This is a genomic window from Proteus sp. G2609 (genome assembly GCF_963896135.1).
Lineage (GTDB): Bacteria > Pseudomonadota > Gammaproteobacteria > Enterobacterales > Enterobacteriaceae > Proteus > Proteus mirabilis.
This window is the reverse complement of the sequence record NZ_CAWQNB010000045.1, coordinates 57,672-173,014: the sequence shown is the minus strand read 5'-3', so window position 1 is coordinate 173,014 and position 115,343 is coordinate 57,672. Positions and strand designations below refer to the sequence as shown.

Below are 115,343 nucleotides of genomic sequence, written 5' to 3'. Positions count from 1 at the left end.
ACACTAAGCCACTTTGCATGTCGCCACTTAAGATCTTCTCTATAAGTTGTCTATGTTGCTCTTGTAAAGCGAGATCTTGCGCGTATGTTCTGCCCCCGCCATGGGTTAATGTCTTACCCCCATTCAGTGGGTTGCCATCCTTATCACCCAGCCTTTGATATTTTTTTGAATTTGTTATAGACATCCAATAATCCTTCACGGGAAGTAGGAGACTAAAACGGTAAACGAGCCCCTAAGGACTCGTTTAACCCATGACTTATGCTTCGAGTGGTGCACGCCAGTCATCTGCACCTGAAGTCCCGGCAACAGTATGCTCCCAGTCAACTTTGCGGTAAGAGAGGGAGACTTCGATAAGTTGCGTGAAGTCGGCTTTAGCCGGATCTTGGCAATGAGGCATTTGGCAATCGATGTTCACGATAGTCGCGTCAGTTAGCGTCGTGGTAAAGAAGTGCTCTTGTTTACCTTCTACCGAGGTGCGATACCATTTTAGCTCGACTTTTGGCAACATTTCGCCGGAAGCCAATGCGTTATACAGCAGGGGAACCGCTTTATTTAATGCCACGGTAAAACGAAATGGTTTATGCGCACGTTGGCCGGAAGGTTGTCCTGATTGCGGATCGGTCGGAACCGTCACCACGTGAGAAAATGCTTGTACCAACATTTGGTCTTCATGACCTTGTACATAAATGTTGCCGACAGAATCTGCAGTAAACGCGCCTGCAGTGATGTTGCCCTGAGTTTTTCCTTCAATGGAAATATAGCAAGGAGTTGGCATAATGAGATCCTTTTATTAAAAATGACAAATTAAATTAAATGATTGTCTTAAAAACAATCCGTTAGTTATGTCCGTCATCTTAGCCAGTGCGCACGGTAAGACTTGATTAAAGGATAATAAAAGCTTATCAATAGGCTGTAAACCGCCCCTTGCTGTTGTATCTCTCTAGGATAAGTCACTTAGCGTAAACTGGTTGAAATATCGCTATATCATGCTGAAAAAATAATCATAAAAAGTGTTTGTTAGCATAAAATATGATGAAGAAATAGACAAATTGCTCGCAGCCCAGTAAACACTATGTACATAAAAAATAAATTTTTTGCTAGTGCTTTTATCACGAATTAAAGTTTTGTAAATACTTGATATTTAATGGTATTAATTCTATTTCTTATAAATATTTCACCATTTTTCTTTTTATTGTTATTATTTCTCTAGATTATTAATCTAAAATAATTACCTTGTTTGAAATAATATTTTTAATATTTCGTGTTTGTAAGTGATATTACCAATTTAAAGTGTTTTTATAGTGAGAGAAATCCATTTAACTCCACATAGAAACAATAAAAACTATTGAAAAAATAATATTTTTTTTAATTGGCTATATTAAATTTAAACAATTCCAACATTTCTGATAGCGCGATAGTCAGTTATCGATAAGATAAAAATAATAGTTTTACTAATATATAGAGTAGCGGGGGATATGAATTATTGGCAGTGTATTAACGTTCTATAATAGATTAACACACTGCAGTATCTGATTTATTTCTCAGTCGCGATAACGATTAGATCACTTTTTCTTATTCAGCATTGCTTTTAAATCAGCAAAGGGGTTATAGGTTGCTTGCCCAACATCATCTTGGGCATCTTCCCCTGCTACAACGGTAGAGCCGTACTCTTCTGCTTCTGTGTATTTTGAGTGCTCATGATCATGACAATACAGACACAGTAACTCCCAGTTACTGCCATCTTCGGGATTATTGGTGTGGTCGTGATCAATATGATGAACGGTTAATTCACGCAGATTTGAATAGACAAATTCACGAGCACAACGTCCACAAACCCAAGGGTAGAGTTTTAGCGCCTTTTCGCGGTAACCGCTTTCTAGTTTTGCATAGTTTTTGGGGATCACAGCCATGGTTTATTTTGCCTGTTATAAATGATAGAGAAAGTTTTTTGGTTACTTCTCAATATACCCTAATGCATTAAGGGAGCCAATGTGATTAACACAACGCTTACTCAGCAAATAACATCGATATGGTGATGAGTGTTATTATGATAATTTGCGTTGTTGTAACGAGATGCAGTCTTAAAAATTACAGGTATAATTTCGGGCATTATTGAGCAAAATTAGGCATAAAAATGGCAAAACTTACCTTACAAGAGCAGATGCTAAAAGCGGGATTAGTGACAAATAAGAAAATGGCTAAAGTACAGAGAACGGCGAAAAAATCGCGTGTTCAGGCCAGAGAAGCGAAAGAGGCTGTAGAAGAAAAGAAACGTTTACAGCTTGAGCGTGATAAACAACTTAGTGAACAGCAAAAACAAGCAACCTTATTAAAAGAGTATAAAGCGCAAGTTAAACAACTTATTGAGATGAATAGAATTACCCCTGCTAAAGGCGATATTGATTTTAAATTTACCGATAATAATGTGATTAAAACGCTTGAGGTGGATAAAGTAACACAATCTCAATTAATTAATGGTCGTTTAGCTATTGCACGTTTAGTGATTGATAGTGCCGGAAACAGTGAATATGCCATTATTCCTGCGAGTGTGGCAGATAAAATCATGCAAAGAGATGCAGATTGTATCTTATTAAACAACACATTAAGCCAAGCAGAACAAGACGAAGATGATCCTTATGCTGATTTTAAAGTGCCAGACGATTTAATGTGGTGATTTTAAGGGTGGCTTGATATTAAAACGGCGAAGGTAGATAAATATCCATCGGTTGCTCACTAATAGGGTGAATAAAATGTAACTCACAGGCATGCAACATTAGCCGTGGGGTATGCTCTGTTCCTGATAATAATAGGCCACCATACAAATCACACCCTAAAATAGGGTGTCCTAAATATTGGCAATGGATACGCAATTGATGTGTTCTGCCTGTTTCTGGTGTGAGTCGCACGCGCGTTAAAGGTAATCGGGTGCCATCAGCAAGAGTCTGATAAAACCGTTCGATAACTTGATAGTAAGAGCGCGCAGCTTTGCCTTGTGTGGTGCTAATTGACATACGTGGAAAGTGTTGTGGATCTTTCGCGATAGGCGCTTCTATAACACCACTATCATGTTGCAAATGGCCACATAATAGGGCGTCATAAGCTTTAGTGACGGTGCGCTGGCTAAATTGTTGACAAAGTGCACGGTTAATCGCTTTATTCAGGGCAATAACCATCACCCCCGATGTGCCAAAGTCTAAACGATGAACTAAGGTGCACTCGGGAAACAATGGTACTAAGCGATAATGAACAGAATCGATATTTTGCGGGTTTTTACCTGAAAGGCTTAGTAAACCTGATGGTTTGTTTATTACCAGTAGATGTTCATCTTGATAAAGATACTCAATCTTGTCATGGCAAATGGGGGCAATAAAGGTATCAATAATCGTCGACATCAAATTATCCTGATCACAAAAGTGCACTGATCATAGCTAAATTTCAGCCGATTGGCGACTCAAACCACAATATGCTTAGTGACTCAATTTAAACACTAATAGGCAAAGGCATAGTCTGAATGCAGATTGTGCTTTATACTGCATAGAGAAAATTGAGTAATAATGATCATGTAGGCGGTAATGGCAATGAATGGAACAATCACAAAATGGTTTGAAGATAAAGGTTTTGGATTTATCAAAGATGAAAATGGGGATAATCGCTATTTTCATGTGATTAAGGTTGCCAACCCTGATCTTATTAAAAAAGATGCAATAGTCACGTTTGAACCCACGACCAATATGAAAGGGTTATCAGCCTATGCAGTAAAAGTGATCCCAGACAGTAAATATATCTTTATTGCCGGAGAGCGCGTTAAGTTAACGTCAATTAAGTCTTATCGTGTTTATAGCGAACAAGTACCCGTTAAAACGCATATTGATAAAGAAAATACAATATTATCGGTTGGTATGCTAATGAACAGTATTAAGCCTAAATCTGAGTCGGCAGCAGATCAAACGCGTACTTTGAAAAAAATTGATATCATTACTTATCACGGCAAAGTATTAACCTTTACTGATGATGAAGTCGATATTGATGCAACAGTCAAAGTGATTAAGGCTTAATTGAGATAATGCGCTTCTGTTTTTAACTCAATAGCGCAATGGATCACCTTTGTGATTAAGCATATTATGCAGTAGAGTGTAATATGCTTAACTGATTGTTTTATCATGATTATTAATTGATTAGGTGAGATATGCTGGATTTTTTAAAAAATTATGACAATTTAACTGTCAGTGAAAAGAAAGTATTAAAGTATCTTACCGATAATATCGCCGATATCCCCTATTTAAATATTAATGATTTAGTCGCTAAAACCTTTGTATCAAAAACGGTAATTATTAATTTATCGCAGAAGTTAGGTTTTAGTGGCTTTAAAGAGCTAAAGTTTCAAATTAATAATTATATTCTTTCGCGTAATAAAATAGAAAAGAGTGATCACTCATCTTATAAAAAACAACTAGAGAAGAATATTAATAAAAGCTTTACCCTCATCAATGAAGAGCAAATTAAAGAGTGTGCTAAAACACTACGCCATTCTCGTAATATTTTTATTGTGGCAAGGGGAACAAGTAAAGCAGTCGGTTATTATCTTGAACACTTATTGTTTGCACTGGGCCTGCATTGCTTTTTTATTAATGATTATAACTTATCAGATTCGTTTACACGTTTAGTGAATGAAGATGACACGGTTATTTTTATCTCTCTTTCAGGGGGAACTAAAAAGATCATTGAAACGGCAAAAATTGTGCAGTTAAAAGAGGCAAACATTATCAGTATGACAGCCTTTAATACCAATGAGTTAACCAGTTATGCGACGCATACGCTATTTTGTTTCGCGGATAATCATGATACGAAAAAAGATGATACCAAGTCACGAATTGGTTTTTTTATTTTGGTTGATTTGTTAATAAATGAAATAGAAAACCTACTTTAAACATTATTTTTTAGTCTCAGAATTATCTCTTCAAGATTAACTTTTTCACGGCCTTATTCTTTACTATATTAATAAATTTAATGTGTTTTAAGCTAAAATAATAATTTATTTTAAAAACACCTTTATTTTCAATTTGTTCAATATCTCTTTAATGGGCTATTTATTAATAATAGAACATTCTATCTTCAAAAAATTATTATTTATTAAATTATTTTTTAATTTAAAAGACCTAGGTCATAATAAATGACCTAAGATAATATTTAAAACTAGCCCGCCATTCATTTTATAGATAACTCAATGCTAGAGTACTTTTGTCATTTTTCTATATTCGAGAAGTCATAAGGAAAAAATATGGCCAAGAAAAAATTCAGCGAATCCATACAGCGCTTTGGTAGGACCCTACTCCTGCCAATCGGTGTTTTAGCGCCTATCGGTATGATACTGGGTATCAGTGGCGCTTTAGTTCAGTCTTATATGATTGCACGCTTTCCTTTCCTGGGGAATGAAACAGTCAATGCATTATTAGTGAGCATCCGCTCTATTGCAGGGGTCGTGTTTGATAATATCCCACTGCTATTTGCTATGGGGGTGGCTTATGGTATGAGCCATAAAGACAAGGGGATCGCCGTGTTTGCCTCCGTTGTCGGCTATTTAACCTTGATTAGCACCATTAATATTTGGCTCGTTTTGACGGGGAAACTCGCTGATCCTGCCGTAATGACTCAAGTGGGGCAGATCAAGGTGTTAGGTATTCAAACCATGAATATCAGTGCCGCAGGGGGGATTATCACCGGATTAATTGCCGCTTGGGCGACAGATAAATTCTATAACCTTGAACTTCCTACCGCTTTTGCCTTCTTCTCCGGTAAAAAATCCGTTGCCATTATTATGGTGGGATTAATGATTGGCGTAGGGGCATTACTACCCTTTATCTGGGAAGTCTTGGTGATGGGATTAACAAAACTTTCCGCGGTCTTCCTGAGTCCTGTCGGACCATTCTTTACAGCAGGGGGAGAGCGACTGTTTATTCCATTTGGTTTACACCATGTATGGAACGTGTTGTTTAGATTTACCGAAGCAGGTGGCTCTTACGTTATTGATGGACAAACCTATGTGGGTGTTGTTCCTGCCATGACAGAAGTGTTGTTTAACCAAGGGCCAAGTAGTGAATATTGGTCAATGATGCCAAGCTTAACGCGTTTTATGGCACAACAACAAATGCTGGTCACTCTGTTCTTATTCCCAGCAATTGCCTTAGCAATTTATAGAACGTCGAAAAAAGAGAATCGCGCAGAAGTTAAATCTATGTTGGTGACCATGGTATTAACCGCCATGTTAGGTAACGTCACTGAGCCACTCGAATTTACCTTTGTGTTTATTGCGCCACTTTTATATCTGATTTACGCCATTATTGTTGGTATTGGTGCGGTTTTACTCTCTTTTGCTGGCGTGGCGATTGGCTATATCCGAGGTACGGTATTTGACTTCACCATCTTTGGTCTGCTCTATGAACATACCAACTGGATCTACTTAGTGATTATTGGTTTAGGTCTGGCGGTTGTCACTTACTTCATTTTCTACTGGGCCATTATTAAGTTTGATATCAAAACACCGGGTCGTGAAGAATCAAGCAATATGAAAAATACGCTTATTAAAGAGAAGCGTTATGGCGAAATTGCGGAGATCTTAATTCGCGCTTTAGGCGGAAAACAAAATATTCGTAACGTTGATAACTGTATTACTAGACTCCGTGTCGATATCGGTGAAGTAAATCAAATTGATAAAGAGTTAATGTTGGAATCAGGTTGTACAGCATTCTTTATTCCTGCAGCGAACCATGTCCATATTGTTTATGGGCCAAAAGTTGAGTTTGTTCGCAATGCTGTTGATGAAGCAATGAAGAAATAACAAAGGATACAAAATGAGAGCGTTATACGATTCTAAAAGTAAAACAATCGATGATCGCGGTATTAAAGCGCTGTTATCCAATGAAGCTAAATATTCAACTTGGTTGATGTTTGAGGCGATGCTCGCTCAAGCTCAAGCTGAACACGGTTTTATTCCACAGTCAGCGGCTGATGAAATTAAAGAAAAAGCGGTTATTGAGAATATCGATTTTGAAGAAATGAATCGCATTTACCAAAAAATCGGTCATGGTTTCGTGCCCTTTTTAAAAGTGTTAGTTAAGGCATGTTCCCAAGAGAGTGGTAAATATGTGCACTACGGCATTACCACGCAGAATATTCAGCAAAGTTCACAGCTTTATATGATGAAGACAGTGCACCATAAATTTATGTTGCTACTTGGGGAGATCATCGAAAATTTAGCTAACTTGGCAGAAAAAACCAAACATATGGTCATGCCCGGTAGAACACATGGCCGCCATGCTATTCCTATTACTTACGGCTATAAAGTATCGGTCTGGATCAGTGATTTTATCGACTGTTATCAGCGTATGAGAGAGTGTGAAAAACGCGTCTTTACTATCATGATGGGCGGTGCTGTGGGTGCATTTAACTCAATGCCAGAAGTGGGTATGAAGGTGCAAAAACGTGTGGCTGAATTAGTTGGTATGGAAGCGATGGAGGTGCCTTCTCGTAACCTTAGTACACATAAATTAGAGTATATGGCTAATTTGGCATTGATGGCTAATATCTGCCATAAAATTGGTGAAGAAGTTTATAGTACGACACTTGAGGAAATTGCGGAAGTTTCAGAAGGGTTTACCAAAGGTACAGTTGGCAGTAGCACTATGCCGCATAAAATTAACCCTAAACTGGCTAAAGGGATCATCGCTAACTCACAAAAACTGTATTCTTTACCCAGTGTGGGTATGTATTCTGCGGTAAGACCTTATGAAGGGGATAGTAGCTCCTATATGTTATTTGATGGGTTACTGGAAGAGGCATTAGAGCTGACAACAGAAATTCTATTAAGAACAGAAGAGCTTTCCAGAACAATAGTACCGCATGAAGAGAGAATGCTACATAACGTCATGAGAAATAAAGGATTAGATAATACAGAGTACGTTATGATGAAAATGGCAGAAAAACTAGGCAAAGATAAAGCACACTCTTTATTGTATGAAGAGGCGATCAAAACAGCGGCAGATGGCGAAGATTTCTATACTAACTTGATAAAAAATCCCATTATCTCTGCGGCATTTAGCCCAGAAGAAATTAAAGCAATGCTTGATCCAAGAGCCTATATCGGTTTATCGGTGGAAATTGCGGAGAAAGAAGCTAAACGCGGGCATGTGGCTAGCCAAGAAATTAAACAAAACTATCAATAAGTCTATTAATAAATAAAGTTATCAAGTATCCAAACATCGGGGATAATTAGTCAGAGAGCTTCTTAAATAAGAAGCTCTCTTTTTGTTTTTTAACCAATCAAACCATGTACCAATATTATACCGATACAGATAGGGCCGATATAACGCCAAACTAATAATAAGCATTGGCGTTTTGCTCCAGTAATATTATCTGGAATAACCGCATTGGCTCTACGTGACCAGCCAAAAATTAAACACATCGCAATACCAAACAGTGGCATTAAGATATTGGAGGTTAAGTAATCCAATAAATCAAAGAGTGTTTTGCCCCCTAAAGTTACATCACTCATAGGACCAAATGATAATGAAACTGGGATACCCATTAACATAATAGAGGCTGTGACCACTAAGCCAGCTCTACGGCGAGTCCACTGAAAACGCATTTGTACATAAGCGACGATATGTTCGAGTAATGAAATTGCAGAGGTTAATGCCGCCATTAATAATAAAACAAAGAAAGTGACCGCCAAGATATTGCCACCAGGCAAGTTAGCAAAATAGACTGGCATGGTCATAAAGGTTAAGCCTGGGCCAGCATTTGGCTCTAATCCAGCAGCAGTTAACGCAGGGAAAATCATTAAGCCTGCTAAAACACACACTAAACAAGAGAGGATCACAACCCACATACTAGAGTTAGCAATAGTCTTATTATCCGCTAAATAGGCGCTATAGGTAATATGAATACCCAAACCGATAGACAGCGAGAAGAAGGCTAATCCCAGCGCATCTAATACCCCTTGTGGGGTTAATTTACTAAAATCAGGATATAAGAATAATTTTAAACCTTCTGAAGAGCCGGGTAAGCTAATACCGACAATAATCAAAATAATCATGATAATAAACAGTAATGGCATCATGATCTTGACGGCTTTTTCTAATCCGCGTTGAACACCCGCTAATACGACAAAACATGTTAATCCGGCAAACACCAAGTGAGCAAGAATAGGCCATAAAGGGTCACTGATAAAACGGGTGAAGATCCCCGTTAATTCACTACTATCAGTAATATTTAATTCACCAGTAGCTGCCATAATGGTGTAACCAATAGTCCACCCCCCGACAACACTATAAAAGCTATAGATACACCATGAACTAAATACACCAATGACACCGATAATTACCCAATTACGTCCCATCATCTTTTTGAAGGCATTAACGGCTTCGGCATGGGTGCTACTACCTAAAATATTTTCAGCTAATAAAACAGCTAATCCGATAATAAAGCTAAATAACAGAAAGACGACGAGGAATGCACCACCTCCATTATTGGCGGCGACATAAGAGAACTTCCAAATTGCACCAATACCAATGGCAGAGCCAGCGGCTGCTAAAATATGGCCTACACGAGATGTCCATTGTTGGCTCATTTTGCCTCCGATTTCATTATGTTAATGATAGAAACGGTTGCCGAACAATAGTGTATTGCAAAGGTGTGATAACCCTTAATCCTTGTAGTGGAACGAGACATCATAAAAACTCCCCTAAAAACAGTTCCACCAGCAGGGTTATAAAAAAACCACCTTACTGGTGGCTTTAGCAAAAAATGAACGAGCTTGGCCACCCTAATAAAGTAGGAGTAGATGTAGGCCTAGAAGTCGATTGTTAGTGTTAATGTTCATGTTTTTGCTCTTTATTGAAATGAATTTGGTTTGTTGCACTGATTTATTGAATGCCACTGCTAACAAATAACTATTTTGTTATATCATAAAAACAAATTAATGAAAGCCCTTTTTTTAAAAAACTTGATAACGTTTTGATAACTTTTGCTCAGAAAATCTTGTCGACAAAAATGTCGATATAACCTTGGTAGCCAGTGACAGAAATACTATCTACTTATTTTTAAATGGTTTTTTACTTGGCATAAATTGTGCTTAGTTGGATGTTCTTTATGACTCTTTTACTCCCTAGTTAGGGGAAAGGATATCAAATGAACAAAATCAACTCCGTCTGTCCTTATTGTGGCGCTGGCTGCAAAATCAATCTCTGTGTCGAAAATGGTCGAATAATCAAAGCTGAAGGTGCCAATGGTGTCACTAATCAAGGCGAGCTTTGTTTAAAAGGTCTCTATGGATGGGATTTTTTAAATGACAATAAATTACTGACAGCCAGAATTCATCAACCGATGATCCGCCGACAAAAAGGGGCTGATTTTGAAATTGTCAGTTGGGATGAAGCGATTGAGTTTACGGCTAAAAAGTTACTCGCAATTAAAGAGAAATACGGTGCTAAATCTATTATGTGCACCGGCTCCTCTCGGGGTACAGGTAACGAAACCAATTTTGTGATGCAAAAATTTGCTCGTGCTGTACTGGGTAATAATAATGTTGATTGCTGTGCCCGTGTTTGTCATGGCCCTTCTGTTGCTGGTTTACAAGAAACACTAGGCAATGGGGCAATGAGTAATTCCATTGCTGATATTGAAGATTCAGATTGTTTGTTGGTGTTTGGTTATAACTGTGCCGATTCTCACCCTATTGTGGCGCGCCGTGTGGTGAAAGCGAAACAAAAAGGGGCCAAAATTATTGTTTGTGATCCCCGTAAAATAGAAACAGCGAAGATTGCTAATCAATATCTTCCCTTAAAGAATGGCACCAATATGGCGTTAGTTAATGCATTTGCCTATACGCTGATTGATGAAGATCTTTATGACAAAGAATATGTGAGTCGTTACACCGAAGGTTTTGAAGAATATAAAAAACAGCTGGTGGATTATAGCCCTGAAGCAGTAGAACGTATTGTTGGGGTTTCTGCAAGCGAGATCCGCCAAGCTATGCGCACTTATGCAGCCGCAAAAACAGCCACCATTATGTGGGGAATGGGGGTAACACAATTTGGTCAAGCGGTAGATGTTGTGAAAGGGCTAGCGAGTTTAGCGTTATTGACGGGTAATTTAGGCAAACCACATGCAGGGGTTGCTCCTGTTCGCGGGCAAAATAATGTACAAGGTGCTTGTGATATGGGGGTTTTACCCAATATGTTCCCCGGCTATCAAAGTGTGACAGATGAAGGTATTCGTCAAAAATTTGCTCAAGCTTGGCATATTCCGGTTGAAAAACTCGATCCGCAAGTGGGTTATCGCATTACTGAAGTCCCTCATTTAGCCATTGAAGGTAAAGTGAAAGCTTATTACATCATGGGAGAAGATCCACTTCAAACTGAGGCAGATTTAGGTCTGGTTAGAAAAGGTTTTCAAGCGCTCGATTTTATTGTGGTTCAAGATATCTTTATGACGAAAACGGCCGAGCAAGCAGATGTCATTTTACCTTCTACCAGTTGGGGTGAGCACGGTGGTATTTTTACTTGTGCTGATAGAGGTTTTCAACGTTTTGAACAGGCAGTACAAGCACGTGGTAACGTTAAACGTGATTGGGAAATCATTAGTTTATTAGCCACGGCTATGGGCTATCCAATGTCTTATACAGATAATGAAGAAATTTGGCATGAGGTAAGAGCATTATGTCCGCTATTTTTCGGTGCGACCTACGAAAAATTAGCGGGATTAGCCCATATACAATGGCCTTGTCCTGAACTCGATCATCCGGGAACACCCTATTTATATTCAGATAATCGATTTACAACGCCATCAGGTAAAGGGCAGCTTTTTGCTACCGCATGGCGCGCTCCCGCAGAGTTGCCTGATGAAGAGTATCCAATGATTTTATCAACGGTACGTGAGGTAGGGCACTACTCTTGTCGCTCAATGACGGGTAACTGTAAAGCATTAGCATCATTAGCAGATGAACCGGGGTATGTGCAAATTCACCCTGATATTGCTAAAGCGGCAGGTATTGCTGATCAAGAAATTGTTTGGGTAGCATCTCGTCGAGGTAAGGTGCTGTCACGGTGTAATCTAAACGAAACCGTTAATAAACAAGCTATTTATATGACTTATCAATGGTGGATTGGTGCATGTAACGAACTGACACAAGATAATCTCGATCCTGTTTCAAAAACCCCAGAAACTAAATATTGTGCTGCACGAGTGGTGAAGATTGACGATCAAAAATGGGCAGAAAGCCAAGTCGCTCAAGATAATCACGCCATGAGAAGTCGTTTAATTAATTTAGTCGAGCAAGCAAAAACAGCAACACACTAAATTAATCACTCAAGAGAAATATAACAAAATCAATGGAGGCTATTTGGCCTCCATTTTTATTCTGTTTATTTATCATCATGTTATATCAATTTGGTCATTGTTTGATCTTCTTCACAGATCGTAGTTTTTCTGATTGAGAAATAAAACTCCGTAAAATAATATAATTCGGAGTTACATTTCAAAAAAAGAGAGCAGTGAGTTCAACATGGCACTAATTGAAAAGATGACTAAAGATATTCAACAAAAAGGTGGGTTAATTGTTTCTTGCCAACCTGTTGATAATAGTCCAATGGATAAACCTGACATTGTAGCCGCAATGGCTCAAGCAGCAGTAAATGCAGGTGCCGTCGCAGTACGTATTGAAGGAATTGATAATTTAAAAGCAACACGTCCTCTTATTGATGTGCCAATTATTGGGATTGTAAAACGTGATTTGCCTGATAGCCCTGTCAGGATCACGCCTTGGTTAAATGATATTGAAGCATTGGCTGCAGCTGGTGCTGATATTATCGCTTTTGATGGTACTGATCGCCTACGCCCAGTTCCCGTGAAAGCATTGCTAGAGCATGTTCATCGTTTAGGAAAACTAGCGATGGCAGATTGTGCCACTTTTAATGAAGGGATGTATTGTCATCAACTCGGTACCGAATTTATTGGCTCAACGATGTCAGGTTATACCGGTGGGGAAATACCAAAATTACCCGATCTTCAACTGGTGACCGCATTAGCAGAGCAAGGATGTCGAGTGATTGCGGAAGGACGTTATAACACACCAATGATGGCGGCAAGGGGTATGCAAGCGGGAGCTTGGGCTGTCACCGTTGGCTCTGCATTAACTCGTCTTGAACATGTCTGTGAGTGGTTTACTCAGGCATTAAAGTGGCAGCAGGAGTTAGATAGATGAATACATTAGCGATTGATATTGGAGGAACCAAAATCTCGGCAGCATTAATTAGCCGAGATAACCAATTGACACAACATCGACAAATAGCAACACCAGCAAGTCCATCTCCAACACAACTTTATGAAGCATTAGTTAGCATTATTACACCATTAAAAAACCATGCCGATAGTGTTGCCGTTGCATCAACAGGGATCATTTGTAATGGCATTTTAACCGCATTAAACCCCGATAATTTAGGTGGATTAAACGATTTTCCTTTAATGGAAACACTATCAACCCTTACCGGATCACCTTGTTGGTTACTTAATGATGCCCAAGCTGCCACATGGGCTGAGTATTATCATCGTCGTGACACTATATCTGATATGGCGTTTATTACGGTCTCAACCGGCGTTGGCGGAGGCATTGTTCAGCAAGGGCAGCTACTAATAGGAAAACGTGGTCTTGCAGGCCATTTAGGTCATACCTTAGCTGATCCTCGAGGCCCTCGTTGTGGATGTGGCCGCTATGGTTGTGTTGAAGCCATCGCATCGGGGCGTGCGATTGCCTCACAAGCTGAAGGAGAACTTGCTGGTAAAGATGCTAAGGCAATTTTCAGCGCTTTTCATCAGGGAAACTTACAGGCTACCACCATTATTAAACGCTCTGCCAACACCATAGCTAATTTGATCACAAATATTAAAGCTACAACAGATGCTGATTGTGTTGTGCTTGGTGGCAGTGTGGGGCTTGCTAACGGCTATCTCGAATTGGTTCAAGTTGCTATGGCACAACAACCATTAGCATTACAAGTGCCGATTGTATCAGCTCACTATCATCATGATGCTGGATTATGGGGCGCAGCCCTATGGTCTAGAGAGCAATAAAAAAACTGTCGTAAAACTTACCTTTTACCCTACATATGGCAGGACTAAAAAATGCAATTACATGATTTTGGTTTTATTAACTATGCAGTGCTGTTTGGCTATTTGGCAGCTATGTTACTCGTGGGTGTTTATTTTTCTAAACGTCAAAAAACTGCGGATGACTATTTCCGTGGTGGAGGGCGAGTTCCTGGGTGGGCCGCTGGAGTGTCTGTATTTGCGACCACATTAAGCTCGATTACATTTATGTCCATTCCTGCTAAAGCTTATACTTCTGATTGGACCTTTATTATTGGACAGTATTTAGCTATTGCAATTTTACCTTTAGTTTTTTATTTCTATATTCCTTTTTTTAGAAAATTAAAAATCACCTCCGCTTATGAATATCTAGAAGCTCGTTTTGATGTTCGTAGTCGTTTATTTGCTAGCCTTTCATTTATGTTATTCCATATTGGGCGTGTTGCTATTATTACTTATTTAACCGTACTAGCTTTACGTCCTTTTATGGGGATTGATCCGGTCGTGTTAATCGTATTAATAAGCTTATTATGCATTATTTATACTTGGATGGGGGGCATTGAAGGCGTTATTTGGACGGATGTTATTCAAGGTTTATTACTTTCTGGTGGTGCTGTACTGATCTTTATTATGATCTGTTTTAAAGTTGATGGTGGTATTAGCGAAATTTTTACTACTACAGCACAAGCAGATAAATTCTTTCCTACCACACAATGGCGCTGGAGTTGGACAGATAGCACTATTCCTGTATTAATGATTGGGTTTTTATTTGCCAATATTCAGCAATTTACTGCTAGTCAGGATGTTGTGCAGCGCTATATCGTTACCGATTCTATTAAAGAAACTAAACGTACATTGATAACTAACGCTAAATTAGTGGCTATTATTCCTATTTTCTTTTTTGCCATCGGCTCTGCATTGTTTGTTTACTACCAACAAAACCCAAGCTTATTACCCGCAGGATTTAATACGGGGGGAATTTTGCCACTATTTATCGTGACGGAAATGCCTATCGGTATTGCAGGGTTAATTATTGCAGCTATTTTTGCTGCTGCACAATCAAGTATTTCTAGTAGTTTAAATAGTATTTCAAGTTGCTTTAATTCTGATATTTATACTCGTCTTAGTAAATCATCCCCTAGTCCTGAACAAAAAATGAAAGTCGCAAAGTTAGTTATTATTGTGGCAGGGATATTCAGTAGTTTAGCGGCAATTTGGTTAGTTTTATCCGATGAAGCTGAAATTTGGGATGCATTTAATAGCCTTATAGGTCTTATGGGAGGACCAATGACAGGCCTATTTATGTTGGGAATTTTTGTAAAACGTGCTAATGCCGGTAGCGCCGTTGTTGGGATCATCGTGAGTATTATTGCAGTATTGGCTGCACGTTATGGCAGTGATCTTAACTTCTTCTTCTATGGAGTCATTGGTTCAATGTCAGTGGTGATTGCAGGAACCATTACGGCACCACTTTTCGCACCAGCAAAACAGCTTTCCTTAGATGACAGTGAAACATCAGAGAACTAAGAAGGAATAATCTATGTTATTTGGACATTTATCTGATTTGGCGACTATGCCAGAAATGAATCCAGCGTTACGTCATGCAATGGAAAAAGCATTAGCCCTTGATCCCGCGTCACTCGCACCGGGCAGCTATAAAATTGATGGTGAGACGTTGTTTATGAATGTTATGACTTTTGAAACCGTGCCTCGTGAGCAAAAACAAGCCGAATTGCATCAGCGTTATATCGATATTCAGATCTTACTATCAGGTGAAGAGACAATTGATTTTGGAATACAAGGTTCGGCACAAGATGTGACACCTTATAATGAAACGGATGATTATCAGTTGACTGATAACATCATACATCGTCAAACATTATCCCTTACACCAAATATGTTCGCCATTTTTATGCCTTATGAGCCACATAAGCCAGGTATTGCGCAGAAAAATGAGGCCAGTACATTAAAGAAAGTGGTTATTAAACTAGATGTTGCCGCGTTAACTCACTAATCATTATTATTTAATAAAACGCTTTATTTCTCATGTATCAGTTAGTTGGAGTTTGAGAATAAGGCGTTTTGTTATTATCACATTATTGTCTTAACAAGGCTTTTTTTAACCTGTTGGAATTGGTACTCTTGTGGGCAAAATTCTATTCTCGTGTATTTGCTGCAAGCAAGGATAATGTCCATGACAGAACAGGCAACAACTCGATTAAAGCCGGGTAAAATACTTGATACGCTAGGCGCTATGAAAAATAGCTTAACTCGTGTATCGCAACGTATTGCAGACTATATCCTGTTCCATCCTACGGAAGTGACTCAGTTGTCTATTGCCCAACTCTCTCAAGCAACCAAAGCAGGTGAAGCGACGGTTGTCCGCTTTTGTCGGACATTGGGTTATAAAGGTTTTCAAGACTTTAAAATGGATTTGGCGATTGAAATGGCAACATCAGATAATGATGAATCGCCAATCCTTGATGCAGAAGTCAGTCACCAAGATGATATCCACACTATTGGCCTAAAATTGCAAGCAACAATAAATAATGTGTTATCAGAAACATTAAATTTACTCGATATGCAGCAAGTGCAAGGGGCGGTCAATGCACTATTATCAGCAAACTATGTTTTTATCTGCGGCGTTGGCTCTTCGGGGATCACTGCGGAAGATCTGAAAAATAAACTTATGCGTATTGGTTATCGTGTTGATGCCGTAACTAATAACCACTTTATGTATATGCAAGCCTCATTATTAAAATCTGGTGATGTCGCTATCGGTATTAGTCATTCGGGTAATTCATTAGAAACGGTTCATGCATTGAAATTGGCTAAAGAAGCGGGCGCAAGCACGATTGCATTGACGCATAATTTAGGCTCACAAATTATGGAATATGCAGATCATCATTTAATTAATGGTAATCGACAAGGGAAATTACAAGGCGATTCTATTGGCACAAAAACAGCACAACTTTTTGTTTTAGATTTGCTTTATACCTTGTTAGTTCAGGCTAAGCCTGAAACAGTAAAAGAGCAGAAATTACGTACTCTCAATGCGTTAAAACAGACGCATTCAGCATAAGTTTATTGCTATTTTAAAGCATCTTGAGCAGAAAGTAGCTAAAGATCACAGTTTTACCTTTCTCTTTCCTTCAGGGCTATTTTCGTTATTGCGTTATGACTAGTCGCTCTCTAATATAGAGTTAAACTCCATAAGTTAATTAATAAAGAAATTAATCTCCATAGGAAGTGATCATGAACAAACTCTCTGGACTGATTGCCGCGCCTCATACTCCTTTTGCTGCGGACGGTAGTGTTAATTACCCTGTTATTGATGATATTGCTAAGCACCTAATTGCGACTGGGGTAACAGGGGCTTATGTCTTAGGTACTACTGGTGAAGGTATACATTGCTCGGTTGAAGAGCGTAAAAAAGTCGCTGAACGTTGGGTTACAGCGAGTCAGGGACAACTTGATCTTATTATTCATACTGGTGCATTAAGTATTGCTGATACGTTAGAACTTGCTCGTCATGCTGACACATTAGATATTAAAGCCACATCAGTGATTGGCCCTTGCTTCTTTAAACCTAGTCATGTTGATGATTTAGTAGAATATTGTCGTTTAGCAGCGGCAAGTGCACCCTCAAAAGGTTTCTACTATTATCATTCCACCATGTCAGGATTAAGCATTGATATGGAAAAGTTTTTACAAGCAGCAGGTAAAGTGATCCCCAATTTATCTGGCATGAAATTTAACTCCCCTGATATGTATGAATTTCAGCGTTGCTTACGAGTAGAGGGAGGTAAATATGATATTCCATTTGGCGTTGATGAATTTATTCCGGCAGGATTAGCTTGCGGTGCGTTAAGCGCTGTAGGTAGCACATATAACTACGCTGCACCGTTATATCTTGAGTTAATTGAGAAATTTAATCAGGGTGATCACCAAGGAGTGGCAGATTGCATGGATAAAGTTATCGCTATTATTCGAGTTTTAGTCGAATACGGTGGCGTTGCTGCAGGCAAAGTAGCAATGCAATTGCATGGTATTGATGTTGGCGCTCCTCGTCGTCCTTTACGCCCACTGACAGCTGAACAAAAAGCAGATGCATTGGCGAAATTTAAGGCGGCAAATTTCTTATCATAAATTGCGTTTTGCTTAGAGCATAACATTGTAGATAAACCTATCCTTTAACATCTCCCCCCATTGGATGTGACAGTGGCTTTCTCTTGAGAGCCACTTTTTTATTATCTACTTTATGACTTGATTTTAAGTACCATTCAATTCAATGTACTAATAACAATCTTCGTTACCGAGGTTTATCGATGGCCTATTCATTTTTAACCCAAGCAACAGTTAAAAAATTATCGCGCAATGAAAAGTGGTTACAACAGATTAATAATGAAGATATTATCGATTTGAGTTTAAATGCGGGGCAGCTCATTATTGATAAACCAAAGGTGGATGAGAATTTTATCCCTTTTAGCCAACAATTAGATGTTTATTGTCAGCAAATTGCTCAGCAATTTCCTTTTATAGCGGTGACTCCACAATTACAACTTCATTGCACTTTGTTGACCATTTTTAATCAACCTATAGCGTTATTTGAGCCTCAGAAATTAATGTTATTGGCTTGGTGTCAAAAAATAACGAATATCTTTAATAAGATAGGAAAGATTGAGATCCTATTTAATGATATTATTTTAACGACTAATGGAAGCGTGATATTAATAGGTGTATCAAAAACATTAACGCAGTTTAGACAACAGGTTTACCAGCAAATCCCCATTGATCATCATCTGCATAAAAATATTATTCACATTACGCTTGGTCGCTTACAAGAAAGCGTGTCATCAGAAAAAATAACACCACTTTTTCAATTTTTAGCACATAATCGATTATCACTTCCAATCAATATTAAAACCAGCATTAACTATCCTAAATTTGTGGTGAGCAAAGGCTCACTATCATCTGAAATATTGTTGAATAAGATGATAGAGTTTAATCAACAGTGCTTCTAGAGAGCTTGGTATCTTGTATACAAGATTGTGTGATTTAACTTTGATGATGTTGAAATCATAATATATCTAAATTTTCTATAAATGTTTGCTGTCTTATTTGGATAAATAATAGTTTTTAGCTAATATAATTAGCTATGTAATTTAGCGAATAAGGCCTTATGATGAAACGGAAAGATGAAGAATTTAATTACACTAATCTAATTGTTGGAAATTCATATAGTAAAAATGAAGCTTTAGTAACAGCTAATGTAGAACCACTAAAAAATAATAAAGAGATAACAGGAATTACAAGTTTTAAAAATTGTATTGTTCTATTTGTGACTTTAGATAAAAGAAGCAAAGAAGATAGCCATAAATACAATGATGTATTTGTTGATAACGGTAAGAAATTTCATTGGGAATCACAAAATAAGAATACAACGGAAACTTCTCATATAAAAAGAATACTTACTGGTGAGACCGTTATTTTATTTGTTCGAATACATGAAAAAATTAAAAGTAGAAGTCAACCTTTTATTTATGTTGGTCGACTATCTTATATAGAATATAACAGTAACAGACCGGTTCAAGTTTTATATAATGTGCTTGATTATCAGGAGAAACCTAATAAAGAACTAAGTGCCATTTATGCTTGGGAAAAAATAGAGACTTTAGATCTTGATAACAACTTACCTTTGATATTGAAAAAAGAAAAAACAAGCTATCAAGGTCGAGTTACTGACATTAAAAAGAGAAAGGCAATAGAGCTGTATGCAATGAATAAAGCAAAAGAAGATTATAAAAAACAAGGTTTTAAAGTAATTGATACTTCTTCTAATAGTCCTTATGATTTAGAATGCCATAAAAATAATACATTTAGGCGTGTCGAGGTTAAAGGTACGACGACAGAAGGTGATGCGGTTTATGTTACTCGTAATGAGGTTTTATCCGCTCATTCAGCCGAGTGTGAAACTGATTTATATATTGTAAATAACATAGATATTTTTCTACAAAAAGATGGTAATTATTATGCTAATGGTGGTTTAGTTAATATTATTAAAAACTGGAAACCAGAAGAAAAATGTTTAGAAGCGACAGTCTATCGTTACCACCTTAGTAAAAGATAGTTTATGGATAAAATACGGACAACATAAATTAATACGCAAATAGATAAGTAAAATAAAAATGGTGTTGTCATTTAAATTAAAGTGCACTTTTGCTTTTAAATACACTAGTGATCTAGCGAAACAGAATGTACATGCTGTAATTGTTTTAATGAGCAATAAAACTCTGGTAAGGTTATTTTTTGTCGCACAAGTAGTTTTAAGTTAACTTCAACGCGCTCCTTTTTAATATCACGAATAGTCAGGTTTTCAATAACGTTTTTATTGCTTTTTAAATAGTCAATTAAAAGAGGAACACCACTTTCATGAGTAAATAGCATTCGCACTTTAATTTTACCTAAGCGTTGATTATTCATTTGAAACAGCACTACTTGTGGGCTCAGTTTAATAGCCATAAAAAAGAGGAAAGTCACAACGATAGCATGCCAATAAAAGCCGGAGCCACAGGCGATACCCACTCCCGCAGATGCCCAAACAATGGCCGCAGTCGTTAATCCTGAAATGGCATCATCTCGTCGATGTAAAATAACACCAGCGCCCAGAAAGCCGACCCCACTGATAATTTGTGCAGCTAACCGCATGGGATCACTGCGAATATTGTCAGAAATATTGGCGTAATATTCGGCTGATTGAATAGAGACAATGGTTAATAAACAACTGGCAACAGCAATAATGACACAAGTTTTAAAACCAACTGGTTTTCCCTTTGATTCACGCTCTAAGCCAATAAGACCGCCTAAGATAAAGGCGGCCAGTAATTTAGCAATACTTGATAGTGATAATGGGCCAATAGTGTCAACAAACTGTATTAATGCATCCATGGTTTGCTCCTGACGTTGGCTTATTTTTTATTTTAAAATTAAGGTGCTGTAATTCCTTGTGATGTTTCTTTATTTTCACTATTTCTTTTTTTAGAAACATCATCTTTAAAGAAGAAAATAAAGAATAGGGTTACCACCGCCGCTACAATGGCAGGATAGACCCAGAATGTTGACCATTGTGGTAATGCTGCATCACCTGTTTCAGTTACGGTTGTGTTAAAGATTTGACCACAAATAGTGGAAGCAAATAGTAAGCCGAAACCATTAGAGACAATAAAGCGCAGACCTTGTGCTTGTGCACGAATTTCAGGTTTTGCTTTGCGATCGACATAGATATCTCCTGCAGTAAAGAAGAAATCCCAACATAATCCCTGTAGCATTAATCCGATGACGATAAAGTAAAGCTCTGTATTTACTGCAGCATAAGAGAAAAACATAGAGCGTATGATCCAGCTCACGGCTCCTAGCAGTAGTGTAATTTTGAAGCCAAATTTCATTAGGAAGAATGACAAAACAAACATAAACAGAACTTCGCAAGCGATCCCTATTTGCATAATAGAAGCCGCATTATCAAAGCCTAATGCTTTAATAAAGACAGGAATATAAGCAGAATAAGCTGTTTTGGGGATCATTAAAATAAAGATGCTAAACATCAAAATAGCAAAGTAGCGATCTTTAAATAAAGACAATGCATCTAAACATAAAATATCGCGTAGTGAGAAAGGCTGGCCTTTCGCTTTAGGTGGCGTATTAGGTAATGTAAAACAATAGAAACCGAGTAATACACCAACTGCAGAAGCGATATACCAAGTCATTGTGCTACCAGAGAAGCCCATTTCACCTAATATAAAACCAATTGCCATAAAACCAAACGTACCAAATACGCGAATAATTGGGAAATATTTAACCCCATTAATATGGGAGAAACTAATGCTATTAGATAGCGCAGTGGTTGGATAAAACAATAAGCCAATAATAAAAATTAAAAATAATGTCATGCCACTGTTTTGAGCTTCAATAAATTGGGGAACACAGAGAATAACGACGGCATTAATTAAATGAAGTATCCCCATGACTTTTTGTGAAGCAAAGAAACGATCTGCGACCATACCAATAAATAAGGGGGAGATAATTGTCGCGACACCTAATAAGGCATAAGCATTGCCGATGATGCTTGCCATACCATAACTACTTAATACGAGTCCCATGGTCATATTCCATGCTCCTTGCATGAAATATTGCACAAACATCATAATAAGTAGGCGAGAAGTTATTTTCATATCCATTGTTGTACCCCTCTTAATTGGTTTCTAACGTTAATCCGTCGTAGGCAACACGGATATGATGAGGAGCACAAACCGTTTCTAATTCATGATGCAGTAATTTACCGCTATGTGAGATATGCGAAACGACAATCTGTGTAGCTTGATGTAAACAGCCTTGTTGTTGCAGTTTTTCTTTGGCGGCAAAAACCGTTTCTAAGCTCATATGATTATCTGTACGATCTTTTCCATTTAAGCCATAAGTGCACTCAAAAACAACAATATCAAGCGGTTTGTTTTCTAACCATTGCCAAGTTAACTCTGGGAACCAACCCGAATCGTGGCCATAGAAAATAGCTTTGCCATCTTTCTCAATATGATACACATAACAAAGTTCCCATTTCGCATGATTAGCAAGTAGCGGCGTAATTTTATAACCATTTCTTTCGACCGTAACGAAAGGGATTAAACAATGAAATGCAAATCGCTCTTTCGTATAACCTGGTAATACTTCAATACAGCCATTGATAGCGCGATCGTTACCGAAAATATGTAAAGGATGGTTAATTTCAAAACCATAGCCTTCCATTCTGCTAAATAGTTCACCAACATTAAAATGATCAGGATGAGTATGGGTAAATAGCAAACTTTCAAAATGTGTTGCGTCCATACCATCACGCATCAGTTGGTAACTAAAAGTGGGGGAGACATCGATCAACATAATGTCATCCACAATAGCAGAAGAGTGCGTTCTAATATCTTTACCGGCTAATTTTCTTGCTTTCAGACAGTGTTCACAACGGCAGAAGGGATTCGGTATGCCTTCTGAGGCAGCCGTCCCTAAAAAATGAAGCTTCATAATAAATCCCCTTATCTTATTGTTTATTAGTATTTTATTAATTTTCTGGTGTTGGCTATTTGTAGGTTACAAATAAATTTGAACGTTCCAATAATAAAATGACATGTGTTATTTGCCAATAAATGAAGATCAGATCAGTGATCTTATTCAAATATTATTTACTAATATATTGATTAGTATATATATTTATTTTAAATGGTATTGATAATTATTTATTATCTTTAATTTTTAATAGATTGATTTATCAGCTAATTGTGAGTGGAACGTTCAAATCAATTATCAGTAGTCGTGATAAATAATTCAGGTATGCTAGTGAAGGTGGAAATAGAGGTGAAAGAAGAGAAATGGCGACGATCAAGGACATTGCAAAACTAGCGGGTGTTTCGCATGGTACGGTATCTAACGTATTGAATAAACGTGGAAATGTAAGTGTTGAAAAAATTGAAGCAGTCTATCAAGCTGCTAAACAGATGGGCTATCAATTAAATACACAAGCCCAACTACTAAGAACCAATAGAAGCCATAAAATTGCGATCTTATTACCCCAACTGGTTTCTGAAAAATATGCGATCTTCTTTAATGCTTTTAGACAGTCGATCGTTAATTTTCCAGAGATCAGCTACGATCTTTTTTTAACAGATCTTCTTGAGACCACTGAGCGTGATCTACTACAAAAAATTGCTGCAGGTGGCTATAAGCAAGTAGTCACCGTAAGTTGTCTTAAAGATGCTAAATACTATTTTGACACGTTAAAACTTCCACCTTCACAAATTATCTTTATTTATCACAAACCCCTCAATGCACAACGTTTTTTTACGTTAGATTTTGCACAAGCGGCGGAGTCAATTTGCCAGCAAGTGGCACAAACAGCTGGCAAGGTAGTGGGGATTTTTGGCGATAATCAAGATGAATTAAATAGTCAGGTTTTTGCTAATCAATTGCAAATACGGCTTTCTCAAACTGCACCCGATAAAAAATGTGTCATACTTAGCGCTTCTGATGAAGAGAGTTATAAAATTGCTTTTGACTTCTTTTCTATGGAGCCAGTCCCCGATATCTTTGTCACACAAGATATTGAGAAAGCTCGCTATTTAACACAAGCAAGCTATTTTGGCAGTTCTTCAGATTGTCCTATTATCTTTGCTCTAAGTGATAATATTCCACCGGTAATAAAAGGGTTATATTGTTTTCCAATGAACTATGCTCAGCTTGGTTTGGAAGTCGCTGAGGCACTATTAATCGCAGAGCCGCATGAGTACAAAAATAATAATGTATCTGTCGCAAATCGAAGTTCATATCTGTATACGGCAACACCAGCAGTAATGAGTGATGATAAATCACAAATTAGTCTTAATTTACTAACGTTGCCAAGCCCTTCAACAACGGCATTAAAAAAACTACTTCCTCATTTTTATCGTCAAACTGGTATCAAGGTGAATTTAGCTATTCATCCTTATGATGAAGTCTATCAAATTTTAAGCCAACTTCATTTACACCCTTATTATGATCTGTTGCGTATTGATATGGCGTGTTTTCCATGGTTTGCTGAGCGAATATTGCGACCATTAGATAAAATTGGTGATGGATTAACTGATTTATTGAGTCACTTTTCCTTACCTACGCAACAAAAATTTGGTTTGGTTAATGATGTCGCTTATGCAATGCCGTTCGATGCTAGCGCTCAATTACTGTTTTATCGTAAAGATCTGTTTGAAGATACTATTTTAAAAAGAATGTATTACGAAAAAACAGGTAATGAATTAACTGTGCCGACAACCTTTGAAGAGTACGATAATGTGACTCAGTTTTTTACTGAGTTGCATCAAGCCGGACAAGCTCATTGTCCGATGGGAGCTTCAACCACATTAGGAAGTGCGGGATTAATCGCAACTGAATACTTATTACGTTATTACGCTAAAGGTGGGCGTTTAATCGGTAGTGATAATATTCCGCGCTTAGCGATGCCCTTGGCCGCTGAGGTATTAGCAGATTATTTGCATCAGTTGTCGATCACCGAAAATATCAACCATAAATGGTGGAGTGGCTCGGTCAGACAATTTGAGCAAGGTCATCTGGCAATGCTTATCTCTTATATGAATTTATTTAATGATGTCGCACATAGCGATATTTTACCTAAAATTGGTTTTGCTCCCGTTCCGGGTGGTGTACCACAATTAGGGGGTGGGGTACTTGGGGTGTCGCGTTACAGTAGAAAATCATCTTACGCTGAACTGTTTTATCGTTGGCTTTATTCTCCTGTTGTGATGGATCACTTAATTTTATTGGGTGGAAATAGTAACCATGAAAATTTTAGTCATAACCAAGAAATTAGCCACCGTTATCCATGGATGACACTAGCTTATCAGGAAATTAATCAAGGAATACGAGAATCATCAGTGCCGAATGGTAAATTATTTAACTTAAGGCAAGCTGAGATTATTATTGGTCAGGGTATTACTAATGTGATTAATCATATTATGACAATAGAAGAAACGATTGATTATATTAATCAACGTCTGTTGATTGATACTCAGGGTGAACGATGATCTTTGATAAAAAATCAGGGGCTAATAATTCCCCTGATAATTGTCATCTTCAATAACTGGCTGATCGTGATTTAGTGAATTGAATAAAACACATAACGCAAAGCAAATTCTGCAATAATTGCCATGATACCGCCATAGACAAAAATGGACTCCGTTGATTTTTGCTGAGTTTGGCCCATCAAATATTTTACTAAACTATAGCCACACACCAATACAGCCAAAGTTGCTAAGATCCAACTGGTCATACGTAATGGGCCAATGGAGTAATAAACTTCAATAGGTGATAACGGAAAGGTTACCGATGTTTGGCTATAGAGCGTACGAGTTAAATAGTGTTCATAAAAAGGTTGATAGAGTAATCGGCCAATTAAACTAAATGCCATGATCCCCCACAATTGCCATTTCCAACGGATAGGGAAAGGGGCTGATGGTATTTCTATCCCTAATTTATTGCCTATACGCTGCAATATCTTTAGCAGCAAAAAGAATATTGTTGCCCCTAATGTGAGCATCGCGCCAAAAAACATCACATAAGTGTTGTTATCCATCCATGTTAAAATGGAAGTATGGCGATAAATGGATGCCATGCAATAAATGTCAAACAGACCAATCAGAAGGCTTGCACCAAATAGTAGCATCGAAAATTTACCGGTACGCCATAGCCATAAAAAGGTGATCCCTAAACATCCTACAAAAATGGCAGTGACAGCAACTTCGCGACTTAACCAAGCTGAAAAGACATTTCTAATGGCATTCGGAGCATTTAACGGCACGCCTAAGTGAGTAATGGAGGCAATAGAGCCTAAACCGGCTAATCCACAAATCACCAATAAGGTTAGTAACATAAAGCGATAATAGCTTTCAGCACTGAGATAATGTGCAAGACGGCGTGCAAAAAGGCCTGTTATGAGTGTTAAGCCAATAGTGGCATTCATCATAAAGGTGAAAATCAATAATGACCATTCATTCATTTTATTTCTCCTTTATTATTTATAGTGTCATTATTTGCCCCTTGGTGAGGGTTGATCACTAGGTTTGGATGAGTTATTTCAGGAGAAGGCAAACCAGTGACATAATTAACTTCACCATAGCGTTCACGTAGTTCATCAATTGGACCAAATTGAATGGCCCCAAGTGGGCAGGTCGCAACGCAAACAGGCTGTTCACCTTTTTGTTGTAAGTCGATACAAAAATCGCATTTTGACATCTGCTTGGTTTCAGGATCCATTTGCGGTGCGCCATAAGGACAAGACCACGCACAGGCGCCACAACCAACACATTTGTCAGTATCTACCATCACAATGCCATCACCTTCGCGTTTATGCATCGCGGTAGTTGGGCAGTTTTTAACACAAATGGGATCATCGCAATGATTGCAAGAGATAGATAAAGTGTAAGCAAAGACATTATTAATTAATGCACCGTTAGTATTACGGCTATAACCACCACCAGTGATTTCATATACACGGCGAAATTTGCGGCCAACATCGAGGTTATTTTTATCTTTACAAGCAACCTGACACGCCTTGCAGCCCGAACAGCGAGCACTGTCGATATAAAACCCTAGCTGTTTACTGCTTACTGCGGGATAAACGATAAATTTACTCATGCTTTTACTACCTCGACCAATAAAGTTTGGTGAGCATTACCGTGTGCCATTGCGGTGCTACGGGATGAGGTTAAGACGTTGGCACATCCCCCTTGATCGATACCTTGTTTATCTGGTTGCCACCAAGCACCTGCTTGTAAGGCAACGACACCAGGCATAATGCGTTGTGTGAGTTTGACGGGAACTAAGGTGATCCCACGGTCGTTATAGACTTTGACTTTATCGCCTTGTTTGATATTTCTATCTTCGGCATCTAATGGGTTGATCCATAATTCTTGACGTTGTACTTCTTGCAGCCAAGGATTAGCAAATTGTGTTGAGTTTGCGCGGTTACGTCCTTTCCACGTGATGAGTTGTAGTGGAAATTTATCTGTTAACGTATCTTCGGGCCCTTCAATGGCAGGCACATAATGAGAAAGTGCGGGGATCTCGCTATTCTTCATCTCATATAAGCGTTTAGAGAAGATCTCAATTTTTCCTGATGGGGTTGGAAATGGATTATTTTCTATATCTTGAATATTTTTCTCAAACGCAACATTTTGGGTATGAGGGCGATGTTTTAGCAGATGACGACGTTTAACCAATAATTCATCAAAGGTAGGAATACCATCTTCAGGACGTTTAATACTGGCATCATTGACTAAATATTCAATCCAGTCGCGATCAGTGGCTTTACCTTCGCTAAATTGTTCACCGACCCCCAGTTTATCAGCCACTTCACGTAACCAATCGTAGTCGGTACGACGTTCAAACTCTGGCTCTATCACTTTTTCGGACAGAATAATATAATCGCCATAACTCCATGTGCCTCCAATATTCCAGCGCTCTAAAAAGCTGGTTTCAGGCAGTAAGATATCCGCATATTTGGCGCTAGGTGTTAAATAGAGGTCGCTACAGACGATAAATTCAACTTTTGATTCATCTTCAAGCACTTTAGCGGCATGAAGAATATCGGTATTTTGATTCACCATATAATTACCCGCCATTGAGAAAATCATCTTGATTTCAGTATCAAGTTTCTCGGCATTGAGTAAGCCATTTTGTGGTGTGACCAAATTTTTATCTTCACACGCTTGCACCCAATTGGTGATATTGATTTTTGCTTTAACGGGATTGGTCAATAAACTTGGGCCGGCAATGGTTTTACGTAACTCAGAGTTTAATGCCATGCCATAGCCTGCCGCCCAGCCACCGCGTACACCAACGTTGCCGGTAATAGTCGCTAACAGTGTCGCACCGCGTGCCGTCCGTTCACCACAAATATGACGTTGTGGTCCCCAACCTTGGATTAATGCTGCCGGTTTTGTAGAAGCATATTCACGGGCTAATTGACGAATAGTATCTGCGGGTACTTTAGTGATAGGCTCCGCCCATTCAGGGGTTTTCTTGATCCCGTCTTTTTTCCCCATTAAATAGGCAACTAAAGACTCATTTTCATCAACGCCTTCTGGCATCTGATGCTCATCGAAACCAAGGGTGTATTTGTCGATAAAGGCCTGATCATGCAGGTTTTCACTGACAATGACATACATCATGGCATCCATCATCGCGTTATCAGTGGTCGGTAACAGCGGGATCCACTGGTCAGCTAAAGAAGAAGCAGTATCGGAATAACGTGGATCAACGACAATAAATTTAGTGCCGTTTTTTTTCATTTTTTGGAAGTAATGATTGGAATGCCCAAAAATAGTTTCATTAGGATTATGTCCCCATAGAATAACTAAAGGGGTATTTGCTAATGTATCTAATGTACTTCCGCTAGCGGCTGTACCGTAAGTATAAGGGGTAACGGCAAGGGTGTTACCATTACTCACGGAGTGATAATTCTCCAGAAAGCCACCGGTTAGGTTAAACAGACGGCGTAGCATATTAGCACCAGAAAAAATGCCACCAGTCACCCCGGTGCTTAAACTGACAAAACGTGAGGCAGGGCCATATTGCTTGGTAATACGTTGCATATTTTGTGCAATAAGCGTCGTAGCTTCTTCCCAAGTGATGCGCTCAAATCGACCTTCACCACGCTTACCTACTCGCTTCATGGGATATTTTAATCGATCAGGATGATAGACAAATTTACGATAACCACGGCCCCGTACACAGGCTCGCATGATAGGCATCTCTTCATCTAAATCGGCGTCAGGTCGAGTGCTAATACGTGTCACTTTGCCATCTTTAACGTGCGCGCGAATATCACATTTTCCGCCACAGTCAAAACTACTACAGGTAGAGACAACACGCTCACTCTCTTTGGCGTCAATCGTTTTTTCAGTTATTGCATGATCTTGTGTTGCCGCCATCGTGTTGGAGGAAAAAAAGGGCAGTGTGACTAATGCCGAACTCGCTTGAATAAAATGGCGGCGACTTATATCACCGGAAATTGGCTTAATACTATGATGATCGGACTGATTGCTCATATAAATGCTACCTTAGACATAATAAGCGGAAGCCAATTTACCCGATACTTGATATAAAGATGTGTATGCGTTTTCTAGACTATTGATATGGGGATATCTGGTTTCCGCTGCATTATTATTGAATGCATACCGCGTTGCAGAGCGCCTGAAACAACCTCTGCAAGAGGGATAGTAGAGGATTAATCACTTTCCAACATGCCAAGATCAGACAATGACATTAGAATTTCGGCCTATTTATTGACAGTGTTAATAATAAGTTTTATAGCTGTTAACGGGATAGGGTGGCTAAATAGCGAAAGGGGTTAATTCGCCATCTTGCAATGTGATAGTGACCAGATTTGCTCATCAGCAAGAAAGATAAAAAAGTAGGTTTAATGTGAGAAATGTACCGTTAGAAAGTGTTGATCTCCTTGAGAGAGATGTGATTGCGCTGGGTACAGATTATTTGCCTAATACGCTATTAGAAACGCATCGACATCGACGAGCGCAATTTTTATATCCCGCTACCGGATTGATTGAAGTGAGCACAAATGATGGGGAATGGGTTATCCCTCCCTCTTGTGGTGTGTGGATCCCTCCTCAGACGGGGCATGAAACACGCATGTTAGATGTGAGTACCAGAAGTTTATATATTGAGCCAGCAGCTGCTCCTCGTCAGAGTCAACAGTGTGAAGTGTTAAGAGTGTCACCGCTTTTACGTCAATTACTTCTTGAAGCCGTTGATGTGCCTGCACAATATGATAAAAAAGGGCGCGATGGTATTTTAATGCAACTTATCTTATATGAGTTAGCGAAAGCCGAACCTTTGCCTTTCTTTGTTCCTATTCCACAGGACAGTAAATTAGCTAAATTATGTCGCGATTTTATTCGTCAGCCCAAAATTGACGCTCTACCTCAGCAGTGGGCCGAGAAATTACATAAAAGTGAACGCTCGTTTAGCCGTTTTTTCCGCCAACAGACGGGAATGGCATTTTCACAATGGCGTCAGCAAGTCTGTCTTTTAAACTCACTCACGCAAATTTTATCAGGGCATAGCATTACCGCTGTGGCTTTTGATTTGGGCTACAACAGCGCTAGCTCTTTTTCTACTATGTTTAAAAAGCAGATGGGACAATCACCTTCTCACTTTAGTATGGATGGATTGAACATCGATCATTTTTGAGAATTTCAAATGAATAACTATTCTTTTTAAGATTGTTTTTATACGTGAGCTACGTATTTATAATTATATTAATCATCATGTTCTTCTTACTTCAAATTAATATTTAATTAATTGATTGTTATATTAAATTCTATTTAATTTTAATTTTTTTGTATAAATATAAATTTTTATTGAAACAAATATATCGAATATAAATTTAATAGAATCGATGAAAATGTTTGCAAGAAAATAATTAATATTTTTTGACTTAGATCTTTTTTTAATTAAAAAATAGTTGGTTACAATTAATTGAATAATTTCTGAGGTGTAATTTTCATATTCAACTATACTCATTTACATAACTATTTATGTAAATAAAGTCGTGGTTGCAATAGGGTTAAAAATATGTCAAAAGGCGGTTCAAATAATAATACAAGTCAGAAATTAGGACTGCTTGCACTGGTTGCAATTGTAATTAGCTCAATGATAGGTAGTGGTGTTGATGGACTACCACAAAATATGGCAGCAACATCTGAAATTGGTCCGGTTATTATTGCTTGGCTGATTTGTGGTTTTGGCATGTATTTTATTGCGCGAATTTTTATGGTGCTGTCAGATATTCGACCCGATCTTCAATCGGGTATTTATATGTATGCTCGTGAAGGCTTTGGCGCATTTGTTGCTTTTATTGTTGCTTGGGGTTATTGGTTAATGACCATTTTTAGCAATGTAGCGTTTGCGATTATGGTGATGGATACCTTAAATTATTTCTTACCCGGAGATTTTAAAGGTGGCAACAATATTCCTTCTATTATTGGTGCTTCTATCCTTATTTGGGGATTCAATTATCTTGTTTTATCAGGTACCAAATTAGCAGGTGCGATTAATATTATTGGTACTTTTGCTAAGTTAATACCGTTAAGTATTTTTGTGTTTATTCTAGTCTATTTTTTAAATTATGAAGAGTTGACTAATAACTTTTGGGGAAATTCCGCCACAATCCCAGCAGATAATCTAGGTCCCATACCTGCACAAATATTAGCACCTTTAGATATTGCCCTATGGTGTTTTATCGGTGTGGAAGGTGCGGTGGCCTTATCAGGTCGAGCGCGCAATAAGAAGGATGTTGGTAAAGCAACATTAATAGGATTTATTGTCTCATTGATTATTTGTATTTTTATCTCCGTATTACCCTTTGGCGTATTACCGCAGAAAGCACTGAGTACAATACCTACACCATCAACAGCGGGAATATTGAAAACAGTCGTCGGAGATTGGGGAGAATGGTTAATCAATATTGGTGTATTAGTTTCGGTATTAACCAGTTGGCTAGCTTGGACGATGATTTGTGCTGAGATACCCATGGCGGCCGCTCAAAATGGTACATTTCCAAAAGCGTTTTCAGTGAAAAATAAAAATGGGGCGGCGTCTACGTCTCTGTGGGTTAGTAGCCTCTTTATGCAGTTAGTGGTCTTTGTTGTTTATTTTTCCAATAATGCTTGGTTAACAATGTTAGCTATTTCTGCATTAATGGTTTTGCCCGCTTATTTGACTAGCTCGGCTTATTTATTACAACTTTGTTTATCGGATAATTTTGCTAAATACGCTAATAAAGGAAAAACCTCAGCTTTAATTAGTGGACTTATTGGGTTAACTTTTTGTTTATTTATGTTTTATGCCTGTGAAATTAAATATTTATCTATGGTGCCTATTTTACTGACATTAGGCATTCCTCTATTTATTTGGTCGAGATATCAAGAGGGACAAGAACTATTTAGTCCTATAGAACGTATATTATTTATTTTTATTATTGTGCTGGATATATTAACAGTTTTTTTATACCTAAATGATTATATTAAATTTTAGTGATTGGATAATTATTAAATTAACTCTATCAATGTAATAAATAAGATTATGTCAATTTAATCAATATTAGTATTGATACCTATGGAGGTGTCTGTGAAATTTAATCATCATGTATTATTTGTCTCTTCTGTGGGGTTAAAAGAAGATAATCCCGCAAAACAGGCATTAAATTCATTGAAGCAAGCAATCATAGAGCGTGGTTTTATTGCTCAGATTGCAGATAATATTGAACACGGTATTAAATATATAAAAGAGAGTCCTAAGTATAGTGCCGTAGGTATTTTTTGGGATAAAAATAATTCCAAAATGAATATAGAGGGTGAGGCCTTTATCTCATTATTTAGAAAAAGAAATCCTAACACACCTATACTTCTCCTTTCTGAAGAGAATATTACCGATGATGTTTCTATCGATATTCTTAAAGAGGTAAGTGAGTATATTTACCTTTATTCAGAAACCGCAACATTTACCGCTAATCGTATTTATACCTTAATCCATCGTTATGCAGAAAGTCTTTTACCCCCCTATTTTAAAACACTAAAAGATTTCACTGAAGATGGTGATTATTATTGGGATTGCCCTGGGCATATGGGCGGTATGGCTTATTTAAAACATCCTATCGGTATCGAGTTCATTAATTTTTTTGGTGAAAATATGATGCGGGCTGATATCGGTGTCGCAACTGCTGAAATGGGGGATTACCTTATTCATGCTGGGCCTTCAAAAACATCCGAAGAAATGGCCGCAGAGTTATTTGGTGCTGACTGGACATTTTATGGCGTATCAGGCTCATCGGGTTCTAATCGTATTGTGGCGCAAGGGGCCATAGCCGCTAATGAAATTGTTGTTGTAGATAGAAATTGTCATAAATCACTGAATCATGGGTTGACTCTTTCACAAGGTCGTCCTGTGTATTTAAAACCAACACGTAATGGTTACGGCTTAATTGGCCCTATTCCAACTCGACGACTCACACAGGCAAGCATTCGCACTCTGATCCAAGAAAGCCCGTTAACAGAAGAAGCTGTTAGCTCGGAACCGACTTATGCGGTAGTCACTAACTGTACTTATGATGGCTTCTGCTACAACGTTAATGATGTTGTGAAAAATTTAGCCAAGAGTGTACCTCGAATTCATTTTGATGAGGCATGGTATGCTTATGCGCGCTTTCATCCCCTCTATAAAAATCGTTTTGCGATGGACGTGTCTGAGGATATACCGGATCGTCCTACGCTTTTTGCTGTGCAATCAACACATAAAATGTTGCCATCACTCTCTATGGCATCAATGATCCACGTGAAAAAAAGCGCACGCGCCCCTTTAAATTTTGATGACTTTAATGACGCTTTTATGATGCACGGAACTACGTCACCTTATTACCCCATTATTGCTTCTATTGATGTTGCGGTAGGGATGATGAAAGGGGAATCGGGCCAATCTCTAGTTCAGGAGTCTATAGAGGAAGCTATTGCATTTCGCAAAGCAGTGGTTGCAGTAAAACGTCAATTAAAAGAGCAAAATGGTGATCCTGATTGGTTCTTTGATGTACTACAACCAACTCAAGTTTGTGATCCTAACACGAAAGAAAATTACAGTTTTGAGCAAGCACCATTATCTTTATTAAGCCAAGAGCCTGAATGTTGGACATTAAAAGTCGGAGATAAATGGCATGGTTTTTCAGATGAAGATATTGCCGACACTGACAGTATGTTAGATCCCGTTAAAGTAACGATAACTTGTCCTGGCATTACCGCTGATGGGCAGTATCAAAAAATGGGTATTCCCGGTTATATCATGACTAAATTTTTGGATGATCGTCGTATTGAAATCGCCAGAACCGGAGACTATACCCTTTTAATCCTCTTCTCTGTTGGAGTGACTAAAGGTAAATGGGGAACGTTATTAGAAAGTTTACTGACTTTTAAAAAGCTCTATGATTCGGATGCGTTAGCGGTAGAAGCTATTCCTTCACTAAAAGAAATCTCCCCTCAATATGCCAAAATAACCTTAAAACAGCTTTGCCAATCTATGCATGAAAAGATGGATGAGCTTGATTTAATGAAACATATTAATGATGCCGTAAATAGCATTCCTGAACCCGTTATGTCACCGGCTGATGCTTATCAAAAGGTTGTTCGTTATAAAACAGAACACGTACATTTAGATGATTTTTCAGGTCGTATTTCTGCCAGCATGTTAGTTCCTTATCCACCGGGAATTCCAGTTTTGATGCCAGGTGAACGCTTACCTAAAGGGGATGAAGGCGTTATTGGTTACCTTAAAGCCCTACAAAATTTTGACAATACATTCCCCGGTTTTGAGCATGAAATTCAAGGGATCAATGTTGATGCAAACGGAGATTTTTGGGTAAGAGCCATTGTTGAAGACGAACGGGTCGCAAAAGAATTGCCTGCATCTGTGAAATTTAAACGCCGTGTTTCAGCAATTAAAAAAGGCCGTCAGTAATCACTGGTGAATGATCGTGATATGAAAATATCTGGCGTGGGATGAGACGCCAGATATTATTATCTTAAGGTAAGAGGTTTTTATGGCAAACAAATCAGAAACTGCATCGTCAAAGAGCCCCACATCAGCGACTGGTGATAGTGGTGCAAAATTGGGTTTATTTGCTCTGATCGCAATTGTAGTAGGCTCTATGTTAGGTGGTGGCGTGTTTAGCTTGCCACAAAATACAGCGGCAAGTTCAGCTATCGGGCCGGTTTTAATTGCGTGGGTGATTGCAGGTATCGGCATTTACTTTATTGCTAATGCGTTTCGCTTATTATCGGATTTACGACCTGATCTTCAAGCTGGTGTGTATATGTACGCACAAGAAGGTTTTGGATCTTTTATTGGATTTAATGTGGCCTGGGGATATTGGTTAATGACTGCATTTGGTAATGTGGCATTTGCCGTTATTCTAATGGATGCTTTTGATCAGTTTTTCCCCGGTGTCTTTACAGATGGCAATAATTTAAATTCAATTATCTGTGGCTCTATTTTAATTTGGGGTTATAACTTTTTAGTCTTATCAGGAACGAAAGTTGCAGGTTTTGTTAATACACTTGGTACTATTGCTAAATTAGTACCATTGATTTTATTTGTGATTATCCTTGGTGTACTTATTGATTATTATCAGTTATTTAGTAATTTTTGGGGGACATCTCCTCAAATTATGAATACGGTGGATAATAAGGCGGAACCTGTATCATTAATGTCACAAATATTAGCTCCGATGACAGTAACATTATGGTCATTTATTGGTGTTGAAGGAGCCGTTGTTTTATCTGGACGGGCAAAAAATAAAAAAGATGTTGGTAAGGCAACCTTATTAGGATTTCTATTGGCATTAATTATTTATATTTTATTATCCGTCCTACCATTTGGTGTTATGCCACAAAGTCAATTAGCGCAATTAAGTAACCCCTCTACGGCAGGTGTATTGGCTAAAGTTGTTGGAAATTGGGGTGATTGGTTAATGAATGTCGGGTTGATTATTTCTGTATTAGCGGGATGGCTTGCTTGGACAATGCTATGCGCAGAAATTCCGATGGTTGCCGGGCAAAAAGGCGCGTTTCCTAAAGCTTTTGCTCGTACTAATAAAAATCAAGCCGCCAATACCTCACTATGGGTCAGTAGTATTGTCATGCAAGCCGCGATGCTATTAGTCTATTTTTCTAATAATGCATGGAATACCATGTATAACATCAGTGCATTAATGGTCGTTCCAGCTTACGTCACGACAACCTTATATATCACAAAAATTTGTCTTAATCGTCAATATTACCAATATGCCAAAACAGGTCGTGGTTTAGCATTGTTCAGTGGTGTACTTGGCGTTATTTTTTGCTTATTTATTTTATATGCGAGCCAAATTCAGTATGTTGCATTAATTCCTATTTTATTAACATGCGGATTACCCGTTTTTATCTGGTCACGTAAAGAGAAACACGATAATAAACCTATCTTTCAGAAAAAAGAGACACTCTATTTAGTGATTTTATTATTACTTGATGTGTTGGTATTAGCTTTATTGATGAAAGGTATTATTACGCTTTGATCTTTTTTGCTATTGATGATTTAAACTAAACGCGCCATAACGGCGCGTTTTCTATGAGCTTGAATTAGTGGCTGGGCTTGTTTTCTCTTACCGCATTACGCAAGCAATAAGGGAGTGCAATTAAGCTTATTGTAGTCACAATGGCTGTGGCGATCAGAACGATAGAAAAAGCATATTCAAACGCACTATTAGCCTGTGCGATTAAGAGGGTCGCCGCTGCTTCGGGAAGCTTTTCAGCGACAATAAGTGCTTCATCTAAACTATCATAAACGACACTATTGACGTTAAGCGTATCCGGTAAAGTTAGTTTTAAGGTATAGAGAGTGCTCATTAAACTCCCCATAAATGTCACGCCAATCACGCTACCCAACTCATAGGCGATATCTTCAATAGAAGCGGCCATACCTGCTTGTTTATCGTCGACACTTAGCATAATAGAGGTCGATGCGGTGGTAAAAATAATGCCTAAACCAAAGCCAATCAAAAAGAGGCTACCCATTAGCATTATCGGTGAGTTTGAAATGGCAATTAACCATAAGTTACCCATTAATGTTAGGGCGAATCCGATAATAATTAAGCGCACTGCACCTAAACGCGCTAGCCAAAACCCAGCCAAAGGAGAGGCTAATACTGAGCCGATAGGGATAGGTAAAATCACTAAAGCTGCATTCAGTGGTGTAAAGCCGGCGACTAACTGTAAGCGTTGGCTTAGCAGAAATTCAATACCCACGATGATCACCATAGAAAGAGTCGACATTGCCACACCGACACTGAAATAGCGCTTTTTAAATAGGCTAAAATCAATCATTGGATGCGTTTGACGACGTTGGCGCCGCGCAAATAGTGTGAGAAAAATAATGGCAATAAGGGTGGCGATGATCACTTCATTCCATTGTGTATAAGCCTTACCTATCTCTTTTAAGGTATAAATAGCGCTGACTAAGCCAATCAAAATAAGTATTGAGCTTAAATAATCAATTTTATGCTGCCGTTGTCCCGAAAAGTGAGGAATTAGCCAAATCGAGAAAGGAAGCACAAGTAGTACAATAGGGACATTGATCAAAAAGACTGAGCCCCACCAGAAATGGTTTAATAGCAATCCACCAATTAAAGGCCCTAATGCCGCGCCACCAGAAGCAACAGCAGACCAAATACCGATAGCGACGGCACGCTCTTGTGGATGAGTAAATACTTGTCTCACAATAGACAACGTTGCAGGCATGCTCATAGCAGCACCGACGGCCAAGAAACCACGAGAAATAATTAAGCTGGTGGCACTAGGGGAATAAGCCGCGCATAATGAGGCGATGGCAAAAAGGGGTAATCCGCTAATAAATAACGTCTTATGGCCTATTCTATCGGTAAGCATACCTGCTGCTGGCAACAGCCCTGCGACAATCAGCGGATAGGCATTCATGATCCATAGTTTTTCTGAGGCGCTCGCATTGAGATCATGAGTTAAACGCGGTAGTGCGGTATAAAGTACGGTAACATCAACAACAATTAGAAACAGCATACTTGATACTAAAAGTAAGACTATCCAACGCTTATAATCTTTTATCATATAAAGTCTCAGTGGTTATCTTAGGTGTTATATTTAGCTAGGAATAATAATTTTAAATCCATACGGTCGTATTGAAAAGAGGTTTTTTTAAATGGGACGCCAAAGAACGATTGATAGAGAAAAGTTACTTGAGGCTATTTTTGACATCGTGATGGAGCAAGGGGCTGCCGCTCTGACTATCGATACGGTGGCCAAAAAAATGGGGATTTCTAAAGGTGGTGTCCAATATTGTTTTAATAGTAAAGAAGCGATGATTGATGCCATGTTTGAACATTGGGAAGGAGGATATGAAGCGCGATTTAATCAGGTGGTTGCCAATGATAACTCAGCCAATAATCGCGTTAGAGCACATATTCATGCTACTCATGATCACGATAAGCTCTCTTTTGCCAAAGGAGCCAGCTTAATGGCTGCGTTACTGCAAACGCCAGAATATTTGCAAAGTACTAAAGCGTGGTATCAGCAAAGATTAGCGGGTGTCGATACCACAACAGTAGAGGGAAAACGGGCGAGACTGGCTTTTTTAGCCACCGAGGGGGCTTTCTTGCTACGGTATTTTGGTTTAATGGATATTGATGATAATGAGTGGGAAGAGATTTTTAGCGATATCGATTCTGAACTGGTTACAGTGACTACGAAGTAATTAAACAGCATATTGTTTAAAAGTAACAATATGCTGTTTGGCTTTTGGTGAAATAGCAATATTAGTAATACATCGCGATAAGCTTATCATCCAACTCTTTAACGTCGACGGGAGTATCGAAAATATCTTCGATAATATCGGATTTCATGATCTCTTTAGGTGAGCCATGATAGTAAAGTTGTCCGTTGCGCATAGCTAAAATGTAGTCGGAATACACAGAGGCGAAATTGATATCATGAATGACGATGATAATGGTTTTTCCTAGCTCATCGGCGGCTTTACGCAGTAATTTCATCATAATGACCGCGTGTTTCATATCAAGATTGTTAAGCGGTTCATCAAGCATCACGTATTCAGTATCTTGACATAATACCATTGCAACATAAGTACGCTGGCGTTGCCCACCAGATAATTCATCAAGATAACGGTGACGAAATTCAGTCAAATTAAGAAAATCGAGTGATTCATCAATCACTTTCTTATCTTCTAGCGTTAAGCGTCCTTTACTATAAGGGTAGCGACCAAAACCGACTAACTCTTCAACAGTTAAGCGACTCACAAACTGATTTTCTTGGCGTAGTATGGAAAGGTTTTTGGCTAATACATCACTCTCTGTAGCCGCAACATCCATGCCATTTACACTGACCATACCGCTTTCTGGCATCAGTAGACGGCCTATTACAGAAAGTAAGGTGGATTTACCCGCACCATTAGGTCCGATGATTGAAGTAATACCGCCACGTTGAATGGTTGTTGTAATATTATCAAGCACCGTTGTGTCTTGATAACGTTTTGATATCTTACTGATTTCAATCATATTAAAGTCTTCTTAATACCAAATAAATAAAGAACATACCACCAATAAACTCAATCACAACAGAGAGAGTACCTGTCATTTTTAAGCCATACTCTAAAATCAATTGTCCGCCAATCAGTGCGATAGTGCCTAATAAGAATGCCACAGGCATTAAAAAGCGGTGCTGACTGCTACCACTAATATGATAAGCCAGATTAGCAACAATTAAGCCTAAAAATGTCAACGGCCCTACTAATGCTGTTGATACCGCAACCAGAACAGAGATAAGTAATAGAATATAAGTCGTTTGCTTACGATAATTAATACCAAGATTAATCGCATTCGCCTGACCTAAGGCCATCACATCAAAACTATAACGCATACGCCAAAGTAATACGCCGACGACGACAATAATGGCTAATGCACATAAGATAAGATCAGGAGTGGCTCGAGTAAATGTCGCAAACATACGGCTTTGTAAGACAGAAAACTCATTTGGGTCCATGAGGCGTTGTAATAGCGTTGCACTGCTACGAAATAGGGTGCCTAAAATAATACCAATCATAAGGACTAAATTGATATTAAAGCGCACAGAACTAAATAGCCAACGGTACAGAACTACCGAAAATAACACTAATAAGGCCGACTCTAAAAAGAACTTCGTCAGATTGGCCATCCAAGAGGCAGGCATATCCCCTTCAAAAAAGATAAAGAGCGTTTGTAGCAATACAAACAGAGCTTCTAAGCCCATTAATGAAGGAGTAAGAATGCGGTTATTGGCGATAGTCTGAAACAGTATAGTAGAAACGCCTGCCGCAAAGGCGACGATGATCATCGTCAGAATAATATAAGCGCGGTGTGTCAGAATATAAGAGATATTACCGTTTAGGTTGATCGTCATAAACAGCACAATGGCTAATAATGAGACGCCAAGTAAGAGCCAAATACGCGCCATAGGTGAGAGGCGCACTTTCTTAGGTTGAACAGCGCCAGTATATTTGCTAATCATGGATGAATTAACTTTTTGCATAACGTTGCTGCTTCAGTAGTAAGAAAAGGAAGATCACAGCACCTACCGCCCCTAAAATGACACTTGCGGGGATCTCAAATGGATAACGGATCAGGCGACCAATCACATCACAGAGTAAAACAATGGCTCCACCGCTTAAGCATACCCACGGGATGGTTTTGCGAATATTATCTCCCATCACTAGGCTAACTAAATTTGGCACGATCAAACCAAGGAAAGGTAAAGCACCAACAACAGACACCACCACACCACTAATTAAAGCGATAATAGATAAACCGATAATCATCACTTTACGATAGTTAAGTCCAACGTTGATGGAAAACTCACGTCCCATACCTGCCACGGTAAAGCTATCCGCGACCCAACACGCCATTAATGCAAGGGCACCGACAAGCCATAGCAGCTCATAACGACCTTGTAAGACACTGGAGAAGTCTCCGCTAGTCCACGCATCTAGTGATTGTAGTAAATCAAAATAGACGGCAAGAAAGATGGTTAGAGCACCTATCACTGCACTTAGCATAATACCGACAAGTGGCACGATTAATGCGGTCTTTAAGGCAATTCTCTGTAGCAACAACATAAATAACACAGTGCCTAAAAGTGCAAAAACAGTGGCTACCATCATTTTGGTGAAAATGCCTGCCGCGGGGAAAAGCAACATCACAACTAATAAACCGAGACTGGCTGATTGTGTTGTACCTGCAAGAGAAGGCTCAACAAAGCGGTTTTGCGTGAGCAGTTGCATGATTAAACCAGCAACACTAATTGCACCCCCAGCAAGTAATAATGACAGGGTTCTTGGTACGCGACTAATAAAGAAGATATCGCGCATATCGGGATCAGTAAAAAGCGAAGCAGGAGTGATATCTCCTGCGCCGATAAATAGACTGATCATTGAGAGGATAGCGATAAGTCCTATCCCCAATGATAAATGGAACGTTTTCATTCAGTTACTTTATTTTTTTTGATCCAACGCCTGATTAATTGTATCCATTAAGCGAGAGTAAGTTTGTATCCCACCTGAGATATAAATCGAGCTGGCATCAAGATAGATAATTTGGTCTTTATTCCATGCATTAACCTTTCTAACTAGGGCATTATCAAGCACTTGTTTTGCAGGTTGTGAATCTTCACGACCAATTGCCGCATCACGGTCAATGACAAACATCCAGTCTGGATTAAGTTTTAGCAGTAGTTCTGAGTTAACAATATTACCGTGAGAGCCTGGGCTATCGAAAGTATATGCAGGTTCAAAGCCCAATACATCGTAGATAAAACCAAAGCGAGAGCCTGGGCCATAAGCGGAAATTTTACCGCCACTGACTAATACGACCATTGCTTTGCCCGCATCTGGGGTTTTTGCTTTTACCGTATCAATTTTGCTATTGAAGTCAGCTAATAATTTTTTAGCTTGTTCTTCTTTACCAAAAATTTGACCTAAAGTCGTTGTACGCTCAGTGAGACTGTCAATAAAGCGTGTGCTGTCGATATCCATAGAAATGGATGGTGCGATTTCACTTAATTTGGCATATGCATCGCGAGCACGACTACCCGTTAAAATCAGATCAGGGGCAGTAGTACTGAGTTTTTCGTAGTTTGGTTCAAACAGGCCACCTTCGTTGATGTACTCATTTTCGTTGGTGTATTTCTCTAGAAATTTAGGTAGGTGGACGTTTGTTTGTGGTAGGCCAACAACAGGTACGCCAAGAGCATCAACAATATCAAGTGTTTCCATGTTCATCACAACCACTTTTTGTGGGTGTGCAGGGATCTCAGTGGTGCCTTGAGCATGTTCGATAGTGAGAGTTTGTTTCTCTGTGGATTGCGTTGTTGAGGTATCTTGTGCGTTATCACAACCTGCGATAACCAGAGAAGACAGCAATAAGAACAGTGGGCTTAATGATTTTTTAAACATTCTCTTTCCCATATTGTTGCGATATGAAATAGCACAGTTTACTAGCTGTGACCTAATAATGAGCTTCACAAAGGAAACAATGATTATACCAAAAAACTAAAGAGTAATGATACTAATTCACATTCTCACAATAATAAAGGATTAACTTATATTATTGTGCTGAATCTTTGCATCAGATCATGTGAAGAGAAGAATGGACAAATTTTGTAACGCGAAACAATGCTAAAGATTTTTTGCTTAATTTGTGAAGAGGGTCAATACACTAGGTCAATCAGAGACAATTATGTGTCAGTAAAAAATATCGTTAGTGAGTATCATTGCGTATACTTTATTCAATCAGAAACAATCTTAATTGCTAAATTTTACTTTAATTCTGTACTGACATCTTAATCAATGCACATGAGAAAGTAGCATTATCTCTAGGGCAGAGTGTGGCCAATTTGAGAGGGTTTTATGCAAAAGAAATATATTTATCTATTTTGTTCTGCTGGCATGTCAACATCTCTTTTAGTGACAAAAATGCGTGCACAAGCAGAAAAATATGATGTACCCGTTATTATTGAAGCTTTTCCAGAAACATTAGCAGAGCAAAAAGGCCAAGAAGCGGATGTCGTTTTATTGGGGCCACAAATTGGTTGGATGCTCGCTGATATTCAAAAATTATTACCCAATAAACCTGTCGAAGTCATTGATTCATTGTTATATGGGAAAGTTGATGGATTAGGTGTATTAAAAGCAGCAGTAGCCGCCATTAAGAAAGCTTCAGCAACAACTAATTAATTATTTTTATTGTTATTTTTATTTATTCCAGTCAAAGAGTGAATTTTTCAGCTAGCCGAGCAATTAGCGGCATTTTAAGGGTATTTTTCTATGAGTAAGGTCATTGGTTCACTTGAAAAGGTACTCCTTCCTTTTGCGGTTAAAATTGGAAAGCAACCTCATGTTAATGCGATAAAAAATGGTTTTATCCGTTTAATGCCATTAACACTTGCCGGGGCAATGTTTGTACTTATCAATAATGTTTTTCTTAGTTTTGGTGAGGGCTCCTTTTTTTACTCTCTTGGTATTCGTTTAGATGCCTCAACAATTGAAACACTTAATGGTTTCAAAGCCATAGGTGGTAATGTCTATAACGGTACGTTGGGAATAATGTCATTGATGGCGCCGTTCTTTATTGGTATGGCGTTGGCGGAAGAGAGAAAAGTCGACCCTATTGCGGCGGGATTACTTTCTATCGCCGCCTTTATGACGGTAACACCTTATGACGCTGGTGGCGCTTATGCTGTGGGGGCGAACTGGTTAGGAGGTGCCAATATTATCTCAGGGATTATTATTGGCCTTGTGGTTGCCGAAATGTTTACCTTTATAGTGCGTCGTAATTGGGTTATCCGTTTGCCCGATAGTGTACCTGCCTCCGTTTCGCGCTCTTTTTCTGCCTTAATTCCTGGTTTTATTATTTTATCAATTATGGGAATTATCTCTTGGGGATTAGCGCATTACGGTACACATTTCCATCAAATCATTTTAGATTCTATTTCAACGCCATTGGCTTCGTTAGGATCGGTTGTCGGGTGGGCTTACGTTATTTTTACCTCTTTGCTGTGGTTCTTTGGTATTCATGGTTCATTGGCGCTGGCGGCACTTGATAGCGGTATTATGACACCTTGGGCATTAGAAAACGTCTCTATTTATACCGAGTATGGTTCAGTTGAAGCGGCACTTGCAGCAGGCAAAACGTTCCATCTTTGGGCAAAACCGATGCTAGATTCGTTTATCTTCTTAGGAGGAACAGGGGCGACGTTAGGTCTGATATTAGCTATCTTTATTGCATCGCGTCGAGCAGATCACCGTCAAGTGGCGAAGTTAGCATTACCTGCGGGTCTATTCCAAATTAATGAACCTATTATTTTTGGTTTACCTGTGATTATGAATCCAGTGATGTTTATTCCTTTTATTCTTATTCAGCCAATCCTTGCTGCTATTACCGTAACCGCTTATTACCTTGGGATTATTCCGCCGGTCACAAATATTGCACCTTGGACGATGCCAACAGGGTTAGGGGCATTTTTTAATACCAATGGCAGTATTGCCGCATTGTTATTAGCACTCTTTAACTTAGCTGTTGCAACACTGATTTATCTGCCTTTTGTGATTATTTCTAATAAAGCACAAACCGAAATTGATAAAGAAGAAAGTGAAGAAGATATTGCTAATGCATTGAAATTTTAACGAATAGACAATGGCTGTGCAGCGCTTATTTTGCACAGCTAAGCACCAAAGAGGGGGAATGATGTTAGATATTGAGAATTGCGTTGATAGCTCAGCGACAGATGATGAATTTGAAGAAATTATCATGGGGTTAATTATTAATTCAGGGCAAGCACGAAGTATCGCTTATGCAGCGTTAAAAAAAGCGAAGCAAGGTGATTTTGCACAAGCCAAGAAAATGATGGAACAATCTCGAACAGCATTAAATGAAGCTCATAAAATACAGACCCGCTTAATTGGTGATGATCAAGGATTGGGTAAAACGAAAGTGAGCTTGGTACTGGTGCATGCTCAAGATCATTTAATGACATCTATGTTAGCCAGAGAGCTTGTCACAGAGCTTATCGAGTTACATGAAAAAATAAAGTAAGGCGAATGATGATGCACTCATTAAAAGCGCAAGCTGAAATACGCATGGTATATGAAAACCAATTATTTAATGGTAAGAATTTTCATGTGTTTATTTATAACAAAACAGAAAGCGTCAGTGGGTTGCATCAGCATGATTATTATGAATTTACTATTGTTTTAACAGGGCGCTATTATCAAGAAATTAACGGTAAAAAGGTGTTATTAGAGCGTGGTGATTTTGTCTTTATTCCTATTGGCTCGCATCATCAAAGTTTTTATGACTTTGGTGTAACTCGTATTTTAAATGTGGGAATAAGCAAAGCTTTTTTTGATAAACATTATCTTCCTTTATTGCCCGCTTATTTTGTTGCTTCTCAAGTTTATGCATTAAAAAATGAGTTTCTTTCTTATATTGAATCCGTGATTAGCTCATTAAATTTCAGACATACAGAATTTAATGAATTTATTGAAATTGTCACCTTTAATGTGGTGAATAGATTACGACATTATAGAGATGATGGTATTGAAGATGATATTCCCTTATGGCTAAAAGACGCCATTGATGGAATGCATGATAAAAGCCGATTTGGGGAGAATGCATTAGCAAATATGGTGCAATTATCAGGAAAATCGCAAGAGTATTTAACTCGAGCAACTCGCCGTTATTATGATAAAACGCCGATGCAAATTATTCATGATATTCGAATTAATTTTGCTAAAAAACAATTAGAAATTACGAATTACTCCGTTACCGATATTGCTTTTGATGCAGGTTATAGTAGCCCGAGCTTATTTATTAAGACTTTTAAGAAGATAACATCGCTGACACCAAATAGTTATAGAAAGAATTTATACAGTATTAAAGAGACTAACTAATTTATAATTAAGCGTAAAAAGCAATCAATAATATCAATTGATTTTTATTAAATAGAGAGAGAAAGAAGAAAATAACGTTATTTTCTTTAGGGATTTTTACGCCTTAATTTTGCCATTAATAGACAAATAACAGCATGATTGTGCTGTATGGGAGTATTTTATGAGTCATAAGTTAAAAGTGGTCACCATTGGTGGAGGAAGTAGTTATACACCTGAATTATTAGAAGGATTTATTAAACGTTATCATGAATTGCCGATCACGGAATTATGGTTGGTTGATGTTGAAGAAGGCAAAGAAAAACTGGATATTATTTTTGCGCTTTGCCAGCGTATGATAAAAAAAGCGGGTATCCCTTTAACCATTTATAAAACACTTGATCGTCGTGAGGCATTAAAAGAGGCTGATTTCGTCACAACACAGTTGCGAGTTGGTCAATTAAAAGCAAGAGAATTGGATGAAGCCATTCCGTTAAGCCATGGTTATTTAGGCCAAGAGACCAATGGTGCCGGTGGGCTATTTAAAGGATTACGTACTATTCCGGTTATTTTTGACATTATTAAAGATGTTGAAGAAATTTGCCCTAATGCGTGGATCATAAACTTTACTAACCCTGCAGGTATGGTGACGGAAGCGGTTTATCGCCATACCAATTTTAAGAAGTTTATTGGTGTTTGTAATATTCCTATCGGTATGAAAATGTTTATTACTGATGTGCTTAAGCTAACGGAGCAAGATACGCTTTCTATTGATCTGTTTGGCTTAAATCATATGGTGTTTATTAAAGATGTGATTGTTAACGGTCAATCCCGTTTCCCTGAATTATTAGAAGGAGTTGCTTCGGGGACGTTAACCGCAGGATCGGTGAAAAATATTTTTGATTTACCTTTTAGTGAGGGGCTAATTCGTTCTCTTAATCTGTTGCCATGCTCTTATTTACTCTACTACTTTAAACAAAAAGAGATGTTAGCCATTGAAATGGGGGAATACTATAAAGGTGGCGCTAGGGCTAAGGTTGTTCAGCAAGTCGAAAAACAACTGTTTGAATTGTATAAAGATCCGCATTTAAATATTAAACCTAAAGAGTTGGAATTACGTGGAGGGGCTTATTATTCTGATGCCGCTTGTGAAGTGATTAATGCGATTTATAACGATAAACAGGCGGAGCATTACGTCAATATTCCTCATCACGGTCATATTGATAATATCCCTGCAGACTGGGCAATTGAAGTGACGGCTATTTTAGGTAAAGACGGAGCCAAACCACATCCACGTTTAACCCATTTTGATGAAAAAGTGCTGGGGCTTATTCATACTATCAAAGGGTTTGAGATCGCAGCCAGTCAAGCGGCTATTAGTGGTGAGTTTAATGATGCATTACTTGCGATGAATTTAACGCCGCTGGTACTTTCCGATAAAGATGCTGAAGTACTGACTCGTGAGATGTTATTAGCACACAAAGCGCACTTACCTAATTTTGCTCATGCGATTGCACAATTAGCAGCATCAAACTAAGTGATTTAGACTCAATAAATCATAAAAAGGAGACAGAATGGCACATTTGTTAATTGTCAATGCCGATGATTTTGGGCTGAGTAGAGGGCAAAATTATGGCATTGTTGAATGTCATCGTCATGGCATAGTGACATCAACGACAGCGTTGGTGAATGCTGAAGGTATTGAGCATGCTGCACAATTATGCAAGGAGCTACCTCATCTTGGTGTCGGGCTCCATTTTACATTGACTATGGGACAGCCGCTGTCTCCTATCCCTTCTTTAACGCGTAATGGGGTATTAGGTAAATGGCTATGGCAAATGGCAGAGCAAGAGCAGTTACCTTTAGATGAGATACGAGTGGAGCTTAATGCACAATATCAGCGCTTTGTTGAGTTGTTTGGTTGTCCCCCCGACCATATAGACAGCCATCATCATGTGCATATGTTTAAACAAATTTTCCCCATCGTGGCAGAGTTTGCACAACAAAAAGCATTACCGATACGTGTTGATAGACTGTTGGCACAAAAAGAAAATCTTAATACTCAAGGGGTTATTAGTAGTGATGGTTTTGATAGTCAATTCTATGGTGATGAAATCAGCCAAGCCTTGTTTTTAAAGACACTGGATGACGCTAAAGCACGTGGTGAACAATCGCTTGAAGTGATGACACATCCTGCTTTTATTGATAATCCTTTACGTGCGAGTGGTTACTGTTTCCAACGTTTAACGGAATTAGAGGTGTTGACGCAATCATCGTTAAAACAAGCGATTGCTGAGCGTGGATATCAATTAGGTACTTATCAAGATTTAATTTAATAATATTATCTCGTATTTTAAAAATATCCCAGAGTGTGTCTGTGAAATAATTTGCCTCTGTTATTGATAATGACAGAGGCTTTTTTTATAATTTAATTAAATCAATAATTAGAAGCTATAACCAATATTTGCAATAAAGCCATCAATAATTAATTTATTATCACTTAATTTATTCATTTTATAACGGCTGTTTTCATAGCCAACGGAAACAGAAAGCATATCGATAGGGTTAATGGTAACACCGGCTCCCCAGCTAAAAGCATTTTTCTTGATTATACTTTCAGGTACTTGTCTAGTATCTAAACCTTTAAATTCGATTTGAGCCATACCTGCCACACCATATACACTAATATAGTCATTGAGGCGCAAGGTTGGCCCTGCCATCACTGAATAATAGCGGGCATCAACATCTTTTAGGAATTGTTTTAAAGGCTTATTTAAATCATATTCATTTTGCGCATAGGTAGCAATTGCCATAATACCTAGCTGTTGATTGAATTCTTGACGTATAGAAAGATTACCACCGCGCATAATACCTGATTGACCGGCAATTTTTATTTGTGCATAACCTGCAGAAATTGTTGTTTTATCTAATGAGGTATTTTCATGTGCTTGAACGGTAGAAATAGAAAATATTCCACTGATAAATAATGCTGATAATAGTTGTTTTTTCATTTTTAATATTCCATTTACTTACTATTTAGAATGGTGAATTATAGTAATGACAATTGTTTAAATTGGAATAAAAAAAGATAAGTGAGATGAAATAGGTTTTTTTTATATAAAAATAATAATTTATTGGCGTGTTTGTTTTTATAAATAAATAGCGTTTATATCAATATAAAACGCTATTTTTAATTTTATTTAATACCTAAATTATTTATTTGTTGTTAGGTTATCTTGTTTATTAGTCGTATTAGTTGTAGCTGTCATCGTTGAGGTAGAGTGAGTTGCGACAGCGGTCGCTGAAGTATCATTGATAGAAGGCGTTGTATTGATATCAAAACATCCTCTTAACCATGAGACTAAGGCAATTAAAACCAATAATAATACCAGTAACCAACGTAACCAACGGTGGCGAGTTTTTGGTGATATTTTTGCAAGCGCCGCTCCGGCAGCCGCTGCACTAGAGCCAGCAGTGACTTGTGCAACAGTCGGCGCTAAAGGTGTGGTACGAGGCCACCAAGTAATAATGGGTTTTCCATTAATGATATAGATGCTCTCTGCATCAGGTAGGGTTGAGGCGGTATCAAGCAGATGGCGCTCTTCATCGGTAATGCGTTGCTGTGAAGCAAGTAATGCCGTTTGCTCTTTAAGATTTTTTAAATCATCATCGAGAGCATCTCTTATCTCTTGGCGTTGTTGCTCTGACAATGCATTTAATGCCACTGGCTGACCGGATAATTCACCATACCATTCAATAGTATCTTCTGCGGTTTTTTGCGGGGTTGCAAACAAGGTGTGATATTTAGCAGGAAAGTGTTGTATCAGTAACTGTATTAATTGCTGTTGATGAGCTAAGGCAAAATCAGCACGAGTGGTATTGGTTGTTAATCGTGAAATGAGATCCATATGAGAGTGCCTTTATTGATAGCGAAAAGAAAATTATCAATCAACATGACTATCTAATCACTATAGCGCTTTTGTGTGCAAGAAGAAATCAAGGCCGCTATTTTTTATCCTTAATAAGAACACTATTTGGGCGACGTAATAGCGGTTATTAAGCTATCTGCGCAAATTGTTTCTAGATCTTCTCAATCGTCAGTATTAGCCTAAATTCTGTTTGCTTGGTATCCATTTTACACCTTACGATAATGCGTTTCGGTAAAAATCGATGTGAGTCAACGAAAGCCAGCTTGCCTTTGGAGAGCTAAAAATCATTGATATAGCACATGGAGGATCTCGAAACTAAAAGGTAAGGTGTCTGACGAAGACACACAATCCCCTTCTTTTTCTCGTTTAGGGAATTTTTACCTCTCTTATGTTGATACAACAGCAGGTTTTTGATGACAAATAAAATCGATAATAACCAATTACTTCATGATGTGACCCGTTACTGGAATATCCGCGCTGAAAGCTATAGTGCTGCCAACCAGCAAGAGTTATTAAGTGAAAAACAACAAAAATGGCGTCAGTTATTGTTAAGCCATGTCAAAGAAGGGGAGACATTAAAGGTTCTTGATATCGGTACGGGGCCGGGATTCTTTGCTATTTTATTAGCGTTGTCGGGCCACCAAGTCACTGCAATTGACGCCACGCCTGGGATGTTGCTTGAGGCTAAAAATAACGCCAGCCAACATAATGTTTCTATTAACTTTGTTTGTGGTGATGTGCAAGATCTTCCCTTTGGCGATGAACAATTTGATTTGGTCGTCAGCCGTAATGTGACATGGAATTTAAAATCACCCTGTGAGGCTTATCAAGAGTGGTTTCGCGTATTAAAACCTGGGGGAAGCTTAATTAATTTTGATGCCAATTGGTATTTACATCTGTTTGATGATGAATATTGGCAAGGTTTTCTTGCTGATAGAGAGCGAGCGGCGCAAAAGCAAGTTGCTGATCACTATGTTAATACTGATACAAAAGAGATGGAAAGAATTGCTCGCCAATTACCATTAAGCCAAGTTAAGCGTCCACAGTGGGATATTAATACACTACTAGATATCGGTTTTATTCGTTATAGCGTGGATATTCGTATTGGTGATCACGTTTGGGATGAAGAAGAAAAAATTAATTACGGCTCAACCCCTATGTTTATGATCCATGCTCAGAAAAATAATCGATGAGAATGATAAAAGGAAAATAATGTGAAACCTCTATTTACAGTTATTCCTACACTATTATTAACATTGGCGTGCGTATTTCCTGCTTTTGCCAATCAAAGTAATAATATATTGGATTATGCCAGTACAAAAGATATCCGTGATATTAACCCCCATCTTTATTCCGGTGAAATGGCCGCACAAAACATGGTATTTGAACCTTTGGTTTTAAATACCGATAAGGGGGTTGCACCTTATTTAGCACAACGCTGGGAAATTTCTCCTGATGGTAAAAGTTATACCTTTTTCTTGCGCCAAGACGTTACATTTAGTGATGGCGAACCTTTTAATGCGCAAGCGGTAAAACTTAATATTGAGGCTGTATTAGATAATTATCAGCGTCATGCATGGCTAGAATTGGTCCGTCAAATCGACAGTGTCGAGGTTATCGATCAGTATACTGTTAAGCTAAATTTAAAAAATCCCTATTATCCAACCTTAACTGAACTTGGCTTAACTCGCCCATTTCGTTTTATTTCACCTAAATCATTTATTAACGGTAAAACTAAAACAGGGGTGAGTCATTATATTGGTACGGGGCCTTGGGTACTCACGGAACATAAGAAAGATCAATATGCTGAATTTAAGGTTAACCCTCATTATTGGGGGCAAAAACCAGCATTAACTGGGGTGATGTGGCGAGTGATCCCCGATAGACAAACAATGCTATTATCCTTACAAAAAGGAGATATTCAGCTAATTTTTGGTGCAGATGGCGACATGTTAGATATGGACTCTTTTGACGCATTAATGGCATCTGATAAATTTAAAACACAAATGAGTGCACCTATTGCTTCTCGTGCTATTGTGCTCAACAGTAGTCGCCCTATTACTTCAAGCCAAAAAGTACGCCAAGCATTAGAGTATGCCGTTGATAAAGAAGGGATTGCTCAAGGTATTTTAGCGGGAAGTGAAAAAGTCGCTGATACATTAATGGCAAGAAGTGTACCTTATTGCGACTTTAATTCACCAACTTATATTTATCAACCGGAAAAAGCTACCTCGTTATTAGAAGAGGAAGGCTGGCTATTACCTGCGGGTAAAACAGTGCGTGAAAAACAGGGAAAACCGTTGCAGTTATTGCTCTCTTATAATGTGAATAATGCGGTTGAAAAAGAGATAGCCGAACTATTGCAAGATGATTTTAAGAAAATTGGTGTGGCACTGACGGTATTAGGGGAAGAGAAACAGGCCTTTTTAGATAGACAGAAAAGTGGTGATTTCGATTTACAGTATTCTCTTTCGTGGGGAACGCCTTACGATCCCGCCTCTTTTGTCTCATCCTTTAGAATTCCCGCTCATGCTGATTACCAGGGACAGAAAGGGTTAGCCAATAAAGCACAATTAGATGCGATGATTGGCGAGTTGTTGATTACGCCAGATGAACATCGCCGTCAGACATTATATCAACGCTTATTTACCTCATTAGCAGAGCAAGCCGTCTATATACCATTAACCTATTCGCGTACTAAAGCGATTTACCGTAGTGAATTGGAAAACGTTGGTTTTAATCCATCTCAATATGAAATACCTTTTGAAAAGATGCGTTTTAAAGCCGAATAACCGATTAATTTAAGAGGTTACTTCAATATGGCACTGATCCGGTGCCATATTGGTTAAAGCAGATGTTACGTTATCTATGTTGGCGCCTATTGGCGATATTGCCGCTAGTGTTGATTATTTCGTTTATTGCCTTTGTTTTGCTGAATTTAGCACCGTCTGATCCGGCAGAAGTGGCTTTGCGTGTTAACGAAATTGTACCGACGCCCGAAGCGATTGAAGGTATGCGCCGTGAGCTTGGTTTAGATAAGCCTTTTTTCACACGCTACTTTTTATGGCTTGTAGCGGGATTTCAACTGGATTTTGGCACCTCTTTTTTGACCCGAAAACCGGTGATACAAGAGATGTTAACTGCTCTCCCCCCCACGCTTTGGTTAGCGGCTACCGCATTATTATTTACGCTTATTATCGCGTTACCTTTAGCCTTATGGTGTGTGGCAAAACCACATAGCTTGATAGACAAAAGTATTCGGCTGATTGTTTTTGTGTTAACCGCAATTCCTAATTATTGGTTAGGGTTGTTGTTAATTTGGGCGGTGGCGGTTCATTTAGATTGGTTACCTGTCAGTGGTATGTTGACAGCACAATCGGTCATTTTACCGGCATTTGCACTCTCTTTAGGTTATATCGGTACTTATTTACGTTTGTTACGGGGTGCAATGCTTAATCAATGGCATCAGCCTTATGTATTTTATGCCCGAACAAGAGGATTACCTGATAAGCTGATTTTGCGTCGCCATATATTACGTAATTCACTCGCTTCTGCGCTGACGGCGCTAGGAATGAGTATTCCGAAACTTATCGCGGGCACGGTCGTGATCGAGAATATTTTTGCATGGCCTGGGGTGGGGCGGCTGTGTATTAGTGCCATATTTGGACGCGATTATCCGATGATACAAGCTTATATTTTAATGATGTCATTGTTATTTCTCTTTTTTAACTTTCTGATAGATATCATTCAGATGAAAGTCGATCCTCGTCTAAGGCGGTAACAATGTGGCGGTTATTCTGGCAACGACTTGCGCGAGATAAAAGTGCACAACTCTGTTTATTGGTGATAGTGATGATTACCATCGCCGGAATAGGCGCACCTTGGTTTGCACCTCATGATCCCACTTTAACATCGATACGCTTAAAATTTCAGCCAATCAGCTTTCACTATCCACTGGGTACAGATAATTTAGGGCGTTGTGTATTTTCACGTTTACTCTTTGGTATTCGAACCACCGTTTTTTATGCCATATATGCGATGAGCATAACACTGCTGATCGGTTGGCTAATGGGGATGTTGGCGGGCTATTTTCACGGTAAAACGGATACAGTGATTATGCGTTTATGTGATGTGGTATTGTCATTTCCTGCGGAAATTATGATCTTAGCCTTAGTGGGCATAATGGGGCCTGGAATAGGTAACATCTTGATTGCGGTGATCTTGGTTAAATGGGCTTGGTACGCCAGAATGATACGAGGCATTGTTCGACAATATTCACATCGTCACTATATTGCTTATGCCCAAGTGATTGGCGCACCACCAACACATATTTTACGACGCCATTTATTACCCGTGACATTAGCTGAAACTATCGTTTTAGCCTCAAGTGATATTGGTAGTGTTATTTTAATGATCTCTGCACTTTCATTTCTAGGATTAGGGGTACAGCCACCCACCCCAGAATGGGGCAATATGCTGAGTGAAGCAAAAAATGTCATGGTATTACATCCCGAACAAATGCTACCTGCGGGGATAGCGATTACGGTTGTTGTTACTGCATTTAACTTTTGGGGCGATTTTTTACGCGATGTGTTCGACCCCGATAATCGTCAATCAGTCGGGGATAAATATGAACAATTTACTGACGCTTAATCAAGTCTCAATCTATGATCCTCACAGCGAAAAAAAGCGGGTAGATAATCTCTCCTTTAGCCTTAAACAGGGGCGAACGTTAGCTATTGTCGGTGAGAGTGGTAGTGGTAAAAGCTTAATCAGTAAAGCCATTATTGGCTTACTGCCAAGTACACTTGCACTATCGGGAGAAATATTTTTTGATGAAAAGCCCCTTCATTTATATTCAGAGCAACAACGGCGTACCCTATTAGGGACATCGCTAGGTATGATTGTGCAAAACGGTATGAGTGCTTTTGATCCGTTGATAAAAATAGGCAAGCAAGTTAGCCAAACTTTAATTTACCATTTTTCTTATACTAAATTGCAAGCATTCAATGCCACTAAACAAGCATTGGACGAGGTGTTTGAGCATCAATCTTTAATGATTATGCAGGCATTTCCTCACCAATTAAGTGGGGGGCAATTACAACGTGTGATGATTGCCATGGCTTTGGCGTTATCACCAAAGTTATTAATTGCTGATGAACCTACTACCGCATTAGACGCTCCCTTGCGCAGAGAAATATTACAGCTATTGCAACGTATCACGATATCTAAAAACACCACCTTAATTTTTATCTCCCATGATCTAGGATTAGTCAGTCAGATTGCTGATGATATTTTAGTGATGAAAGAGGGAAAATTAATTGAGTTTGGTGACAAAAACAGCGTATTAGATACACCTAAGCAAGCCTATACCCGTTATTTAATTGAGGCTAGAGCTAAGCTTTCCCAACGTTTTGCACAGGTGCTTTATGCTCGGTGATCAGCATGAAACGGCGATAAACAACAAGAGGATCGAATGCTATTACGAGTAGACAACGTCAGTAAATATTATTATCAAAAAGGGGCGCGCTTTTTTAAAGAAAAAGTGACTATTCTCGATGCGCTCTCTTTTAATATACAAAAGGGTGAAGCTTTCGGGTTAGTTGGAGAAAGTGGCAGTGGAAAAAGTACCCTTGCACGGTTAATCAGTGGCTTAGAATTACCTGATCAAGGGGCTATTTATTTAAATGATAAGCCAGTGACGAAACGATGTTATCGACAAGGGGTAATAAGTATTGTGTTTCAGGATCATATCGCTTCAGTCAATCCGACTTTTACAGTGGGTGAAATGATTGCTGAACCTATTAAACTGATTAATCCGACTCTCCGTCATAACGAGTTAGAAACAATTATTTTTTCTTTTTTAGAGAAGGTGCAATTACCTAAAAGTTGTTATCAGCGTTATATTTTTGAATTGTCTGGTGGGCAAGCTCAACGAGTTTGCTTATGTCGTGCGTTAGCATCTTACCCACGACTAATTATTTTAGATGAGGCAATAAGCTCTCTCGATATACCTACACAAGTTGAAATATTGGATTTATTAAAATTATTAAAAGAGGAACTCCAATTATCCTATCTTTTTATTAGTCATGATATTCAAACAGTGACTTATTTTTGCGATAAAGTCATGTTCATTTTACAAGGTCAACAAATTGAATTATGCGAGATAAATAAATTAAGTACTGTTACTCATCCTTATGCTAAAAAACTAATTCAATCTGTTATTTAATCAACAAGCAATAATGTATTATCGCATCATTGCTTGCTGTATTTACTCTATTTAGAGATTATTCATTAAATGCGTTTGAATAGCGTTGGCATCATTTGCAGCATTAAAATCAATACCAAAATTCAGTGTCCCATCTTTAAGTTCAATACTACGAGGTGACGCTTTAGAGCAGGTAATATTCTGTATTTTCTCTTTTACGGTTTCTTGTGCTATTTTCGAGCTTTCACAGGTATTAATGACACCTTTTAACCCTTCACTGCAATAACCATCAATACCTGTTGTTTTTAGATCCTCAACAGTAAATGCCGACCAATCAAACGCAACTTTTATATTAGCATCACAGCTTTTATTTAAGTCTACAACACGGGATTGAATATTTTCTTCAAATTTCTGTTGTAATTCTCTTTCTGCCAGTGTGGCTGAAAAAGCCGAAGAAGTGATAAGAAGTAAAGAAAGACTGATAGCAATATTTTTCAACATAATTTAATACTCCAAAAATGAATATATAACTAAAGATTAGTCTATTAAAAATAAAATGATTGAATATGATAAAAATAGAAAAATGGTTATTTTTAACATATTACTCTTTTTAAAAATAAATTTTACTATTAGTTAGGTATATTTTAATAACATCCTATATTGATAGTGATATTAATATGTTAACCACGGTTTTTATTCTCATTGATAGCTAAATGTTCGTTTGTTTTATAACGAACATAATCGTTTCAGTTCGCTATTAAAATGGTGAACAAAGTGAAATAAATAAATTTCTTTCTAAATCAATGTATTAAATTATTGATGTAGATCTGCATCACAAACCAATCCTATTGTGATTGTTTTTTCTCCATGCTCGAATTAACTTGCTAACTCGAAGTAGCAAAAATTAGCATAGCGTTAGCAAATGATGAGGGTTCGCATGGAACAACAATATTTTATTGGCGTTGATGTTGGCTCAGCCAGTGTCCGTGCAGCAGTATTTGATAGCTTTGGAAAGCGTTTGGGCTTTTCAGTGCGTCCAATTGCACAATTTCGCCCGAAAACGGATTTTGTCGAGCAATCTTCCGCTGATATTTGGCAACAAGTATGCACCACTGTAAAAGAGTCGGTGAAATTATCAGCCATCGATCCTCTCCATGTGAAGTCTATTGGTTTTGATGCCACCTGCTCTTTAGTGGCCGTTGGTAAAGAAGGGCAAGCACTTTCGGTTTCACCCAGTAATAAACCTGAGCAGGATATTATTATGTGGATGGATCACCGGGCAGTACAAGAAACAGTGACCATTAATCTGACTAACGATCCCGTTTTGCGGTATGTCGGGGGCGAAGTGAGCATTGAAATGGAATTGCCTAAAATTCTATGGTTAAAAAATCACTATCCGGAGCGTTATAAACATGTCTGGCGATTCTTTGACTTAGCTGATTTTTTAGTGTGGAAAGCAACCACTGCTGATGTTGCCAGTACCTGTACATTAACGTGTAAATGGAACTATTTGGCCCACCAAGGGCATTTTAGTGAAAGCTTGTTAGCTGATGTAGGTTTGGATGAATTATTAGAAAAAGTACCACAAACCATTTTGGCTTTAGGTGAATCGGCCGGATGTTTAACGACCTCTGTGGCTGAGGCTTTTGGATTACATACTGGCGTCATAGTTGCTAGTGGCATTATTGATGCTCATGCGGGTGGGTTGGCGTTAACCGCATCACAACCTGAGGGAAGTTTGGCCATCATCAGTGGTACATCTAACTGCCATATGATTGTCAGCCAATACCCGATTATGGTGCCCGGTGTGTGGGGGCCTTACTTTGGCGCAATGTTACCAGAGTTATGGCTAAACGAAGGGGGGCAAAGTGCTGCCGGTGCGCTCGTTGAATGGTCTATCCGCCGCCATGAGTCATGGGCTGAGTTAGAACAAGAAGCGAAAGAAAAAGGTGTTAGTTACTATACCTTATTAAACCAAGCTGTCGCTGAATTGGAAGAAAATGAACCTTATCCAACAGCACAATTTCATGTTTTAGCTGACCATCATGGCAATCGCTCTCCACGTGCTAATCCTGCCGCCAAAGGAATGGTCAGTGGATTAACCCTTGAAAGTGGTCGGGTTGCCTTGGCTCGTTATTATCTTGCGACATTGCAGTCTATTGCCTATGGCACTCGCCATATTATTGACACCCTTGAAGATGCAGGGCACCAAATTAATCGCCTTGTTATGTGTGGGGGAGCGACCAAAAATCCACTGTGGTTACGTGAATATGCCAATGCAACAGGTCGTGAGATCCATTTAGCGCAAGAAGAAGATGCGGTGAATCTAGGAGCTGCTTTATTAGGCGCCGTGGCATGTAAAGCCTTTGATAATTTTTCTCAAGCAGCAAATACCATGGTACGAGAAGGCGGTGTTATTACACCCGATAGTGACACCTTTGCTTTCCATCAAGCGAAATACCAAGTTTATTTACAGATGTATCAAGATCAGCAGCGCTATAACGACATGATGGCAGATTGCTGACCATAAATTTTTCCGATTATGAATCGAGTTTACCTTACCAGGGATATCTTATGTTGAACTTAAATCTACCAAAATTACCGGACGTTATCAGTGCAGAAGCTAATGAGATCCTGATGGTTACTAACGCAGACTTACGTGAGCCTGCAAACGTAACATGCTGGCCTGTGCAGAAAAAATTTGAAGATAAGCTAGCCGCTGCATTAAAAGCACAAGGTTACACCATGAAACGTGCACATAAAATTGATGAAGCACGAGGCCATGGTTTTATCAGTAGTCAGCGTGAAGGTTGCGACATGTTTGCGGCTATCGATCCTGATGCTCCCGTTATTGTGCTATTAACCGCATGGCAATACTCACACCATATTGCCTCTTCATTAGCGCATCATCGCGGGCCAATTCTGTTGCTGGCTAATTTTGATGGTACATGGCCGGGGCTAGTTGGCATGTTGTGTTTAGCGGGGACGTTAACCAGCTTAGGTAAAAATTATTCACGCTTATGGTCAGAAAATTTTGACGATACATTTTTTATTGATGGCTTAGCAACATGGTTGAAATATGGTTATGTAAATCATCAGCTTAGCTATCTTAAAGAAGTTGCGCCAACACACAGGGTAATGGCGACAGAAGCTGGCGAAGTGGGTCGAAAAGTCGGCGAATATATAATTAAAAATAAAGAAATAATAGGTTTGTTCGATACATTCTGTATGGGAATGATTAATGGGGTCTTCCCACAACAGGCAATGATCGATATTGGTATGCCCATTGAATCACTCTCTCAATCTGCATTATTGGTCGAAATGGCAAAAGTACCTGATGCATTAAGAGAAGAGTGTGTGCAATGGTACGAAAATAATGGCATGACGTTTAAGTTTGGTACAGATGATAAAACTGAACTGACTCGTGAACAGGTGAAAGAGCAGTGTGCCATGATGATTGCAATGGCGCGTTTCGTTAAACGCTTTGGCTTAACCGCTGTAGGCGTGCAATATCAGCAAGGATTAAAAGATTGTTGTCCTGCCTCTGATTTTGCCGAAGGTGCAATTGGGTCAACGGCACGCTTCCCGTTACCGGATGAAAATGGCGACATTATCAGCCCTAACACACCGATCCCTTGTATCAACGAAGTCGATATGGGTACAGCTATTCCACAAACGATGTTATGGCGTTTATTAACCTCGTTAGGCTTGCCTGCAGAAACAACATTACACGATATTCGTTGGGGGAGTGAGTATCAGGGAACCTTCTACTGGGATATGGAAATTTCCGGCTCTGTGCCTTTTGAACACCTTAAAGGTGGGATCAAAGGCGCAACAGGTTACCGTCAGCCAGCTATGTTTTTCCCTAAAGGGGGATCAACTATAGCGGGTCAAGGTAAAGCAGGGCGTTTGTTATGGGCACGTGCACACTATCAAGGTACAGATGTGATTATGCATATTGGTACAGGTATGGCGGTGGAATTACCGGAGGCAGAGTTTGAACGTCGCCGTCGAGCCACTAACTACGAATGGCCATTACTCAACTGTACTTTAGATGGTGTAACTCGTGATGATCTTATGGCGGGACATCAAAGTAACCATATTACAGTGGCTTATGTTGATGACGATAAATTGGCGTTTGTGCTACAAGCCTTTGTTGCTCAAGCACTGACTCAAGGTATTCAAGTGAAAGTGGCAGGTGATGCCATTAACTTACTGTAAGGAATTTATAATGAGTCAGCAAAAATACGTTGGTGTTTGGCCTGTGATGCTCACTCCTTTTGATACTAAAGGAGAGATTGATTGGGCGTCATTAGAGCGCCTTGTCGATTGGTATATCGATGCGGGCGTACATGGGTTATTTGCCGCCTGTCAATCAAGCGAAATGTTTTATTTGAGTGATGAAGAAACACAAGCACTCACCCGCTTTATCGTTGAAAAAGCGGATGGAAGAGTACCTGTTGTTGCTTCTGGTCATACGGCAACGGCCTTAAGCCAGCAAAAAGAACAATTGCAGGCAATGGCGAGTACCGGCGTTGATGGCGTTATTATGATCAGTAATCGCTTAGCGCAAGTGGGTGAGTCTGATGATAAGGCGCTGGAAACACTACAATCCTTAACCCATGCTGTACCTAAAGAGATTGATTTGGGTATTTATGAATGTCCTTATCCTTACAAACGCTTGTTATCTGAAGAGATAGTAGAATGGTGCGCACAAAGTAATCGCTTTACCTTTATTAAAGATACTTGCTGTTCTCTTCCTCTCATAGAACGTCGCTTAGCATTATCAAAAGGAAGTCGTTTGCATCTAGCCAATGCTAATAGTCAAACCTTATTAGCGTCATTCCAAGCAGGATGCCAAGCATATAGTGGTGTTATGGCTAACTTCCACCCCGAACTTTATGTCTGGCTGTATGAAAATTGGCAGGATAAACCAGAGCAAGCTGCGCTATTAGCTGATTATTTATCAACAGCTGCGATGACTGAAACGCTGGATTATCCTGCCTGCGCTAAATATCATCAGCGCCTGATCGGCAATTTCGCGACACTGGTTTGCCGCTCTCGTAATAGTAGTCAGTTTGAAAACTCATTTTTCCCTTCTGCTGTTAATAGCATGACGGCATTGGGTGAAAATATGAAGAAGTGGCTTTCGTTAAATTAATTTAGGACACAGGAGTAGGAATATGCCTTTCGTGATGAAGGAAACCCAGTTTGTGCTGGATAATGCACATTCACTTTTTAATCACTGCCATGCTTCAACGATTGTGCGTGTGCCTAACTCTGAGCGTTTATTAACCGCTTTTTTTGCTGGCGATAAAGAGGGTAGCGGTAATACTGCTATCTGGTTGGCGATAAAAGAGGGAAATGATTGGCAACCCGCTCAACCTGTGGTTAAAAATCCAGGTGTTGCGCACTGGAATCCAGTTTTACATGTTGACCCATCAACAGGTAATATCTGGCTGTTTTATAAAACGGGTCCTGATGTACATAGTTGGACGACCCAATACGTTATCTCGAAGGATGGCGGAAATAGCTGGAGTTTACCAAGTGAATTGGTTTCGGGTGATGTAACACCTAGAGGTCCTGTGAAAAACAAAGTATTAGTGATGTCAAACGGCGAGTGGTTAGCTCCGGGATCGGTGGAGGATGATCGATACTGGGATGCGTTTGTCGATATTTCTAGCGACAATGGTCAACACTGGCAGCGAGTGGATATTCCGATTGCCCATCATCAAGGAGGGCAAGCGGAGCATGAAATCTGGCAAGGGCTAAAGGACGATGCCTTGTGGGAGACTGATCTACAACGTGTTTTTCAATGGGATGGCGTGATACAACCAACACTATGGGGATCTCAGCCTGGACATGTGCATGCCATGATGCGCAGTACGCGCGGTAAAATTTATCGTAGCGATTCAACGGATTATGGGCGCAGTTGGTGTCCGGCTTATGCAACAACCTTACCAAATAATAATAGCGGCATTGATGTCGTCTCCTTCGCAGATGGTCTGTTGGCATTGGTATATAACCCGAATTCAGGCAACTGGAGTCGTCGTTATCCTATCTCTGTCAGTCTTTCATCCGATAATGGCAGTACTTGGTCTGAACCATTCGATTTACTCGATGGGGAAGGCGAATTTTCATATCCGGCTATTATTGCTGAAAACAATACCCTACATGTGACTTTTACTTGGAACAGAAAAAACATTGTTTATCAGCAGTTAATAGCTACTCAATAAAAATGTGGAGAAAGGGTTTTATGAAAAAGAGTCTACTCGCAGCGTTGGCGCTTACGATGACATTGGGCATGGGGAATGCTGTAGCCCAACAGTTAACGTATCCTACTAAAAATATTGATGTGGTTATCCCAAAAAACCCGGGGGGAGGTACTGATACTTCTGCACGGACTATCATTGAATTTGCTAAAGATGTGATGCCAGCAGGGCGTATCTTTGTACCGGTTAATAAACCCGCAGGTAATGGTTTAACTGGGTTAATTGAAGTGGCAAATGCGCGTCCTGATGGCACTAAATTAGTCATGACTACGGTTGAATTAGCGATGTTCCCACATCAAGGTAAGTCACCCGTGACCTATAAAGACTTTACCCCGATTGCGACAACGATTGCTGATCCGGTTGTGCTCGTGGTGAATGCTAATTCGCCTTATAAAACATTGGAAGAATTTATTGCCGGGGCAAAAGCGAACCCCGGTAAATTAAAGATTGGTAACTCAGGTATGGGGGCTATTTATCACCTCGCGGGGGTGAATATCGAACGTACTACGGGAACTAAGTTTAATCATATTCCTTATAACGAAGGTACAGGCCCCTCTATTGCTGCATTAGTGGGCGATCATATCGATGGCGTATTAACCACACCCGGTGCGGTTAAATCACAAGTTGATGCGGGTATTTTGCGTGTTCTCGGTGTGATGGATGAACGTCGTTTCCCACTTATTCCGGATGTTCCAACCTTTAAAGAAGCCTTAAATCTCGATACCAACGTGAAAATGCGCGCATGGGCTGTATTAGCTACAACAGCAGGTGTGCCTGATAACGTTAAAAATGAGTTAGTGGGGGCATTTTCAGAAGTGGTTCAAAAACCAGAATATCAAGAAGCATTGAAAAAACAAGGTATTATGCCAGTATTTATCGTCGGTGACGATGCGTATCAAATGATGAAAGAAGATCATGAGATGTATGCTGAATTAATCTCAGCCACCCTGAAAAAATAACCTTTCTATAATAAACCACCCTATCCGCAAGTCGGATAGGGTCGGGGAGATCCCGACATGACTAAAATCAATACAATCATCGGTGCGATTTCAGTAGCTTTTGGGCTACTTATTATCTATCTCTCCCGTGATATGAGTATGTTTGATGAATATGGTGTACCTGGGGAGCGTTTTTGGCCTTACGGTTTAGCCATCTTATTTATTTTACTGGGGATTTTTCAATGGATAGGTGTCGTGGTTGATAAAATTAAACATGTACACCAGTCCGTAGATTTAAGTTCGACCGCAGTTAAGCGTGCTTATGGCTTAGGCATTTTTATGCTGCTATATGCAACAGGTTTATATCTATTTGGCTTTATTGTTCCATCATTGCTTCTTATCCCAATCATTATGTGGTTGATGAATGAGAGGAAACCTATTGCCATGGTGGTGATCCCGATTGTGATTGTAGCCGCGGTTTATGTTTTCTTTGACATTATTTTTAATTCACCTCTGCCAACCTCTGTCTTTTTTGAGTAAGCGGTAAAGGAGCCTTGGTATGGAAATTTTAGATGCTTTAATGGTCGTTTTTAGTTTAGAAACGATAACAATGATCCTGTTAGGGGTTTTCGCGGGGATTATTATCGGCGCATTACCGGGTTTAACAGTGAATATGGGCATTGCACTGTTACTCCCACTGACTTACTCCTTTCAAGGAATGACGGGGATCTTATTATTATTGGGAATGTATTGTGGGGCTGTTTATGGTGGCTCCATTACCGCGATATTAATTAGTACACCGGGCACACCTGCATCTGCAGCCACCGTCTTAGATGGCTATCCGATGGCTAAAAAAGGTGAAGCAGGGCGAGCATTAGGCTTATCAACCATGGGGTCGATGTTTGGTGGTGTATTTAGTACTATCGCTTTAATTGTTATTGCTCCTCAATTGGCAAAAGTGGCGACGGGATTCTCTGCTGCTGAATATTTTGCTCTTGCGGTATTTGGCATAAGTATTATTACCAGTGTATCATCGCAATCGATTGTGAAAGGATTAATGGGGGGCGCGATTGGTCTTGCTATTGCTACTATCGGGCTTGATCCTATGACAGCAGGGCCACGTTTTACGTTTGATACCGTGTATCTTATGGGGGGCGTCTCGTTTATTCCAATCCTCGTGGGACTCTTTGCATTTTCTCAAGGCTTGATTAGCTTTGAAGAAGAGTATCGTGAGCGCAAGCAGAAGAAAAGCGAGAAAATTAATGCCCGTATTCATCGTGTATTACCTACGTGGCTCGATTTTAAACGTGTTTTACCTACCTATTTTCGTTCATCAGCGATAGGAACGGCTATTGGTGCTATTCCTGGGACTGGGGGAGATATTTCATCTTTTATCTCGTATAACGAAGCCAAACGTTGGTCAAAACACCCTGAAGAATTTGGAAAAGGATCACCCGAAGGGGTTTCAGCACCGGAAGCGGGGGCTAACTCGGTGACGGGTGGCACCATGGTACCTCTAATGACTTTAGGTATTCCCGGTGATGGCGCAACGGCGATTATTATGGGGGCTTTTATGGTGCAAGGATTAGCGCTAGGGCCACAGTTATTTACGGATAATCCCGTTGAAGTGAACAGTATTTTTATCGGCTTAATGATGGCGAATATTTTTCTCGGTATCTTAGGCTTCTTGTGTATGAAACTGTTTGTACGTGTGATGGATGTACCACGAAGAGTATTAGTACCCATTATCTTTGTGTTGTGTAGTGTGGGGGCTTATTCAGTTAACCATAGCATCATTGATGTTTTTGTGATGATGGGAGCAGGATTACTGGCTTATATTATGATTAAGCTCGATTTTTCGATGTCTCCGGTGGTGATAGGTATTATCCTTGGGCCGATGGCAGAATCTAACTTACGCCGTGCTTTAATGATGTCTCAAGGGGATTTATCGATTCTCTATACACGACCTATTACTGCGACATTCCTCGCTATTGCACTATTAACACTGCTGTTACCTATTGTCGGACCTGGGTTAAAATCAATGTGGAAAAAATGGCGTAGTCAATCTGCTTAATAAAGGTTAATCCGCCCTCATTGTTAGCAAAATGAGGGCAATATCAATGACGGAACATTAATGGCAAAAACAGTTGAACAAATTGCAAATGATCTGAATTTATCTATCACCACAGTACGATTAGTACTCAATGGTAAAGGTGATCAATATCGGATCAGTGCAAAAACCCAGAAAAAAATTGCTGATTATGTCGAAGTTTTTGGTTATACCGTTAACCATGCGGCAAGAAGCTTAAAACTCAATAAAACAGATACCTATGGTCTGGTTATTCCTCGGCTGTCCAACCCCTTCTTTGCTGCTTTAGCGGAAAAGTTAGAGATGCATTGTCACCAGATTGGTTGCCAGCTGATGATAAGTTGTACCTATGGTGATATTAAAAATGAAAATAAGCTCGTAAAGTCTATGGATGAGCGTAATGTTGATGGGATTTTTATTGTTTCAGCGAGTCGAAAAAATCAGCAACATCACGTTAAACATCGTCAAAAGCCTTTAGTGTTCTTAGATAGAGATTTTTCTGTTAGTAATGCAATTTGCGTGGCGTCTGATAACTGTGATAGTGGTGCACAATTAACGAAAGCGATGATACAGCAAGATGCGCCAATCCACTTTTTTGCCGGTGATGCTCTTCTTCCTACTATTGCAGCTCGTTTGCGCGGTTATGTTCAGGCGATCAAAGCCCATTATGGTGATGAAAGCCATGTAACCGTTTCCTATGCAGAACATAACACCACCAAAGATGGTGAACAGATGATGAAGCAATATCTTGAACAACATCGGCAGATCCCTAGTCATTTTATTGCCTCATCACTGCCCATTTTAGAAGGCGTATTAAGTGCTATTCGCCAAACAGAAGGTGTTATTCCCGCACATATCAATATAGGTACTTTTGATGATCACGTTATGTTAAGTTTTTTACCTAATAATGTCTGGTCAATGAAGCAAGATGAAACCTTATTGGTAGAAAAAGCCTTTGAAATCATGACTGCTAAGATAGCAGGTAACGTAGTGAAAGCGCCTCCATTAATTAAAACACAACTTATCAAACGCCTAATTGCAGGAGCATGAGTCAAATATCGTGATTATTCGCCTCACTTTGTGAGTAGAATAAGCTTTCTATTCGCCTCATTGGGGGGATATATGTGGTTAATGGCTACCCATTCTCTTCTGATATGATGAATGTTATATCATCAGATATGCGACTTTAATGTAGGCTATATATGAAAAAAATATTTTCTTTTTTTTTAAAAAGACCTTAAACAATCTTTAATATTAAGCATTATTGCTATTTTTTTGTCCTTTATAGTGTTTTGATTGTTCGGTTTTTTCCCTATTTCTATGGTCGAATACTATTAGTATCATTTGTGATTATTTGCTTAATATTTTCCTTTCTTCCTATAAAGAAAGAAGGAAAGAGAAAATAATTATTTAGTCAGCGCTAGTGATCAGAAAATAAAAGAGAACTTAATATAAATTTCGTGATCGAGTCGTTTTGATAATCAGTACAATGTATTGAGCGCCTTTGGCGCTGGTGGACGTAGTGTAAGATATATTTTGCAAGATTAAATTTTTTATTATTGCAGCGATAATGGCCATTTTAATTTATGCGCTTTATGATCATTCTTTTGTATGGCTTGTCACGGTGTCATATTCTATTAAATCCCTAATGAAAATAGGGACTCTTGATTATCTCTGGTTAGAGGCTCATAATTTAAGCAGATAGCTCCATTTTATTAATATAAAAGGATATTAAAGAAAGATGAACGATGATGTTGACCGATGTCCTGAGTGTCAAGTAAGGGCATACTATACGGATGATTTTGTCCGTGTTTACCAAGCCTATTCTACTACTATCGCTCAGAGCGCAGTCGCAAATGGTACTTTTGTTTCTCCCCCTTTTAGTATGACCCGCATGACTTGGGTAAAACCCTCCTTTCTTTGGATGATGTATCGCTCAGGGTGGGGGCGCAAAGATCCCAATCAAGCGTCTATTTTGGCTGTTGATATTACCCATGAAGGCTTTCAGCAGATGCTAACACAAGGTGTGGTCAGTCATTTCGATCCAGACCACTATGTGAGTGCCAAAGAATGGCAAGAAGCAACAGAAACCAGTGATATTCGTATTCAGTGGGATCCTGAACGAGATATTTATCTTAATCGCTTAAGTTATCGCACTATTCAAATAGGGTTACGTAATCAAGCAGTAGAAAAATATTGCAATGAGTGGATTGTTAATATTACCGATATTACTGATAAAGTGCGTAAAATAGATACTTGTATTACTAATGGCGATCTAGATACTGCATATAGCTTACTTCCTATCGAGCAACCTTATCATTTTGCTAAATAATCTCGCCTAGAAAAACCCCGCCAATAGACTATGGGCGGGGTGATAAGACTAAACCTTCGCAAGCTGTGGGCGAACACCTAATGTATGGCAAATGGCGTAGGTCAATTCAGAGCGGTTAAGAGTGTAAAAATGGAAATCTTTCACGCCCTCACGGCTTAAAATTTTCACCATATCAATAGCGATAGAAGCACCAACCAGTGCGCGAGTTTCTGGATCGTTATCTAAGCCATCAAACATTTTATGCATCCAACCGGGGATCTTCACATTGGTTAATCCGGCAAAACGTTTTAACTGTTTAAAATTGGTGACAGGTAAAATACCCGGAACAATTTCTACATCAATACCCGTTGAAACACAGCGATCACGAAAGCGTAAGTAACTTTCTACATCAAAGAAAAATTGTGTAATGGCTCGATTAGCGCCCGCATCCACTTTCTTTTTTAAATTAATAAGATCAGCCTGTGCGCTTTTAGCTTCGGGGTGCACTTCTGGATAAGCAGCAACCGAAATATCAAAATCTCCTACATCTTTCAGTAAATGAACCAGATCAACGGCATACATATCTGGCTTCTGGCTGTTATCAGGTAAATCTCCCCGTAGCGCCACAATATGACGAATGCCACTTTGCCAATAGTCTTGGGCAATGTGCTGTAACTCTTCACGACAGGCATCAATGCAGGTTAAATGTGGTGCTGCCTCAAGGCCTGTACGCTCTTTTATATCTTTAATAATGGCATGTGTTCTATCTCGTTCACCTGAATTTGCACCATAAGTGACCGAAACAAAGCTAGGTTTTAAGGTATTTAAACGAGCCAGTGATTGCCAGAGTGTATTTTCCATCTCTTGTGTGCGAGGAGGAAAAAACTCAAAAGAAACTTGGATCTGGCCATCTAATTCAGCAAGATTTTGATTAAGCGCTTCATGCTGGCTTGCGTGATAAAAGCTCATACCTATACCTCATCAATCGTTGTGTCACATGTTGTTATTGTTATTCCGTTAAGTATCGCTACTTATTTACCCATCTAACCATTTAGACGTCTAGATGTAGATTCTCTTAATTCGGTTATTTAGTCAACAGTTATTCACCTTAGTTTCAATGAGGATAATTCAATCGGAAGAAGAGAAAATTTCATGTTGCAGGATGACAACCTTAAATAACGTAAAGTCGCAGGAGGGATACGTTTGAAGATTTTCTTCTATAATGAAATTAACTCATTGATTGAATGGGAGTAGAAATGATCACTTGTAAACGTGTCTATGATGATAAAGACGGTAAGCATGAAGGTTATCGTGTATTAGTGGATAGATTATGGCCTAGAGGGGTGAAAAAGAGCGATTTTCATTATGATGAATGGAATAAAGCGCTCGCGCCTTCTACTGAATTAAGAAAATGGTTTCATGAAAATGGCGATTTCACACAATTTACGGCTCGCTATATAAAAGAATTAGAAGCAATACCGGAAAGTTGGCAACCACTATTGAAGGTAGCCAAAGAAAAGCCATTAGTATTACTGTATTCCGCTAAAGATGAGAAACAGAATAATGCCGTAGTTTTAATGGAATTTTTGCAAAAACAGTGCAAAACCAGCTGAAGCAATTATCGATGAGTTTGTCAGGTGTAATGTTAATAGCATCATATGCGGCAATAAAAAAGTGGCGCTATTATCGCGCCACAAAAATTGCTAATAAGAACATTGAACAGAGTCAGAGAATATTTTACTGCATTATGCTGTGTGCGTATTTGCCTCTAACCATTGCGTAATACGTTGTTTTTGTTCATTATTAAGCCACATGCCAAGTTTGGTACGACGCCAAATAGCATCATCAAGCTCAATCACCCACTCATGTTTAACTAAATAACGTAATTCAGCTTCGTAAAGATTATGACCGAAATTTTCGCCCATTCCGGCTAAATCAGTAATACCTTCTAGCAACACTTCAGTATTGCTACCATAAGTGCGAGCAAAACGTAGTGCTAATGCTTCTGGTAACCAAGGATGACGTTGGCGAATAAGACGTGAATAGCCATCACGATCGTAACCTTCTAAGTTCCCCCCCGGTAATTGACCCTCTTTTGTCCACGCTTGACCCATATTAGGGAAATAAGCATTTAGCTTATCAACCGCGTGTTCACCGAGTTTACGATAAGTCGTTAATTTACCACCAAATACAGAGAGTAGTGGTGTTTTACCATTATCATCATGTACATCTAAGGTATAGTCACGAGTGATAGCTTGTGGCGAATCGGATTCGTCATCACATAATGGACGCACCCCTGAATAATTCCAGACGATATCGTCTTTGGTCAGTTGTTTCTTAAAGTGGTCGTTATAGACTTTTAATAAGTACTCAACTTCATTGTTATCAATAGCCACATCTTTTGGATCACCTTTGTATTCAACATCAGTGGTACCAATAATAGAGAACTCATCCATCCAAGGGATCACGAATACAATGCGGTTATCTTCATTTTGTAAGATATAGGCTTGGGGTTCATCGTGAGCACGTGGGATCACAATATGGCTACCTTTGATTAAGCGAATACCATAAGGTGATTTTAATTTTAACCCTTCATCGAATAATGTTTTAACCCAAGGACCGGCTGCATTCACTAATGCTTTTGCTTGGTAGCGAGAAGTTTCACCGGTGCGTAAATCTTGTGCTTCTACCATCCATAAATCGTTTTCACGCCAAGCGCGTGTCACTTTGGTACGAGTACGAACTTCACCGCCACGACGAACGATCTCTTGCGCATTTAATACTACTAAACGAGCATCATCTACCCAACAGTCGGAATATTCAAAACCACGAGTTAATTCAGGTTTTAAGACAGAGTTAGCCCCGAATTTAATACTTTTACTGCCCGGTAAACTGACACGTTTGCCTAGGTGATCATAGAGGAATAAACCAATGCGGATCATCCATGCTGGGCGTAGATGAGGTTGATGCGGTAAACGGAAACGCATCGGAAATGCGATATGAGGCGCCAAACGCAATAAAACTTCACGTTCAGCCAATGCTTCACTGACTAAACGGAATTCGTAATGCTCTAAATAGCGTAAGCCACCATGAATTAATTTTGAGCTAGCGGAAGATGTTGCACTGGCTAAGTCTTGAGCTTCCAGCATTAATACTGAAAGGCCTCGGCCTGCTGCATCCGCCGCAATTCCAGCGCCGTTTATTCCGCCGCCGATGACAATCAAGTCTTTAGTTTCCATAACATCCTCCTAAGAATGCGCGAAACAATTCTTTAATGTTCGTTTTCGCTCATAATTGTAATGAATTTTGTTGGAAATGCCAACTATATAACCGATAAAAAACATTACTGCGTGATATAAATAACAATTTATTATCATATCCCTACATTTAGTGTGCTTATTAACTGAAAAGAACAAATGATGTTATTGATAAGAATAGGAAAGGGAATGAGGTTTGACAAAAGAATAAATAGGTAAAAAAAGCGGAAAATTTTAGGAAAAAGTACCCCGAAAGGTACTTTTTAATAGAGGGTTATCCTAGCAAAGCTCAAGCTGAACGTTATGTTGTTCAATAATTTTTTGAATGCCTGATGGTGGCTCTTGGTCAGTGAAAAGGTAATCAATCAGATTCATATTACCAAGATTGACCATCGCGTTACGGCCAAATTTAGAGTGGTCGGTCACTAGCATAACACAACGAGAATTTTCGATTATGGCACGTTTAGTGCGGACTTCATGGTAGTCAAATTCCAACAAAGATCCGTCCATATCAATACCACTTATCCCTAAGATGCCGTAATCAAGGCGGAATTGAGAGATAAAATCCAGGGTGGCTTCACCGACAATACCACCATCACGGGTACGCACTTCGCCACCCGCTAAGATCAAGCGAAAGTCTTCTTTATCCATCAATAAAGTGGCGACATTCAGATTATTAGTGACGATACGCAGATTTTTATGGTTAATCAGTGCATGGGCTACGGCTTCAGGGGTAGTACCAATATCAATAAATAGTGTTGCACCATCAGGAATTAAGCTAGCAACACGTTGGGCAATACGTGATTTTTCATCAGACCACATGATCTTACGGTCGTGGTAAGCGGCATTCACAGAGCTAGAGGGTAATGCAGCGCCTCCATGATGACGTTGGATTTTGTTCTTTTCCGCTAATTCATTTAAATCACGTCGGATAGTCTGTGGGCTGACCTCAAAATGTTCCACCAATTCTTCGGTGCTGACATAGCCTTGTAAGCGTACCAGTTCGATGATGGCATCATGCCGTTGTGTTTGCTTCACAGGTGTCCCCTAAAGTTAAAAATATCATGTTAATTTTATTATGATTGACGAGATAATTGATGTCGATTATCCCACAAAGCCATCAATAAGCCGATAAGGAAGCCGGCAAAATGTGCAGCATTTCCGATAGAATCACCTAAAACGCCCATATAACCCGCGATTATCCACAATATGGAAAAAACAATTAAGCCGGTAGGAACACCGATCCCTTTTTCTGGAGCCCGCAAACCTGTTAAGCCAACATAGCTAATTAGCGCGTAAACAACACCAGAAAGTCCACCAAAGTTGGATTCTGCAAACAGTGATTGTGCCCAATTACTAAATAGCGCAGAAATGAGCATAATGACAAATAATTTGCCTGTACCCAGTTGTTTTTCTGTTTGGCTGGCTAAATACCACCACATCGCTAAATTAAAGGCGATATGCATGAGCGAAAAGTGAACAAATGCTGGGGTGATATAACGCCATAGTTCAAAATCGAGACTAGCATTGTATGGCCATGCAAGATGTAACATGACATTGTAATCGCCCACTATTTGCTGCCAGATAAAGACGAGCACACATAAAATAATGGTCAAAACCGTTAAAGGGCCTGATTGTTGCACCATGCTTTTGATTGAAAAAGCTGGGCGATATTGTAGACCCGTACGTTGAGGCGTACCTGTTTGCCAACTTGCCGCTTGGTAACGAGGGTGAAAAGGTTCACGAAGAAAGGTTTTTAGCTCACTTTCAACCTGATTGAGTTGTTGTTCGTTTTCCAACCAAAGGCTGACTTGTTGATTTTCTGTTTTTGCGTGGATCCGAACACCTTTTGTCGCCATATAATTGACGAACATATCAGCAAGTTGCGGGTTAGATAGTGTGATAATGTGGATCATTGAGAAACTCATCTGTAATTATTGCAGAGAAGTTATCGCTTGAGGAAACTCTCTTAGCCATGCTTCAAAACCGCCATTAATACTATATACGGTTTCAAAGCCCATATTGACCAGATATTGTGCTGCGCCTTGGCTACTATGACCGTGATAACACATCACCATCACAGGAACATCAAAATCAGCATCTTGTAGAAATTGGTTAAGCGTATCATTTGTTAAATGAAAAGCGCCAGTGGCATGACCAAGACGATAACTTTGCGGATCTCTTACATCAACTAAAATAGCCGATTGAGATACCCAAAATTGATAGGCTTGTTCAACACTAAGAAATTGAAAACTATCCATAATTGTCTTATTTATTATATTGTTAATTACATTGTTATGTTCTGAGCGAGAGAACGATATCACTATAATAACGTCAAATCAGTAAAGATGGCGTTACCTTTTGTAAATGATAATGGCATATACACAAATCCCCTAGGATATCTGTGCAGGTGAATATCAAAGGGGATTTGTAATAGAGGATCAGTAGTAGGAGTGATCACCACGTTGGTGTTCGGTTAAATCTTTCACGCCTTTTAACTCTTCTGGGAACAGGTTAAGTAGCTCTTTTTCGATACCATCTTTTAAAGTGACATCAATCATGGAGCAGCCATTACAACCACCACCGAATTGTAAGATAGCATAGCCATCTTCAGTGATTTCCATCAAGCTTACGCGGCCACCGTGACTCGCTAACTGTGGGTTGATTTGTGATTGCAGTACATATTCAACACGTTCAATTAAAGGCGCATCGTCAGCCACTTTACGCATTTTTGCATTAGGTGCTTTTAATGTTAATTGTGAGCCTAATTGGTCTGTGACAAAGTCAATTTCTGCATCTTCTAAGAAAGGTGCACTGATGTCATCAACATAAGCAGAAAGTTTTTCAAATTTAATTTCTGTGTCGTTCGGCTCTACTGCATCGGGTGGACAGTAAGAAACGCCACACTCAGCGTTAGGTGTTCCTGGGTTAATGACAAAAACACGGATTTGAGTATTGGGTTCTTGATTAGCCAATAGTTTGGCGAAGTGTGCCTGTGCGGCATCAGTAATAGTAATCATATCGTCTTGCTCAATAGTTGACTGTTCTGGTTGGTTATCATACGCCCAATTGACGGTTAACTACAAGGTTCGGCAAATAGCCCATACCTCAACAGAGCGTGCTCCAGCACGAAATAGCAAAGGTACAATAGCATTGAGCGTCGCGCTTGTGGTGATAACATCATCAATCAGTGCCAGATCCTTGCCTGCCACTGACACGGTGCGATTTACGATAAAAGCATTATCTAAATTTTGTTGCCTTTGTTTGGCATTAAGATGTGTTTGTGCCAGTGTAGCACGAGTTCTTATCAAGGTATTAGGGTGATAAGAACAATTTAACCATCTTGCCAAAGGTTTAGCGATAGCCTCAACTTGGTCGAAGCCTCTACGCCAACGACGATGTCGATGTAGCGGTACGCTAATAATTTGCTCTGGCTTGCGAACTAAATTCTCGCGACGATGAGCAAGCCACCGTAATAAAAAAAGTTTCGCAAGACATAATGCTATCTGAGGGCGAGGATGATATTTATAAAGGTGTAATAATTTATTAAGCGGTGGGCGATAGTCAGTGACTGTCAACATCTGTTTCCAGCGTGGTGGTGATCGCAAACACCGTCCACACAATATCATTGAGTGGGTAGAGGGATACAAACATCCCGGACAACGATTATTTTGTTGTGGCAGATGACGAATACAACTTGAACAAATGCTGTGGTTACCATAACGCAATGGTTGACGACATAACCAGCAATATCCTGCTATTGTTATCAGCATAGTGAACATCCCTGTAAAATAAGAGAAGAGAGCATAACAATGAATAAATTGTATTGGCAGACTTTAGGTGAAGGAAAAACGCATCTTGTGCTGTTGCACGGATGGGGCTTGAATGCTCAGGTTTGGCAATCAATCATCGCGCGATTAAGCTCGCATTTTACCCTGCATCTGGTTGATTTACCGGGATACGGCAGAAGCCAAGGTTTTCCTGTGCTAACGCTTAAAGAGATGGCTGATATTGTTTTTTCACAGGCGCCTGAAAAAAAAGCCATTTGGCTAGGATGGTCATTAGGGGGATTAGTGGCAAGCCGTATTGCACTTGATAATCCTAATAATGTACGGGCGTTAATTACCGTTGCCTCTTCCCCTTGTTTTGCTGCTCATGAAGCATGGCCAGGAATTAAGCCAGACGTGTTAAAAGGTTTCGAGCAACAATTGAGTGATAACTTTCATCGGACGGTTGAGCGCTTTTTAGCCTTGCAAACACTCGGTACTCAAAGTGCTCGTGAAGATACTAAGGCCTTGAAAGCGGTCGTGTTGGCACAACCTTTGCCTTCCGTTGAAACATTAAACGGCGGGCTGGAAATTTTACGTACAGAAGATTTGCGAGAACAGCTTACTACCTTATGTTGTCCTTTTATTCGGCTTTATGGTTATTTAGATGGTTTAGTGCCAAGAAAAGTCGCAGCTTTATTAGATGCTCGTTATCCTGACTCTCCTTCGGTTATTTTTCGCCATGCCGCACATGCTCCCTTTATTTCTCATCCGGATGAATTTAGTGAGACCTTGTTAAAGCAGTGTGAGGCCTTATCAATTCTGGCATAAATGAAGAGGTTATAACGCTAATAGACTATTCAAGATGATATAGCGTTTCGCATTCTGGTGGGTTGGTTATGGTATCTAATATAGGGCAGGTTCGTTCAATAAAGGCGATAAAAGCTTCTATTTCTGTTTTACTATTATCTGCTTGGATATAGAAATGCGTCGTTATCTTACTAAAGCCGATTTTAGCCTGTTTATTCTTTCCCATAAAGCCATCAATATCTAGCTCGCCTTTTACCTCAATACGAATATTATGGAGATTAATATGGTGTAGGCGGGCGAAGCTCTTAGCAACAATGGATTTACAAGCACCGAGTGTGCCAAGTAGCGCTTCAACGGGGGTCATCGCGGTGTCGTTTCCACCCAATGAAATAGGCTCATCAAGTAATAATTGAAATTGGCGAGAAGCACATTGCATCTGCAACCCACCTTGTGTACCCGTAGAGATAATGGATGAGAATTCAGTGATCGGCATAATTTATTATCCTAATAAAGGTAAATGTATATAATTTCATTTTGGACATTTAGATGTCTTTATGGCTATTTAAGGATTGGATTATGCGCAGATGGTGGGAAAAGTAAAATGAAGAATAACCAGCAAAAGTTGAAAAAAATTCATTTTGATTATCAGAAAACCCCCCTGTGAGATAGCAGGGGGATATGGAAGGTATGTGTTTAAAAGAGACAGTGAGTTAGGAACGTAATTGATAAACTTTAGTCTGACATGCGGTGGCTTCAGGGCAGCTTTTACAGCTACCCACCAAGCACTCTTCTACATCGACCTCTTGTAATTTACCCATTAACGTAAGCCGCTCTAACATCGCTTTTACCATAGGTTCAGGTATATTAAGCTGATGGCTGACAAGACGAGCATCAGCCCGACCGTTAAGCGCGACACAATCACGAACTTGCATCAAACTTGCCATCTTATTTTTCCTTTTGTGACTTAGTGACAGCTACCTTGTTTACCACAGCACTGTTTCGCTAATGAGCGTTTGTTACTTAAATTAAAACTGAGACGATGACGAGATTTACGTAATAGTACAAAGACAATTAAGTTAAATATCAATACAGCAGCAATGGTGATGGTACTACTTTGTGGATGTTCGCTAAATGTCGCTGTTTGGTAGAATAAAGCGGCAAGTGAGTAAGCAATATTTAATCCCCAAAGAATAGAGAATGTCATCCAACCACGACTGGTTTCACGAGCAATAGCCCCCATTACAGAGACACAAGGCACATATAGTAGAACGAAAATTAAGTAGCTATAGGCCGCTATTGCACTACCAAATTTGCTGCCCATGGTACCCATAGTCCCCGTATCCATTTCACCATCACCTTTACTTGCCTCAATAGGATTGGAAAGTGCGGCGAATGTAAAGGTTTCTTTTAAGCTATCCCAAGTTTCAGCAAAGGCGTCACCAATTTCGCCCCATAGATCAAACTCTTCAGGAACGAAAGGTTCATTAACAATACTTTCTGCGGTGTACAGTGTATTTAATGTTCCTACAACCACTTCTTTTGCCATTGCCCCAGTGACTAAACCAACGGTAGCTTGCCAGTTATCGTTATGCACACCAATAGGTTGCAATAACGGAGTGATTACTTTACTGACGGAAGCGAGGGCAGAATCATTAATACTATCAGCCGCTTTACCGGAAAAAGTGAAGCTATTTAATGCACCAATAAACATACTGGCGATGATAATCACTTTACCCGCGCGGATAACAAAGCCTTTTAAACGTTGCCAAGTTTGTATTAATAAGGTTTTGATATGGGGAACGTGATAAACCGGCAACTCCATGACAAAAGGAGAAGCTTCACCTCGCATAATGGTATGTTTGAGTAGTAAACCCGTCAAAATAGCAACAAGGATCCCTAATAAATAAAGTGAAAAAACCACGCTGGCGCCATTTTTACCAAAGAATGCGGCAGCAAAAACAGCAAATATGGCTAAACGTGCACCACAAGACATAAAGGGAGCCATTAAGATAGTAATTAATCGCTCTCTTGGGGCGTCTAGAGTACGTGCCCCCATAATGGATGGGACGTTACAACCAAATCCAACAATCAGCGGTACAAAGGATTTACCGGGCAATCCTAGCGCTTGCATTAATCTATCCATCACGAAAGCAGCACGTGCCATATAGCCAGAGTCTTCAAGGATAGATAAAAAGAGATACATCATGCCGATTTGTGGTACCAGAGGGAGTACAGTATTAATACCACCACCAACACCTTGAGCAAGGAAAATAGTTAACCATTCAGGGAAATGGAATGTTGCACCTAGCCATTGGATCCCATGTATAAAGATAGCTTCAGAGCCACCTTCAAAAGCAGGCTGCAATGCTCCACCAATATTGATGGCAAGCACAAACATTAAATACATGACAAACAAGAAGATAGGAACACCTAACCAGCGATTTAATATCACTTTATCGATATTTTGTGTGAGCTGATTGGGCTTAATGGACTCCATATTAATGACTGCATGGCAAATACGCTCAATGTTTTGATAACGTGCATCGGCAATCACTAATTCTGGCTCATTACTATGCTCAGTTTGAATGCGCTGACGAATGGCTTTTATCTCTTGTGAGGTAATTTCAGCACGTTGATGAGTATAGATATCCCCTTCTAAACATTGTAATGCCATCCAACGGCGTTGCTGTAAATTGAATTCATCGTGATTAATTTTTTCAGCTAAAGATTCAACTTCGTTTAATAACCATGTTGGATAAGAAGTTAGTAACTCTTCGGGTTTTCTTTTGGTGGCAGGAAAGCTATCAATAGTGTCTTTCAGTTTATCAATCCCTGATGCCTTGGTTGATACCATAGGGATCACCGGACAACCGAGTTGTTCAGAAAGTGCTTGAATATCAATTTGCATATTTTGGTGTTCAGCAATATCAAGCATATTCAGTGCCACGATACAGGGAATACCGAGTTCAAGCAGTTGTAATGTGAGATAAAGATTACGTTCAAGATTGGAAGCATCTACAACGTTAATCAACATATCCGCTTCATTACTTAAGATGAAGTGACAAGCAATTTGCTCATCAAGAGAGGTCTGTTCTGAAATTGTTGTTAAAGAATAAGTGCCCGGTAAGTCAACTAATTCAATTTTATGATTTTTGGTTGTAAAGCGACCTACCTTACGTTCAACAGTAACACCTGCCCAGTTACCGACACGTTGACGAGAGCCTGTTAACTGATTAAAAAGCGTTGTTTTACCCGCATTAGGATTACCGATAAGACCAATAGTAAGAGGAGTCATAATAGTGATGCCAGTAGTTGTATTGCCTGAGTAGTTGATAAATAAGCTGTTATTTTTCGTTATGAGCGATTTCGCTAAGATTTATCAAAGCGAGATCTTTTTTACGCAAAATTAAAGAGACCCGATGAGTTTCAATTTGGATAGGATCACCTAAAGGTGCGATACGGATCACATTGAAAATAGCGCCTGGCAGCATCCCTAATGATAATAGCTTCTGCCGATAGGCAGGGCTAATTTGCGGGGAATAGCTGAGGATCTTGTAGCTATGATTTGGAATGAGAGACATAAAACGTCCTTCCACTAATTATATTGATACAAAAAATAATGATACTGATAATTATTAACGCATTTAAAAAGAAAACGCACAAGAAAAATAGGGTGATTAGGTAAATATTTAATGCAAATGAGAATTATAACCATCTTTATTGAGTATAATTTAGCCCACAATGGCTATGTGTTCTCTTGATGTACATCAATTTAATTTATAATAATGGTCGAAAAGCTATCAGATAAATGCAGTGAAGGCTGTACTGTTATTCATCAAAAAACAAACTGTAACAGTTAGAGATAATTGCGCATCATTAGTGTAACAATCAGTGAATGCTATTAACGGGATCTATCATCAAGGTCATACTGACAGATCCCGTTGCAGAGAATAGTGCTACTTAATTAGTGGGATTAGTGAGTCTGCTGGTGGCTAAAAAGTTGATAAATCGTATTAGGGGTATAACTATAACCTTTATAAGAGATAACCCAATCAGTGATGAACGCAATATCAATGGGATAAATGCCACCTTCTTCCATTTCTTGTACATAGAATGGTACGTTAAGTAACTTAGCATAAATTCGGTCACCTTCTCGAGACTGAGGGATAAACCACATGTGCTCAAGCTCTTTTTTTTCCTTATCACCATAAGGAATACCAAACTTAATCATAAATTGCCATGGGCTCTCAGTTTCTTCATTGCTCTCTTTACTACCTAATAATTTTGCCAAGAAACCGGTTTTTTTCTCTACGGGGGGCTGATGGTAGTTATCAAACATGGAGAGAAAATATTGCCAACGCCTTTTGGCCTTTTCTGCCATTTCGTAGGTTTCTTCGTTACTGCGTAGTAGCATCATGGCTTGTTGTTCTTCATAACCTTTAAAGAAAGTTTCTAAAATAGGGTTTTCTTCATTAGTTCTAAATAACATCGATGATGGGTGCTGATGATATTCGTCTCTATCAGCCATATCGCCCAGAAATACGCCATGTGGTGCCCCTTGAGTGTTATAACGCATCTCTTCTAATGGTCTAAGACTATCTAAAGGTGTGGACTGATTAACGTGACGTATACCTTCTTCAAAGGGTAGCGCGACTAAATATTCTAATCCTGACGAAGTTTGTCCACAAAGCATCGGCTCGCCAAATTCAATTTGGCGGTTGTTAATACTGTTATTGACGAAGCAACGGAAAAGATCAGGAATACCGTAGTAAGATTCCAACATGCTTGGGATCACTAAATCAACTTCAGTTAAGCCACAACGTTGCAAGCCATGGGTATGAAACCAGAACATGGTTGGTGGATCATTTTCTGTATCGTAAACTGCATGAATAACATACAAACTTTCTACTTCAGGATAGAGATCGGGTGTCTCCAATTGAAAACGTATCCATTCGGGAGTTAATCCTTTACCTGCGGCAGATTCATCCAGTGCGAGGATCATTTCTGGCGCAATTATGTTCAGTAGATTGAGCTGATGGCGATAACTCGCTAAAGGATGTAGGGTGTCAGAGAACATCGTTTCTAATAAGATGTCTTGAGTGGTGGCATTGGCATGGGCTAATAGCTCAGGAGTCATCTCATCTGTCGCATACATAGGACGTATTTGATAATCTTCTGATCGTAGTAGCAGGCAGATAAAAAAATGGAGCTCATCATCGCCATGTTGGCAATGATAGAAAAAACCTTCATCAAGATCATCACTAAGATAGCTTATCTCACCATCTGTGTATTCGGTCTGTTCCTCTAGGCGTTGTTCTATCAATGCATAGTTTAGTGGCTGTGCAGGGAATGCCACTATACGAGAGGGCTCTTTTTTTCCTTGCCCTGCGGCGATATCTAAATAGTGTTGTTTATTATCCATACTTATTATTACTCGTATATTAAAAGAAGAAAAATAGAATATCAGGGTTATTTAATAAGAAATAGATAGAGTTGTCTGAGCTTTTATTTAAAAAATAAATTTAAATAAAAAATCATAATTTCTAATTATGACTATTTAAAATAGAGAGAAAGGAAATGAACAGATACCAATATATATTTGGTATCTGTCAGATTAAGATAGGGTAACGATAAATTACTTACCTTTTAATAACTGCATAATATCTTCTGTTTTTTCTTCATCGTCATCTTCTTCAAACTCAATGCCTAATTCCGCCATTAACGCATCGATGCGATCAAGGGTTTTTTCAGTATAAGCTTGCTCTTCAGGATTGAGTTTACCCCCTTCTTCCAGACGAGAGAGTAATTCATCTAAACGAGTATCATTCTCTAAGAGTGCTAACTCTTCTTCTAACGATAAGCGCATAGGCTCCATTTTTGTTGGCGCGGATTTTTTCTTATCTACTTTAGGCGCCTGATTATCCACGATGAGTGGAATTGGTTTTTTACTACCAATACGTGGATCTTTCTGTTCATTGGTTTGCGCTTGCTCTTTTTTCATCGCTTCCTGCTGACGGTTACCAGCAGGATTGCCACGATGCTTTTTCTGGCGCTTACGTTCACGTCCTTCTGCATTTAGCTCTTCACGTGTTTTTTTACGCGTTTTAGCTGCGGGTTTTCTTTTAATCATATTCATAATGGTAACTCGATTTGTGATCTTATTGGTTGCGCAATCTATCAGAAACTATTTTGCGATAAAAGCACGAATTTAAGACAATTTAATATTTACTCACGTACAATGTAGCGCTCGGTTTACTATACTTTACTGTATTGTGATAGCAATTAACTATAAATTTAAACTAATTAACTTAACATTCTGTTTATTATGACATTATCATTTGCTCGATTACGCAAACCAGTTTATTGGTGGATAATTGGTTATGCGGTTTTATGGATTATCGTCAGCTATTTATTTGATCCCACCGTACCTTATGATGCCGTAGAAGCGGTTAACTGGGGTACTAATGGCGGTTGGGGCTCACCTAAAAACCCTTGGTTTGTTGGTTTTATTATGTGGCCAGCCATTTATGGTGGTATTGATTTTAGCTTTTATTGGTATTTTATCCACTTTGTGATGATAGCCATCGGCTTATTAGGTGTTTGGAACTTAGCCTATAAGTTAACCAAAAATTATCACCTAGCTTGGTTTGCCATGTTAGGTTTAAATTTATCAGGAATTATTAATTTCGATATCATTCCTTATAACGATAATTATATTTTAGTGGGTTGCTGGCCTTGGGCGCTCTATTTCTTTTTATGCGCGATCAATGACAACCCCAAATATTGGTGTGGATTCGCTGTAGTGATGGGGGTGGCTACTATGGGGAAATACTCCTCATTAGCCCTGATTGGTGCGGTATTCTTATTAAGCGTATTAGTACCTAAAGTTCGTCAAAGCTATCGCTCCCCTTATTTTTACTTTGCGATAGCTATCTGGTTGGCGTTTGTCATACCTAATTTTATTTGGTTGTGGCAAAACGACTTTGCCGCCTTTAAATGGGTCGACTCACAAATAGAAGCACGTTTTAATTTACGTACGTTACGTGCCGCTTTAACGGTTTTCTATCCAGTGCTACTAATGTGGGGAATTGTACGTCTTTATGGTGGGCGAGTTAGTTGGCGTACTTCTCAAGATAGTCAATTATTGAATTTTATTTTGCTATTCCCATTAGCGATTATTTTTATTTGGTTTAGTTTCCATGAAGGGGGACGTATCACTGAGTGGTTACAACCTTTTATGTCAGTGGCTACCGCTCTTTTTGTCGGCTCAATTAGTGTCATACCTAAGCGCTCATTACGTGGTGTGTTATATGGTTTAGCGGTTTTTGGTATGTTAGTGGTATCTGGTTATACGGTAGTACAAGCTGCTAATGTGCGTAATGCGGGTCAAAAGTTTATTGGTGTTAAAACCTTTGTACAAGATGTCGAGAATGCTTGGCATCAGCATTATCATCAGCCTTTATCTTATGTAGGGGGTGAGTATATGCATGAGTGGGTCACTTTTTATGGCAAAGATAGACCGCTATCAGCCCAACCCTGGATTGTCGAGAAAGATGTTCAGCCCCCTAATATTTATAACCGTCATATTACGTTGGCGCAATTAGAGGACAAAGGTGTCTTATTGATTGGCCCTGTGGGGTATTACTGTGATAAAGCCCATTTCGATGCGGGATTACAATATTGGCCGAGTTTAAAAATAGCAGATACTCAAGAGGTCATGTTTCGCTCTGAGCCCGATGCACTGGCGGAGCCGGTATGTATCGCTTTTGTCTCGCCTAAACAGCAATCAGAGAAGTTGTAAAATGCGTTATGCTGATATTCGTATTGAAACAGAGCGATTATTATTACGCTCTTTTGCCATGAAGGATGCTCAAGAGTGGTTCCAGATTATGAGCTCTCCTGAGGTTACTCGTTATTGGAGCCATCTTCCTTGGCAAAATATACAACAAGCGAAGGAAGATATTATTCAGGATATTACGCATATGGAGCGTAAGGAATATCTGCGTTTAGCCATTATTGATAAAGCAACAGATAAACTTATTGGCATGTGTGTATTCTTCAATCATCATCTCCATTCTTGCCGTGGTGAAATTGGTTATTGTCTTGATAACGCCTTTCAAGGAAAAGGGTTGATGTATGAGGCAATGATTGCTTTTATTGATTATTTAAGAACACATCTATCAATACGCCGTTTAGAAGCGGATATACATCCCGATAACCAAGCCTCTAGGGCATTATTAACCAAGCTTGGTTTTGAGCAAGAAGGCTATTTAAAGCAACGCTGGATTGTTGGTGATGAAGTGTCTGATTCCGCTATTTTTGGTTTGTTGCTACCAACTTATATTAAGTAATTTAAGATAATAAAAAGCACCAGTAATGAATATTATTGGTGCTTTTTTTATTATCAATAAATTAATTTATTAAATATTAAAATAAATTATTTAAATCAATGACGTGAGTATCAATTAATAATATTTTTAGAATAAATAACAGTGAAACGATCACCACACAGAGATTAATTTCTTTCCAGCGTAGAGTACCTACTTTCATCACACAATAGGCGATAAAGCCAAGGGCGATACCTTCGGTGATAGAAAAGCTAAATGGCATCATCACGGCGGTAATAAACGCTGGTACGGATTCAGTTAAATCATCCCATTTTACGCGCGTTAAGCTGGAGGTCATCAGCACCCCGACGTAAATTAATGCCCCTGCGGTAGCGTAGCTTGGCACCATGCCAGCCAGTGGTGATAAGAAAATGGCGAGTAAGAAAAGAATACCGACCACAACTGCAGTTAATCCGGTACGACCACCAACAGAAACACCCGAGGTACTTTCAATAAATGCGGTAACAGATGATGTCCCCATGGCGGAGCCTGCGACAGAACTTAAACTATCTACATAGAGCGCTTGTTTCATTCGTGGGAATTTACCTTTATCGTCTGTTAAACCCGCCTTATCGGTGACACCAATTAATGTACCGGATGAGTCAAATAAGTTAACCAACATAAAAGCAAAGATAACCCCAGACAAGCCAATATCTAATGCGCCAACAATATCAACCTGCCCTACAACGGGAGCAATAGAAGGGGGGATATCAAAGATACCTTGATATTGAACATCCCCTAATAACAGGCCAATCACCGTAGTGATAATAATCGATATGAGAATTGCCGCATGAATATTACGAGCCGCAAGGATGGCGATAATAAAAAAGCCTAGTGCACCTAATAACACATTGTGGGAGGCAAAATTACCGATAGTCACAATGGTGTCGTTGTTAGGAATAATGATCCCAGAGTTTTTTAGGCCCATCATGGCAATAAACAGACCGATACCGCTGGTGATCCCAACACGCAAACTAAGCGGAATATGCGCTATTATCCAATAGCGTATACGAAAGAGAGTAAGCAAAAAGAGACCTACTGCGCCCCAAAAAATAGCGCCCATGGCCACTTGCCATGAATACCCCATCGCTCCTACTACGACAAAGGCAAAAAAGGCATTTAGACCCATCGCGGGTGCGACGGCGATGGGTAGATTAGCCACCAGTCCCATTAAAATACTACCGAACGCGGCAATTAAGCAGGTAGTAACAAACACTGCTTTAATATCCATATGGGCTGCAGCAAGAATTTGTGGGTTAACAAAGATAATGTAAACCATGGTTAAAAAAGTGGTGACACCGGCGATCAGTTCTGTGCGAACCGTGGTGCCGTGTTCCTGAAGTTTAAACAGGCGTTGGAGCAAACTCTGCGGAGCAGAATTTGGTGATGACATGCTCATAGACAAAAGATCCCAAAAAAAATGTTTTTCGCTTTATCCTACACAAATAAATTAGAAACTGCACCTAAAAAGTAATCGATTGCGTTTTAAGACGAACATATCACGAAAAAGTGTTATAGAGATAAAGGAGGTATAGGTTTTAATTAAGCATTAATACCTATAGTAATAAGTCTTGTTATTAGAAATAAAATGACATCTCTATTGGTATTATTTTTATTAGAGTAATTATTTATATTGTTTTCATTTTATTTAGTTCTGGATCTAATTAATTATGAATATGCTTTCCTATTGCCAAATAAATATATTTCTCTAAAGTTAATTCACCAGTAAATTTCAATCGATTTTTTGTTTTATATTTTATTTGTCACCTGTTAGTGCTTAATAGATCTTTTAAATAAAGAGAGATTTTATTATTTAAGTAACTTTTTTGCTTAATATAAGGTAATTATAATGAATAGGAAAAAAATTGTTTCTTTTAAAATTAATTTATTAGTTTTCTCTGTATTATCAACGTTAAATATGGCGACTGTAGTACAGGCTGATCCGTCTGCTCATATTGTTGTGCAACAACAGCAAAAAAATAGTAGTGTTGATATTCTTAATATTGCCGCAGCGATTAATGGCTATTCCAGTAATTCATTAACCAGTTTTGATGTTTCTGAAGCAGGATTAATATTAAATAATAGTCCTGATGGTGCTGATACTCAATTATCGGGGCATATTGACGGTAATAGTAATTTATCTAGCGGTGCGGCAAAAGAGATTACTCTTGAGGTTAATGCTAAAAAAGCCATTACGTTAAATGGCCCTGTTGAGGTGGCCGGAACAAAAGCACGGGTTATTTTATCTAATCCTGCTGGAATTATTTGTAGTAGCTGTAACTTTCTTAGTGCTGACCGTGTTGTGTTGACTACTGGGAAAGTGAATACACAAAATGATACCGTTGATAGTTATAAAGTGGAAAAAGGGAATATTACTGTTAAAGGTAATGCCACTTTTGATAAAAGTGCGCAACAGATTGATTTAATTGCCCGCAATGTTTCTATTGAAACGCCTCTTGATGCATCTGGTATTAATGTGAATGTGATAACTGGCGCTAATGAAGTTAAAGCACAAGATAATACGGTGGTTGCACAAAAGCCAACAGGCGTTGCTAGTAAATATAGTTTGCAGATAGTCAAGAATGCAGGAGTGAGAAGCTCATCGCTAAAATTTATAGGTACTGAAGCTAACTCACCACTGAAAAATAATGGTAATGTTGAAACTGCTGGGGGGGGGGATCGAGCTTATTCATAGCGGTGCACTTGATAATAATAAAGGTAACTTCTTATCTGAGGGGGATATCTATTTTGCTTTCGATAAAGGTGTTACAAATAGTACTGGTGAAATACAAAGTACTAAAACTATCTCAATAGAAACAAAAGAAGCAAAAGTTGATAATATCTCTGGTGGTAATATTTCTGCTGATGGAAATGTAACTATCAATAGTGGTGAATTTAAAAACAATGCCTCCTATATTGCAAGTAAAGATAAATTAGATATTCAGACAAACGGTAAACCAATAACGAATACTGCAACGGTCGGTGAAGGCGTCGGTATTTCTGCTACTAATGGTATTAAAATTAATAGTGGCTTATTTAATAATAAAGAGGGTCAAATCAATTCTAAAAGTGTCATTGATATTAATACTAACCTAAAAGACTTCAAGAATATTGATGCTTATATTGATGCGTCAGGGGATATTAGTATTAATAGTGGCGCAATGAATAATACCCATAGCCGCCTACGCTCAGTTACTCGTGTTGAAATTGATACTAATGGTAAGGCGCTGAAAAATACCGGCATGACTGCAGATACTGCTAGCGATGATTCATTAGGTATTCTTAGTGGTCTGGATGGTATGACAGTTAATATTGCTGGACTGAATAATGACCAAGGGATTATTGCCACCGATGGCGATATGAACTTCACTAATAAAGGCGACATTACCAATAAATGGGGACATATAAAATCAGGGGGGTACTTGACATTTAGTAGTGATAAGATCAAAAACCTCTATGGTGGCTTAGCATCTAAAACCGGTGCTAATGTGACTTTCTCCCAGACATTAGATAATAACTTTGGTGTTTTTTACTTAGAAGGCGATAGTGTCACCATCAGTGCGCCTTATATAAATAATAATAAAGGTGTTATTAAAGGAGACGCTATTTATTTTAAAACAGATAAATTTAATAACACATCAGGATTTGTGATCACTGAACAGAAATTAGAGATTGATACACCAGAACTGACGAATAACAGCAGTTTAGATTTCAAAACAGAAATGGGCTTTTATCTGGGGCAACCTGATCAGAAAGGGGGATTAATTAGTAAAGGCGAAATGAAATTAAGCGGTAATAAATTAGTGAGTAATAAAGGACGTATTGTAACAGAAAATGGGGATATGGAGCTTAAATTCACCTCTGTTGATAATACCAGTGGTACTATTGCATCACATAAAAATGCCTCTGTAGTGACAAGCACCTTTACCAATTCACAAGGCACATTGTTTGGCCAGGATAAATTAACACTACAAACCGATACACTGAAAAATAACAGTACAGGTTCGGTTGAAAGTAATACCTTAAAAGGTGTTATTGCGTCGAGTGGTGATACTGAAGTGACGGTTAATCGTGATTTTGAAAACAATGGCGTCATTTCTGGTGTAGAACATTTACGTGTAAATATAAATGGTAAATATACCAATGCCAGCAATAGTATTATGTCAGGTAAAAATAGTTTCGAATTAGGTGTGACAGGAAATATTATTAATCGCGGTATTCTTAATTCAATAAAAGACACGACTATTTCTGGTGAGAATATTACTAATGAAAAATCAGGTATTATTGTTGGTAGAGAAAGTATTACTATCGATAATAAAGGCACTTTTACTAATAAAGGTAAAGTTGTCGGGCCGTTAAATAAATAACATTTTAGCCTATCTATGAGCGATATTTTGTCGCTCATAGATCAAAGGATACACCATCTTGAGTATGAAATAATATGGGAATAGGAACTGATATTATAGAAATAAAAAAGGTGGCTATTGCAATATGTAGAAGTGGTGAACCGTTAACTCAGCGATTATTAACTGAATATGAAAGAAACAGTATCGGTAGAATTCATGAAAATTATCATCGTGTTGCAGGGTTTTGGGCTGCTAAAGAAGCCGCTGTAAAAGCAATAGGTACAGGATTTCGTTTGGGAATTTTATTTCATGATATTGAAATAAGGCATGATGAATATGGCGCACCTTGTTATTTTTTTACAGGCCATTTTTCTAATTTATTAAAGCAGAAAAAAATAACCCAATCATTATTAAGTATTTCTCATTGTGATCATTATGCTGTCGCTGTTGCAATTTTTAATTGATGCTTTTATAGGTGTTTTATTATGTTTATATATTCTGATCTAAAGAATAAGAATGTGATTGTTACAGGAGCTAATGGTGATATAGGTATTGCAATTTGCCAGAAATACCTTGAACAGCAGTGTCATGTTTATGCATTATATCACCAAAATAGAAATAACTTAGATAAGTTAAAAAAAGAGAGTGAATATTGTCAGCACTTATATATATTACAATGTGATATCAATAATGATAAATCAATTCATGATTTTTTAGATAAACTAAAGGCATATGCTAATGCTATTCATATATTAATCAATAACGCAGGTGTAATTAAAGATGAATTATTTTCTGCTATAAATATAAGTGAATTTGAATATGTTATTAAAACCAATTTATTAGGGACTTGTCAATTTACTAAACAGTTATTGCTTTTATTAAGATCGGCAGAAAAAGCGACCATTATTAATGTTGCTTCTATTGCAGGGATTGTTCCAAGTATTGGGCAAAGTAACTATAGCGCCGCTAAGGCTGGAATTATAGGTTTTACTCATACGTTGGCTGCAGAGTTGGCAGGTAAAGGAATTCGAGTCAATGCGGTGGCACCGGGTATGATTGAATCTGACATGGTCAAAAAAGTGTCACGCCAAGTCGTACGTCATATTAAATCGGTTATTCCATTACAACGATTGGGAGCAAGTGCTGAAGTTGCCAATACCATTGTATTTTTAAGCTCCGAGGCATCCAGCTATATTGTTGGGCAAACATTAATCGTTGATGGTGGGATGGTGATGCGATGAGAGGTAACCCTTATGAGTCTCTATAATCAATCGTTATTGCCTCCTACACTATTTTTAAAATTAGGCGCATGGCGACAACCGACCATTATGGTTGATAGGATTGTCGATTTTGTCCCTAGTGAAAAACCTATTATCAAAACGATTAAACATGTCACCTTTAATGATCCCTATTTATTAGGACATTTTCCAACCGACCCTGTTATGCCAGGGGTTATGGTGGCGGAAATCTTTGGTCAAACGAGTGAGTATTTATCTTTTATTGATGACTTTTGTTCAATTTATAAAATAGAACACAATATTGAATTAACTACATTTAAAGAAATAGCCAAAGCCCTTAATGAGCCGAGATCAGAACGAATTTTAATTCAGCATCGAAGAAAAGTTTCCGGTGTATTGGCCTCACAAAATTTAAGGTATAAAAATGCTGCTTACCCAGGAGATACCATAGAGATAACAAGCATTCTATTATTTTCTGATAAAAGCAATTTTAAACACTATTCTGTTGAGGCAAGAGTGGGAAAGAAAATTATTGCTAATGGCACCATAGTTAATTTCAGAGAATATAATCATTCTGAACAAAATAAAAATTAGGATATTAATAGTATGGAAAATGACGATAAGTTAAATGAAAAAATTGAACAAAGAAAAAAAATGTTAAAGCGAGTCAAAGAAGGGCTTATTGAACGACTCAATTTAAATAAGAGTATTAATCAAATAGATGATGATACTCCGTTATTTGGTAGTGGTTTAAAATTAGATTCTGTTGATGCCACAGAGATTATTGTCTTTCTTAATGATGAATTTAATATTCAAGTAACAGAAGGTGATGATCCTTCTTATATGAGAACAATAAATAGCCTAACAACCTTTATTTTAAATAAACAGCGAGAAAAACAAGAAAAAAATGAGAGTAATAATAATTAAGTTATATCATTTTTATTTATTGGAGATGTTATGAAATACTTTGAAATGGAAAATAAAGCGAATGTATTATTCGGTGAATATAATGGAGTGACACTTCCCAAACGTTATACTAATGAACATGAGGCTTATTTCTCGGTAAGAAATAGCATATTAATGACAGACTTTTCTCATTATGGCATGGTTAAAATTTCTGGTGAAGATGCTTGGCGGTTACTCAATTATCTTATTTCTGCAGACATTTCATCTATTCGTGATGAACAACTACTTTATACATTGTTGCTAGATAAAGAAGGGAAAATAATAAGTGATGCCTATGTACTATGTGATAATGAACACTATTTTTTAATCTCAGAGTGGATGAATAGTGATGCCATATGCCAGCAGATAAAAAAAGTATTAGATAAGCAAGATGAACGGGGTGAATGCTACCAAATTGATGCTATCGCTTCTCTTACTCCAGATTGGCGTATGATCTGTCTGGAAGGCCCCTATGCTTGGGAAATTTTATCTGAAATCGTCGGTATGGATATTATTGGATTACCTTTTCATGAGTTTATGTATGTTGATGAAGATGTCATTACTATGCGTGTTGGTAAACACGGTGAATATTGTTATCACATTATGGGAGATGAAGAGAAGTTAATGTCTATTTGGCGACATTTATGCACTTTATCTGAGAAATTTGATTTAAAGATTGGTGGGGTTGATGATTTAAAAAATATACGACTAGAAAATCCTTGTTGGGAGCCTCAAGTGATTAATCCTTTTAGTCGCTGTCCTATTGAGTTACAGATGCAATGGGCGATTAGTTACGATAAAGATGCATTTATTGGTCAAGATGCAATAAAACAACGTGCCGATAATGGGGTAGATCAGAAAATAGTGGGCGCAAGAATAATTAATATGCCTCAGAATGCTGCAATTTTACAAGGCGATGCAATCTATTACCAAAATGAACAAATAGGCGTAGTTATTCAAGTGGGATACTCTTTTATATTAAAAGAACATATTGCTAGAATATTATTAAAACGAGAATTTGCTTACGTTGATATTGATGACTATAAAATAAAAACGGCTTATGGTGATATTGATTTTATCACAACGAGTATTCCCTTTGTTAATAATTCAAGTTTAATAATTAATCCAACCGAAGATAGTTATCTTGAAAGACATCAATAATGAAAGATTAAATTTATAGCAAAAATATTTATTAAAAATAATAAATATTATATAGGAATTAACATGAATAGTAGACGCCGTCGGGTTGTAATAACCGGAATGGGGGTTTTATCATCTTTAGCTAAAGATGTGCCTCAATTTAAACAGGTTCTTTTTAATAGACAATGTAATATTAAGCCAAGCCAACGCTATTTAAAATGGTTTAAAAATGCCAATGCATCTGAGATTGAGATGGCATTAGATTATTCAGATATACCGCAGCATATCGCTCGATCACTAGATAATGCGGCATTATGGGCATATCGAGTCTGCAATGAGGCATTACAACAAGCAAACTTAATAGATAATCAGTCTATTTTAGATAATACCGCGATGATCGTGGGCGTCTCTTCAGCAGGAACGGAAGCCTTTCTGCCATTATTTGAACAACATATTGATGATTTTTCGATAAAAAAAGCCATTTTATCCGGTGGATTTTCATCATGCTGTTCGAGTGTATCAAGTCTACTTGGCTTACGTGGTGGTCTTGAATTAGTGGCGACGGCCTGTACCGCAAGCCCTAACGCGATAGGTATGGGGTATGATTATATCCAAAATGGCAAAAATCCTGTTGTGCTAGCGGTCGGAACAGAACCCATTTATCTTCCTACCTTTGCGGGTTTTTATGCCCTTAATGTGATGAAAACAACACCAACTTCCCCATTTTCAGGTACTCCTGGTATGTCTATTGGTGAAGGTGCAGGAGCGTTAGTATTAGAAGATTATCAACATGCGGTTGAACGTGGTGCGACAATATATGGTGAAATTGTCTCTTACGCGACATCTTGTGATGCTTACCATGAAACTAGCCCTGATCCTCGAGGAAATGGTGCAGTGCAAGTTATGTATAAAGCACTGGATAATGCGGGTATTACTCCTAATGATATTGATTATATAAATGTGCATGGTACAGGTACTGAAGCAAATGATCGCATTGAAACCATGTCGATGAAAAAAGTGTTTCCTAATATTTATCATATCCCATTAAGTTCAACAAAATCTTATGTTGGTCATAATATTGGTGCTGCGGGTATTGTTGAAATCATCGCGTGTTTTATTTGTTTAGCAGAAGACAAACTTCCCCCTACATTAAATTTCACTCAGCCAAGGCATAGCTGTGATTTAAATTATGTACCGAATTTCTTTCAAGATAAAAAAGTAAAATTTTTTATGAAGAATAATTATGCTTTTGGAGGAAATAACTGCTCTATTATCGCAAGCCCTTATATTACAGATAAAACACCGACGGAATATAAAGCTAAAAAAGTGGTTATTACCGGAGTGGGGGCGATTACATCTATTGGCAATAATGTAATGGAGATAATAACAGCGATTTCGGCAGGAGATAAAACAGGTACATTAAAACCTATCGTATTTGCGAGTGATGTGCAGAAAGATATCGACAACTTGATGTCTGTTGTCATAAAAGATAATGATTTTGAGCAATCGTTAGGACATCCTTATTTTGATCTCGACATTGATCATCGCTTAAAAAATAACGCCTGTTATCATGCTATCACTGACGTTAATCCGAAAAAAACATTACGTTATTATGATCCAAGAAAAGCTATTCCTAGCGGGACTTATGCTTTATTCGCTTTAAATGAAGCACTTGCTAATGCTGGACGCAAAATTAAACGTGATGGTGATAACTTAGGTTTTATTGTTGGAATGTCAAAAGGGCCACAAAGTACCGTTAATCGTTATTTACAAAGTTTAATTCCTGATCCGCAAAAAGTAAGAACATCAGAATTTCCTGGTACTTTAATGAATGCAGTACCGACATTTTGTGCCATCACAGAGGGAATAAAAGGTTATACCACGACATTGGCAACAGGGGTTAATGCTGCATTAGGAGCGTTAACTTATGGTTATGAAATTATCAGGCAAGATCTACAACCTCAGGTAATTGTCGGAGGGGCAGATGAGCACTTCAGTTCTATTTCACTCTATTTTCAAGCGATGAGTAAGAAAGTTAATCTGACCAAGAATGCGACAGATTATCAGGTTTATTCTAATGCAAGTGCCGGCTATATCCCCGGAGAAGGGGCAGGGATGTTATTTCTTGAAGATAAAGAGTATGCCAAGCAACGAGGCGCTAAAATTTATGCTGAAATTATTGGCTACGGTAAAGCGAATGATAATACTTTTTTAGTAGACGAAAATATTACTGATAGAGTGGCCGCCTTATGTAAGGCTATCCAACAAGCATTATCTGAGGCGCAACTCAGTTGCCAAGATATTGATATTATCTGTGGTACCAGTGATGGTAATAAAGAGAATGATGAAGTTGAAATCCGTGCGATTCGGCAACTATTTTATCAAGCGGCAAATCATGTACCAGTAGTTAATTACAATGCCTTTTTTGGTTTAGTTGAATCATGCGCTGGGATATTGGCGATCTCTTTAGTGATTCATATGATGCAAAGCAACACGATAATACCTATTCCTTATACAAAAAGTTTTATAGCTGATGATATTCATTTTGTTACCCAACCGATTAATAAGCAGATAGAAACTGCTTTAGTTCTTGGTTCATCAGAAGGATGTAACCACTATGCAATTATCATCAGGAAACCGTTATGAAAAATGTTGCGATAAGTGGATGGGAACTTAATTTACCTTCAATAGTAAATTTTGAACAACTTTCTGAACAACTCTTATTAAAAAGAACAATTAAAACAGAGAAATACTTCTCTGATGATTATTTTGTAGAATATTTTAAATTTAATCATAATCCGGCGGTGATCCCCTATCAAAATATTCCCAATGATCATTTTGAGATATTAACGCGATTAATTCATAACAGTTTAAAACGGGCTAATATCACCCTAGAAAAGCTTCGCGCTTCACGTACCATAATGTATCTTGCAGGTCATGGGCCTAGAGCTGATTTTATGGATTACCAAGGGTTTTATGATAAAAACGATGCCGAAGATGTTCAATATTCTCCACAGATAAAATCACTCCATGCAGCCTCTTTTGCACAGGATGAATTAGCGAATAAATTGTGGGCTGAATATCAGTTAGATTTCCCACCTATTCCTATCTATTGTGCCAGTAATTCTGCGTTAATGGCTGTGCATATAGGACATAATGAAATAAGCCAAGATATGGCGGATATTGTAATAGTATTGTCGTGGAATAGCTTACTTTTACAAGATATAGCCTTTATGGATAGCCAAGGCATGTTAGTTGAAGCGCACGCTCAACCTTTGAGTAAATACAGTGATGGGGTCACCTTATCAGATGGTTATGCCGTGATGATTTTAGAAAGCCAACAACAGATAAACTCGAGACAATATCTTGCACCTGCTTATATCTATCATTCCGTTTTTATGCAAAGTAATGCTGAACGGACAATGGGAGGCACATTATTTAACTTTTATACGATATCAAAAGTGATTTCTCAGCTTCTCGATCTTAGTCATTATTTACCAAGTGATATTGGTGCTATTTTTATTCATGGTAATGGTTCGATTATTAGTGATAAAGCTGAGACGGTAGCTATTACTAACATATTTAAACAACCCATTCCTATTATTAGCTATAAAGGGCAGATAGGTTATATTTCTAATTGCTCTGGTATTATTGATTTAATGATTATAGCTGATTCATTAAAAAATAATCGATTGATCCCCTCAACTACACATTATCCAATAGATGATGGAATGGAGGTTAATTTCCTCACTAATCAAGAGTGTGTGAACTATAGCGCTAAACCTATTTTAAAAATCGGCTTAGGTATGGATGGCTCTATTATTGCCATGTTATTAATCGCAAATGGAGAGCAAGGATGAGGCGATTATTACCCACTGGTGCTATTAATTTAGCCGCTTATGCTTTTTTTGAGCCACAGGAGCCACTGATCCCTTTTATTCCTTCATGGTATAACGTATGGGAATCTCATATGTTACGTTTAGCGGGTAAAAAAAGCGCAGGAAAAAGTTGGAGTTTCCAACGCTATGGGGTCAATCATGATATGTATCTACGTGAAGGAATAAGAAAAACAAATTGTCGTCCTTACCTATCTGCAATAGAGCATGTGGTCGATCATGCTGTTGGTCAATTAGATACAAAATCACAATTCCTCTTAAAAAAAGAGCGAAATGGACTGATTTATATTGATGCATGGGGAGAGCTAACGGCTTTCGAACAGATAGATAGTTTAAGGGATGTGTTTACTCTTAATATTATTCCTAGAAATATCGTAAAAAAATACAGTATAAAAAATTTCTCTTGCAAAATAAGAGGTGAACGTAATGGTATGATGTCGGCACTATTATTAGCACAAAAACTCATTAATAGTGATTTACTTGATAATATATTTATTTGTGGTGGTTTTCGGGCTGTACCAATTTTATCTTTTAGTGAAATAGAAAGACAACCGATAACCCTTTTTTTCAAGCCTAATACATTGGAAAATATAAATAGTATTGAAAGAGTCGCCTGCATCATTATCAATAAAAAACAGTGTTCAGATATTTCGATTTCTATCAATCATTATTTTTCTATGAGTCAAAATAGAAAAAAAGCAATAAAGCAATTAGTTAAAAATTGGCACCGTTGTATTAATAAACAGACGGGTTCAATTTATATAACTGCGTTACTGACTTATAAATATATTTCTATGCTTGAAACCGCATTCACAGCATTACCTGTTAATCTTAATTGCTATTTTTTAAATCGTCTTTATGGTGATAGTGGATTTATCACACCGGCTCTTATGTTCGATCATTTACAAAAAGCAGCAGATAGTGCCTCTCATTACCTTTTGAGTGCATTTGATGGAGAAAATGGTGTTTGGCTGGTTGATTGTTGGAAACAATAATAAGGTATTTTATGTATGGAATAACAAAAGCACGCCAAATAGCATTATTTTCACTAACAAATATTAATAAATTTAATCATGATAAAAGTAACGCTGAAATAATTTTTAAAAATCTCACATTCGATATTAATAATGAGCATTTTACATTAATAAAATATCAACAAGAGAATGAAAAGAATGCATTGATTGATATTATTTCAGGAGTTGATATTCAATATACTGGTTATACTTATTTTTTAGGTAACTATATAAATATTCTAGATGAAAAGCAGCGAGCTTTATTAAGGAATAGAATGATCGGTTTTGTTTTCAAAGAAAATTACTTTTTTAATCATTGTAATGTATTTGATAATATTTATTATTCAGTAGTCGATCATAAAGATAAAAAAAAGCTAAAGAATAATATTATAAATACACTTAAATCTATGGGCATAGAGAAACTCTATAATAAAACCCCAAAATCGTTATCAACAGATCAATTGCTAAAGGTTGCCTTTAGCAGAGCTTTAGTGAAAAAACCTAAGTGTATCATTGCTAATTATAATAATGATTGTTTCAGTCAGAATAACTTTGATTATTTTATCCAATTATTATCACAAGTACATAAAGATTTATCTATACCAATATTATTAATCACTAATTGTAATCATCTAAACATGACTGTAGATAAAATTATAACGCTTAAACATGGAGAGTTATATGATGGGGAGAAAACTTAATTGTATCGGTATTATTTTAATAATAATTTCTCTATTGCTCTCGCAAGTAGAGAGTAAAATAGACATTAAAAATAGCGATAAACGTTTTTTATTATTTATATCACTGAATACATTTACTGCCAGTGATAAATTGACCTCATTAATTTCAGAGTTAGAATACAGTATAAAACAAGTTGATCATCCATTTGATAAAGTCATTTATGGTTATGTCAGTGTATTTTTATCCGCTTATTATCATAAAAATAAAGCTTATTCTCAGGCTGCACAGACAATAAAAAAGGCCTTTTTTTATCTTGATGAGGTTGTTGAACAAAATCCAACTAATTGGCGGTTGATCTATCTAAGATTAAGAATGGATGCTTTTACACCTCGTTATTTAGGGCGCTGTGTGGTGGCTAAAAAAGACAGTCAGCAATTACTTGAGAATATTAATATCAATAGTGAACTTATACCTATGATTAATTATATGTATGCGCGTGCACTATTTAGTTGTGAGCAAGTGACACAAGCAAAAAAGATCATGGATCAATTACTTAAAGAAAATGAAGCGAGTAAAAAAATTGCTCGATATAGTTTCACTAGCGTTCCTCCTTGGTTATCTATTGAAAAGACCGCGGTTATTCAACCAATAACATTAGAGAGTGATTAATGGAAAATATTATTATATTCATCTCAATATTTATTTTGATAGTATTACTTTCTAGTTCATTATCTTGGTTTTATATCAAATACACATTAGGGTTACTTTATATAACCCTTAGCCATTTTTATCGAAATTTATGTTTTATCGTTTTACTCTGTGTCGCCATCTCGATTTTGGAGGGTGTTTATCATCACCTCACGCTACTGCTCAAAGAGCAAGTAGCATATTCCAATTTAGGGCATATCGAAATTTATAAAATAGATAATAAACAGGATATTACTGATAAGAAAGATTATTTGGAAATAACCAATGCTGAAGAAATCATCCATTTATTAACTTATGATAATCAGTTATTAGAAAAAATTCAGGTAATTTCACCACAAATTATTTTTTCAGGCATGATAGAAAATGTTATCAATAAAAAAACAGCATTGTTTTCTGGCCTAGCCATCGAGCCTAAGTCATTATTAACCATCGGAGCATACGATCTAACTGTTTCAGGGAGTGAATTGTCTCATGTCAGAAGAACTGAGATCACGATAGATAAGTTTATTGCTGATGCTATAAATATAAACTATGGGGATTTAGTTAATGTTGTATTTATTCATAATAATGAAAAAATGGTATTACCAACTTATGTACGTGGTATTTTTAACACACAAATAAATAGTTATCCTTATGCCATGATCAAAGTTCCATTAGAAACACTACAATATATAAAAAAAATTAAAAGTGTCTCGAAAATAAATATTCTATTAAAAAATGTGTATGATATGGATAGCGTAATAGCTAAAATAACAAGGATTAATAAAGAAAAATCTTTAAATTTGCAAGTGATCCCTGTTATTGAGAGACAAAGTTATATTATTTCTATTGTGACATTCTTTAAGTGGTCAATGCTATTATTGTATAGCATTATTGCTATTTATTATTATTTTTCAGTAAATAAAATCATTATCATCACGATCAAAAAAGCTATTGGTGATCTGTTCGAATTTAATCGATTAGGTATTTGGCGAGGTAGTTTTTCTCGATTGTTTATTTTATTGGCTATTTTTATGACTATAACAATTTCTATAACGATATTATTAATTCATCAGCTATTATCTTGGTTGATTAATTTGAAACAAATCAATATTTCTTTATCTGATAATAATAGCTATTCATTGATGATCCCTTGGCTATGGCAATATGATGCTATGTTTAAAATCCCTCTATTATTATTTTTTTCCGCAACAATCGCTTCGTGTAACTCTATTTTTAAAGTTAGCCACTATTTAAAGAATTATCAAAAAAATAATATTACTATTTAGGAGTATGGTCTATGCCATTGAGAGAGAAAAAGTATTACCAAAATCAAGAGAGCATTTTATTTTTTCCAGGTCAGGGTAGGCCTTATTTAGGTATGGGAAATAGGGTATATCGTGACGTTCCATCAATAAAAGAAGTATGGAATTGTGCGAGTGAAATAGCAGGGTTCGATGTAAGGACGGTTTGTTTAAAAGGGCCCATGAATAAATTGGTACAAACCTGTTATCAGCAAGTGGCGTTAACAACTATCAATATTGCTTCTCTTTATTTACTGCGTGAGCATTGTTGTGTGAATGAGGCAGGTTATTCAGGGCACAGCGCTGGAGAATATTCAGCGTTATTTGCGGCGAACGTACTGGAACTTGAATCTGTCTTTAAGTTAATTAGTTATCGCGCATCTATCATGCAACAGCTCGCTAAGAATAACAAAGGGGTAATGTATGTTGTTAAAAATTGCTCTTATCAGACGTTATCAACATTGATTGACCAGCAAGATCTCGCAACAAAGGTGAATATTTGCTGTGATAACAGTGAACTTCACCAAGTTATTGGGGGGGAGTATGCAAGTGTACGTAAGGTTGTTAATCAATTAGCTAATATGAAAATAGAAACGAATAAATTAGCCGTTAATGGTGCTTGGCACACTGAATTGATGAGCGAAGGGAAAAATTTACTTGCTCACTTTTTACAGACAATCCCTTTTTCAATCCCAGATAAGCCCCTAGTGATGAATGTTTCTGCTGAGATTGTTAGCGATATTGAGACAATTAAACAGAATTTAGTTAATCAACTCACAGAAACCGTAAGATGGACAGCAACTATGGCGCTATGGTGTCATTTAGGCTATCACAATTTTATTGAACTTGGTGATAGCAAGTCATTGTATTATTTAGCGAAAAATTCACATACGCTAAAAGATAAAAATATATTGCATGTTAATGATTATATTTAATTATCTTATATAGGAGCGATTATGTTGCCTAATTATCATTATTATATGCAAGCGCATCATTATACTATGCTAACACCTATTTATATCGCCTCGATAGTATTAAGTTTATGCTTTATTAATAATTATAATGAGTTAAGTTTTTGGTTATTATTTATGGGTAACTTTGCTATTTTTATTGTCATTTTACTCAGTGCAATGATGAATGAGCGAATATATTGGCGATACTGTCTCTTTTCTGAAAAGTTTTATTTAAAAAATAATAATAAAAGCGAGACAAAAAGGACGATAATATCACGTTATTTTACTGTTTTTTCGTTAAGCTATATAATTGGGGTTATAATAATATTTCTTGTCACCTCTTATTTAATAGAGATTATTTTTGATAGTCAAATATATATTATTATTTTTCTTGGTTTTTTCTTGTCACCATTAATGATATGGTTTTTTATGTATTTTTTGATCAAGTTTTATGTCAGTTGTTCAATTTATTATTTGAATAACTTTTCTTTATATAGCCGTGAGAAGAAAAAATTTAACATATCCTATCTTATTGTTAATGAGGTTTTTTTAAGTTTACTTGTTAATTTTCCTATTGTTTTTCCGCTCCAGAACAGTGCTGCTTTCTCGTTAGAGCAAGGTTATCTTAATATTGAGTTTATTGTTGCATTAATTATTCTTTTATACAGTGTTCTGTTTATTATGCTTTTTTTGTCGAAGGCGAGTAAAATTAATTACTTAATGGGGATGATTATTTGTTATAGCTTTGAAGAAGATTTTGCTGAGGTAAAAAAAAGAGGCCTATTTTGCCGTGTATTATGGTTTCTGATTTTGATCCCTTTAGGTACATTGTTACTCTGTTTATTATTCTATTTGCTGAATATAAAAGAAAATTTCTTTTTAATTTATTCGGTGAGTTTATCTTTAGTTATTTATCTCTATTTTATTGAGCGGAGAAATAAACTCTATCAGGAATTTATATTAGCATTTGATATGATCTTACGTTTAAAAGCACTAAAAAATTTTAAGGAGTAAGACATTGTGATGGTTATTATTTAATCCCCTAATCAATATTATTAGGGGACGAATAAGTTAAATAATTTTTTCACTCAGTGAAGGTTTTTTATTAGGAATAACATATTGCCAAAAAGAGCGTTTTTCTTTTTGGGTGGTAAATAATTTCCCCACTCGGTTGGCAATTAACTCTAATGAAAAACAGAGCACAAAGTAAATAAAGGCAACAAATAAAAAAACTTCCATCGGGTACACCATGCTGCGATTATTAACTTGGGTTGCTAAGAATGAGAGTTCACCGACACCTACAACATAAGCGAGGGAAGTATCTTTAATTAAGGCTATCCATTGATTGATAAAAGAGGGCACCATCATACGTAATGCTTGTGGTAACACGATATACCAAAGCGTCTGCCAGCGATTAAATCCTAACGATAAACCTGCTTGCCATTGCCCTTTGCCAATAGCGAGAATACCGGCTTTAACACCATGAGCGATATAAGAGGAGGTAATAAGTGCTAGAGCACAGATCACGGTGGTTATCTCAGGAATTTCCATTCCTAATACCACTGGTAATAGAAAATAGAGCCAAAAAATCAACATAATGACCGGAATAGCACGGAAAAAACCTAAAAAAGCGGCAAATAAGTTAACCCATACCCCTCTAAGCATGGCGAGAGCGATCCCCCCAAGCGTCCCTAATATAATAGATACAATACCGGCGATCACACTAATAAATATAGTTAAAGCCGCACCTTCTAATGGCCCATCAGGATATGCGCCAAAAAGTAGATACTGCCAATTATCAGCAATAACAGTAAAGTCCATATTAATATCCTTGCGCTAATTTTCGTTGCTGATGCCATTGCCCCCAAGCTTCCATTAATGCAATGGCAGCGATATACAGTATGGTGGCGACGCCGAACGCTTCAAAAGTACGTAATGATTCAGTTTCAACTTGCCTTGAAGCATAAGAAAGCTCTGCGACACCTATGGCCATAGTGAGAGAGGAGTTTTTGATAATATTCATATATTGACCCAACAATGGCGGAAGGGCGATACGAAAAGCTTGCGGTAAAATGACATAACGCATGGATTGCCAGTGGGTTAAACCTAACGCTAAAGCTGCATATTTTTGGCCTTGTCTGACTCCTTGTATTCCTGCTCTTAGCTCTTGGGCAATAAAAGGTACAGAGTAAAAGGTAAGCCCAATAATACCGGCTAAAAATTCAAAAGAGGGCCAAGAGAGCGTTAAGCCAAATAAAGAAAGTTCATGTGGGGTGTTAAGCCATATCATGGCCGTTTGTGGCAATAGTTCACCAGAAGCAAAATACCAAAAGAAGAGCTGAACCAATAATGGGGTATTACGAAAGAGTGAAGTATAAATGGCCGCACACCAACGTAATGGCGCGATATGGCTATCATAGGCTGCACTGAGAAGAAAACCTAGTAATGTGGCAATAATGATAGTCCAGAAAGAGATAAGCAAGGTGATTAAAAACCCTTGCCACAGCCAACTTAAGTAGTGAGGCTCAAGAAGATAGTGAGAAAGAAACTGCGCAAACATAATTATTACCTATTGTAGACGCCAAACCCCGCAGTAGCGGGGTTGGTGTTTTATCAATAAATCATCGCGATGAATTAAGTCGTTATTTGCTCTACCATTAGGATTGAGGCGCTTGCTCAGACAGTGGGGCAAACTTAAAGTCACCACGAGGTTGAGCGGACTTAGTATCTGGGCCAAACCAACGATTATAAATTTCGTCTGCTTTGCCTTCTTTCTCTAATCTTAATAGCGTGTTATTAATCTCGTTAATTAAACGCTGTTCACCTTTAGCTGCGGCAACGGCTTGATATTCTCGTGTAATACTAAAGGGCGATATTTCAAAATCAGCTTTGATTTTCTCAGGTAAATTAGCTAATAACCCTACTAATTTAGCATCATCTTGGGTTATAGCTTGTACATTGCCATTGCGTAATGCGGCAAACGCAAGAGGGGTATCGTCATAGGAGATGACTTTAGTTTCAGGATAGCGTTCACGTAAGGTAATTTCCTGTACGGTGCCTTTGTCAGCCCCAATGCGTAATGACGCAATTTGCTCAGGGCTGGTTAATACGCCTTTGCGCGCGATAAATTTCTGTCCAGTAGCAAAATAAGGTACAGAGAAATCGACTTGTTTTGCTCGCTCTTCGGTAATGGTGAAGTTGGCGGCAATTAAATCGACTTTTTTAGCGCTAAGTAGTGGGATACGGTTAGCTGGGTTAGTTGGACGTAATTCCAATTTAACCCCGAGATCTTTGGCAATTTCATTCGCAATATCTGCATCATAACCTGCCAATTTTTTGGTTTGTGGATCGATAAAACCAAACGGTGGGTTACTATCAAAAATAGCAATGCGTACCACACCTGCCTGTTTTATATCGTCTAATTTATCGGCTTTTGCCAGACCAGAAAAAAGCACTGAGCCAGCAATTAATGCCGTTGCCAAAACACGTAATTTCATTATTCACCCCAAAAAAAGTATTCTCATTGTTATGTTGCCTATCACGCTATCAAGTTGTTCTAAGTTCATAAAATAATAAAAAATGATATGGATATGCTTTTATAGAATAAGTTAAGGAGAGATAGTGACTTTATAAACATAAATAAAAAAACAGAGGCAAATAATGCCTCTGTTTCAGAGAGTAAAGAGAGTGAATAAATTATTTAATTAGCAGAATGACTATCATCATTTTTTGTCAGCATTCTTTCTACTTGGTCACCCCCTAAATGACGGAAGTCATGACCCTTAACGTAGTAGAAGATAAACTCACAGATATTCTGGCAACGATCGCCAATACGTTCGATAGAACGAGCACAGAATAATGCCGTCAGTACGCTCGGGATAGTGCGAGGATCTTCCATCATATAAGTCATTAATTGACGAACAATACCTTCATATTCGTTATCAATTTTTGCATCTTCACGATAGACTCGAATAGCTTCTTCTAAGTCCATACGAGCGAAAGCATCAAGAACATCATGGAGCATTTGTATCGCATGTTGGCCTAAGGACTCTAAACTTACTAGCAGTGGTTGATGTTGATGTGAAAATTTCTCAAGGGCCGTTTTACAGATTTTTTCTGCCACATCACCAATACGCTCTAATTCGGCGATAGTTTTAGAAATCGCCATAATAAGGCGTAAATCACTGGCGGTGGGCTGACGTTTGGCAATGATACGCATACAGGCATCATCAATGGCAACCTCCATCATATTGACTTTTTGATCACCTTCAATCACTTCATTGGCCAATGCTTGGTCTTGGTTATGCATTGCGGTAATGGCTTTTTTTAATTGCTCTTCAACTAAGCCACCCATGACCATCAGTTCTGTACGGATATGCTCTAACTCAGCGTTAAATTGACCAGAAATATGTTTATTGTGGTTTAAATTATCCATGATTTGCCTCGTTATCAGCCATAACGCCCAGTGATGTAATCTTCAGTTTGCTTCTTCGCTGGACGAGTAAATAATGTATCCGTATCACTGAACTCGATTAATTCACCCAAATACATAAATGCAGTGTAATCAGAACAACGTGCAGCTTGCTGCATATTGTGGGTGACGATCACCACGGTATATTCGGATTTTAGTTCACTGATAAGCTCTTCAATACGACCTGTAGAGATAGGATCGAGTGCAGAGCATGGCTCATCCAGTAATAATACTTCAGGACGGATAGCAATACCGCGTGCGATACATAAACGTTGCTGCTGTCCCCCAGAAAGACTATAGCCACTTTGATGTAATTTATCTTTGGTTTCATTCCATAATGCGGCTTTGGTCAGCGCCCACTGAACGCGTTCGTCCATTTCAGCACGAGACAGTTTTTCAAATAAGCGTACACCAAAAGCGATATTGTCATAAATCGACATTGGAAATGGTGTAGGTTTTTGGAATACCATGCCTACTTTTGCGCGTAATAGCGCAATATCTTGCTTATCTGTCAGAATATTGTTGCCATCTAACAAGATTTCACCTTCAGCACGCTGTTCGCCATAAAGCTCATACATTTTATTAAAAGTACGCAGTAAAGTGGATTTACCACAGCCAGAAGGGCCGATAAATGCCGTTACTTTATTTTTGGCAATATCTAATGAGATATTTTTCAGCGCATGGAACTTACCATAGTAGAAGTTCAAGTCACGAACTTGGATTTTGTTTCCAGCGTTATCATTAGCCATAGTCATTCAACGTTCTCTCTTGCTTAACTTTCTGCGTTAGCCATGCTTATTTTTAGCAAACAGCACGCGCGCGATAATATTGATAAATAGAACACAGAGGGTGATCAGTAATACGCCAGCCCAAGCAAGCTCTTGCCATTGTGAGAAAGGGCTCATGGCGAATTTAAAGATAGTCACAGGTAAGTTGGCTATCGGTTCGTTTAGATCTGTGCTCCAGAATTGGTTAGATAGTGAAGTAAATAGCAGTGGTGCTGTTTCACCCGCAATACGTGCAATCGCTAATAATACGCCCGTGATAATACCTGATACGGAGGCTTTTAACGTGATTTTAGCGATCATCTTCCACTTGGGCGTCCCTAATGCATAAGCCGCTTCCCGTAAGCTATCAGGGACTAACTTCAACATATTTTCCGTGGTGCGAATAACAATAGGTATTTGTAATAACGCTAATGCCACAATACCCGCCCAACCAGAGAAGTGCTGCATTTGTGCCACCACAATGGTATACACAAACAGTCCAACAACAATTGATGGGGCTGATAATAAAATATCGTTGATAAAGCGTATGACTTCCGCTAACCATGAACGACGTCCATACTCAGCAAGGTAGATACCCGCTAAGATCCCCAAAGGAGTACCAATGACCGTCGCCCATAAAATAAGTAGACCACTACCTACAATGGCGTTAGCTAATCCGCCACCATCGGTGTTAGGGGGCGGCGTCATTTCTGTGAATAAGGCCCAAGACATGCCATCAAAGCCTTTGGTTACTGTAGAAAATAAGATCCACATTAACCAGAACAGACCAAATGCCATGGTAGAGACAGATAAAAACAGTGCGATACGGTTTTTTTGACGACGCCAAAGTTGGCGTTTATGGCGTATATGCAGTTCTTTTTCTGTTTGAACTTGTAATGAAGAAGAGGATGTTTTAGCCATCTTAACGTGCTCCTTCATTCTTAGATAAACGTAGTGTCATAAACTTAGAAATCGCAAGGACGATAAAGGTAATGACAAATAAAATCAGACCTAATTCCATTAATGCAGCGGTATGAAGACCTGTTTCTGCTTCGGCAAATTCGTTGGCTAATGCAGAGGTAATACTATTGCCCGGCATAAAGAGTGATGCAGAGTCTAACTGGTAGGTGTTACCGATAATAAAGGTCACAGCCATAGTTTCCCCGAGCGCACGACCTAATCCAAGCATCACACCACCTATCACACCGTTTCGGGTATAAGGTAAAACGATATTCCAAATCACTTCCCATGTGGTACAGCCGATACCGTAAGCGGATTCTTTCATCATCACCGGGGTCTGTTCAAATACATCACGCATTACAGACGCGATATAAGGGATGATCATAATTGCGAGGATAACCCCTGCTGCTAATATACCGATACCAAACGCAGGGCCAGAGAATAACTCACCGACAATAGGGACTGATGAGAGCACGTTGCCAACAGGCTCTTGGAAGTATGTGGCAAAGAGCGGCGCAAAGATAAAGAGCCCCCACATACCATAAACGATACTTGGAATAGCGGCTAATAACTCAATAGCGATACCCAATGGGCGCTTTAGCCAATTGGGTGCCAGTTCTGTTAAAAAGAGTGCAATACCAAAACTCACCGGAACCGCAATGATCAGGGCAATAATTGAGGTAACGACAGTACCGTAAATTGGTACTAAAGCACCGAATTCCTGTGCGGGTGGATCCCACTCTTTCGTCCACAAGAATGACAGACCAAATTGTTGAATACTTGGCCATGAGGCGAAAATCAGTGAAACAATGATACCTGCTAAAAGCAAAAGTGTAATTAACGCAGCTAGTCGAACTAGTGCGCTAAAAATAACGTCCCCTCGTTTACTCGGGGCCTTTATTACCGTTGTATGCTCGGCCATAAAGCCTCTTTAATTTATTACCCCCTGTGTTGCAGGGGGTGAACGTTAATCTATTTTTTAATGGTAACCCTTTGGTTAGTAAATTGGTTTACCATTACTGTCTTTGATGCTTGTTTTCCAAGCGGCACGAATTTGTTCTACCACTTCTTTTGGCAATACGGCGTAATCAAGATTTTTCGCTTCATCATTGCCTTTTTCATATGCCCAGTTAAAGAAATTCAGTACTTCTTTTCCTTTAGCCGCATCTTTTTGCGTTTGATGCACTAAAATGAAGGTAGTAGAAGTAATTGGCCAGGCATTTTCGCCTTTTTGATTCGTTAGGTCTTGTGCAAAGCTCTTACTCCAATCAATTTTTCTCGCTGCTGCGCTAAAACTATCGGCAGTAGGAGGAATAACTTCGCCATCTGCAGTGACTAATTGAGTATATGCAAGATTGTTTTGTTTTGCGTAAGCGTATTCAACATAACCAATTGAGCCTGGTAGACGTTGAACAAAGGCTGCGATGCCATCATTTCCCTTACCACCTAAGCCTGTAGGCCATTTAACGGTAGAGCCTGCGCCTACTTCATCTTTCCATGCGCTATTTACTTTAGATAAGTAGCTAGTAAAAACGAATGATGTGCCTGAACCATCAGCACGACGAACAACAGCAATGTTTTGGTCAGGTAGATTGAGTTTTGGATTTAGTTTAGCTATAGCAGGATCATTCCATTTTTGGATCTTGCCTAAGTAGATATTCCCGATAGTCTCACCGTCTAAGACAAGCTCACCGGATTTAATACCGGAGATATTGACTGCCATCACCACACCACCGATGACAGTTGGAAATTGGAATAAACCGTCAGCCTTGAGTTTTTCATCAGCTAATGGTGCATCAGAAGCACCAAAATCGACAGTATTAGCAATGATCTGTTTTACACCACCAGAAGAGCCTATGCCTTGGTAGTTAACTTTGTTGCCAGTTTCTTTTTGATAGCTATCTGCCCATTTTGCATAAACTGGAGCAGGGAACGTTGCGCCAGCACCAGTCAGTGAGGTCGTTGCCTGTGCAGAAAGAGCCGTCATTGAAAGTGCAGCGGCAATGACACTGGTCAGGGTGGTACGCATCAGTTTCATAATCCCTCCTGTGGGATAGGTAGAATAACTTTTCGACATCTATCAACTTCGGTTACGGTACGCACAGACAATAGGTCAGTTAGATGACAATTAAATGTCTTAATTGTGACAGTTTTATGACAAAGCAGAAAAACAGTGAAAATAATGTCTAAAAACAGGTGAGAAAAAATAAGAAGGGCATTAACGTTAAAAAGTGAGGATATTAATCATCTTCGTCTTCTTGCACTTTTAACGGAAAGTTGGCACGGATCAGTAACCCGCCTTTCGAGCTATCGCCGAGTTCGACAAAGCCACCATGGGCATCCATGATCCGACGAATAATAGATAGACCTAAACCCGCACCAGTGGAACTTCGTGCTTGTTCCCCTTGAACAAAGGGTTGGAATAAACGTTGTCTATCTTCTTTGGCAATGCCTGGACCATCGTCTTCAACTTGAAACCAAGCATATTCTTCATTTTGATTACTTGTGATGCTTATCCAACCATGTCCGTAGCGTGTGGCATTAACAATCATATTGGTAAGCGCCCGTTTGACGGCAATTGGGTTTGCTGTGATATTGATAGGATAAGGGGATAAATGCTCTTCGCTGACTTTACCTGAGTTAGATTCAGCGCAGATCACTTCACGCAATAGACTATTCATATCACATAATTCTAAAGACATCTCTTTACCTGTGCGCATATAATCTAAAAATTGACCGATAATGGCATCGCAATCTTCAATATCTTTATTGATAGAATCAGCTAGATAACTATCTTCAGGACTCATCATTTCTGTAGCAAGACGAATACGCGTTAACGGAGTGCGTAAATCATGGCTTACCCCTGCCATCACCAGTGTTCTATCATTATCTAATGAGCGAATATCTGATGACATTTGATTAAATGCTCGAATGATTGAACGCATTTCAGAAGAGCCAGACTCAGGTATTGGCGGAGGGATCACCCCTTTACCAATGCGTCGTGCTGCATATTCAACTTCATGCAATGGACGATTTTGAAAACGGTTATATAACCAGAAAAATGCCACTACGATGATGATAAAAATAATGGCTTGCCGATAAACGGGTAATAAGAAATTTTGCCCTAATTCGGTAAGTGGTACGCGTATCCATAGCGTGGGTGAGAGTTGGGTATTAATCCATAAAATAGGATACTCTAGGGTATTTTCTAGCCAAATCGTCGTATCACTATTGAGATAATCCGTCATCTGCTGGCTAAGTTCTAAATCTTCTCTTGCCCACTCTAAACCAGCTTTTAAAGCAGCGTCTTTATCAAAGAATGAGATACCTAACTCGTTGTAAATTTTATTACGTAAAGCGGGAGAAATTTTAAGTGGGGTGCCATCGACTAAGATCAGTTCTTCCGGTACTAGCGTACGAATTTCATACGCTAATACTTTATTAAATTGCTGGAGGCTTGGCCCGACAATAAGATGCTGTACAACAACATAACTGGCTATCAAGCTAAAAAAAAGTAATAAGATAACCAGAAATAGAGAGCGAGTGAGCTTATTGTGGGGTGAAAGCCTCAGCCTTCTCATTATGATACGCTCGTTCCATCAGGTACAAAGACATAACCCAGTCCCCAAACCGTTTGAATATAGCGAGGATGGGTGGGATCTTCTTCAATCATGCGACGCAAACGAGAAATTTGCACATCAATAGAACGCTCCATCGCACTATATTCACGACCTCGCGCCAGACTCATTAATTTATCACGTGATAATGGCTCTCGGGGATGTGAAACAAGGACTTTTAATACGGCAAATTCACCACTGGTCAAAGGCATATGTTGATCTTCGTGGAACATTTCCCGCGTACCGAGGTTAAGCTTAAATTTACCAAATGAGACAATCGCATTGTCTTGTGAAGGTGCTCCCGGTAGTTCGTTGGCTTGGCGACGAAGCACCGCACGAATACGGGCTAATAGCTCTCTTGGGTTAAATGGTTTTGAGATATAATCATCAGCACCAATTTCAAGTCCGACAATTCTGTCAACTTCTTCCCCTTTGGCAGTCACCATAATAATAGGGATAGGATTGTTTTGGCTTCTCAAGCGACGACAAATAGATAAGCCATCTTCGCCAGGAAGCATTAAGTCGAGGACAATAAGATGGATAGATTCGCGAGTAAGTAAACGATCCATTTGATCGGAGTTTGCCGCGGTGCGGATTTGAAAACCCTGCTCTGTCAAATAGCGCTCTAATAGTGAACGTAGACGTAAATCATCATCCACAATCAGCACTTTATAACTGTCTTGCATCTTTAAGCTCCCGAAGTGCAAATGCTTTTATTAGCGAATTCTATCATTGATAAGAATATTAAACCAAAAACAAAGAATAAATATTAATGATTTATAGGCAAAACTTGTTCTGACTTTGTATCTTAGAATATCACACTATTTATTTATCTTATTCCGAATAATATTTGATAGATAATACGCAGTAATTAACGATGCCACCTGGCGTTTGCACGCTAACTTCATCATCCACTTTTTTACCGATCAGCGCTCTCGCGACAGGGGAATCAATAGAAATCCACTGTTTTGCTGGGTCAAATTCATCAGGGCCGACTAGTCTAAATGTCTTAATGTTTTCATCATCGTCTTCAAGGGTTACCCAAGCGCCAAAATACACTTTTCCTTCTTGACGAGGATCTGGGTCAACAATTTTTAATTCATCAAGACGTTTGGATAAAAAACGAACTCGTCGGTCTATTTCACGTAATCTTTTTTTACCATAGATATATTCAGCATTTTCCGAACGGTCACCTTGAGCCGCTGCTTCAGAGACCGATTGAGTGACGCGAGGACGCTCTTCTTTCCAAAGATATTTTAGCTCTTTATCCAAGGCATGCCAGCCATCACGAGTAATATAGTTACTTTTTGCCATTACCAATAAATACGATCATCAACATTGAATTTCATACAGATACTATAGCGCGAATCACAGAATAATCTGTTATTTTCCTCATAAATGTCATGCTTGGCCTATAATAAGCGGAATTTTTTTCTTATTGCGCGTGTATAATAGCCATCTTTTTTAACCACTCCTCTCGGTAGGTAAATATATTATGAATGAATCATTAAGCCGAATTATTGCACAAGAGCTATCAGTAAAGCCCCAGCAAGTACTTTCGGCCATTACGTTACTGGATGAAGGGAATACGGTGCCTTTTGTGGCCCGTTACCGAAAAGAGGTAACTGGTGGGTTAGATGATACTCAGCTTCGTCAATTGGAAACCCGCCTGAGTTACTTACGGGAACTCAATGATCGTCGCCAAACTATTTTAAAATCAATTGAAGAGCAGGGGAAACTCACAGAAGAATTACGCTCTTCGATTAATGAAACGCAAAGTAAAACAGAACTTGAAGATCTCTACCTTCCTTATAAACCGAAACGTCGTACTCGTGGGCAAATTGCAATTGAAAATGGCTTAGAGCCATTAGCTGATTTGTTATGGAATGAACCACAACATACTCCTGAAGACGCAGCAAGTGCATATATCAACCCTGAAAAAGGAATAGATGATAGCAAAGCAGCCTTGGATGGGGCTCGCTATATCTTAATGGAACGCTTTGCAGAAGATGCTGGATTATTAGCTAAAGTTCGCCAATATTTATGGAAAAATGCGCATCTTGTTAGCAAAGTTGTTGACGGAAAAGAAGCAGAAGGCGCTAAATTTAGCGATTATTTTGATACTCATGAGCCGATTGCTCATGTACCTTCTCACCGTGCATTAGCGATGTTTCGTGGTCGTAATGAAGGTATTTTGCAGTTATCACTTAATCCTGATCCACAATTCGAAGAAGCCCCCAAAGAGAGCTATGGCGAACAGTTGATTACGGAGCATTTAGGTTTACGTCTTAATAATCAACCCGCGGATAGTTGGCGTAAAGCCGTTGTCAGCTGGACTTGGCGTATAAAAGTGTTAATGCATCTTGAAACTGAATTAATGGGTCAGTTACGTGAGAAAGCGGAAGATGAAGCCATTAATGTGTTTGCACGTAACCTAAAAGATCTCTTAATGGCCGCACCTGCAGGTATGCGAGCTACGATGGGGCTAGATCCTGGTTTACGTACTGGGGTTAAAGTCGCGGTGGTGGATAGTACCGGTAAGCTGATTGCGACAGATACTATTTATCCTCATACCGGACAAGCGGATAAAGCCGCTGCTAGTGTAGCGGCATTATGTATTAAGCATAATGTAGAGTTAGTGGCGATTGGTAACGGTACTGCATCACGTGAAACAGAGCGCTTTTTTGCTGATACAGTAAAACGCTACCCAGAAGTTAAAGCACAAAAAGTGATCGTGAGCGAAGCCGGGGCATCGGTTTATTCGGCATCAGAGCTGGCAGCTAAAGAATTTCCGGATCTGGATGTTTCTCTTCGTGGCGCTGTTTCTATCGCTCGTCGTTTACAAGATCCATTGGCGGAATTGGTAAAAATTGACCCTAAATCTATCGGGGTGGGTCAATATCAGCATGATGTGAGCCAAACATTATTGGCAAAAAAATTAGATACTGTTGTTGAAGACTGTGTAAATGGTGTCGGTGTTGATTTAAATACAGCCTCTGTACCGCTATTGACGCGAGTGGCGGGGCTTAGCCAATCTATTGCTCAAAATATTATTGCTTGGCGTGATGAAAATGGCCGTTTTGTGGATAGAAAACAGTTACTCAAAGTGGCGCGCTTAGGGCCTAAAGCGTTTGAGCAGTGTGCGGGATTTTTACGTATTCGTGATGGTAAAAATCCACTTGATGCCTCAACGGTTCACCCTGAAGCCTATCCTATTGTTGAAAATATCTTGCAATCAATACATCAAAAAATTGATCAAGTCATGGGCAATAGTGCATTACTTTCACAAATCAATGCCAGAGAGTTTGTCACCGAGCAGTTCGGTTTGCCTACCATTAATGACATCTTAAAGGAGCTTGCTAAACCGGGGCGTGATCCTCGACCTGAGTTTAAAACAGCCACCTTTGCCGAAGGTGTTGAAACAATGAATGATTTAGTCAGTGGTATGATATTGGAAGGTACTGTAACTAATGTGACTAATTTTGGTGCCTTTGTGGATATTGGGGTACACCAAGATGGATTAGTGCATATTTCATCACTGTCGGATAGATTTGTTGAAGATCCCCATACTGTGGTAAAAACCGGCGATATTGTGAAGGTAAAAGTCCTTGAAGTTGATTTACCGCGTAAACGTATTGCGTTAACCATGCGTTTAGATGAAGTGGCTGCTGATAGTGATCATAAACGCCAGTCAGTGACTAAGGATAATGCTTCTAAACATAGTCGCGGGCAAAAACCGACCAGAAACCACCAATCAAATACGGGTAACAATGCAGGTAATAGTGCGATGAGTGATGCATTGGCCGCAGCATTTGGTAAAAAACGCTAATATCTTATAGGTAGCCATCAATATCAACGTGAAGTAATAAATTTTATTACTTCACGTTTCATAACTATTCACTCAATCTATGGTTTGGTGAATAAAAAGCCAAAAGTAATCAGCAATTAAATTATTTTGTTAATATAAAATATACTTTTAGTCTTTTGTCTGAGTCTGCTTTTATCTAACTTAAGGTATATTGCTAATATAATAGATAGAATATAACGTATTTTATCTTTATATTCATTTGTTGTTTCTTTTATCAACATTTTTCTATTTTCCCTATGGGTGATTAATTTTATATTAAAAATAAGTTGATCCCATTATTAACCTTACTACTGTTATGGTTTAATGGCGGGTAAAATAGAAACGTAAATTAAAATTTATCTTATTTTATTGTTCGTCATAGGATTTGCACAACAAAAAATCAATGACGATAGGTTTATTTCACCAATATTGGATGATGAAAATGACATTTAATAAATTATCATTAGGGGTAGTTTTACTTTCTGCTTCATTACTAGCAGGTTGTGCCTCAGAATCTTCTCGCTCTTTAGAGGTTGCTAAAGTGGCTACCTATAATACGACTTACTCAGGACCTAAGAGTGCCATTTCTATTGGTAAGTTTGATAACCGTTCTAATTACATGAATGGTATTTTTTCTGATGGTGTGGATAGATTGGGTAATCAATCTAAAACGATTTTAATTACACATTTACAACAAACAGGCCGTTTTAATGTTTTAGATCGCGCTAACTTAACGGAGTTAACACAAGAAGCGAAGATTAAAGGCCAAAGTCAGCAATTAAAAGGCGCAACTTACGTTATTACTGGTGATGTGACAGAGTTTGGTCGCAAAGAAGTCGGTGATCGCCAACTATTTGGTATCTTAGGACGTGGAAAAACCCAAGTTGCTTATGCCAAAGTGAACTTAAATGTTGTGAATGTGAATACCTCTGAAGTGGTGTTCTCTACGCAAGGTGCGGGGGAATATGAGCTTTCTAATCGTGAGATTGTTGGTTTTGGTGGCACAGCAAGTTATGACTCAACACTTAATGGTAAAGTGCTTGATTTAGCCATTCGTGAAGCGGTGAATAATTTAGTTGCAGGGATTGAAAGCCATGCTTGGCAGCCTGAGCAGTAACCCCAATTTTATAAGGATATAAAAATGTCAAAATCATTGCTGGGGTTGCTATTTGCCTCGTTGTTATTGGTTGGGTGCCAAGCGCCAAAGCCTCTCTATAACTGGGATAGTTATCAAACGGTGGTAT

General features: G+C 38.5%; 107 protein-coding genes (2 of these 107 cut by a window edge). 63 read left to right on the top strand and 44 right to left on the bottom strand.

What is annotated here, in order from left to right; genetic code table 11:
• From AACV01_RS17510 to yajD, 3 genes are all read right to left on the bottom strand, one after another.
• A protein-coding gene (locus AACV01_RS17510) for a type VI secretion system Vgr family protein (RefSeq protein WP_017628614.1) crosses the window boundary here: on the bottom strand, nucleotides 1-184 show its 5' end (the start). 1,988 nt of this gene lie to the left of the window's left edge; the window shows 184 of its 2,172 coding nt (coding positions 1-184); the start codon lies at nucleotides 182-184; its stop codon lies off the left edge, out of view.
• 72 nt (nucleotides 185-256) lie between these two features.
• Nucleotides 257-775 (bottom strand): Hcp family type VI secretion system effector, encoded by a 519-nt coding sequence (locus AACV01_RS17505; protein WP_004249011.1) that lies wholly within the window; start codon nucleotides 773-775, stop codon nucleotides 257-259.
• 787 nt (nucleotides 776-1,562) lie between these two features.
• Nucleotides 1,563-1,910 (bottom strand): HNH nuclease YajD, encoded by a 348-nt coding sequence (gene yajD / locus AACV01_RS17500; RefSeq protein ID WP_004246674.1) that lies wholly within the window; start codon nucleotides 1,908-1,910, stop codon nucleotides 1,563-1,565.
• A 224-nt stretch (nucleotides 1,911-2,134) separates the two neighbouring features.
• Here yajD and AACV01_RS17495 point away from each other — a divergent pair, with 224 nt between their 5' ends.
• A complete protein-coding gene (locus tag AACV01_RS17495; RefSeq protein WP_004246675.1) occupies nucleotides 2,135-2,674 on the top strand; it encodes a DUF2058 domain-containing protein in 540 nt (179 codons plus the stop codon).
• A gap of 19 nt (nucleotides 2,675-2,693) precedes the next feature.
• Here the strand turns inward: AACV01_RS17495 and AACV01_RS17490 are convergent, their stop codons facing one another.
• Nucleotides 2,694-3,392, bottom strand: coding sequence for an RluA family pseudouridine synthase (locus AACV01_RS17490; protein WP_004250012.1), 699 nt, complete (start codon nucleotides 3,390-3,392; stop codon nucleotides 2,694-2,696).
• A 186-nt stretch (nucleotides 3,393-3,578) separates the two neighbouring features.
• Here AACV01_RS17490 and AACV01_RS17485 point away from each other — a divergent pair, with 186 nt between their 5' ends.
• The 4 genes from AACV01_RS17485 to AACV01_RS17470 all read left to right on the top strand — a co-directional run bounded on the left by AACV01_RS17485 (nucleotide 3,579) and on the right by AACV01_RS17470 (nucleotide 8,219).
• Complete coding sequence (locus AACV01_RS17485; protein ID WP_004249014.1) at nucleotides 3,579-4,055, top strand: cold-shock protein; 477 nt, start codon at nucleotides 3,579-3,581, stop codon at nucleotides 4,053-4,055.
• 131 nt (nucleotides 4,056-4,186) lie between these two features.
• Nucleotides 4,187-4,927: a MurR/RpiR family transcriptional regulator gene (locus tag AACV01_RS17480; RefSeq protein ID WP_004246678.1), complete on the top strand. Its 741-nt coding sequence runs from the start codon at nucleotides 4,187-4,189 to the stop codon at nucleotides 4,925-4,927.
• A gap of 351 nt (nucleotides 4,928-5,278) precedes the next feature.
• Nucleotides 5,279-6,835 carry a PTS transporter subunit EIIC gene (locus AACV01_RS17475; protein ID WP_004246679.1) on the top strand — a complete coding sequence of 519 codons (1,557 nt, stop codon included), beginning with the start codon at nucleotides 5,279-5,281 and terminating at the stop codon, nucleotides 6,833-6,835.
• A gap of 13 nt (nucleotides 6,836-6,848) precedes the next feature.
• Nucleotides 6,849-8,219, top strand: a complete 1,371-nt coding sequence (locus AACV01_RS17470; protein WP_161682234.1) for a class-II fumarase/aspartase family protein — start codon at nucleotides 6,849-6,851, stop codon at nucleotides 8,217-8,219.
• An 89-nt stretch (nucleotides 8,220-8,308) separates the two neighbouring features.
• On the opposite strand, the gene AACV01_RS17465 is transcribed toward AACV01_RS17470, so the two are convergent.
• Nucleotides 8,309-9,625: a sodium-dependent transporter gene (locus AACV01_RS17465; protein WP_004246681.1), complete on the bottom strand. Its 1,317-nt coding sequence runs from the start codon at nucleotides 9,623-9,625 to the stop codon at nucleotides 8,309-8,311.
• Nucleotides 9,626-10,185: 560 nt separating this feature from the next.
• Here AACV01_RS17465 and fdhF point away from each other — a divergent pair.
• From fdhF to AACV01_RS17420, 9 genes are all read left to right on the top strand, one after another.
• Entirely contained in the window at nucleotides 10,186-12,354 is a 2,169-nt protein-coding gene (gene fdhF / locus AACV01_RS17460) for a formate dehydrogenase subunit alpha (RefSeq protein ID WP_004249015.1), read from the top strand.
• 205 nt (nucleotides 12,355-12,559) lie between these two features.
• Nucleotides 12,560-13,258 carry an N-acetylmannosamine-6-phosphate 2-epimerase gene (locus tag AACV01_RS17455; protein WP_004246683.1) on the top strand — a complete coding sequence of 233 codons (699 nt, stop codon included), beginning with the start codon at nucleotides 12,560-12,562 and terminating at the stop codon, nucleotides 13,256-13,258.
• Nucleotides 13,255-14,124 carry an N-acetylmannosamine kinase gene (nanK, locus tag AACV01_RS17450; RefSeq protein ID WP_004246685.1) on the top strand — a complete coding sequence of 290 codons (870 nt, stop codon included), beginning with the start codon at nucleotides 13,255-13,257 and terminating at the stop codon, nucleotides 14,122-14,124. Before AACV01_RS17455 ends, nanK begins: the two co-directional genes overlap by 4 nt.
• A gap of 51 nt (nucleotides 14,125-14,175) precedes the next feature.
• Nucleotides 14,176-15,666 carry a sodium:solute symporter gene (locus tag AACV01_RS17445; protein ID WP_004246686.1) on the top strand — a complete coding sequence of 497 codons (1,491 nt, stop codon included), beginning with the start codon at nucleotides 14,176-14,178 and terminating at the stop codon, nucleotides 15,664-15,666.
• 13 nt (nucleotides 15,667-15,679) lie between these two features.
• Nucleotides 15,680-16,153 carry an N-acetylneuraminate anomerase gene (gene nanQ / locus AACV01_RS17440; protein ID WP_004246687.1) on the top strand — a complete coding sequence of 158 codons (474 nt, stop codon included), beginning with the start codon at nucleotides 15,680-15,682 and terminating at the stop codon, nucleotides 16,151-16,153.
• Nucleotides 16,154-16,333: 180 nt separating this feature from the next.
• Nucleotides 16,334-17,221 (top strand): MurR/RpiR family transcriptional regulator, encoded by an 888-nt coding sequence (locus AACV01_RS17435; RefSeq protein WP_004246688.1) that lies wholly within the window; start codon nucleotides 16,334-16,336, stop codon nucleotides 17,219-17,221.
• A 173-nt stretch (nucleotides 17,222-17,394) separates the two neighbouring features.
• Nucleotides 17,395-18,288 carry a dihydrodipicolinate synthase family protein gene (locus tag AACV01_RS17430; RefSeq protein ID WP_020946439.1) on the top strand — a complete coding sequence of 298 codons (894 nt, stop codon included), beginning with the start codon at nucleotides 17,395-17,397 and terminating at the stop codon, nucleotides 18,286-18,288.
• A 179-nt stretch (nucleotides 18,289-18,467) separates the two neighbouring features.
• Complete coding sequence (locus AACV01_RS17425; protein ID WP_046335170.1) at nucleotides 18,468-19,163, top strand: hypothetical protein; 696 nt, start codon at nucleotides 18,468-18,470, stop codon at nucleotides 19,161-19,163.
• Between the two features lie 161 nt (nucleotides 19,164-19,324).
• Nucleotides 19,325-20,269, top strand: coding sequence for a DUF3427 domain-containing protein (locus tag AACV01_RS17420; protein WP_017827142.1), 945 nt, complete (start codon nucleotides 19,325-19,327; stop codon nucleotides 20,267-20,269).
• A gap of 104 nt (nucleotides 20,270-20,373) precedes the next feature.
• Here AACV01_RS17420 and AACV01_RS17415 read toward each other — a convergent pair whose 3' ends face one another.
• From AACV01_RS17415 to AACV01_RS17405, 3 genes are read right to left on the bottom strand one after another with little or no spacing between them, the layout of a single operon-like run.
• Nucleotides 20,374-21,087 carry an MgtC/SapB family protein gene (locus AACV01_RS17415; protein WP_004246695.1) on the bottom strand — a complete coding sequence of 238 codons (714 nt, stop codon included), beginning with the start codon at nucleotides 21,085-21,087 and terminating at the stop codon, nucleotides 20,374-20,376.
• A gap of 38 nt (nucleotides 21,088-21,125) precedes the next feature.
• Nucleotides 21,126-22,373 carry an MFS transporter gene (locus AACV01_RS17410; protein ID WP_017827141.1) on the bottom strand — a complete coding sequence of 416 codons (1,248 nt, stop codon included), beginning with the start codon at nucleotides 22,371-22,373 and terminating at the stop codon, nucleotides 21,126-21,128.
• A gap of 13 nt (nucleotides 22,374-22,386) precedes the next feature.
• Nucleotides 22,387-23,208, bottom strand: coding sequence for an MBL fold metallo-hydrolase (locus tag AACV01_RS17405; RefSeq protein WP_004249024.1), 822 nt, complete (start codon nucleotides 23,206-23,208; stop codon nucleotides 22,387-22,389).
• Nucleotides 23,209-23,552: 344 nt separating this feature from the next.
• On the opposite strand from AACV01_RS17405, the gene AACV01_RS17400 reads away from it, so the two are divergent.
• On the top strand, nucleotides 23,553-25,754 hold the full coding sequence (locus AACV01_RS17400) for an extracellular solute-binding protein (protein ID WP_012368570.1): 2,202 nt from the start codon (nucleotides 23,553-23,555) through the stop codon (nucleotides 25,752-25,754).
• A 71-nt stretch (nucleotides 25,755-25,825) separates the two neighbouring features.
• Here the strand turns inward: AACV01_RS17400 and AACV01_RS17395 are convergent, their stop codons facing one another.
• Genes AACV01_RS17395 through AACV01_RS17385 form a run of 3 tightly spaced genes read right to left on the bottom strand, consistent with a single transcriptional unit; the run spans nucleotide 25,826 to nucleotide 29,777 of the window.
• Entirely contained in the window at nucleotides 25,826-26,725 is a 900-nt protein-coding gene (locus AACV01_RS17395; protein ID WP_004249026.1) for a dimethyl sulfoxide reductase anchor subunit family protein, read from the bottom strand.
• The gene (locus AACV01_RS17390; protein ID WP_004246705.1) at nucleotides 26,722-27,363 is read right to left on the bottom strand and encodes a DMSO/selenate family reductase complex B subunit; all 642 of its coding nucleotides are present in this window, start codon (nucleotides 27,361-27,363) and stop codon (nucleotides 26,722-26,724) included. Before AACV01_RS17390 ends, AACV01_RS17395 begins: the two co-directional genes overlap by 4 nt.
• Entirely contained in the window at nucleotides 27,360-29,777 is a 2,418-nt protein-coding gene (locus AACV01_RS17385) for a DMSO/selenate family reductase complex A subunit (RefSeq protein ID WP_161682232.1), read from the bottom strand. Before AACV01_RS17385 ends, AACV01_RS17390 begins: the two co-directional genes overlap by 4 nt.
• Nucleotides 29,778-30,153: 376 nt before the next feature.
• On the opposite strand from AACV01_RS17385, the gene AACV01_RS17380 reads away from it, so the two are divergent.
• From AACV01_RS17380 to AACV01_RS17365, 4 genes are all read left to right on the top strand, one after another.
• On the top strand, nucleotides 30,154-30,939 hold the full coding sequence (locus AACV01_RS17380; RefSeq protein ID WP_046335167.1) for an AraC family transcriptional regulator: 786 nt from the start codon (nucleotides 30,154-30,156) through the stop codon (nucleotides 30,937-30,939).
• A gap of 384 nt (nucleotides 30,940-31,323) precedes the next feature.
• A complete protein-coding gene (locus AACV01_RS17375) occupies nucleotides 31,324-32,784 on the top strand; it encodes a basic amino acid/polyamine antiporter (protein WP_046334816.1) in 1,461 nt (486 codons plus the stop codon).
• A 93-nt stretch (nucleotides 32,785-32,877) separates the two neighbouring features.
• Complete coding sequence (locus AACV01_RS17370; protein WP_161682230.1) at nucleotides 32,878-35,250, top strand: Orn/Lys/Arg decarboxylase N-terminal domain-containing protein; 2,373 nt, start codon at nucleotides 32,878-32,880, stop codon at nucleotides 35,248-35,250.
• Between the two features lie 82 nt (nucleotides 35,251-35,332).
• Entirely contained in the window at nucleotides 35,333-36,844 is a 1,512-nt protein-coding gene (locus AACV01_RS17365; RefSeq protein ID WP_080973793.1) for a basic amino acid/polyamine antiporter, read from the top strand.
• A gap of 64 nt (nucleotides 36,845-36,908) precedes the next feature.
• Here AACV01_RS17365 and AACV01_RS17360 read toward each other — a convergent pair whose 3' ends face one another.
• Nucleotides 36,909-38,408, bottom strand: a complete 1,500-nt coding sequence (locus AACV01_RS17360) for an MFS transporter (RefSeq protein WP_004249028.1) — start codon at nucleotides 38,406-38,408, stop codon at nucleotides 36,909-36,911.
• A 91-nt stretch (nucleotides 38,409-38,499) separates the two neighbouring features.
• Here AACV01_RS17360 and AACV01_RS17355 point away from each other — a divergent pair, with 91 nt between their 5' ends.
• Nucleotides 38,500-39,051 carry a TetR/AcrR family transcriptional regulator gene (locus AACV01_RS17355; protein ID WP_004246709.1) on the top strand — a complete coding sequence of 184 codons (552 nt, stop codon included), beginning with the start codon at nucleotides 38,500-38,502 and terminating at the stop codon, nucleotides 39,049-39,051.
• 61 nt (nucleotides 39,052-39,112) lie between these two features.
• Here the strand turns inward: AACV01_RS17355 and AACV01_RS17350 are convergent, their stop codons facing one another.
• Genes AACV01_RS17350 through AACV01_RS17335 form a run of 4 tightly spaced genes read right to left on the bottom strand, consistent with a single transcriptional unit; the run spans nucleotide 39,113 to nucleotide 42,795 of the window.
• Nucleotides 39,113-39,868: an iron ABC transporter ATP-binding protein gene (locus tag AACV01_RS17350; RefSeq protein WP_004246710.1), complete on the bottom strand. Its 756-nt coding sequence runs from the start codon at nucleotides 39,866-39,868 to the stop codon at nucleotides 39,113-39,115.
• A 1-nt stretch (nucleotide 39,869) separates the two neighbouring features.
• A complete protein-coding gene (locus tag AACV01_RS17345) occupies nucleotides 39,870-40,877 on the bottom strand; it encodes an iron chelate uptake ABC transporter family permease subunit (protein ID WP_004249038.1) in 1,008 nt (335 codons plus the stop codon).
• Nucleotides 40,864-41,826 (bottom strand): ABC transporter permease, encoded by a 963-nt coding sequence (locus AACV01_RS17340; RefSeq protein ID WP_004246712.1) that lies wholly within the window; start codon nucleotides 41,824-41,826, stop codon nucleotides 40,864-40,866. The genes AACV01_RS17345 and AACV01_RS17340 overlap by 14 nt, the downstream gene beginning before the upstream one ends.
• A gap of 9 nt (nucleotides 41,827-41,835) precedes the next feature.
• Nucleotides 41,836-42,795: a siderophore ABC transporter substrate-binding protein gene (locus AACV01_RS17335; RefSeq protein WP_004249039.1), complete on the bottom strand. Its 960-nt coding sequence runs from the start codon at nucleotides 42,793-42,795 to the stop codon at nucleotides 41,836-41,838.
• Between the two features lie 453 nt (nucleotides 42,796-43,248).
• Between AACV01_RS17335 and AACV01_RS17330 the strand changes: the two genes are divergently transcribed.
• The 6 genes from AACV01_RS17330 (at nucleotide 43,249) to chbG (ending at nucleotide 48,602) form a co-directional block, all read left to right on the top strand.
• Complete coding sequence (locus tag AACV01_RS17330; RefSeq protein WP_004246718.1) at nucleotides 43,249-43,575, top strand: PTS sugar transporter subunit IIB; 327 nt, start codon at nucleotides 43,249-43,251, stop codon at nucleotides 43,573-43,575.
• Between the two features lie 90 nt (nucleotides 43,576-43,665).
• Nucleotides 43,666-45,024, top strand: coding sequence for a PTS N,N'-diacetylchitobiose transporter subunit IIC (gene chbC / locus AACV01_RS17325; protein ID WP_012368566.1), 1,359 nt, complete (start codon nucleotides 43,666-43,668; stop codon nucleotides 45,022-45,024).
• Between the two features lie 61 nt (nucleotides 45,025-45,085).
• Entirely contained in the window at nucleotides 45,086-45,433 is a 348-nt protein-coding gene (gene chbA / locus AACV01_RS17320) for a PTS N,N'-diacetylchitobiose transporter subunit IIA (protein WP_004249042.1), read from the top strand.
• Between the two features lie 8 nt (nucleotides 45,434-45,441).
• The gene (gene chbR, locus AACV01_RS17315; protein ID WP_004246722.1) at nucleotides 45,442-46,290 is read left to right on the top strand and encodes a transcriptional regulator ChbR; all 849 of its coding nucleotides are present in this window, start codon (nucleotides 45,442-45,444) and stop codon (nucleotides 46,288-46,290) included.
• A gap of 160 nt (nucleotides 46,291-46,450) precedes the next feature.
• Nucleotides 46,451-47,803 (top strand): 6-phospho-beta-glucosidase, encoded by a 1,353-nt coding sequence (locus AACV01_RS17310; protein WP_004246723.1) that lies wholly within the window; start codon nucleotides 46,451-46,453, stop codon nucleotides 47,801-47,803.
• 37 nt (nucleotides 47,804-47,840) lie between these two features.
• Nucleotides 47,841-48,602: a chitin disaccharide deacetylase gene (gene chbG, locus AACV01_RS17305; RefSeq protein WP_004250027.1), complete on the top strand. Its 762-nt coding sequence runs from the start codon at nucleotides 47,841-47,843 to the stop codon at nucleotides 48,600-48,602.
• Nucleotides 48,603-48,710: 108 nt separating this feature from the next.
• On the opposite strand, the gene AACV01_RS17300 is transcribed toward chbG, so the two are convergent.
• Both AACV01_RS17300 and AACV01_RS17295 read right to left on the bottom strand, forming a co-directional pair.
• The gene (locus AACV01_RS17300) at nucleotides 48,711-49,277 is read right to left on the bottom strand and encodes an Ail/Lom family outer membrane beta-barrel protein (RefSeq protein ID WP_104836806.1); all 567 of its coding nucleotides are present in this window, start codon (nucleotides 49,275-49,277) and stop codon (nucleotides 48,711-48,713) included.
• A 201-nt stretch (nucleotides 49,278-49,478) separates the two neighbouring features.
• A complete protein-coding gene (locus tag AACV01_RS17295) occupies nucleotides 49,479-50,174 on the bottom strand; it encodes a hypothetical protein (RefSeq protein ID WP_071233542.1) in 696 nt (231 codons plus the stop codon).
• A 434-nt stretch (nucleotides 50,175-50,608) separates the two neighbouring features.
• Here AACV01_RS17295 and AACV01_RS17290 point away from each other — a divergent pair, with 434 nt between their 5' ends.
• From AACV01_RS17290 to AACV01_RS17265, 6 genes are all read left to right on the top strand, one after another.
• Nucleotides 50,609-51,388 carry a class I SAM-dependent methyltransferase gene (locus AACV01_RS17290; RefSeq protein WP_004249044.1) on the top strand — a complete coding sequence of 260 codons (780 nt, stop codon included), beginning with the start codon at nucleotides 50,609-50,611 and terminating at the stop codon, nucleotides 51,386-51,388.
• 21 nt (nucleotides 51,389-51,409) lie between these two features.
• Nucleotides 51,410-52,987 (top strand): nickel ABC transporter substrate-binding protein, encoded by a 1,578-nt coding sequence (gene nikA / locus AACV01_RS17285; RefSeq protein WP_104836805.1) that lies wholly within the window; start codon nucleotides 51,410-51,412, stop codon nucleotides 52,985-52,987.
• Between the two features lie 62 nt (nucleotides 52,988-53,049).
• A complete protein-coding gene (gene opp1B / locus AACV01_RS17280; RefSeq protein ID WP_161682255.1) occupies nucleotides 53,050-53,976 on the top strand; it encodes a nickel/cobalt ABC transporter permease in 927 nt (308 codons plus the stop codon).
• Between the two features lie 2 nt (nucleotides 53,977-53,978).
• Nucleotides 53,979-54,848 carry a nickel/cobalt ABC transporter permease gene (opp1C, locus tag AACV01_RS17275; RefSeq protein WP_143474764.1) on the top strand — a complete coding sequence of 290 codons (870 nt, stop codon included), beginning with the start codon at nucleotides 53,979-53,981 and terminating at the stop codon, nucleotides 54,846-54,848.
• Nucleotides 54,826-55,635 carry an ABC transporter ATP-binding protein gene (locus AACV01_RS17270; protein WP_152964377.1) on the top strand — a complete coding sequence of 270 codons (810 nt, stop codon included), beginning with the start codon at nucleotides 54,826-54,828 and terminating at the stop codon, nucleotides 55,633-55,635. The genes opp1C and AACV01_RS17270 overlap by 23 nt, the downstream gene beginning before the upstream one ends.
• A gap of 36 nt (nucleotides 55,636-55,671) precedes the next feature.
• Entirely contained in the window at nucleotides 55,672-56,424 is a 753-nt protein-coding gene (locus AACV01_RS17265; protein WP_036908662.1) for an ABC transporter ATP-binding protein, read from the top strand.
• 51 nt (nucleotides 56,425-56,475) lie between these two features.
• On the opposite strand, the gene AACV01_RS17260 is transcribed toward AACV01_RS17265, so the two are convergent.
• Nucleotides 56,476-56,904: a hypothetical protein gene (locus AACV01_RS17260; RefSeq protein ID WP_004249048.1), complete on the bottom strand. Its 429-nt coding sequence runs from the start codon at nucleotides 56,902-56,904 to the stop codon at nucleotides 56,476-56,478.
• Nucleotides 56,905-57,340: 436 nt separating this feature from the next.
• Here AACV01_RS17260 and AACV01_RS17255 point away from each other — a divergent pair, with 436 nt between their 5' ends.
• The 9 genes from AACV01_RS17255 (at nucleotide 57,341) to AACV01_RS17215 (ending at nucleotide 68,034) form a co-directional block, all read left to right on the top strand.
• The gene (locus AACV01_RS17255; protein ID WP_161682253.1) at nucleotides 57,341-58,927 is read left to right on the top strand and encodes an FGGY-family carbohydrate kinase; all 1,587 of its coding nucleotides are present in this window, start codon (nucleotides 57,341-57,343) and stop codon (nucleotides 58,925-58,927) included.
• Nucleotides 58,928-58,977: 50 nt separating this feature from the next.
• On the top strand, nucleotides 58,978-60,624 hold the full coding sequence (locus AACV01_RS17250) for a hypothetical protein (protein ID WP_004246735.1): 1,647 nt from the start codon (nucleotides 58,978-58,980) through the stop codon (nucleotides 60,622-60,624).
• Between the two features lie 10 nt (nucleotides 60,625-60,634).
• Nucleotides 60,635-61,564, top strand: a complete 930-nt coding sequence (locus AACV01_RS17245) for a dihydrodipicolinate synthase family protein (RefSeq protein ID WP_004249052.1) — start codon at nucleotides 60,635-60,637, stop codon at nucleotides 61,562-61,564.
• A gap of 22 nt (nucleotides 61,565-61,586) precedes the next feature.
• Nucleotides 61,587-62,639 carry a sialidase family protein gene (locus AACV01_RS17240; RefSeq protein ID WP_004246737.1) on the top strand — a complete coding sequence of 351 codons (1,053 nt, stop codon included), beginning with the start codon at nucleotides 61,587-61,589 and terminating at the stop codon, nucleotides 62,637-62,639.
• Nucleotides 62,640-62,659: 20 nt separating this feature from the next.
• Complete coding sequence (locus tag AACV01_RS17235; RefSeq protein WP_004249054.1) at nucleotides 62,660-63,634, top strand: tripartite tricarboxylate transporter substrate binding protein; 975 nt, start codon at nucleotides 62,660-62,662, stop codon at nucleotides 63,632-63,634.
• Nucleotides 63,635-63,691: 57 nt separating this feature from the next.
• Nucleotides 63,692-64,153: a tripartite tricarboxylate transporter TctB family protein gene (locus AACV01_RS17230; RefSeq protein ID WP_004246739.1), complete on the top strand. Its 462-nt coding sequence runs from the start codon at nucleotides 63,692-63,694 to the stop codon at nucleotides 64,151-64,153.
• Between the two features lie 19 nt (nucleotides 64,154-64,172).
• The gene (locus AACV01_RS17225; RefSeq protein ID WP_004246740.1) at nucleotides 64,173-65,687 is read left to right on the top strand and encodes a tripartite tricarboxylate transporter permease; all 1,515 of its coding nucleotides are present in this window, start codon (nucleotides 64,173-64,175) and stop codon (nucleotides 65,685-65,687) included.
• Between the two features lie 60 nt (nucleotides 65,688-65,747).
• Entirely contained in the window at nucleotides 65,748-66,752 is a 1,005-nt protein-coding gene (locus tag AACV01_RS17220) for a LacI family DNA-binding transcriptional regulator (RefSeq protein WP_004249055.1), read from the top strand.
• Between the two features lie 691 nt (nucleotides 66,753-67,443).
• A complete protein-coding gene (locus AACV01_RS17215) occupies nucleotides 67,444-68,034 on the top strand; it encodes a DUF4291 domain-containing protein (protein ID WP_004246743.1) in 591 nt (196 codons plus the stop codon).
• Nucleotides 68,035-68,082: 48 nt separating this feature from the next.
• Here AACV01_RS17215 and metF read toward each other — a convergent pair whose 3' ends face one another.
• The gene (gene metF / locus AACV01_RS17210; protein ID WP_004246744.1) at nucleotides 68,083-68,982 is read right to left on the bottom strand and encodes a methylenetetrahydrofolate reductase; all 900 of its coding nucleotides are present in this window, start codon (nucleotides 68,980-68,982) and stop codon (nucleotides 68,083-68,085) included.
• A 287-nt stretch (nucleotides 68,983-69,269) separates the two neighbouring features.
• Between metF and AACV01_RS17205 the strand changes: the two genes are divergently transcribed.
• Complete coding sequence (locus AACV01_RS17205) at nucleotides 69,270-69,626, top strand: DUF488 domain-containing protein (RefSeq protein WP_004249056.1); 357 nt, start codon at nucleotides 69,270-69,272, stop codon at nucleotides 69,624-69,626.
• Between the two features lie 132 nt (nucleotides 69,627-69,758).
• Here AACV01_RS17205 and glpD read toward each other — a convergent pair whose 3' ends face one another.
• The 6 genes from glpD to AACV01_RS17175 all read right to left on the bottom strand — a co-directional run bounded on the left by glpD (nucleotide 69,759) and on the right by AACV01_RS17175 (nucleotide 75,043).
• A complete protein-coding gene (gene glpD / locus AACV01_RS17200) occupies nucleotides 69,759-71,252 on the bottom strand; it encodes a glycerol-3-phosphate dehydrogenase (RefSeq protein WP_017628632.1) in 1,494 nt (497 codons plus the stop codon).
• 297 nt (nucleotides 71,253-71,549) lie between these two features.
• Nucleotides 71,550-72,308: a DeoR/GlpR family transcriptional regulator gene (locus AACV01_RS17195; RefSeq protein ID WP_004246753.1), complete on the bottom strand. Its 759-nt coding sequence runs from the start codon at nucleotides 72,306-72,308 to the stop codon at nucleotides 71,550-71,552.
• A gap of 38 nt (nucleotides 72,309-72,346) precedes the next feature.
• Nucleotides 72,347-73,186 carry a rhomboid family intramembrane serine protease GlpG gene (gene glpG, locus AACV01_RS17190; protein ID WP_161682228.1) on the bottom strand — a complete coding sequence of 280 codons (840 nt, stop codon included), beginning with the start codon at nucleotides 73,184-73,186 and terminating at the stop codon, nucleotides 72,347-72,349.
• A gap of 18 nt (nucleotides 73,187-73,204) precedes the next feature.
• Complete coding sequence (glpE, locus tag AACV01_RS17185; protein WP_004249057.1) at nucleotides 73,205-73,531, bottom strand: thiosulfate sulfurtransferase GlpE; 327 nt, start codon at nucleotides 73,529-73,531, stop codon at nucleotides 73,205-73,207.
• Nucleotides 73,532-73,711: 180 nt separating this feature from the next.
• Complete coding sequence (gene nfuA, locus AACV01_RS17180) at nucleotides 73,712-74,290, bottom strand: Fe-S biogenesis protein NfuA (protein ID WP_004246756.1); 579 nt, start codon at nucleotides 74,288-74,290, stop codon at nucleotides 73,712-73,714.
• Between the two features lie 60 nt (nucleotides 74,291-74,350).
• Complete coding sequence (locus AACV01_RS17175) at nucleotides 74,351-75,043, bottom strand: DNA utilization protein GntX (RefSeq protein ID WP_072015410.1); 693 nt, start codon at nucleotides 75,041-75,043, stop codon at nucleotides 74,351-74,353.
• 39 nt (nucleotides 75,044-75,082) lie between these two features.
• Here AACV01_RS17175 and bioH point away from each other — a divergent pair, with 39 nt between their 5' ends.
• Nucleotides 75,083-75,868 (top strand): pimeloyl-ACP methyl ester esterase BioH, encoded by a 786-nt coding sequence (gene bioH, locus AACV01_RS17170; RefSeq protein WP_049203241.1) that lies wholly within the window; start codon nucleotides 75,083-75,085, stop codon nucleotides 75,866-75,868.
• A gap of 25 nt (nucleotides 75,869-75,893) precedes the next feature.
• Here bioH and AACV01_RS17165 read toward each other — a convergent pair whose 3' ends face one another.
• From AACV01_RS17165 to yihI, 6 genes are all read right to left on the bottom strand, one after another.
• Nucleotides 75,894-76,340 (bottom strand): OsmC family protein, encoded by a 447-nt coding sequence (locus AACV01_RS17165; RefSeq protein ID WP_046334828.1) that lies wholly within the window; start codon nucleotides 76,338-76,340, stop codon nucleotides 75,894-75,896.
• A gap of 217 nt (nucleotides 76,341-76,557) precedes the next feature.
• Nucleotides 76,558-76,791 (bottom strand): FeoC-like transcriptional regulator, encoded by a 234-nt coding sequence (locus AACV01_RS17160; protein ID WP_004250034.1) that lies wholly within the window; start codon nucleotides 76,789-76,791, stop codon nucleotides 76,558-76,560.
• A gap of 20 nt (nucleotides 76,792-76,811) precedes the next feature.
• Entirely contained in the window at nucleotides 76,812-79,142 is a 2,331-nt protein-coding gene (gene feoB, locus AACV01_RS17155) for a Fe(2+) transporter permease subunit FeoB (RefSeq protein WP_161682226.1), read from the bottom strand.
• Between the two features lie 49 nt (nucleotides 79,143-79,191).
• Nucleotides 79,192-79,428, bottom strand: a complete 237-nt coding sequence (feoA, locus tag AACV01_RS17150; protein ID WP_004246763.1) for a ferrous iron transporter A — start codon at nucleotides 79,426-79,428, stop codon at nucleotides 79,192-79,194.
• A 392-nt stretch (nucleotides 79,429-79,820) separates the two neighbouring features.
• On the bottom strand, nucleotides 79,821-81,269 hold the full coding sequence (locus AACV01_RS17145; protein WP_161682224.1) for a DUF4026 domain-containing protein: 1,449 nt from the start codon (nucleotides 81,267-81,269) through the stop codon (nucleotides 79,821-79,823).
• 213 nt (nucleotides 81,270-81,482) lie between these two features.
• Entirely contained in the window at nucleotides 81,483-81,983 is a 501-nt protein-coding gene (gene yihI / locus AACV01_RS17140) for a Der GTPase-activating protein YihI (RefSeq protein ID WP_004249060.1), read from the bottom strand.
• 189 nt (nucleotides 81,984-82,172) lie between these two features.
• Between yihI and AACV01_RS17135 the strand changes: the two genes are divergently transcribed.
• Together AACV01_RS17135 and AACV01_RS17130 are read left to right on the top strand one after the other, a co-directional pair.
• Complete coding sequence (locus AACV01_RS17135) at nucleotides 82,173-83,648, top strand: glycosyltransferase family 39 protein (RefSeq protein WP_004246766.1); 1,476 nt, start codon at nucleotides 82,173-82,175, stop codon at nucleotides 83,646-83,648.
• A gap of 1 nt (nucleotide 83,649) precedes the next feature.
• Entirely contained in the window at nucleotides 83,650-84,198 is a 549-nt protein-coding gene (locus AACV01_RS17130; protein ID WP_004246767.1) for a GNAT family N-acetyltransferase, read from the top strand.
• A 76-nt stretch (nucleotides 84,199-84,274) separates the two neighbouring features.
• On the opposite strand, the gene AACV01_RS17125 is transcribed toward AACV01_RS17130, so the two are convergent.
• Nucleotides 84,275-85,633: an NCS2 family permease gene (locus AACV01_RS17125; RefSeq protein ID WP_004249062.1), complete on the bottom strand. Its 1,359-nt coding sequence runs from the start codon at nucleotides 85,631-85,633 to the stop codon at nucleotides 84,275-84,277.
• Between the two features lie 450 nt (nucleotides 85,634-86,083).
• Between AACV01_RS17125 and AACV01_RS17120 the strand changes: the two genes are divergently transcribed.
• From AACV01_RS17120 to AACV01_RS17050, 15 genes are all read left to right on the top strand, one after another.
• Nucleotides 86,084-86,929, top strand: coding sequence for a two-partner secretion domain-containing protein (locus AACV01_RS17120; RefSeq protein WP_237584974.1), 846 nt, complete (start codon nucleotides 86,084-86,086; stop codon nucleotides 86,927-86,929).
• The gene (locus tag AACV01_RS17115; protein ID WP_237584973.1) at nucleotides 86,889-88,601 is read left to right on the top strand and encodes a hypothetical protein; all 1,713 of its coding nucleotides are present in this window, start codon (nucleotides 86,889-86,891) and stop codon (nucleotides 88,599-88,601) included. The genes AACV01_RS17120 and AACV01_RS17115 overlap by 41 nt, the downstream gene beginning before the upstream one ends.
• A gap of 74 nt (nucleotides 88,602-88,675) precedes the next feature.
• Nucleotides 88,676-89,044, top strand: a complete 369-nt coding sequence (gene acpS, locus AACV01_RS17110; protein WP_004246770.1) for a holo-ACP synthase — start codon at nucleotides 88,676-88,678, stop codon at nucleotides 89,042-89,044.
• A 21-nt stretch (nucleotides 89,045-89,065) separates the two neighbouring features.
• The gene (locus AACV01_RS17105; protein WP_041701383.1) at nucleotides 89,066-89,821 is read left to right on the top strand and encodes an SDR family oxidoreductase; all 756 of its coding nucleotides are present in this window, start codon (nucleotides 89,066-89,068) and stop codon (nucleotides 89,819-89,821) included.
• 12 nt (nucleotides 89,822-89,833) lie between these two features.
• A complete protein-coding gene (locus tag AACV01_RS17100) occupies nucleotides 89,834-90,412 on the top strand; it encodes a 3-hydroxyacyl-ACP dehydratase FabZ family protein (RefSeq protein WP_012368547.1) in 579 nt (192 codons plus the stop codon).
• Between the two features lie 12 nt (nucleotides 90,413-90,424).
• Entirely contained in the window at nucleotides 90,425-90,745 is a 321-nt protein-coding gene (locus AACV01_RS17095; RefSeq protein WP_004246773.1) for an acyl carrier protein, read from the top strand.
• Nucleotides 90,746-90,775: 30 nt separating this feature from the next.
• Nucleotides 90,776-91,924 (top strand): aminomethyl transferase family protein, encoded by a 1,149-nt coding sequence (locus tag AACV01_RS17090; RefSeq protein ID WP_161682223.1) that lies wholly within the window; start codon nucleotides 90,776-90,778, stop codon nucleotides 91,922-91,924.
• Between the two features lie 63 nt (nucleotides 91,925-91,987).
• On the top strand, nucleotides 91,988-94,549 hold the full coding sequence (locus AACV01_RS17085; RefSeq protein WP_017628638.1) for a beta-ketoacyl-[acyl-carrier-protein] synthase family protein: 2,562 nt from the start codon (nucleotides 91,988-91,990) through the stop codon (nucleotides 94,547-94,549).
• Entirely contained in the window at nucleotides 94,546-95,763 is a 1,218-nt protein-coding gene (locus tag AACV01_RS17080; protein WP_004246776.1) for a beta-ketoacyl synthase N-terminal-like domain-containing protein, read from the top strand. The genes AACV01_RS17085 and AACV01_RS17080 overlap by 4 nt, the downstream gene beginning before the upstream one ends.
• The gene (locus AACV01_RS17075) at nucleotides 95,760-96,794 is read left to right on the top strand and encodes an ATP-binding protein (protein WP_161682221.1); all 1,035 of its coding nucleotides are present in this window, start codon (nucleotides 95,760-95,762) and stop codon (nucleotides 96,792-96,794) included. Before AACV01_RS17080 ends, AACV01_RS17075 begins: the two co-directional genes overlap by 4 nt.
• An 11-nt stretch (nucleotides 96,795-96,805) precedes the next feature.
• The gene (locus tag AACV01_RS17070) at nucleotides 96,806-97,513 is read left to right on the top strand and encodes an ATP-binding cassette domain-containing protein (RefSeq protein ID WP_161682219.1); all 708 of its coding nucleotides are present in this window, start codon (nucleotides 96,806-96,808) and stop codon (nucleotides 97,511-97,513) included.
• Nucleotides 97,494-98,162: a hypothetical protein gene (locus AACV01_RS17065; protein WP_049196814.1), complete on the top strand. Its 669-nt coding sequence runs from the start codon at nucleotides 97,494-97,496 to the stop codon at nucleotides 98,160-98,162. Before AACV01_RS17070 ends, AACV01_RS17065 begins: the two co-directional genes overlap by 20 nt.
• A complete protein-coding gene (locus AACV01_RS17060; protein ID WP_161682217.1) occupies nucleotides 98,162-99,469 on the top strand; it encodes a hypothetical protein in 1,308 nt (435 codons plus the stop codon). Before AACV01_RS17065 ends, AACV01_RS17060 begins: the two co-directional genes overlap by 1 nt.
• A gap of 11 nt (nucleotides 99,470-99,480) precedes the next feature.
• A complete protein-coding gene (locus AACV01_RS17055; RefSeq protein ID WP_049218491.1) occupies nucleotides 99,481-100,419 on the top strand; it encodes an ACP S-malonyltransferase in 939 nt (312 codons plus the stop codon).
• Between the two features lie 21 nt (nucleotides 100,420-100,440).
• Nucleotides 100,441-101,451 carry a hypothetical protein gene (locus AACV01_RS17050; RefSeq protein ID WP_161682215.1) on the top strand — a complete coding sequence of 337 codons (1,011 nt, stop codon included), beginning with the start codon at nucleotides 100,441-100,443 and terminating at the stop codon, nucleotides 101,449-101,451.
• 57 nt (nucleotides 101,452-101,508) lie between these two features.
• On the opposite strand, the gene AACV01_RS17045 is transcribed toward AACV01_RS17050, so the two are convergent.
• The 11 genes from AACV01_RS17045 to greB all read right to left on the bottom strand — a co-directional run bounded on the left by AACV01_RS17045 (nucleotide 101,509) and on the right by greB (nucleotide 111,566).
• Entirely contained in the window at nucleotides 101,509-102,258 is a 750-nt protein-coding gene (locus tag AACV01_RS17045) for an amino acid ABC transporter permease (RefSeq protein ID WP_036972146.1), read from the bottom strand.
• 1 nt (nucleotide 102,259) lies between these two features.
• On the bottom strand, nucleotides 102,260-102,997 hold the full coding sequence (locus AACV01_RS17040) for an amino acid ABC transporter permease (RefSeq protein WP_004246784.1): 738 nt from the start codon (nucleotides 102,995-102,997) through the stop codon (nucleotides 102,260-102,262).
• Nucleotides 102,998-103,094: 97 nt separating this feature from the next.
• Nucleotides 103,095-103,934, bottom strand: a complete 840-nt coding sequence (locus AACV01_RS17035; RefSeq protein WP_004249074.1) for an ABC transporter substrate-binding protein — start codon at nucleotides 103,932-103,934, stop codon at nucleotides 103,095-103,097.
• 203 nt (nucleotides 103,935-104,137) lie between these two features.
• A complete protein-coding gene (phoU, locus tag AACV01_RS17030) occupies nucleotides 104,138-104,872 on the bottom strand; it encodes a phosphate signaling complex protein PhoU (RefSeq protein ID WP_004246786.1) in 735 nt (244 codons plus the stop codon).
• A gap of 14 nt (nucleotides 104,873-104,886) precedes the next feature.
• On the bottom strand, nucleotides 104,887-105,663 hold the full coding sequence (gene pstB, locus AACV01_RS17025; protein ID WP_004246787.1) for a phosphate ABC transporter ATP-binding protein PstB: 777 nt from the start codon (nucleotides 105,661-105,663) through the stop codon (nucleotides 104,887-104,889).
• 30 nt (nucleotides 105,664-105,693) lie between these two features.
• Nucleotides 105,694-106,596 carry a phosphate ABC transporter permease PstA gene (gene pstA / locus AACV01_RS17020; RefSeq protein WP_004249075.1) on the bottom strand — a complete coding sequence of 301 codons (903 nt, stop codon included), beginning with the start codon at nucleotides 106,594-106,596 and terminating at the stop codon, nucleotides 105,694-105,696.
• 1 nt (nucleotide 106,597) lies between these two features.
• Nucleotides 106,598-107,557: a phosphate ABC transporter permease PstC gene (gene pstC / locus AACV01_RS17015; protein WP_004246789.1), complete on the bottom strand. Its 960-nt coding sequence runs from the start codon at nucleotides 107,555-107,557 to the stop codon at nucleotides 106,598-106,600.
• A 75-nt stretch (nucleotides 107,558-107,632) separates the two neighbouring features.
• Nucleotides 107,633-108,673: a phosphate ABC transporter substrate-binding protein PstS gene (pstS, locus tag AACV01_RS17010; protein ID WP_004246790.1), complete on the bottom strand. Its 1,041-nt coding sequence runs from the start codon at nucleotides 108,671-108,673 to the stop codon at nucleotides 107,633-107,635.
• A 202-nt stretch (nucleotides 108,674-108,875) separates the two neighbouring features.
• Nucleotides 108,876-110,216 (bottom strand): two-component system sensor histidine kinase EnvZ, encoded by a 1,341-nt coding sequence (envZ, locus tag AACV01_RS17005; RefSeq protein WP_161682213.1) that lies wholly within the window; start codon nucleotides 110,214-110,216, stop codon nucleotides 108,876-108,878.
• Nucleotides 110,216-110,938: an osmolarity response regulator transcription factor OmpR gene (gene ompR, locus AACV01_RS17000; protein ID WP_004246792.1), complete on the bottom strand. Its 723-nt coding sequence runs from the start codon at nucleotides 110,936-110,938 to the stop codon at nucleotides 110,216-110,218. The genes envZ and ompR overlap by 1 nt, the downstream gene beginning before the upstream one ends.
• A gap of 148 nt (nucleotides 110,939-111,086) precedes the next feature.
• Nucleotides 111,087-111,566, bottom strand: coding sequence for a transcription elongation factor GreB (gene greB, locus AACV01_RS16995; RefSeq protein ID WP_004246793.1), 480 nt, complete (start codon nucleotides 111,564-111,566; stop codon nucleotides 111,087-111,089).
• 181 nt (nucleotides 111,567-111,747) lie between these two features.
• On the opposite strand from greB, the gene AACV01_RS16990 reads away from it, so the two are divergent.
• The 3 genes from AACV01_RS16990 to AACV01_RS16980 all read left to right on the top strand — a co-directional run.
• Nucleotides 111,748-114,081, top strand: a complete 2,334-nt coding sequence (locus tag AACV01_RS16990) for a Tex family protein (RefSeq protein WP_161682211.1) — start codon at nucleotides 111,748-111,750, stop codon at nucleotides 114,079-114,081.
• Between the two features lie 454 nt (nucleotides 114,082-114,535).
• The gene (locus AACV01_RS16985; RefSeq protein ID WP_371747164.1) at nucleotides 114,536-115,216 is read left to right on the top strand and encodes a CsgG/HfaB family protein; all 681 of its coding nucleotides are present in this window, start codon (nucleotides 114,536-114,538) and stop codon (nucleotides 115,214-115,216) included.
• A gap of 24 nt (nucleotides 115,217-115,240) precedes the next feature.
• Nucleotides 115,241-115,343: the beginning of a DUF4810 domain-containing protein gene (locus AACV01_RS16980; protein WP_004246796.1), read on the top strand. The gene runs 248 nt beyond the window's last position; only the first 103 of its 351 coding nucleotides appear in the window; the start codon lies at nucleotides 115,241-115,243; its stop codon lies beyond the right edge, outside the window.

Excerpts from the sequence above, each read along its gene's own strand:
- AACV01_RS17340 (WP_004246712.1), bottom strand. The coding sequence starts at position 41,826 with ATGAAAACGTTCCATTTATCATTGGGGATAGGACTTATCGCTATCCTC.
- AACV01_RS17390 (WP_004246705.1), bottom strand. The coding sequence starts at position 27,363 with ATGAGTAAATTTATCGTTTATCCCGCAGTAAGCAGTAAACAGCTAGGG.
- AACV01_RS17485 (WP_004249014.1), top strand. The coding sequence starts at position 3,579 with ATGAATGGAACAATCACAAAATGGTTTGAAGATAAAGGTTTTGGATTT.
- AACV01_RS17330 (WP_004246718.1), top strand. The coding sequence starts at position 43,249 with ATGCAAAAGAAATATATTTATCTATTTTGTTCTGCTGGCATGTCAACA.
- AACV01_RS17160 (WP_004250034.1), bottom strand. The coding sequence starts at position 76,791 with ATGGCAAGTTTGATGCAAGTTCGTGATTGTGTCGCGCTTAACGGTCGG.
- pstC (WP_004246789.1), bottom strand. The coding sequence starts at position 107,557 with ATGGCCGAGCATACAACGGTAATAAAGGCCCCGAGTAAACGAGGGGAC.
- AACV01_RS17360 (WP_004249028.1), bottom strand. The coding sequence starts at position 38,408 with ATGATAAAAGATTATAAGCGTTGGATAGTCTTACTTTTAGTATCAAGT.
- AACV01_RS17490 (WP_004250012.1), bottom strand. The coding sequence starts at position 3,392 with ATGTCGACGATTATTGATACCTTTATTGCCCCCATTTGCCATGACAAG.
- AACV01_RS17295 (WP_071233542.1), bottom strand. The coding sequence starts at position 50,174 with ATGGATCTCATTTCACGATTAACAACCAATACCACTCGTGCTGATTTT.
- AACV01_RS17420 (WP_017827142.1), top strand. The coding sequence starts at position 19,325 with ATGAAACGGAAAGATGAAGAATTTAATTACACTAATCTAATTGTTGGA.
- AACV01_RS17050 (WP_161682215.1), top strand. The coding sequence starts at position 100,441 with ATGTTGCCTAATTATCATTATTATATGCAAGCGCATCATTATACTATG.
- AACV01_RS17400 (WP_012368570.1), top strand. The coding sequence starts at position 23,553 with ATGGCGACGATCAAGGACATTGCAAAACTAGCGGGTGTTTCGCATGGT.
- AACV01_RS17145 (WP_161682224.1), bottom strand. The coding sequence starts at position 81,269 with ATGGATAATAAACAACACTATTTAGATATCGCCGCAGGGCAAGGAAAA.
- AACV01_RS17415 (WP_004246695.1), bottom strand. The coding sequence starts at position 21,087 with ATGGATGCATTAATACAGTTTGTTGACACTATTGGCCCATTATCACTA.
- nanQ (WP_004246687.1), top strand. The coding sequence starts at position 15,680 with ATGTTATTTGGACATTTATCTGATTTGGCGACTATGCCAGAAATGAAT.
- AACV01_RS17310 (WP_004246723.1), top strand. The coding sequence starts at position 46,451 with ATGAGTCATAAGTTAAAAGTGGTCACCATTGGTGGAGGAAGTAGTTAT.
- chbA (WP_004249042.1), top strand. The coding sequence starts at position 45,086 with ATGTTAGATATTGAGAATTGCGTTGATAGCTCAGCGACAGATGATGAA.
- AACV01_RS17105 (WP_041701383.1), top strand. The coding sequence starts at position 89,066 with ATGTTTATATATTCTGATCTAAAGAATAAGAATGTGATTGTTACAGGA.
- AACV01_RS17235 (WP_004249054.1), top strand. The coding sequence starts at position 62,660 with ATGAAAAAGAGTCTACTCGCAGCGTTGGCGCTTACGATGACATTGGGC.
- AACV01_RS17475 (WP_004246679.1), top strand. The coding sequence starts at position 5,279 with ATGGCCAAGAAAAAATTCAGCGAATCCATACAGCGCTTTGGTAGGACC.
- AACV01_RS17430 (WP_020946439.1), top strand. The coding sequence starts at position 17,395 with ATGAACAAACTCTCTGGACTGATTGCCGCGCCTCATACTCCTTTTGCT.
- AACV01_RS16990 (WP_161682211.1), top strand. The coding sequence starts at position 111,748 with ATGAATGAATCATTAAGCCGAATTATTGCACAAGAGCTATCAGTAAAG.
- AACV01_RS17365 (WP_080973793.1), top strand. The coding sequence starts at position 35,333 with ATGGCAAACAAATCAGAAACTGCATCGTCAAAGAGCCCCACATCAGCG.
- AACV01_RS17230 (WP_004246739.1), top strand. The coding sequence starts at position 63,692 with ATGACTAAAATCAATACAATCATCGGTGCGATTTCAGTAGCTTTTGGG.
- AACV01_RS17385 (WP_161682232.1), bottom strand. The coding sequence starts at position 29,777 with ATGAGCAATCAGTCCGATCATCATAGTATTAAGCCAATTTCCGGTGAT.
- AACV01_RS17165 (WP_046334828.1), bottom strand. The coding sequence starts at position 76,340 with ATGCCGATCACTGAATTCTCATCCATTATCTCTACGGGTACACAAGGT.
- AACV01_RS17410 (WP_017827141.1), bottom strand. The coding sequence starts at position 22,373 with ATGGATATGAAAATAACTTCTCGCCTACTTATTATGATGTTTGTGCAA.
- AACV01_RS17215 (WP_004246743.1), top strand. The coding sequence starts at position 67,444 with ATGAACGATGATGTTGACCGATGTCCTGAGTGTCAAGTAAGGGCATAC.
- feoB (WP_161682226.1), bottom strand. The coding sequence starts at position 79,142 with ATGACTCCTCTTACTATTGGTCTTATCGGTAATCCTAATGCGGGTAAA.
- AACV01_RS17055 (WP_049218491.1), top strand. The coding sequence starts at position 99,481 with ATGCCATTGAGAGAGAAAAAGTATTACCAAAATCAAGAGAGCATTTTA.
- AACV01_RS17465 (WP_004246681.1), bottom strand. The coding sequence starts at position 9,625 with ATGAGCCAACAATGGACATCTCGTGTAGGCCATATTTTAGCAGCCGCT.
- AACV01_RS17505 (WP_004249011.1), bottom strand. The coding sequence starts at position 775 with ATGCCAACTCCTTGCTATATTTCCATTGAAGGAAAAACTCAGGGCAAC.
- opp1C (WP_143474764.1), top strand. The coding sequence starts at position 53,979 with ATGTGGCGGTTATTCTGGCAACGACTTGCGCGAGATAAAAGTGCACAA.
- greB (WP_004246793.1), bottom strand. The coding sequence starts at position 111,566 with ATGGCAAAAAGTAACTATATTACTCGTGATGGCTGGCATGCCTTGGAT.
- AACV01_RS17085 (WP_017628638.1), top strand. The coding sequence starts at position 91,988 with ATGAATAGTAGACGCCGTCGGGTTGTAATAACCGGAATGGGGGTTTTA.
- pstA (WP_004249075.1), bottom strand. The coding sequence starts at position 106,596 with ATGGCTAAAACATCCTCTTCTTCATTACAAGTTCAAACAGAAAAAGAA.
- pstB (WP_004246787.1), bottom strand. The coding sequence starts at position 105,663 with ATGACTATGGCTAATGATAACGCTGGAAACAAAATCCAAGTTCGTGAC.
- nfuA (WP_004246756.1), bottom strand. The coding sequence starts at position 74,290 with ATGATTACTATTACTGATGCCGCACAGGCACACTTCGCCAAACTATTG.
- AACV01_RS17205 (WP_004249056.1), top strand. The coding sequence starts at position 69,270 with ATGATCACTTGTAAACGTGTCTATGATGATAAAGACGGTAAGCATGAA.
- AACV01_RS17350 (WP_004246710.1), bottom strand. The coding sequence starts at position 39,868 with ATGATTGAAATCAGTAAGATATCAAAACGTTATCAAGACACAACGGTG.
- AACV01_RS16985 (WP_371747164.1), top strand. The coding sequence starts at position 114,536 with ATGAAAATGACATTTAATAAATTATCATTAGGGGTAGTTTTACTTTCT.
- chbG (WP_004250027.1), top strand. The coding sequence starts at position 47,841 with ATGGCACATTTGTTAATTGTCAATGCCGATGATTTTGGGCTGAGTAGA.
- AACV01_RS17245 (WP_004249052.1), top strand. The coding sequence starts at position 60,635 with ATGAGTCAGCAAAAATACGTTGGTGTTTGGCCTGTGATGCTCACTCCT.
- acpS (WP_004246770.1), top strand. The coding sequence starts at position 88,676 with ATGGGAATAGGAACTGATATTATAGAAATAAAAAAGGTGGCTATTGCA.
- phoU (WP_004246786.1), bottom strand. The coding sequence starts at position 104,872 with ATGGATAATTTAAACCACAATAAACATATTTCTGGTCAATTTAACGCT.
- AACV01_RS17240 (WP_004246737.1), top strand. The coding sequence starts at position 61,587 with ATGCCTTTCGTGATGAAGGAAACCCAGTTTGTGCTGGATAATGCACAT.
- AACV01_RS17120 (WP_237584974.1), top strand. The coding sequence starts at position 86,084 with ATGAATAGGAAAAAAATTGTTTCTTTTAAAATTAATTTATTAGTTTTC.
- AACV01_RS17480 (WP_004246678.1), top strand. The coding sequence starts at position 4,187 with ATGCTGGATTTTTTAAAAAATTATGACAATTTAACTGTCAGTGAAAAG.
- glpE (WP_004249057.1), bottom strand. The coding sequence starts at position 73,531 with ATGGATAGTTTTCAATTTCTTAGTGTTGAACAAGCCTATCAATTTTGG.
- AACV01_RS17125 (WP_004249062.1), bottom strand. The coding sequence starts at position 85,633 with ATGAGCATGTCATCACCAAATTCTGCTCCGCAGAGTTTGCTCCAACGC.
- ompR (WP_004246792.1), bottom strand. The coding sequence starts at position 110,938 with ATGCAAGACAGTTATAAAGTGCTGATTGTGGATGATGATTTACGTCTA.
- AACV01_RS17495 (WP_004246675.1), top strand. The coding sequence starts at position 2,135 with ATGGCAAAACTTACCTTACAAGAGCAGATGCTAAAAGCGGGATTAGTG.
- envZ (WP_161682213.1), bottom strand. The coding sequence starts at position 110,216 with ATGAGAAGGCTGAGGCTTTCACCCCACAATAAGCTCACTCGCTCTCTA.
- AACV01_RS17375 (WP_046334816.1), top strand. The coding sequence starts at position 31,324 with ATGTCAAAAGGCGGTTCAAATAATAATACAAGTCAGAAATTAGGACTG.
- metF (WP_004246744.1), bottom strand. The coding sequence starts at position 68,982 with ATGAGCTTTTATCACGCAAGCCAGCATGAAGCGCTTAATCAAAATCTT.
- chbR (WP_004246722.1), top strand. The coding sequence starts at position 45,442 with ATGATGCACTCATTAAAAGCGCAAGCTGAAATACGCATGGTATATGAA.
- AACV01_RS17070 (WP_161682219.1), top strand. The coding sequence starts at position 96,806 with ATGTATGGAATAACAAAAGCACGCCAAATAGCATTATTTTCACTAACA.
- fdhF (WP_004249015.1), top strand. The coding sequence starts at position 10,186 with ATGAACAAAATCAACTCCGTCTGTCCTTATTGTGGCGCTGGCTGCAAA.
- AACV01_RS17225 (WP_004246740.1), top strand. The coding sequence starts at position 64,173 with ATGGAAATTTTAGATGCTTTAATGGTCGTTTTTAGTTTAGAAACGATA.
- AACV01_RS17075 (WP_161682221.1), top strand. The coding sequence starts at position 95,760 with ATGAGGCGATTATTACCCACTGGTGCTATTAATTTAGCCGCTTATGCT.
- yihI (WP_004249060.1), bottom strand. The coding sequence starts at position 81,983 with ATGAATATGATTAAAAGAAAACCCGCAGCTAAAACGCGTAAAAAAACA.
- AACV01_RS17270 (WP_152964377.1), top strand. The coding sequence starts at position 54,826 with ATGAACAATTTACTGACGCTTAATCAAGTCTCAATCTATGATCCTCAC.
- AACV01_RS17250 (WP_004246735.1), top strand. The coding sequence starts at position 58,978 with ATGTTGAACTTAAATCTACCAAAATTACCGGACGTTATCAGTGCAGAA.
- AACV01_RS17355 (WP_004246709.1), top strand. The coding sequence starts at position 38,500 with ATGGGACGCCAAAGAACGATTGATAGAGAAAAGTTACTTGAGGCTATT.
- AACV01_RS17065 (WP_049196814.1), top strand. The coding sequence starts at position 97,494 with ATGATGGGGAGAAAACTTAATTGTATCGGTATTATTTTAATAATAATT.
- AACV01_RS17060 (WP_161682217.1), top strand. The coding sequence starts at position 98,162 with ATGGAAAATATTATTATATTCATCTCAATATTTATTTTGATAGTATTA.
- AACV01_RS17135 (WP_004246766.1), top strand. The coding sequence starts at position 82,173 with ATGACATTATCATTTGCTCGATTACGCAAACCAGTTTATTGGTGGATA.
- AACV01_RS17100 (WP_012368547.1), top strand. The coding sequence starts at position 89,834 with ATGAGTCTCTATAATCAATCGTTATTGCCTCCTACACTATTTTTAAAA.
- AACV01_RS17470 (WP_161682234.1), top strand. The coding sequence starts at position 6,849 with ATGAGAGCGTTATACGATTCTAAAAGTAAAACAATCGATGATCGCGGT.
- pstS (WP_004246790.1), bottom strand. The coding sequence starts at position 108,673 with ATGAAACTGATGCGTACCACCCTGACCAGTGTCATTGCCGCTGCACTT.
- AACV01_RS17395 (WP_004249026.1), bottom strand. The coding sequence starts at position 26,725 with ATGAATGAATGGTCATTATTGATTTTCACCTTTATGATGAATGCCACT.
- nanK (WP_004246685.1), top strand. The coding sequence starts at position 13,255 with ATGAATACATTAGCGATTGATATTGGAGGAACCAAAATCTCGGCAGCA.
- AACV01_RS17045 (WP_036972146.1), bottom strand. The coding sequence starts at position 102,258 with ATGGACTTTACTGTTATTGCTGATAATTGGCAGTATCTACTTTTTGGC.
- AACV01_RS17255 (WP_161682253.1), top strand. The coding sequence starts at position 57,341 with ATGGAACAACAATATTTTATTGGCGTTGATGTTGGCTCAGCCAGTGTC.
- AACV01_RS17040 (WP_004246784.1), bottom strand. The coding sequence starts at position 102,997 with ATGTTTGCGCAGTTTCTTTCTCACTATCTTCTTGAGCCTCACTACTTA.
- AACV01_RS17425 (WP_046335170.1), top strand. The coding sequence starts at position 18,468 with ATGGCCTATTCATTTTTAACCCAAGCAACAGTTAAAAAATTATCGCGC.
- glpG (WP_161682228.1), bottom strand. The coding sequence starts at position 73,186 with ATGATCCACATTATCACACTATCTAACCCGCAACTTGCTGATATGTTC.
- AACV01_RS17130 (WP_004246767.1), top strand. The coding sequence starts at position 83,650 with ATGCGTTATGCTGATATTCGTATTGAAACAGAGCGATTATTATTACGC.
- AACV01_RS17335 (WP_004249039.1), bottom strand. The coding sequence starts at position 42,795 with ATGTTTAAAAAATCATTAAGCCCACTGTTCTTATTGCTGTCTTCTCTG.
- glpD (WP_017628632.1), bottom strand. The coding sequence starts at position 71,252 with ATGGAAACTAAAGACTTGATTGTCATCGGCGGCGGAATAAACGGCGCT.
- feoA (WP_004246763.1), bottom strand. The coding sequence starts at position 79,428 with ATGTCTCTCATTCCAAATCATAGCTACAAGATCCTCAGCTATTCCCCG.
- bioH (WP_049203241.1), top strand. The coding sequence starts at position 75,083 with ATGAATAAATTGTATTGGCAGACTTTAGGTGAAGGAAAAACGCATCTT.
- AACV01_RS17445 (WP_004246686.1), top strand. The coding sequence starts at position 14,176 with ATGCAATTACATGATTTTGGTTTTATTAACTATGCAGTGCTGTTTGGC.
- AACV01_RS17300 (WP_104836806.1), bottom strand. The coding sequence starts at position 49,277 with ATGAAAAAACAACTATTATCAGCATTATTTATCAGTGGAATATTTTCT.
- AACV01_RS17435 (WP_004246688.1), top strand. The coding sequence starts at position 16,334 with ATGACAGAACAGGCAACAACTCGATTAAAGCCGGGTAAAATACTTGAT.
- AACV01_RS17260 (WP_004249048.1), bottom strand. The coding sequence starts at position 56,904 with ATGTTGAAAAATATTGCTATCAGTCTTTCTTTACTTCTTATCACTTCT.
- AACV01_RS17115 (WP_237584973.1), top strand. The coding sequence starts at position 86,889 with ATGTTGAAACTGCTGGGGGGGGGGATCGAGCTTATTCATAGCGGTGCA.
- AACV01_RS17345 (WP_004249038.1), bottom strand. The coding sequence starts at position 40,877 with ATGCAAAAAGTTAATTCATCCATGATTAGCAAATATACTGGCGCTGTT.
- AACV01_RS17095 (WP_004246773.1), top strand. The coding sequence starts at position 90,425 with ATGGAAAATGACGATAAGTTAAATGAAAAAATTGAACAAAGAAAAAAA.
- AACV01_RS17035 (WP_004249074.1), bottom strand. The coding sequence starts at position 103,934 with ATGAAATTACGTGTTTTGGCAACGGCATTAATTGCTGGCTCAGTGCTT.
- AACV01_RS17405 (WP_004249024.1), bottom strand. The coding sequence starts at position 23,208 with ATGAAGCTTCATTTTTTAGGGACGGCTGCCTCAGAAGGCATACCGAAT.
- AACV01_RS17175 (WP_072015410.1), bottom strand. The coding sequence starts at position 75,043 with ATGCTGATAACAATAGCAGGATATTGCTGGTTATGTCGTCAACCATTG.
- yajD (WP_004246674.1), bottom strand. The coding sequence starts at position 1,910 with ATGGCTGTGATCCCCAAAAACTATGCAAAACTAGAAAGCGGTTACCGC.
- AACV01_RS17290 (WP_004249044.1), top strand. The coding sequence starts at position 50,609 with ATGACAAATAAAATCGATAATAACCAATTACTTCATGATGTGACCCGT.
- opp1B (WP_161682255.1), top strand. The coding sequence starts at position 53,050 with ATGTTACGTTATCTATGTTGGCGCCTATTGGCGATATTGCCGCTAGTG.
- AACV01_RS17220 (WP_004249055.1), top strand. The coding sequence starts at position 65,748 with ATGGCAAAAACAGTTGAACAAATTGCAAATGATCTGAATTTATCTATC.
- chbC (WP_012368566.1), top strand. The coding sequence starts at position 43,666 with ATGAGTAAGGTCATTGGTTCACTTGAAAAGGTACTCCTTCCTTTTGCG.
- AACV01_RS17265 (WP_036908662.1), top strand. The coding sequence starts at position 55,672 with ATGCTATTACGAGTAGACAACGTCAGTAAATATTATTATCAAAAAGGG.
- AACV01_RS17455 (WP_004246683.1), top strand. The coding sequence starts at position 12,560 with ATGGCACTAATTGAAAAGATGACTAAAGATATTCAACAAAAAGGTGGG.
- AACV01_RS17090 (WP_161682223.1), top strand. The coding sequence starts at position 90,776 with ATGAAATACTTTGAAATGGAAAATAAAGCGAATGTATTATTCGGTGAA.
- AACV01_RS17080 (WP_004246776.1), top strand. The coding sequence starts at position 94,546 with ATGAAAAATGTTGCGATAAGTGGATGGGAACTTAATTTACCTTCAATA.